Below are 115343 nucleotides of genomic sequence, written 5' to 3' on the forward strand. Positions count from 1 at the left end.
CGGGCCCGGCCTCGGCAGGTCCTTGCGGGCGGGGCGGCGTTCGGCACCGAGCAGCCGCCGGGCGCGGTGCATGCGCACCCGGACGGTGGCCTGCGAGATGCCGAGCACCTGCGCGGTCTCGGCGGTGGTCAGGCCGTCCATGACGACCAGGTCGAGCACCTCCCGCAGCGGGGCGCTGAGCCCGGCGTGCCGCTGCGCGAGATCACGGACGGCCCGCTGGGCGTCGATCCGCTCCTCCAGGGCGAGGATGTCCTCCTCGTCGAGCAGCCGGCGGCCGGACAGCCGGCCGATCGCCCGGCGTTCGCGGTGGTCGCCGCGCCGGTACCCCGCGATGACGTACCGGGCGATGCCGTACAGCCAGCCGATCGCGGTGCCGCGCTCGGGCCGGTAGCTGCCGGCGGCCTCCAGCGCGGCGACGAAGATGTCCGCGGTGAGGTCGGCCGCCAGGTGGGGATCGCTGACCCGGCGGGTGACGAAGTCGAGTATGGCGTTGACGTGCAGGCGGTAGAACGCGCCGAAGCCGTCCGGAGTGGTCAGCTCCGGTGGACGGCCCTCGGGCCGCGCTTCGTGGCGTGGATGCTCACGGATGCGCATGCGTCCCTCCTCGGTCGGGGGACCCGGCGGGTCCCTTCACCGAGTACTTGGCCGCAGCCCGCCGGAGCGTTTCACGCCCGCCCGACTCCCCGATCGTCAGGTTGACGCCCGGGACCGGGTGGCGCGGCTCAGTCGACCAGGTCGCGGACCACCGCGTCGGCCAGCAGCCGGCCGCGCAGCGTCAGCGCCGCCCGGCCGTCCGCGTACGGGCCCGGCTCCAGCAGGCCGTCGGCGAGGGCCCGGTCGGCGGCCTTGCGGCCGGTGTCGGTGAGCAGGTCGAGCGGGCAGCCCTCGACCAGGCGCAGCTCCAGCAGGATCCGCTCGACCCGGCGGTCCTCACCGGCCAGCACCTCGCGGCCGAGCGCGGGCGTGCGGCCCTCGGCGAGCGCCTGCGCGTACGCGGCCGGGTGCTTGGCGTTCCACCAGCGGACCCCGCCGACGTGGCTGTGCGCGCCCGGGCCGGCGCCCCACCAGTCGGCGCCCGTCCAGTACAGCTCGTTGTGGCGGCACCGGCCCTCAGGCGTGGTGGCCCAGTTGGAAACCTCGTACCAGGCGTACCCGGCGGCGGCGAGCGCCTGCTCGGCCATCAGGTAGCGGTCGGCGTGCACGTCGTCGTCGATCATCGGCAGTTCGCCGCGCCGGACCCGGGCGGCCAGCCGGGTGCCGTCCTCGACGATCAGCGAGTACGCGGAGACGTGGTCGGGGCGGGCGCCGATCGCGGCGTCCAGCGAGGCCTGCCAGTCCTGGTCGGTCTCGCCGGGGGTGCCGTAGATCAGGTCCAGGTTGACGTGCTCGAAGCCGGCCTCGCGGGCCTCGGCGACGCACGCCTCGGGGCGGCCCGGGGTGTGGTGGCGGTCTAGGATCTGCAGCACGTGCGGGCGGGCGCTCTGCATGCCGAAGGAGATCCGGTTGTAGCCGCCCTCGCGCAGCTCGGCCAGGTACGCCGGGTCCACCGACTCCGGGTTGGCCTCGGTGGTGACCTCCGCGCCCTCCGCGAGGCCGAACTCCTCGCGCAGCGCGGCCAGCATCCGCACCAGGTCGCGGGCGGGCAGCAGGGTGGGCGTGCCGCCGCCGAGGAACACCGTCTGCACCGGTAGCTCGGCGTCACCGAGGATGCGCCGGGCCAGCCGGATCTCGGCGATCACGTTGTCGGCGTAGGTGTCCTGCGAGGCAACGGCGCCCGAGGACCGCAGTTCGGTGGCGGTGTAGGTGTTGAAGTCGCAGTAGCCGCAGCGGCTGGCGCAGTACGGCACGTGCAGGTAGAAACCGAACGGCCGGGCGCCGAGTCCGTCCAGGGCGTGGGCGGGCAGCGAACCGTCGGACGGCACGGGTTCGCCGTCGGGAAGTGCGGAGGGCATGCGCCCATTGTCCGGTACGGCCCGCGAAAGTCCGAAGGCCGTACCGGAACCGTGGGTGCTCAGGCCTCGTTGGCACCCGCGTACATCGCGGTCACCCGGTCGGCGTAGGTCTTCTCCACCACCGGGCGCTTGATCTTCAGGCTGGGGGTGAGCTCGCCGTGCTCGATGTCCAGGTCGCGCGGGAGCAGGGCGAACTTCTTGATCGTCTGCCAGCGCTGCAACTCGCCGTTGAGGCGCTTCACGAAGCCGTCGATCAGCTCCACGGTGGCCGGGGCCTCCACCACCTCGGCGTACGACTTCCCGGCCATGCCGTGCTCGGCCGCCCACGGCATGATCACCGTCTCGTCCAGGCCGATCAGCGCGGTGCAGTAGTTGCGGCCGTTGCCGATCACCAGGATGTTGCTGACGAACGGGCAGATCGCCTTGAACTTGCCCTCGACCTCGCTCGGCGCGACGTACTTGCCGCCGGAGGTCTTGAACATGTCCTTCTTGCGGTCGGTGATCCGCAGGTAGCCGCCCGCGCCGAGCTCGCCGATGTCGCCGGTGTGGAACCAGCCGTCCGACTCCAGCACCTCGGCGGTCTGCTCGGGCATCTCGTGGTAGCCGCGCATGACGCCCGGGCCGCGCAGCAGGATCTCGCCGTCCTCGGCGATCCGCACTTCGGTGCCGGGCAGCGGGAGGCCGACCGTGCCGACCCGGAAGTCCTCCGCCCGGTTCACGGTGGAACCGGCCGAGGTCTCGGTCAGGCCGTAGCCCTCCAGCACCGGGACGCCCGCGCCCTTGAAGAAGTAGCCGATCTCCGGGGCGAGCGCCGCGCTGCCGGACACCGCGCCGCGCAGCCGGCCGCCGAACGCCGCCTTGATCTTGGTGTACACCAGCTTGTCGGCCAGCGCGTGCTGCAGCCGCAGGCCCAACGGGGCGCTCTCGTGGCCGTGCGCGACCTTGTTGGCCTGGATGGTCTGCGCGTAGTCGCGGGCCACCTTCGCCGCCCACAGGAAGATCTTGTACTTGGCGCCGCCCTCGGCCCGGGCCTTGCCGGCGATGCCGTTGTAGACCTTCTCGAAGATCCGCGGCGCGGACGCCATCAGGGTCGGACGGATCACCGGCAGGTTGTGGATGATCCGGTCCACCCGGCCGTCCACCGCCATCACGTGGCCGGTGGCGATCTGGCCGGAGATCAGCGTCTTGCCGAACACGTGCGACAGCGGCAGCCACATGAACTGCACGTCGTCCGAGCGCAGCAGCCCGCTCTCCTCCTGCGCCACGCCCTCGTACGACCAGCAGTCGTGCACCAGGCGCACGCCCTTGGGACGGCCGGTGGTGCCGGAGGTGTAGATCAGGGTGGCGAGCTGTTCCTTGTCCAGTGAATCGATCGCCTTGTCGACGGCGTCCGGATTCTCCTTCAGGTACGCGGCGCCGCGCTGCTCCAGCTCGGCCAGCGTCAGCACCGTAAGGCCCTCGGCCTGCGGCGCGTCCTCACCCGCCGGGTCGAACAGGATCACGTACTCCAGCGCGGGCAGCTCGGGCTTCTGCTCGACGGCCTTGCGCAGCTGGCCGGCGTTCTCGGCGAACAGCGCGCGGCTGCCGGAGTTGGCCAGGATGAACGCGGTCTCGTCGGAGTTGGTGCTCGGGTAGACCGTGGTGGTGGCCGCGCCGGCGCACATGTTGCCCAGGTCGGCGAGGATCCACTCGATCCGGGTGGCGGAGGCGATCGCCACCCGGTCCTCGGCCCGGATGCCCAGCGCCATCAGGCCGGCCGCGACCGCGCGGATCCGCTCGTTCGCCTGCGCCCAGGTCAGCGACCGCCACTGCTCCGCACCCGGCGCGCTGTCCGCGGCCTGCTCGTCCACCGGGACCGGGTACCGGTAGGCCTCACCGTTCGGAGTGGCCTTTACCCTGCTGAGCAGAAGGTGCGCCACGGAGGGCGGGCGCCGCTCGATCATGGACTGCGCGGAACTCAACGAGGACCTCCGGGGACGGGTGGACCGAGAGTGGGTAAGCGACGGCCGTGGGGGCGGCCGGCAACCGACTTAACCGGTGAGTAACAAGAGGGCATTCAGCAGCCTAGGGGGTGAAAAGCCGTTCCGTAAGGGGGTGACGTGAGCTGGCACACTCACGGGGCGGAAGTGCAGGCACAGCGCAGGCTCAGAGTGCAGGCCCGGTCAACGGGTGAAGCTTTTTCACAAGTACCCGAATTTGGGATGCGCGCGTCCCACTCGACGACGAGAGTGTCACGGTGCTTTTCAGACTCCTACGGGCCCACCTCGGCCCCTACTCCCGCGACATCACAGTGCTGGTACTGCTCCAGCTGATCTCCACCATCGGCATGCTGTACCTGCCGACGCTGAACGCCGACATCATCGACAGCGGCGTCCTCAAGGGCGACACCGGGTACATCCTGCGAGTCGGCGGCGTGATGGTCGGCGTCTCGCTCGCCCAGGCCGTCTGCTCGATCGGCGCGGTCTACTACGGCGCCCGCACCGCGATGGCCGTCGGCCGCGACCTGCGCGCCGGGGTGTTCTCCCAGGTGCAGGAGTTCTCCGCCCGCGAGCTCAACCAGTTCGGCGCGCCCTCGCTGATCACCCGCACCACCAACGACGTCCAGCAGGTCCAGATGCTGGCGATGATGTCCTTCACGCTGATGGTCGCCGCGCCGATCATGTGTGTCGGCGGCATCATCATGGCGCTCAACCAGGACGTGCCGCTGTCCGGCCTGCTGCTGGCCGTGGTGCCGGCGCTGGGCATCGTCGTCACCGTGCTGGTCAGCAAGATGCGGCCGCAGTTCCGCGGCATGCAGGAGCGCATCGACACGGTCAACCGGATCATGCGCGAGCAGATCACCGGCATCCGGGTCATCCGCGCCTTCGTCAAGGACAACCACGAGAAGCAGCGCTTCACCGGCGCCAACGGCGAACTCGCCGACTACTCGCTGCGGGTCGGCCGGCTGATGTCGCTGATGTTCCCGATCGTCATGGGCGTGGTGAACATCTCCAGCGTCGCCGTGTTCTGGTTCGGCGCGCAGCGCATCGACAGCAACAGCATGCAGATCGGCGCGCTCACCGCTTTCCTCTCCTACCTGATGCAGATTCTGATGAGCGTCATGATGGCCACCTTCATGTTCATGATGGTGCCGCGCGCCGAGGTCTGCGCCGAGCGCATCCAGGAAGTGCTGAGCACTCCCTCCAGCGTCGTCCCGCCGCTCGCCCCCGTCACCGAACTGCGCGCCCACGGCACGCTGGAACTGCGCGGCGTCGACTTCCGCTACCCCGGCGCCGAGGTGCCCGTGCTGCGCGGCATCGACCTGACCGCCCGGCCCGGCGAGACCACCGCCGTGATCGGCTCCACCGGCGCCGGCAAGACCACCCTGCTCGGACTCGTCCCCCGGCTCTTCGACGCCACCGGCGGCGAGGTGCTGATCAACGGCGTGGACGTCCGCGACATCGACCCGCAGAAGCTGTCCGAGGTCATCGGCTTCGTCCCGCAGAAGCCGTATCTGTTCTCCGGCACCGTCGCCTCGAACCTGCGCTACGGCAAGCCCGAGGCCACCGACGAGGAACTCTGGCACGCCCTGGAGATCGCCCAGGCCAAGGACTTCGTGGAGAAGCTCCCCGAGGGCCTGGACGCCCCGGTCGCGCAGGGCGGCACCAACCTCTCCGGCGGCCAGCGTCAGCGCCTGGCGATCGCCCGGGCCCTGGTCCGCAAGCCCGAGATCTACCTGTTCGACGACTCCTTCTCGGCCCTCGACTACGCCACCGACGCCCGGCTGCGCGCCGCACTCACCGGGGAGACCGCGGACGCCACGGTGGTGATCGTCGCCCAGCGCGTCTCCACCATCCGCGACGCCGACCGGATCATCGTCCTCGACGAGGGCGCCGTCGTCGGCACCGGCACCCACCAGGAGCTGATGGCCGACAGCCCGACGTACCGGGAGATCGTGCTCTCCCAGCTCACCGAGCAGGAGGCCGCGGCGTGACCACCCCCAACAGCCCCGACGTGACCGAGCCCGACGTGGCCGTGCCCGACGTGGCCGTGCCCGACGTGACCGAGCCCGACGTGACCGAGCCCGACGTGACCGAGCCCGACGTGACCGAGCCCGACGTGGCCGAGCCTGTGGCGAACACGCCCGACCTGGCCAAGGCCGGTGCCGGAACGACCGGATCGAAGCCCGCCAAGGCCGCCGAGCCCGCCAAGCCCGACCTGGCCAAGGCCAGTGCCGGAGCCGGAGCCGGAGCCGGAGCGAACGAGGCGGAGCAGGAGCCGGTCTCGACCTCGCAGGAGGCGGCCGCCCGCCGCGGCGGGCCCGGACCCGCGCGCTTCGCGGGCGCCCAAGGCACCGAGAAGGCCAAGGACCTCGGCGGCTCCGCCAAGCGCCTGCTCGGCATGCTCAAGCCCGAGCGCAACCTGATCCTCAGCGTGCTCGGATTCGGCGCGCTCTCCGTCGCCTGTGCGGTGGCCGGCCCCTGGGTGCTCGGCAAGGCGACCGACCTGATCGTCGCCGGAGCCACCGGACCACGCTTCACCGGCGCCCCGAGCAAGCAGGCCGTGCTCGATGGCCTGCGCGCCAGGGGCGAGGGCAACATCGCCGACCTGCTCGCCTCGATCGACTTCACCCCCGGCCAGGGCATGGACTTCGGCGCCATCGGCACCATCCTGCTCTGGGTGCTGGGTATCTACCTGGCCGCCGTGGTGTTCGGTGTGGTCCAAGGCCGGCTGACCGCGCTGGCGATCAACCGCACGGTGTTCCGGCTGCGCGAGGAGGTCGAGGCGAAGCTGGCCCGGCTGCCGCTCAGCTACTTCGACCGCCAGCCGCGCGGCGAGGTGCTGAGCCGGGTCACCAACGACATCGACAACATCCAGCAGTCGATGCAGCAGACCATGGGACAGGTCGTCAACTCCCTGCTGACCATCGTCGGCGTGCTGATGATGATGTTCTGGATCTCCCCTCTGCTGGCTCTGATCGCGCTGATCTCCGTTCCCGTTTCGGTGGTGGTCGCCGCCAAGGTCGGCAAGCGGGCCCAGCCTCAGTTCATCAAGCAGTGGGGCTCCACCGGCAAGCTGAACGCCCACATCGAGGAGATGTTCACCGGGCACAGCGTGGTGAAGGTCTTCGGCCGCCAGCAGGAGGCCAAGGACCTCTTCCAGCAGGAGAACCAGGCACTCTACGAAGCCTCCTTCCGTGCGCAGTTCATCTCGGGCATCATCCAGCCCGCGATGATGCTGGTCGGCAACATCAACTACGTACTGGTCGCGGTGGTCGGCGGTCTGCGAGTGGCCAGCGGCGCGCTGTCCATCGGTGACGTCCAGGCGTTCATCCAGTACTCCCGTCAGTTCAGCCAGCCGCTCAGCCAGGTCGCCTCGATGGCCAACCTGGTGCAGTCCGGTGTGGCCTCCGCCGAGCGGGTCTTCGAACTGCTCGACGCCAACGAGCAGTCCCCCGAGCCGCAGCGTCCGGAGCGCCCCGCCGAGGTGCACGGCCGCGTCGCCTTCGAGGACGTCTCCTTCCGCTACGACCCGGAGAAGCCGCTCATCGAGGGCCTCTCCCTGAAGGTCGAACCCGGCCACACCGTGGCTATCGTCGGCCCAACCGGCGCCGGCAAGACCACCATGGTCAACCTCCTGATGCGTTTCTACGAGGTAAGCAGCGGCCGGATCACCCTCGACGGCGTGGACATCGCCGCGATGTCCCGCGAGGAGCTGCGCTCCGGCATCGGCATGGTGCTCCAGGACACCTGGCTGTTCGGCGGCACCATCGCCGAGAACATCGCCTACGGTGCCGAGTCCGCCACCCGCGAGCAGGTGATCGCGGCGGCGAAGGCCGCGCACGTGGACCGCTTCGTGCGCACCCTCCCCGACGGCTACGACACCGTCCTGGACGACGAGGGCACCGGAGTCAGCGCGGGCGAGAAGCAGCTGATCACCATCGCCCGGGCCTTCCTCGCCCAGCCCTCGATCCTGGTGCTGGACGAGGCGACCAGCTCCGTCGACACCCGTACCGAGGTGCTGATCCAGCGTGCGATGGCGGAGCTGCGCACCGGCCGCACCAGCTTCGTGATCGCCCACCGCCTCTCCACCATCCGGGACGCCGACGTGATCCTGGTGATGGAGAACGGTTCGATCGTCGAGCAGGGCAACCACGACCAGCTGATCGCTGCCGACGGCGCCTACGCCCGGCTGTACCAGGCGCAGTTCGCCCAGGCGGTGGCCGAGGTCGACTGACACGACGTCAGCGCGCTGCCCGGCCGACCGGCCCGACGGGTCCGCCGCCCTGGGGGAGGTCCGCACCGCGGGCCTCCCCCTCGCGTATCGCGGCGAGGGCGAGAGCCGGGGCGGTGGCGACTGGCGCCGGGATGGTCGCGGTGATCGCGGTGGCCCGGTGGGTGGTGGTCGGGTCGGTGATGGTCGGGATGGTCGGGTCAGTGGCGGCCGGGATGGTCGGGTCAGTGGCGGCCGGGGTGGTCGGGTCGGTGGTGGAGGCGGCGACCACGGTGGTGGCGGGCCGGCCGGCCGGGCGCTGACCGAGCAGGGTGGAGCTCAGGGCGAGCGCCATGCCCAGCAGCTGCACCGCGTTGAGGGACTGGCCGAGAGCGGCCCAGCCGATCACTGCCGCCGACACCGGGCTGAGCAGGCCCAGGAAGGCGACCGAGGTGGCGGGCAGACGACCGATGCCGCGGAACCAGACCCAGTACGCCAGCGCGGTGTTGGCCACCGCGAGGTAGCCGTACCCGAGCAGGTTGGTGCCGCTGAGCGCGAGCGGGGCACCCTCGACCAGAGCGGCCACCGGGAGCAGCAGCAGACCGCCGGCGGTGAGCTGCCAGCCCGTCAGAGCGAGTGGGCCGACGCCCTCGGGGCGCCCCCAGCGCTTGGTGAGCACCGTGCCGGCGGCCATCGCCCCGGCCCCGGCGAGACCGGCCAGCACGCCTATGGCGTCCAGCCGGGCGGTGGCGCGCAGCACCACCAGGGCTACGCCGAACACTCCGACGGTGCCGGCCAGCAGGGCCCGCCGCCCGAACCGCTCCCCCAGCAGGGGTACGGCCAGCCCGGCGGCCAGCAGCGGCTGTATCGCGCCGAGGACGGCGGCCACGCCGCCGGGCAGCCGGTAGGCGGCGACGAAGAGCAGGGCGAAGAAGACGCCGATGTTGAGCGTGCCCAGCACCGCCGAGCGCCACCACCAGGAACCGCTGGGCAGTCGTCGGGTGACGGCCAGCAGCACCAGGCCGGCGGGCAGGGCGCGCAGAGTCGCAGTGAGCAACGGCCGGTCTGCGGGAAGCAGTTCGGTCGTCACGGCATAGGTGGAGCCCCACGCGAGCGGGGCGAGCGCGGTGAGAGCTACGGTTCGCATGAGAGATAGCTTAGCAGCAAGTTACTTGCTGTCGAGTCAATTAGCGAAGGCAAACTCGCCGCTCACCCACTCACTTCCGAGCGGCCCTGTGCCACACTGGCGAAATGGACCGAGTTGACCCACGCAGCACTGCACACGACCCTGTGGACGCGATCGCCGACCAGTGGCGGCACGAGCGCCCGGACCTCGCCCACCGCACGGAGGCGATGGCCGCGTTCGGCCGGGTGCACCGGGTCTCCCGCGCGGTCAGCGACCTGATGGAGCAGGTCTACGCGCAGTTCGGCATCGGCCTGGGCGAGTTCGACGTCCTGGCCACCCTGCGCCGCGCCGGGGAGCCGTTCTCGCTGTCGCCGCGCGAGCTGACCGCGACTCTGATGCTCACCACCGGCGGCATGACCGGCCGGCTGGACAAGCTGGAGCGGGCCGGCCTGGTCACCCGCTCCCCCGACCCGAACGACCGTCGCGGCCTGCGGATCACCCTCACCGACTTCGGCCGGGAGACGGTCGACCAGGCCGTGGCCGCGGGTACGGCCGTCCAGCAGCGGATCATCGACCGGCTGGGCGAACAGCGACTGTCCGAGCTGAACACGCTGCTCCGGGATCTGCTGCACAGCGTGGAGTCCCGCTAGCACCCCGCAACGACCCGCTTCCGCCACCCACGGCGGCCGTCACACCGAGCGGCCGTTCCGCTGAACGCCCACGCAGCCGTCCCACCCAAAGTTCGCCCGACCGCCCTGCCTGACGCCGGATCAATACCGGCCTGCCGCCCCGGCCGTTCGGCGCGCTACCGTTGGCAGGTGCCCGATCCGACCGCCATCGACACCGCGCCTTCCGGCCCCGTCGACGCCTTCCAGGCCGAGCGCCGCTACCTGGGCGCGGTGGCCTACCGCCTGCTCGGCTCGGTCGCCGATGCCGAGGACGTGTTGCAGGAGGCCTGGCTGCGCTGGCAGTCGGCCGACCGGTCGGGCATCGCCGAGCCGCGCGCCTACCTGACCACGGTGGTGACCAGGCTCTGCTACGACCAGCTGGGTTCGGCCCGGGCGCGCCGGGAGGCGTACTTCGGCGAGTGGCTGCCGGAGCCGTTGCTGAGCACCGCGGAGTCCCCCGCCGAACTGGCCGAGGTCGGTGAGGCGGTGTCGGTGGCGATGCTGGCGGTGATGGAGCAGCTGACTCCGGCCGAGCGGGCGGCGTTCGTGCTGCACGACGTGTTCGCGGTGGGTTTCGAGGAGATCGCCTCGGCGTTGGACCGCTCCCCCGAGGCCACCCGGCAGCTCGCCTCGCGGGCCCGCCGCCGGGTTCGGGACGGCGGCCGCCGCAGCACTGTCGACCCGGCCGAACACCGCCAGGTGGTGACGGCGTTCATCGCCGCGGCAACCGGCGGCGATCTGATGACGCTGATGGAGGTGCTCGATCCCGAGGTGGTCTGGCACGCCGACGGTGGTGGCATCGTCAGCGCGGGCCGCCGTCCGCTTCTCGGCGCGCTCCATGTGGGCCGGCTGGTGCGCAAGATCGCCGAGCGTTCGGTGGATGTGGAGCGCCCGCTGGTGCCGATGCTGGTCAACGGCGAGCTGGGTGCGGTCTGGTACTCGAGCCCGGGCGTGATCGGCGGCGTGCTCGCGTTCACCGTCGCGGACGGCCGGATCACCTCCGCGTACGCGATGGTGAACCCCGAGAAGCTCACCCACCTCGCGGGGGCGTGACACAGGTCACGGTCACACTCCCGCAGTGTGCCCCGTCCCCCTTCCGTATCCGCCACCCGGCGGGGTCCGTGAAGGAGGACGAGATGACTGGCAAGCACATCGTGGTGATCGGCGCGGGCTACGCGGGACTGTCCGCGGCCGCCGGGATCGGCCGTGGGCCGGACCGGGTCACCCTGATCGCCCCGGAGCGGCGCTTCGCCCACCGGGTCCGCCAGCACGAGATCGCCGTCGGCCGCCGGCCCTCCCGGCCCGACATCGCCCACGTGCTGCGCGGCCGCAAGGTCGACCACCTCGCCACCCGGGTCCTCGAGCTCGACCTGGCCGGGCGGAAGGTGGTCACCGAGGACGGCAAGCGGATCGCTTACGACACCCTGGTGTACGCGCTCGGCAGCCGGGTCGCCTGGAGCGACGTGCCCGGCGCCGCCGAGCACGCCTACTCGGCCGAGCAGGCCGAGGAACTGCACCGCCGGATCACCGACGCGCCGGCACCTGGGACGATCGCGGTGGTCGGCGGCGGCGCGACCGGCATCGAGCTGGCCACCGAACTCGCCGAGGCCCACCCGTCCTGGCAGGCCCGGCTGGTGGCGTCCGGCCCGGTCGGCGGCTGGCTGTCGGCGCGCGGGCGGGCGCACGTCCTGGCGGTGCTCCACCGACTCCGGGTCCAGGTGGACGAGGCACACCAGGTCACGGCCGTCACCGCCGCCGGGTTGGAGACGCCGGCCGGCCCGATCCCCGCCGACGTGGTGGTGTGGGCCGGCTCGCTGGAGCCGCACCCGCTCGCCGCCGACTCCGGCCTGGCCGTCACCGAACGCGGCCAGGCCGTGGTGGACGACCACCTGCGCTCGGTGTCGCACCCCGACGTGTACGTGGCCGGGGACGCCGCCGCCACCAAGGTGCCCGGCATCGGACAGCTGCGGATGGCCTGCGCCACCGCCCAGCCGCAGGGCCGCTACCTGGGCAAACTGCTCACCGGGCGCACCGACAAGCCGTTCTCGTTCCGCTACCTCACCCAGTGCCTGAGCCTGGGCCGCGGCGAGGCGCTGGTGCAGATGATCCACGGCGACGACTCGATGAAGCCGCGGGTGGTGACCGGGGCGGCTGGTCGGCTGGTCAAGTCGGTGATCGTCAACGTGCTGCCGCTGACGCTGCGCTGACCGGCAGCCGGCCCCGGGAGCGGAGTCGATTCGCCATCAGGAAACGGCAACGGGCCGGGGCCCCCGGGTGGGGACCCCGGCCCGCTGGGCCGACCGTGGGAACTACTTCTTTTCCTTCGGCGGCTCCGCGTCCGTCGACAGCGCGGCGATGAAGGCCTCCTGCGGGACCTCCACGCGACCAACCATCTTCATCCGCTTCTTGCCTTCCTTCTGCTTCTCCAGCAGCTTGCGCTTACGCGAGATGTCACCGCCGTAGCACTTGGCGAGAACGTCCTTGCGGATCGCGCGGACCGTCTCACGGGCGATCACCCGGGAGCCGATCGCGGCCTGGATCGGCACCTCGAACTGCTGGCGCGGGATCAGCTTCTGCAGCTTGCCTGCCATCATCACGCCGTAGTTGTAGGCCTTGTCCTTGTGCACGATCGCGGAGAACGCGTCCACCGCGTCGCCGTGCAGCAGGATGTCGACCTTGACCAGGTTGGCGGACTGCTCGCCGATGGGCTCGTAGTCCAGCGAGGCGTAGCCGCGGGTCTTGGACTTCAGCTGGTCGAAGAAGTCGAAGACGATCTCGGCCAGCGGCAGGGTGTAGCGCAGCTCCACCCGGTCCTCGGAGAGGTAGTCCATGCCCTGCAGGTTGCCGCGGCGGGACTGGCAGAGCTCCATGATCGCGCCGACGAACTCGTTGGGCGCCAGGATGGTGCCGCGCACGACCGGCTCGTACACCTCGGCGATCTTGCCGGTCGGGAACTCGCTCGGGTTGGTGACGGTGTGCTCGGTGCCGTCCTCCATGATCACCCGGTAGATCACGTTCGGGGCGGTGGAGATCAGGTCGAGGTTGAACTCGCGCTCCAGGCGCTCCCGGATGATCTCCAGGTGCAGCAGGCCGAGGAAGCCACAGCGGTAGCCGAAGCCGAGGGCGACCGAGGTCTCCGGCTCGTAGGCCAGTGCGGCGTCGTTCAGGCGCAGCTTGTCGAGGGCGTCGCGGAGCAACGGGTAGTCCGAGCCGTCCAGCGGGTAGAGGCCGGAGAACACCATCGGGCGCGGGTCCTTGTAGCCGCCGAGCGGCTCGGTGGCACCCTTGTGCTGCGAGGTGATGGTGTCACCGACCTTGGACTGCCGGACGTCCTTCACACCGGTGATGATGTAGCCCACCTCGCCGACACCGAGGCCGTCTGCGACCTTCGGCTCCGGCGAGATGACGCCGATCTCCAGCAGCTCGTGGGTCGCGCCGGTGGACATCATGGCGATCCGCTCACGCTTGGTGAGCTGGCCGTCGACCACTCGCACGTAGGTGACCACGCCGCGGTAGGCGTCGTACACCGAGTCGAAGATCATCGCGCGGGCCGGGGCGTCCTTGATGCCGACCGGGGCGGGGATCTTCTCGACCACGTGGTCGAGCAGGTCCTCGACGCCGAGGCCGGTCTTCGCGGAGACCTTCAGCACGTCGGCCGGGTCACAGCCGATGATGTGCGCGATCTCGGCCGCGTACTTCTCGGGCTGGGCGGCCGGCAGGTCGATCTTGTTGAGCACCGGAATGATGGTGAGGTCGTTCTCCAGCGCCAGGTACAGGTTGGCGAGGGTCTGTGCCTCGATGCCCTGGGCCGCGTCGACCACAAGGATGGTTCCCTCGCAGGCCGCGAGGGAGCGGGACACCTCGTACGTGAAGTCCACGTGGCCGGGGGTGTCGATCATGTTGAGGATGTGCGTCTTGCCCGCGTTCTCACCGGTCCGCGGCGCCCACGGAAGGCGGACGGCCTGCGACTTGATGGTGATGCCGCGCTCGCGCTCGATGTCCATCCGGTCGAGGTACTGGGCGCGCATCTGCCGGGGGTCCACCACGCCGGTGATCTGCAGCATCCGGTCGGCGAGCGTCGACTTGCCGTGGTCGATGTGGGCGATGATGCAGAAGTTGCGAATCACCGCCGGGTCAGTACGGCTGGGCTCTGGCACGTTGCTGGGGGTCGCGGGCACCTTGGTCCGATTTCTGATCCGATCAATATGGTTCCGCCCATCCTCCCATGCCCGAGGCCCGACCGGTCTTTCCACCCGGGCGGGCATGCGGCACGATCTCCGCATGATCTTGGAAAGCGCCCTGCTCGACGTCCGCCCCGGTCAGGAGAACGACTTCCTCGCCGCCTTCGTCCAGGCCCGGCCGCTGATCGCCGCCCAGCGGGGTTTCCGCTCCCTCGAACTGCGCCGCTGCCTGGACGGCGGCCGCACCTCGCGCTTTCTGCTGCAAGTCGAATGGGAGACCCTGGAGGACCACACCGAGGGCTTCCGCCGCTCCCCCGAGTACGAACGCTGGCGCGAGCTGCTGCACCACTACTACGACCCGTTCCCGACGGTCGAGCACTATGGCGAGCCGCTGATCAGCGACTGACGGGACACCGGTCGCGTTCGCGCCGCCGGTCCGGTTTGGGCGGCACGGGACGGCCCTGGTAGCGTGGGCCGCTGCACTCCGCCCTCGGCATGCCCTCTCGGCTGGTACCGGCGGCGGGCGGTGCAACCCGTTGAACTGCCGATTCACACAGACTGAGGCTCTTTCGTGGCGAACATCAAGTCCCAGATCAAGCGCAACAAGACCAACGAGAAGGCGCGCCTGCGCAACAAGGCCGTCAAGTCCTCGCTGAAGACCGCTCTGCGCAAGGCCCGCGAGGCCGCTGCCGCCGGTGAGAACGAGAAGGCCGTCGAGCTGGCTCGCGCCGCCTCCAAGGCCCTCGACAAGGCCGTCAGCAAGGGCATCATCCACAAGAACCAGGCCGCCAACAAGAAGTCGGCGATCACCAAGCGCGTCAACCTCGCTGCCTGATCCTGATCCTGGTCCTTCCCGTACGGCCCGTCCGTACGACCCGGTGCTCCGGCACCACCTAGGACGGCGTGAATCCGCGGCCCTCTACCCGCCACCGCCGACCGTCCGCTCCCGGGAATCCGGCCCTCTACCCGGATTTCCGACGAGCTGCACCACCCGTACCGCACGCGGCCTGCGTTCGCCACGCGGGTGCGGTACCCAGATGAACCACGGAAAGTACCCGCTCAGGGCACTTCCCCCAACTGCCCGCCCGGTCCCCACCGGGCGGGCAGTTCGCGTTTCCGGGCCCGGTCGACTGCCGCCGCCCGGCAGCCATGGTGTCCAACCACCGCACAGAGAAAGGGGATCGGCGCGAACGATGCAGCGAGGTAGGGTGCGTGGGTGCCTGACACTGCCCGTGCGTGACCAACTACTCGGGGGAACGATGTCGACTCCGCCGCCGCATCAGCTCCAGGGCCACCGCTCCACCAGCAGCTTCTCGCGCAACCCCCGCACCTCACCGGCCACAGGCGTCAGAACGGGCACGGTCACCACCATCGGCCCCGACGGGCCCTCCAACGCCAGCGACAACCCGAACGGAACCGGCACAGACGGCCCGGGCCCGGGCCGTCCCCGGCACGGACTGTGGTGGGGCATCGGCGGCGCCCTGGTGGCCTCGGCAGTGTGGGCGGCGACCATCCTGTCAGTCCCCGCACTGATCAACGGCGACTCGACAACGAGCGCCCAAAGCGTGGCCGGCTACCGGACGGTCGACGACCTGTGCACCACCGCCCGCCTCACCACCTTCAGCCAGCTGTACCCAGTCCCGACGGGCACCCCCTATCACTACACGACGCGCCACCGGGCGCTGGACGAGATGTACTGCAGCCAGTACCGCAAGAAGGTCGGCGGCGACCAGGACTACTACACCCTCTACCTGCAGGTGCAGCTCCACCACGAGGTGGACCCGCGCCCGGAGTTCGACGCACAGCGCGAGGGACTGGCCCAACGCCACTACCAGATCAGCCCGGTACCCGGCCTCGGCGACGCGGCCTACATCGGCTACCTCGACGACCCCGACCGCGGCGTCCCGGGCTCGCACTACCTCACCCAGGTCCTGTACGTCCGCCAGGGCGGTATGACCTGCTACACCAGCTGGTCCGCGTCCTACCAGGACGGCAGAGGAACCGCCCCCGACCGGGAGCAGGTCCGCACCGCACTTCTGTCCGACACCCGTGAACTGCTGCGCACCCTCGGCGGATCCACCTGACCCACTCCGGGGCTCCGCCCGACCGGTACGGGAGATCGCCCGACCCGATTCGGCGGGGCCGCCTCGGAAACGTTGCCGGGAGCGGCTCAGCACGGGCGTGACTGATACAGGCGTGGCTTGAGTAGGGACAGGCTCAGTACGGGCGAGAGCCGGCCCGGGAGGCCCGGGCCACGGCGACCACTGCGCGCTCCAGGGCGTACGCCGGGTCGTCGGAGCCGCCCTTCACGGCCGCGTCTGCCTCCGCGACGGCAGTGAGGGCCGCGGCCACGCCGTCGCCCGTCCAGCCACGCATCTGCTGGCGGACCCGGTCCACCTTCCACGGCGGCATGCCCAGTTCGCGGGCCAGGTCGCCAGGGCGCATGTTCCGGCCAGCGGTGGCGAGTCGGCCGATGCTGCGAACCCCAGAGGCGAGTGCGTACGTGATACCCGTGGGCGGCTGGCCAACAGCCAGCGCCCAACGCAGCCGCTCCAGCGCTTCGGCGGCCCGACCGGTGACGGCGAGATCGGCCACCTCGAAGCCCGTCGCCTCCGCCCGGCCGCTGTAGTACTTCGCGACCGCAGTCTCGTCGATCGGGCCCTCGATGTCCGCCGTCAACTGGCTGCACGCGGCCGACAGTTCGCGCAGGTCGCTGCCCAGCGAGTCGAGCAGCGCCTGGCACGCCTCCGGACTGGCGGCCCTCCCCAAGGTACGGAACTCGTTGCGGATGAACGCCAGCTTCTCGCTCGCCTTGGTGAGCTTGGCGCACAGCACTTCCCGCGCGCCCGCCTTCTTCGCCGCGTCCAGCAGCCCCTTGCCCTTGGCCCCGCCCGCGTGCACCAGCACCATGATCACTTCTTCGGCCGGCGTCTCCAGGTACGCCTTGACCTCCTTGACCGCGTCGGCCGCGAGGTCCTGCGCAGCCCGGACCACGATCACCTTCCGCTCCGCGAAGAGCGAGGGGGTGGTGAGTTCGGCCAACTGCCCGGCCTGCAGTGCTCCCGGCGCGAGATCGCGCACATCCGTCTCCGGATCCGCCGCCTTCGCCGCCGCCACCACCGCGGCGACCGCGCGGTCCAGCAGCAGCTCTTCCTGGCCGACCGCAACGGTCAGCGGGGCAAGCAGGTCCTCGGGTGCACTCTTCCTGGCCATCGCCTACCAGGATCGCACGCCGTACCGACAGGCCTGCTCCGGCACGTCCCATCAGGGCAGACCCCCGGAGCGGAATCTGGGGTGGGGCCGCCGCCGTTCCGCCCACGGGGCTGGGGAGAATGTTGGCGTGATCAAGAACAATGACCGTCAATTGCTCGTCCTTTCCGACCGCGACGCGGCGGATGAGATTGCCGAGGAGTTGAGTGCGCGCTGGCCCGACCTGGGCGACGTGGAGGTGGTCCGGGACGCCCTCGCCGGGGAGGACGACGCCGAGGACGCCCAGTGGATCGTGGTCGTCGAGGCCCCCGAGGACGAGGGCTGGACACCGCAGCTGCTGACCGAACTCGACCGGCTCGTCGCCGAGCAGGACGGGTGGCGCGAGCAGGACTGACCCACCCGCCCCGGCCCGCAGGTCCCCTCTGGTTCCCGTCCGAGCGAGGTGACCCCACCCGCTCGGACGGGCGCTCTGTCCGCACCTGCCCGGCCCATCGATTCGAGCTGCCATCGCCGTCGGCGGGCCCGGGCGCGCCTTGGGGTCAGCCGTGGCCGGAGCGCTGGTGGGACGCCACAGCCAGGGAGGGCGCATCCCCCAGCACCGCGATGTCCCCCACCCGGTCGGTGCGGACCACCGTCGCCCCCAGCGCCCTGAGTCCGGCCACTGTCTGCGGAGCCGGATGCCCGTATGGGTTGCCGGTACCGCAGGAGATCAGGGCCAGCCTCGGCCGGAGCCCTGCCATCAACGCCCAGTCCTGGTGCGCCGATCCGTGGTGCGCCACCTTCAGGACGTCCACCCGGCCCAGCCCGGGAGAACCAGGGCCGCCGTAACGGTCGCCTGAGCCGCCGTAGCTCACCGACTCCGTCTGGCCCTCGGGCACTTGCCCCGTGTCGCGCGCTGCTGTTGACGCCGTCCCCGCAGGTGACGGTGGAGCCCGCTCGGCCGGCCGGACCGCCGGCGGCAGGCCGAGGGCGAGCAGGGCCGCCTGCGCCGGGGGTTCCAGGTCGCCCAGCAGGGCTACCCGGATCGGGGCGCGGGGAGGACCTAGGGTGGCGAGGATCGCGATGCTGGAGTTGTTGGGGCCGGTCGCGTCCGGGGCCATTGGCGAGGCCGGCCACACCACTTGCCAGGCGAGCTCGGCACCGGCCGTTCGGCGTTCGCCCCGCTGGGCACGCAACACCGGCACCCGGCCGCCGGCTGCCCAGCGCAGCACCCTGCTCCGCTCGCCGTCCGGCTCGTCCGAGGTGGTCACCTCGATCGCACCGACCGACCGGCCACGTAGAACCCCGGGGATTCCCTCGACGTGATCCGCATGGAAGTGAGTGAGGATCAGGACCGGCACCCTGGTCACCCCGAGATCCCGAAGGCAGGCATCCGCCGACTTGGGATCAGGCCCGGCATCCACCACCACCGCGCTGCCGGGCTCGACCGGCAGCACAGTCATGTCGCCCTGCCCGATGTCGCACATCGCCAACCGCCAGCCCTCGGCTGGCCAGCCAGTCGCCAGCCGAGTCACGGCGGGCGGCCTCAGCAGAACCAGCGGCAGCACAACGGCAATCGCGACCACGAGCCACATCCTGGGTCGCCGATGCCTAGGCCGTCGCCCGCCCAGCAGCGGCGGCAGTGCCCAGGCCAACGCGACGATGACCACCACCAGCAGCGCCGAGCCGAACAGTCCGCCGGGCCAGGCGAGTTCAGCACCGGGAAGCTCCGCACCCCTCCGCGCCACGGTGACCAGCCACCCGACCGGCAACGCGGCAAGGTCCACCAGGAACTCCGCCGCCCCTTTCGACAAGGGCGCCACCGCGAGCGCACCGAACCCGAGCAGGGTGGCGGGTGCGACCGCGATCTCCGCCAGCAGGTTGCACGGAATTCCGACCAGACTGATCCGCGGCGCCAACAGGACGGTGACGGGGGAACAGAAGGCCTGCGCCGCCGCAGTGGCTCCGACCGCCGATGCAAGGTGGTGCGGCCAGCGACGCGCACGCAGCGCGGCCGTCCATCGCGGGCCGAGAATCAGCAGCCCTGCCGTGGCGAGCGCGGAAAGCAGGAACCCGAATGAGCGGGCCAGATAAGGATCCACCAGAACCAGGATCAGCACGGCGCCGGCCAACGTGGGCAGGGCTCGTCTCGGTCTTCCGGTGGCGAGGGCCAGTAGTCCGATCAGGCCGGTGGCGGCGGCTCTGAGAACACTCGGGTCGGGACGGCAGATGGTGACGAACGCCAGCGTCAGCCCCGTTCCGAGCAGTGCTGTCGTACGGAAGGAAAGTCCCAGCAGCCCGGCCAGCCCGCCCCGTCCGGGCGCGTCCGAGTCGGTCGGCGTACCTCCGACCAGGACTGCCAGGACGATGGCCAGATTGGCCCCGCTCACCGCCACCAGGTGCCCGAGGTCGGTGGACCGGAATGCGTCTGCCAGGTCGTCCGGAAGCCTCGTCACATCGCCCACCACCAGTCCCGGGAGCAGTCCGCGCACGTCGGGCGGCAGGTGATCGCAGGCATCGCGAAGCCCCCTGCGGAGCTGGGCGGCAAGGCGTTGCGGAAGGCTGGGAGGTGCGAGGGTCCGGGGCTGGCCTTGCGGGGCGAGCAGGGCCGCCGAATCCGTCCGAGGTCGTGCTGCCGAGCCCGTGGACGGGCTCGCCTGCCGCTCCGGCAACACCTCTGCCTGGAACTTCAATTGAGTGGACGGAACCAGTTGCTTCCACTGCTCCGCGTCCTGAGTCCGGACGAGGAGCGTGACAGGCGTTCTGGTCACTGTGGGCACCGCGTCCGCCTGCTCGGCACCGGCGAGTGGGAGGACGCGGGTAACGAGAGCGGAGATGGTGAGGGTCGGTTGGGAGAGGGCGCTGCCCTTGGTATGCGCCCCGTGAAACTTGGGGTCACCGGTGATGGTCGCCTCAACGGTGATCTCCGGCTTGGCAGTTCGGCCTCCCCCGGAGCGAGGCGGCGCGGACTGCTCGTCCGCATCCGGGGGCTTCTCCAGGCCGCCCGGGGAGTCCGGCTCTCCCCGGGCGGGCGTCAGCGCTGGATGGGCCAGGGCAGGCAGCGGGCCCCGGTGCAGGTCGGCGGTGTGGAGGACTGTGGTGGTCGCCGCCGCTGCGGCGGTGAGCAGGACGGCGGCTGCGAGTCGGTGGATCGAGCGGCGAGGTCCTTTCGAAGTGAGGAGGCCGGAGGCGATCACGCCGCCCATCAAGGCGCTCAGGAGCAGCGCCGGGTGGTGTCTCGCGTCCAGGTCAAGGGCGAGGGCTGTGACCAGCCAGGCGGTGATGGCCAGGAGGAGGAGCCGGTAGTCGGTTCGGTCGGGGACGGTGGAGGGCAGGGCCGGCATTGGGGCGCCTCCTCTCGGCATGTTCGTTGGTCGACTTGTTGATTTAGAGGCTGGTGGCGCAACGGAACGGCCATGCCACACCAACCGGGCTGTACGAGGGCCAGCAGTCCCATGTCTGACAGTCGAGTGGTGGGAGACGGCGGGTTGGGCCTGGACAGAGCGTCGGATGAGCGGCCACGTTTTCCTCGGCGGGTAGCGACGCGCGGCTTCGCTCAGCAAGTCGGGAGCTAGTTCATGGGACACCTCCTGGCAGGAAAAGGGTTGAGTGTCAGAGTGTCAGGAGCGGTTTGAGGTCCTCGTACTTTCGGGGGCCGATGCCGGAGACGTGGCGAAGTTGGTCGAGGGACTGGAAGGGGCCGTGTGTCAGGCGGTACTGGAGGATGCGCTGGGCCAGGGCCGGCCCTACGCCGGGCAGTGAGTCGAGCTGCTCGGCGCTGGAGTGGTTGAGGCTGACTGGTCCGGCAGGAGCGGCAGGAGCTCCGCCGGTCGGATTTTCGACACCTACGAGGATCTGTTCTCCATCAGTGAGTGGGCGGGCAAGGTTGAGCAGGCTGGTGTCCGTTCCGGGGATCGGGCCGCCGGCGGCGGTCAGGGCATCGGCGACCCGTGAACCTGCGGGGAGGGTTCGTAGGCCGGGATCCTGAACCTTGCCGGCGATGTCGACGACCAGTGACGGTCCGGCTGGCTGGTGTGTGGGTACTCCTTCCGTCGCACGGTCGGTGGTGGATTCGGTGATGGAAATGGCGGGGACGGCAACGGGGTGTGGCCGGCCCAACCAGAAGTGCTGTGCGGCGTAGCCGATGGCGAGGACGAGGAGGACGGAGAGGCCGATAACAGCACGGCGGTCGAAGGCGAAGGCTCCGGGAAGCCGGAACCGAAGCGGCAGTCCCGGCTGGTCAGCGCGGCGGCCTGCTCCGACCGGTTCAGGAGCTGACGGGGCATCGGACTGAGGCGGCGGATCCGGATCCGCCTGGAGGTCGGCCCAGTTCCCCAGCGGGGCGTAAGGAACAGGGGGCGGCAGCGAGTCGGCGTCGGATGCGGCGACAGGCGGGTCTCGCTCCGGAATCGCACCGGGCTGAACTGCGGGCAGCCCGACCGTCGGATCGGTGAAGCTTCGAGCGGCCGTACCTGCCGAGCGCGCCGATACTCCGTACATCGCCAGGATTTGCGGCGATGACAGTGCGTACGGTGGATCGGGAGCGGACGTCGCACGGACCACTGCCGGCTCCGGCTCGGGAGCAGCACTGACCGCCGCACGGACCGCGAGCGCTGACACCTCGCCGCTGTCCACTTCGGCTGCCCCTGCGGTCTCCAAAGCCTGGGGAACCGACTCGGCGGTCGGCCCAGGCGGGCCGAGGTCGGCGGGCTGGACGGGCGGGAAGAGCAGACCGAGGCGGGCTCGGGCAGTGGCGACGGTCTGACGGCGGCGGGCTTGGGGTGTGGTGATGGTCCTCATGGCGAGGACAGTAGGACCGGCCTGACGTGCGGTCTGAAAATTGGCCCACCTCTGTGGATAACTCGGGCCTGTGGATAACTCTCGTCGCTCGGACGAGTGAGTTTCATAGTGCTCAGTGCGCGGATGCGACGAGCGGCGCCACCACGACGGCCAGCAGGCCAGGCCCGACGTGCGCACCGATGACGGCGCCTACTTCGCTGACGTAGAGCTCGTTCACCGCCGGTACCCGCTCCCGCAGCCGCTCGGCCAGCGCCTCGGCCCGCTGCTCTGCGGCCAGATGGTGGACGGTGATGTCCACTGGCTGTGCACCCGCGTGTTCGACGGCAATCTCCTCGAGCCGGGCAATGGCCCGGGAGGCAGTGCGGACCTTCTCCAGCGGCTCGATCCGACCGCCGGACAGGTGGAGCAGGGGCTTCACGGCCAGCGCGGAGCCGACCAGCGCCTGGGCGGTTCCGATCCGGCCTCCGCGCCGCAGGTGCTCCAAGGTGTCGACGTAGAAGAATCCGTTGGTGACGGCGGCCCGCCGCTCGGCAGCGGAGACGACCTGGTCCAGATCCGCTTCGGTCTCGGCCCTGTCCGCCTCGGCATCGGCGCGATCGACTGCCGTCCCTGCCCGAGCGGCATCGAGGGCATCGGCGAGTTCTGCGGCGGTCAGCACGCAACTTCCCAGTGCCATGCCGACCAGCCGACTGTCGACCACCCTGACCGGGATCGGCGCCGTGGCGGCGGCCAACTGAGCGGCCTCCGCCGTACCGGAAAGCTCGGCGGACAGGTGGATGGAGACAATTCCCCGCGCACCGGCCTTGGCGGCCGCCCGGTAGGCGGCCGTGAACGTTTCGGGGCTGGGCCGGGAGGTGGTCACCCGGCGCTTGGCTCGTAGGGCCTCGGCGACGTCCTTCGGGGAGATCTCGACGCCTTCCGCGAAGACCTCGTCACCGACCGCAACGCTGAGCGGTACCACCTGGATGCGGTGCCGGTCCACCGCTTCTTGGGGCAGATACGCGGTGGAATCCGTGACAAGTGCGAGGTGGCCGAGCATGAGCCGGAGGTTACCCTCCGCCGGACCAGGATGACAGCGCCCGTCCTGTGGCGGTTTGACCTCCATAGCAGCGGGTAACCATCAGTGCGCGGACAGCAACCACTCGTGGCGCGGGGTCAGGGGTGGTTGGGTCCGGCCGGGTTCGGCTTGCGCAGGCGGTCGGCGAGGCGGGAGAGCGGCTCGGCAGCCAACCCCAGCAGTTCTTCGGCGCTGCTCTGGCGTCCGGTACCGATTCCCTTCCGGCGGTCAGCGGGGTGATCGGCGGAGGCAGCGCTCCGGGCACTGGCCGCGGAGACAGAGTCGGCGGCGAATTCGGAGTCACGGTCGGCGGCGGGCTCGGCAGGAGTCCAGTGCCGCAGCGCACCGGCCTCGTCCTGGCATTCCTTACTGAGGCGGGCGAGCTCGTCGTCGGCGAAGCGGCGCATGCGGTCCTGGGCGGCCCAACGCAGGGAGTCCGCGGAGTGCGTGATCCGTTCGGCACGCTCGCGCAGTTCCGGAAGCTTGGCGGTGACCCGGCCGGTCATCGGCTCACGCTCCAGCAGACGCAGTTCCGCGTCGAGTTCGGCGGCGTGCGAGTCGAGCCGGGCAAGGAGCTGGAGCGAGTCGCCGAGCTGGCCATCCTGCGGGAGGCCGCCCTGCAGGACCTGGCGGGTCGAGTCCAGCGCGGTGCGCAGGGAGAGCCGGAGGCCGGCGATCTTTCCCTGGTCACCCGGCTTGGTGATGCTCTTCGCCCTGAGGGCGGCGTTCTCCACTGCCCGCTGGGCGTTGGAGCTGTGCCGATCGACCTTGGCGGCCACGGCCTTCACCGCCTTGACCGTCCCGACCACTGCCATCACCAACAGCGTCATGCCGAGCAGCGCGACCAGCGCTACGACGATACCGAGCGCTTCCATCGGGAGCCCACCTTCCGCCCGTGACAGGCGGCGGTCCGCCGAGTGCGGCCCGCCCTGTCCACCGGTCTCCACCGTAGCTCGGCCCGGCAAGGGACAGCAGGCCTTCAACCGCCTGGAGACCTGAGATCAGGGACAGCTCAGGGATTTCCCCCAAGCGATCACCCGGAGACCGCCAGTACGCGCTACCCGTCAAACCACTCACGAAGAACGGAGCCACCTTGTTCGAGGCCTTCCACCGCTTCCAGCCCGTCCGAGTAGTCCGACGAACCGGAGGAGCGCAAGGAGCCCGAGGGACCCAACGCATCCCACGGGCCTGGCGCGCCCTCCCCCTCCCTCTTGTCCGGGAACCGGCTCTCCCACCCCCGTGGACGGCGAAGGGCCGGCCACCCCGATTCCGGGGCAACCGGCCCTGCCGATCTGGCGACGCCTCAGCAGAGGTGGCGTCAGCCGGTGACGATGTTCACCAGCTTCGGAGCGCGGGCGATGACCTTGCGCACCTCCGCGCCGCCGATGGCCGCGACCACAGTGGGGTCGGCCAGGGCCAGCACCTCCAGCTCGGCGTCCGAGATGGACGGCGAGACCTCCAGGCGGGCCTTGACCTTGCCCTTGATCTGCACGACACAGGTCACGGTCTCATCGACCACGTAGGCCGGGTCGGCCACCGGGTAGTCGGTGAAGGCCAGCGACTGCTCGTGACCCAGTCGACGCCACAGCTCCTCGGCGATGTGCGGCGCCAGCGGTGCGATCAGCAGGACGATCTGCTCGGCGACCGGACGCGGGGTGGAGCCGCGCTTCACCAGGAAGTTGTTCAGCTCGATGGCCTTGGCCACGGCGGTGTTGAACCGCAGACCGGCCATGTCACCGCGGATGCCGTCGATCGTCTTGTGCAGCGCACGCAGCGTCGCCTCGTCCGGCTCCTCGTCCGTCACCACCAGTTCGCCGGTGACCTCCGAGACGATGTTGCGCCACAGCCGCTGCAGGAAGCGGTACGAGCCGATCACGGCGCGGGTGTCCCACGGGCGGGAGACGTCCAGCGGGCCCATCGCCATCTCGTACAGGCGCAGGGTGTCCGCACCGTACTCGTCGGAGATCTCGTCGGGGGCGACCGCGTTCTTCAGCGACTTGCCCATCTTGCCCGCCTCGCGGCGGACCTGCTCGCCCTGCCAGTAGTACTGGCCGTCGCGCTCCTCGACCTCCGCCGCGGGAACCGGGAAGCCACGGGCGTCGCGGTACACGTCAGCGGTGATCATGCCCTGGTTGAACAGCTTGTGAAAGGGCTCGACCGAGGAGACGTGTCCCAGGTCGTGCAGCACCTTGTGCCAGAAGCGGGCGTACAGCAGGTGCAGCACAGCGTGCTCGGCACCGCCGACGTACAGGTCGACGCCGCCGGCCGGCTTGTCGGCGGTCGGGCCCATCCAGTAGGCCTCGTTCGCGGGGTCGACGACCGAGCTGGAGTTGACCGGGTCGACGTAGCGCAGCTCGTACCAGCAGGAACCCGCCCAGTTGGGCATGGTGTTGGTCTCGCGGCGGTAGGTCTTCACGCCGTCGCCCAGGTCCAGCTCGACGTTGACCCAGGCCTCGTTGCGGGACAGCGGGGTCTTCGGCGAGGACGCGGCGTCGTCGGGGTCGTAGGTGTGCGGCGAGTAGTCGTCCACCTCCGGGACCTCTACCGGCAGCATCGACTCGGGCAGCGCGTGCATCGCGCCGCTCTCGTCGTAGACGATCGGGAACGGCTCGCCCCAGTACCGCTGGCGGCTGAACAGCCAGTCGCGCAGACGGAAGTTGACGGTGCCTTCGCCGATGCCCTGCTCGGCCAGCCAGGCGGTCACCCGGGCCTTGGCATCGCCCACGGGCAGGCCGTTCAGCGACACGCCGTCACGCTCGGAGTTGATCAGCACCGAGTCGTAGGTGTCGAAGGCGTCGTCCCAGGTGTGCGGGTCCTCGCCGCGCCCGTCGGTGGGCTGGACGACACAGCGCATCGGCAGGTTGAACGCCTGCGCGAACGCGAAGTCGCGGCTGTCGTGCGCGGGGACGGCCATGATCGCGCCGGTGCCGTAGCCCATCAGCACGTAGTCGGCGATGAACACCGGGATCTGCTCACCGCTGACCGGGTTGGCCGCGAACGCACCGGTGAACACACCGGTCTTCACCTTGGCGTCGGCCTGGCGCTCCACGTCGGACTTGGCGGCGGCGGCCGCGCGGTACGCGGCGACGGCCTCGGCCGGCGTCGCGGCACCGCCGGTCCACTCCTCGCGGGTCCCGGTCGGCCACTCGGCCGGAACGATGGTGTCGACCAGGGCGTGCTCGGGGGCCAGCACCATGTAGGTGGCACCGAACAGCGTGTCAGGGCGGGTGGTGAAAACGGTGACGGTGTCACCGCCGACGCCGAAGTCCACCCGCGCGCCCTCGGAGCGGCCGATCCAGTTGCGCTGCTGCTGCTTGATCGCCTCGGGCCAGTCCAGCAGGTCCAGGTCGCTGATCAGGCGGTCCGCGTAGGCGGTGATCCGCATCATCCACTGGCGCAGGTTGGACTTGAACACCGGGAAGTTGCCGCGCTCGGAGCGGCCGTCCGCGGTGACCTCCTCGTTGGCCAGCACGGTGCCCAGACCGGGGCACCAGTTGACCGGCACCTCCTTGGAGTAGGCCAGCCGGTACTCGCCCAGCACCTCGTCGCGCTCGACACCGGTCAGCTCAGCCCAGACGCGGCCGCCAGGCACCTCGCGCTCGCCGGACTCGAACTGGGCGACCAGCTCGGAGATCGGCCGGGCCTTGTCGGCGTCCTTGTCGTACCAGGCGTTGAAGATCTGCAGGAAGATCCACTGAGTCCAGCGGTAGTACTCGGGGTCGATCGTGGAGATCGAGCGGCGCGAGTCGTGGCCCAGGCCCAGTCGGCGCAGCTGCCGGCGCATGTTCGCGATGTTGTCCTCGGTGGACACTCGCGGGTGCACACCGTGCTGCACCGCGTACTGCTCGGCGGGCAGGCCGAAGGCGTCGTAGCCCAGCGTGTGCAGGACGTTGTGCCCGTTCATCCGCTGGAAGCGGGCGTACACGTCGGTGGCGATGTAGCCCAGCGGGTGGCCGACGTGCAGGCCGGCGCCCGAGGGGTACGGGAACATGTCCATGATGAAGCTGTGGGGCTTCGCGGCGACGGCCGACCCGTCGGCCAGCGGGCCGGTCGGGTTGGGGGCGTTGAACGTCCCCTCCTTCTCCCACAGGTCCTGCCAGCGGGACTCGATCTCGGCGGCCAGCGCGGCGCCGTAGCGGAAAGGCTCGGTGGCGGCTTCGGCCGCGCCGGAAGCGGGGGTCGTCTCGCTCATGGTCCTTCAGGCTCCATCGTCATCAGTCAGCGAACAGGCCGTAGAAAGCAGAAAACCCCTCCACAGGAGGGGACGCCACGCCGACTCCGGCACCCAAGCCGGTCCTGGTCAGCGCGGCTGGCTAAGAAGCAGGCGCACAGTTCGCATGGGCTCAGGGTACCGCACCCCTTCAACACCCTTTCGCGTCACCGCGTCAATCCCCCAACCACGCCCGCAATCTCGTCTCGGCGCACTCCCCCGCCCACTCCCGAAGCCACCTTCCCGCCTACCCCGATGCCCCAGCCCATGCCCGCGCCCACTCCCCCGCCCGCACCAGCCGTCCGTCCGCCCACGCCGCCAGTCCGTCCATCTGCTCCGGCAGCCTGGCCGTCCAGGCCCTCGCTACGCCTCCGCCCGCATCGCGGTGTCGAAGTCGCGCAGGGCCCGCGCCACACGGGCGGACTGCATGCCGGCGGCGAGCTGGCGGGCCCGGTCGGCAATGCGCTCGGCGTCCTTGCGTTCGCCGGTGCGGCGGTAGGAGTCGGCAAGGCGCACCATCAACAGCGCCTTGACCCGGGCGCGTTCCGCGGTGAGCGTCTCGATCGCGCCCTGCAGCAGGCCGCGGGCCTGCTCGTGCTCGCCGAGCAGCAGGTAGCCCTCGCCGATCATGCCTTCCAGGTCGGCGCGTTCCTGGTCGTGCCCGTCCAGGCCCTCCAGCACCCGGATCGCCCGCTCGGCGACCGCCTCGGCGCTGATCTGCTCGCCCTTGCGGCCGTGCGCGCGGGCGATCCGGCCGAGTTGCAGCGCCCGCTCACAAGGTGTCAGCACGTCGTCGGCGGCCCGCAGCGCTGTGGACAGCATCGCCACCGGGTCCAGACCCCGCCCGCCGGAGTTGTAGGTGGCCTGGACGGCGAGGCAGCCGACCACGCCGACACCGAGCCGGGAGTCGCCGGAGACATGGGCGGCCCGCAGGGCGGCGACGAAGGCTCGCTGCGCTGCGGCGTCGTTGCCCATGTCGTAGTTCGCCCATCCGACCAGCCGAGCCAGCCTGCTGGCAGCCCCGTACAGCTCCCGGCCGAGCGGCTCGTCGTAGTTGCCGAGCTCCAGCAGCTTCCCCACCATCGCGAGTTCGGCCTTCGCGAGATCAAGGATCAGTCCGCCGCCGTAGGTGCGCTCCAGGCGCTGCTTGGAGTCGTAGGAGAGCCGCAGATCGGCCAGTTGCTCGGGAGCGATCCGCAGGGCGCCCTCGCCGCCGGTGACGGGCGGTGGCGGGGACGCCCAGTGCCGGGCCGCCTGCTCCAGCTCGTCGCCACGGAACAGGTCGGTGAGCCGCACCGGTGCGCCGTCCGCGCCGGCCTCGCGGAGCGCGGTCTGCGCGGTGTCAGCCGTCCACGGGTCGGTCAGCAGCCGGGGCGAGAGCATCTTGGCGCCCCGGTTGGAGCCCATCTGCCCCCACAGCTGCTCGTACGTGACGGCGATGCCGACACTGCGGCCGAGGACCTCGCAGACGGCCTGGTCGTGCGGCGAGCGCGGCACCATGCCCCGGTCGCGCCACTTGTAGGGCGCGGTCGAGCTGATTGCCATGCTGGGCGGCAGCACCGCGTTCACCTCGCGGGCCAGCCGCTCCGGGCTCCATCCCAGCTGGTGGAGTATCCGGGCGAGCTCGTCGTTCCGTTTTCGCGCCAGATCGGCCATGGCACGACGGTAGCCGCCCTGCGCCCCGTGCGGCAGAGGAGGTGGCGGAACGACCGAAGGCCGCCCCTTGTGGGACGGCCTTCGGTCTACTGTGGAGCTACGGAGAATCGAACTCCGGACCTATTGCATGCCATGCAATCGCTCTACCAACTGAGCTATAGCCCCATGCTGTTACTACTTCCACCGCTGTCACCTGCGGTTTTCCTTGCGGTTTCCCTTGGCGACATCGACAACTGTACACGGTCGACGGTCCAGGCCCTAATCCGTTCCGGGCGCACCGCAGCCGGCCCCGGGAACACCGAAGGCCGCCACCCTTTTCGGGTAGCGGCCTCGCGGAACTGCTGTGGAGCTACGGAGAATCGAACTCCGGACCTATTGCATGCCATGCAATCGCTCTACCAACTGAGCTATAGCCCCGCAACACTGACGACCACTCACGGACCATCGGTGCGGAGTGGAGCTAAGGAGAATCGAACTCCTGACCTATTGCATGCCATGCAATCGCTCTACCAACTGAGCTATAGCCCCGCAGTTCCGCGACTCTCGCCTCCGGTTTCCCGTCTGCGTTCCTCGTCGCTGCGAACGAGGAAGACTCTAGCTGGTCAGAGCCGGAACTGTGAAATCCGGGCCGGGAGACCCTCAGGTCCCGCCGCCGACACCGCCTCAGGTCGTGCCTCAGGTCTCGTCGCCGATGACCGGCTGAGGGAGCGTCCCCGCGTTGTGCTCCTGCAACCGCCAGCCGCGCGCGTCCTGCCCGAGCACCGACCAGCAGCAGTTCGAGAGACCGCCGAAGCGCTCCCACAACTGCGACTCCATGCCCAGCAGTCGGCCGATCATGGTGCGGATGGTGCCGCCGTGGCTGACCACCACCAGGGTGCCGCCCTCGGGCAGCTTGTCAACGGCGTCCAGCACCACCGGGACGGCCCGGTCGGCCACCTCGGTGGAGAGTTCACCGCCGCCGCGCCGGACCGGCTCTCCACGGGCCCAGGCCTCGAACTGCTCCGGATACCGCTCCCGAATCTCGGAGTTGGTGAGCCCCTGCCACTCCCCCGCGAAGGTCTCGCGGAGACCCTCGTGGTGGTGCACCTCCAGACCGGTGAGCGAGGCCAGCTCGGCGGCGGTGCGCCGGGCCCGCGTCAGGTCGGAGGAGATCAGCAGGTCGGGGCGGAGCGCGGCGAGCAGGCGGGCGGCCCGCTGCGCCTGGAACAGCCCCTGCTCGGTGAGATCGACGTCAGTGGTGCCCTGGAACCGCGACTCGAGGTTCCAGGACGTCTGGCCGTGCCGCCACAGGACGATGCGCGGCCACGCCACGGAGCGGCTCAGAGGTCGCCCCCGGAGACGGCGTTACCGGCGGCGTCGGTGACGGCGTTCTCGGGCCGGTTGCGGGTCGCCAGCGCGTCCTCGGGGAGCGGCAGCTCGGGGCAGTCCTTCCACAGGCGGTCGAGCGAGTAGAAGGAGCGCTCCTCGGAGTGCTGGACGTGCACCACGATGTCCAGGTAGTCGAGCAGGATCCAGCGGCCCTCGCGCTCGCCTTCGCGGCGCACCGGCTTGGTGTCGAGCTTCTCGCGCAGCTGGTCCTCGATCTCCTCGGCGATCGCGCGGACCTGGCGGTCGTTGGCGGCGGAGGCGATCAGGAAGGCGTCGGTGATCGACAGCACCTCGCTGACGTCGAAGGCGATGATGTCGTGCGCCAGCTTGTCGGCCGCCGCCTGCGCGGCGACGGTGATCAGTTCCTGGCTTCGGTCGGTGACGGTCACGATGCTCTTCCGGATCGGCTGTGGGGATACCTTCCCAGGATCTCACGAACGCGCCGGGGCCCCGGAGTGATTTCCACCCCGGGGCCCCGACCGCACAACCGGGCCGCCTGAACCAGCCCGCACACCCAGGCAGCACAGCCGACCCTCACACCCGCGCCGTCCAGCCAAGCCGTCCAGCCAGGCCGTCCAGCCAGGCCGCGCAGCCGGCGGGTTACTGCCCAGGCGTCTGCGGCAGCTGGTAGTCCTTGCCGAGCATCAGCACCAGGTCCGCGTTCTGCGAGTCGGTGACCTTCTTCACCACCGAGTCCGACAGCCCCAGACTGATGGCCAGGGTGCGCGCCGCATCCTTCTTGGCGTCGTCGGTGTACCGGATCTCGGAGGTCGCCTGCGCGGAGGCCTGAGCGGTGGACGGCAGCGGCTCCATGCCCGAGTTGCTGACGATCACCTTTGCGGCCAGCGCCGCCTTGTCGTTGCCGGAGGCGTTGATCACAGTGACGCGGGTGGCGCCACCGGTGCCCTTGGTCGAGCCGAGGGCACCGCCGAGGATGTCCTTCACCTGCTTGCCTGCGGTGGCGTCGTCCAGGGTGCCGTCCGGCTTGACGGTGAGCTGGGTGGTGGCCAGGTGTCCGGCCTTCGCCTGCTTGGAGAGGTTGACCAGGACGCCGGCGAGCGCCTTCTCCGGCAGCGACGGGTCGGGGACGAACATCATCCGGTGCACGTCATCGGTTGCGTCCGCCAAGGTGACCGGCATCGCGTTGATCACCCCCGTCATCACCTGCCCGAAGCGGGCGAGTTGGGCATCCCGGCCCTCGCCGGGCGCTTGCAGGGTGGCGTAGTAGACGGCGGCGGGGCCGGTCAGCAGGACGTCCTTGCCGGCGGCGGCGAGCACCTTGCCGTCAGGCTTGTTCTCCTCACGCACCTCGGCGTTGGTGTCCACCTTGATGCCGCCGAGCTGAGTGACGAGCACCTGCAGGTAGGGGGTGTCCAGCCGCCAGGTGCCGGACACCTTGGCGCCCAGCACGGTGTTCAGGCCGTCGCGGGTAGCGGAGAGACCGACGGCGTCCATCGCCTGGCCGACGGTGGTGGTGGTGGTCTCACCGTTGCTGGGGAGCTGAAGGGTGTCGGGGAGCAGCAGCACGGTCGCCTTCCGCCCGTCCTGGTCGTCGACCAGCAGCGCGGTGGTGACCTTGCCCCCCTTTTCGCGGAGGTGCACCACGTTGACGTACCGTCCGCCGGCCGCATTGGTCGAGTCGTTCGCGCCGGAGAACGCGCCGGACCACCACAGGTAACCCGCCGCTCCGGCCGCCAGTACCGCCAGTACCACCAGCAGCGCGATCAGCCGGTTGCGCAGCCGCCGCCGCCGCTCGGCCCGGACTTCGCTGCGGGACTCGGCGAACTTCAGCCAGTCGATGGCGTCCTCGGAGTCCTCCGTCTGCTCGTCGACGAAGTTGAACTCGCCCGTGGTGTAGGAGTCGTCGACTGCGCTCTTGGCCCGGGCGGCCGCAGCAGCTGCCCGTCCGCCGACCAGTTCGGACGGCTCGGACAGTGCCTCGGCCTCCGACGCCGCGGCCCGCACCCGGGGCGACATCCCCGCGGCGGCCGGACTCACTGGCGAGCCCCCCCGCCCGGCCACCCCGGCCTGCGGCGGCACCCGCCCGGCGGTCCCCTGCCCCGCGGCCCCCGGCTTCTCCGTCACCCGGCCGTCGAGCACCTGCCCACCCGGTGCCTGCGCACCCAGCGTCTGCCCCGGCACCTGCGGCTGCTGCTGGTAGAACCCCTGCGCGGGCTGCTGCTGTCCGTAATAGGGGTCCTGGACCTGCTGCCCGTAGGCGTCGCCCGCCGTCCCTCCGGCCGACGGCTGCCCGGCCCCCTGCTGACCGCCGAACTGCTGTCCGTACCCGTGCTGTTCGAACCCCTGGGCCACCTGGCCGCGCTGCGCGTACCCGGCCTGCTGCCCGTGCCCGGACTGGTCGCCGCCGTACGGGTCCTGTACGTACGCCCCGTGCTGCCCGACCTGCTGTGCGCCCTGCGGGTCGTACCCGCCGTACGGATCGGCCTGCCCGTACGGCTGTTGCTGTGCGTGCCCCTGCTGCCCGTACCCCTGCTGCTGCTCGAATCCGGGCTGCCCGTACCCGGACTGCCCCTGGCCCGCCTGCCCGTACCCGCCCTGGCCGCCGTACCCGGACTGCCCGTGGCCGGACGACCCGTACCCGGTCGACTCGTACCCGGGCTGCTGCTCGAACGCCTGCTGCTCGTAAGGCTGTTGTTCGTACGCCTGCTGCTCATACGCCTGCTGCTCGTACGGCGGCTGCTGCTGGTATCCCTGCGGGGGGTGGTATCCGGGCTGCTGCTGGTGGGGCGGTTGGGGCTGGCGGCCGTACCACTGTTCGTCGTCGGACGTTCCGGTCATGCGGTCCCTCCCGGGGATCAAGGCCGGGCCGACGCGTACAGCGCCCGCTTGTGGATGTAACGGACCACGCCGTCCGGCACCAGGTACCAGATGGGTTCGCCCTTGGCGACTCGCATCCGGCAGTCGGTGGAGGAGATGGCGAGGGCGGGCACCTCGACCAGCGAGACGCCGCCGACCGGCAGGCCGGTGTCGGAGAGAGTATGGCCCGGCCTGGTGCAGCCGATGAAGTGCGCGAGGTCGAAGAGTTCCTCGGAGGAGCGCCAGGAGATGATCTGGGCGAGGGCGTCCGCGCCGGTGATGAAGAAGAGTTCGGCGTCGGGGTGCAGGGCCTGCAGCTCGCGGAGGGTGTCGACGGTGTAGGTGGGGCCGTGGCGGTCGATGTCGATCCGGCTGACCGAGAACTGCGGGTTCTCGGCGGTGGCGATCACCGTCATCAGGTAGCGGTCCTCGGCCGGCGAAACCTGCCGGTCGGACTTCTGCCAGGGCTGCCCGGTCGGGACGAAGATCACTTCGTCCAGGTGGAAGGCGCTGGCCACCTCACTGGCGGCCACCAGGTGTCCGTGGTGGATGGGGTCGAAGGTGCCGCCCATCACTCCCAGCCGGCGTCGCCCGCGCGGCGCACTGGCCGGCGCTGGGGTGCCCTGCGCGGCGTCCGTCCCGGAGGTGTCGACCTGCTCTCTCATGGCGCCACACCTTACGCGAACCGGGTGTCCCGGGGATTCCGCCCGTTGCGGGCCCGGGGCACTCCGTGTCCACCCGCCGCGCCGGGCGGCGGCGCGACCGGGTCAGCGGTCGCGGTTGAAGCGGGTGGTGACGAACAGCAGCAGCAGCAGGATGGCCAGCGCCGCGCCACCCGTCAGGAAGGGGTTGAGGCTGTCGTGGTTTCCGCCCTCCTCGGCGAGGACGGCGAGGGCGGGCAGGGCAGCAGAGGTCATGATCGGCGGGACCTTCTCGGCTCGGTGAGGACCAGGCGGTCACGGACCGTGCGGCCCGCGGGGCTCATCGTACGGGGGCCTGACACGCAACCGCGCGGCGGCCCACCGCGTCTGACCACCAGTGAGTCGTCCCTGGCCACCGCCAGGTCGTGGGGCTCATGACCTGGGGCTCACCGGGTCGGGGTTCAACCCCGCTCGGCCGCCTCGGCGCGGGCCCGCTCGCGCTCGGCGTCGCGCTTGGCGCCGTCGCGGCCGGCCCGGGCGATCGCCCAGATCAGCAGGCCGACTCCGACGAAGGAGGCGATCAGGATGATCCTCAGGAACAGGCCGGGGCCGTTCTCACTGGAGATCGGTCCGGCGAGCTGGACCAGGTCGGCAGGGGACATCACGGGGCTCCTTTTCGGTACGGCACAGCCAGCGTAGACCCGTTTATCGCCGTTCCCGCCCCCACACCCCGCCCGGACGGTGCGGGCGGACGGCGTACCGTGGCGCCCGGGGACGAGTGCGGACACAGCGACGTTAAGAGGAAAGCAGCGGGGGCCGGCCACGGGAGCCGGTGCCGGCGTCGATCCAGGAGGGTACTCAATGACCGACATGACCAAGGGCAACGCGCCGAGCCGCCGCCGCCAGCGGTTCCCGGAGATCTCCACCCGTGCCTGGGAGCACCCGGCGGACCGTTCGGGGCTGGTGGCGCTGCGCAAGCTGAGCGGTTTCGACGACATCCTGAAGAAGCTGGCCGGCCTGGTGTCCGAGCGCAGCGTCCGCCTGCTGTTCCTGGCCACGGCGGTCAAGACCTCGGAGCGCCAGTTCCCGGAGCTGTACGACATGGTGCGGGACGCCGCGTACGTGCTGGACCTGGAGAAGGTCCCGGACCTGTACGTGACCCAGGACCCGAAGGTCAACGCGTACTGCATCGGCATGGACACCCCGGTGATCGTGGTGACCACCGGCCTGATCGAGCTGATGGACGAGGAAGAGCTGCGCGCGGTGATCGGCCACGAGGTCGGTCACGCGATGTCGGGGCACGCGGTGTACCAGACGATGCTGCTGATCCTCACCAACCTGGCGGCCCGGATCGGCTGGCTGCCGCTGGGCAACCTGGCGATCACCGCGGTGATCACCGCGCTCAAGGAGTGGTTCCGCAAGGCCGAGCTCTCCAGCGACCGGGCCGGCCTGCTGGCCGGGCAGGACCTGCAGGCGTCGATGCGCGGCCTGATGAAGCTGGCCGGCGGCGCGCACATGGCCGAGATGAACGTGGACGCGTTCCTGGAGCAGGCCGCGGAGTACGACAAGGCGGGCGACCTGCGCGACAGCGTGCTGAAGCTGCTGCAGGTGCTGCCGCAGACCCACCCGTTCGCGGTGGTTCGGGTGGCGCAGCTGAAGAAGTGGGCGGAGAGCGAGGAGTACCGCTCGATCATGGCGGGCGCGTACCCGCGCCGCGGTGACGACCCGGACACCTCGATCGGCGCGCAGTGGAAGGCCGCCGCGGACTCGTACTCGCAGTCGGTGAAGGAGAGCAAGGACCCGCTGATGGGGCTGCTGCGCGACCTCACCAACGGCGTCGGCACGGTCGGTGGCAAGCTCCGCGACACCTTCACCGGCGCCGGCCGCACCAACGGCAACGGCAGCAGCGCGGGCACCGGCGAGAAGCAGGACTGACCGGTCCGACAAGCGGCTCAGCCGGTGATCGGCCCGAGCACCCCGCAGGTCTGCCAGGCCGGCCGGCTGTGGTCGGCCGGGTTCACGGCGGGCGGGGTGCTCGGGTGGACGCCTGCCGCGGTGGCCAGCGTCGGCTGCAGGTAGTCGCTCTGCACGGTACCGCAGCCGGTGGGCCCGGCCTGGACGATGGAATCGACCACCCGGACGCGTCCGGCGTCCAGGTCGGCCCGGTCGATGTCGATCCGCACCTCCCGGCGCACCGAGTACAGGGTGACCGAGGGGTCGCTGGTGGTGCCGGCCGGGCGCAGCGCGTAGACCAGGGTGTGGTCGGCGGTGATCTCCAGCGTGCCGGGGTTGAGTTCGCCGACCTGGACGGCGCCGTTGACCTTCACGGTGTCGGTGGCCAGGGCGACCTGCCCGGGGTCGAAGCGCACCATCCAGCCGGTGGCGGCGTGGTGCTGGTCGTCGCGCGGCGTGTTGACGCTGTCGTCGTACTGGGCCAGTTCGCCGGTCGTGAGCAGCTCGCGGACCTGGCCGGTCTCGTTGGCGGTCAGGGTGGCGGGGGTCAGCTCGGAGACCACCAGGTAGTGCTGGACGGAGTCCAGGGCGCGCTGCACGTCCGTCCCGCCGAAGTGCGCGGTGGACGAGGCGGGCGGCATGTTGAAGCCGCCCTGGCCGTCCGCGTAGCCGGTCGGCAGCGCGGCGAACGGGTGGGCGGGGTCGGGGACGGCACCGACCGTGGCGGACGGGCTGAGCGGGGTGACGACGGACGTCAGCTGGGCGCCGCTGGGCGGCACGGCCTGGCCGTGCGGGGAGCTGACACCGAAGTAGACGGCCGCGGCGAACGCCATCGCCACCAGCAGCAGCAGAATCACCGCCTGCCGCGGCAACGACCCGAACCAGCCCCAGCCGCGCCTCCGGGTGGCCCGGCCGAACGCGCCGGCCAGCCGCTCCTGCGCGGACAGTTCCTGGATCCGGGCAGCCTTCACGAACGATTCGTCGAAGACGACGGACCGGAACTCGTCATCGTTGGAGCCACCTTCGGGCGTGCCCTCGGGAGGCTCGCGCCGGTCACCCATGAGACCAGGGTAGGCTCGCCCGCCGCGCGCGACGAGAGGGGCGCGGGTAACGAGACCGCCACGACCGGTGATCGGCGGAGCGGCCCGCTCAGCCCGCCGGAACGGCCGCCGTCACGGGTGGCTGCACCGAGGGCGTCGTGCTGGGGCTGCTGGTCCCGCTGGACGGCCGGGCCGGCGACTCGGGGGCGTTGCCGACGCCCCGGTACACGGCGGCGACGGCCAGCGCGACCACACCGATGCCCATCACCAGGGCCAGCACCCAGGCCACCGGCCGGTGCCAGCGCTGCTGGGCGACCGACCCGCCGCGCAGCGGATCGAAGGCGCGCAGGCGCGAGCGGCGGGTGCGCCGGTGCTGCCGGTCGCCGCCCGACCACGGGTCGGGGTAGAAGCGGTCTTCGTCCAGTCCGCCGGGCAGCGGGCGCAGCTCGAGCGGCAGCACCTCGCTCCCGGAAGTGAACTCGTAGCTCCGGGCCGCACCGGCCTGATCCGGCTCGAACCTGGTCTCGGCGGCGGCGAGTTGCCGCTCCCGGGCGCTCGGCTCGTGCACGGCGGCGGAGCGGACGAAGCTCTCGTCGAAGACCACGGTGGCGAACTCGTCGTCCGCATCACCATGGTCGGCGCCGTCGGAGTACGGCGAGCCCCCCACATCCTCAGCCACGGATTCAATGTATTACCGGCCGGGGCGTTTGTCTGTGGGTCGGGCCGATCGGGTATGTGACGCCCGCGGCATTCAGCTGCCGAGGCCGCCGACGGTCTGCCGGGCCTCGCCGCGCACGTGGCCGTCGCCGGTGACGATGTACTTGGTGCTGGTCAGCTCCGGCAGGCCCATCGGGCCGCGGGCGTGCAGCTTCTGGGTGGAGATGCCGATCTCCGCGCCGAAGCCGAACTCGGCGCCGTCGGTGAACCGGGTCGAGGCGTTGACGGCCACCGTGGTGGAGTCGACGAGCTGGGTGAAGCGGCGGGCGGCGGCCTGCGAGGTGGTGACGATCGCCTCGGTGTGGCCGGACGACCAGCGGCGGATGTGCTCCACGGCGGCCTCCAGCGAGGGCACCACGGCGGCCGCCAGGTCCAGCGACAGGTACTCGGTCCCCCAGTCCTCCTCGGTCGCCGGGACGGCCGTCACACCGGTGCCCTCGGCGGCCTTCAGCACCGCGTCGTCGCCGTGCACGGTGACGCCCGCCTCGGCGAGGGTGGTCAGCGCGAGCGGCAGGAAGGCGTCCGCAACGTCCTGGTGCACCAGCAGGGTCTCGGCGGCGTTGCAGACGCTGACCCGCTGGGCCTTGGAGTTCAGCAGCACGCCGACGGCCATCGCCAGGTCGGTCTGCGCGTCCACGTACACGTGGCAGTTGCCGGTGCCGGTCTCGATCACGGGGACGGTGGAGCCCTCCACCACGGTGCGGATCAGCGAGGCGCCGCCGCGCGGGATCAGCACGTCGACCAGGCCGCGGGCGCGCATCAGCTCCTGCACCGACTCGCGGCTCTCGCCCGGCACCAGCTGGATCACGTCGGCCGGCAGGCCCGCCCCGGCGACCGCCTCGCGCAGCACCTCCACCAGCGCCGTGTTGGAGCGGTACGCGGAACCGGAGCCGCGCAGCAGCACCGCGTTGCCGGACTTCAGGCAGAGCGCGGCGGCGTCCACCGTGACGTTCGGCCGGGCCTCGTAGATGATGCCGACCACGCCCAGCGGCACCCGCACCTGGCGCACGTCCAGCCCGTTCGGCAGGGTGTAGCCGCGCACCACCTCGCCCACCGGGTCGGGCAGGCCGACCACGCTGCGCACGTCGGCGGCGATCGCGGCGATCCGGTCCCGGTTCAGCGTCAGCCGGTCGATCACCGACTCGGCGGTGCCCGCCGCGCGGGCCCGGTCGACGTCCTCGGCGTTGGCGGCGGTGATCTCACCGGCCCGGGCGACCAGTGCGTCCGCGATCGCCAGCAGCGCGGCGTCCTTCACCGAACGCGGCACTGGCGCCAGGGCGGCGGCCGCCTCCCGGGCACGGCGCGCGGCGGCGAGGACGGGGCTGTCGGAGGTGGCGGTGAGGTCGCTCATGGCACCAAGCCTAGCGAGACACCCACCCCGCCCCGGCGGACATTTCGCCCGCTGAGACGCGGCGCCCCGTCCGTCAGTACGGGTGCACCCCGCCCAGCTGCGGCAGCGGTCCACCGAAGCCCTCCGCGACCCGCTTGTGGTACGTCGGGCGGTCCACCACCTCCAGGCCGACGATCTCCCAGGCCGGGAGCTTCGCGCTGGCCTTGTGCTCGCCCCACAGCCGCAGCGCGATCGCCGCCGCGTCGTGCAGGTCCCGCGCCTCTTCCCAGTACCGGACCTCGGCGTGGTCGGCGGCGTAACGGGCCGTCAGGAAGAAGGAATGGTCGTGCGCCAGCTTCTCCAGCGCCGCCCGCAGCTCCGGCAGCGGCGTCGCCGCCCCGGCCACACTCAGCACCACGTGCCACAGCCGGCCCTGCTCCGGCTCCCGCACGCCCTCCTGCTCCTCGACGCCCCGGCCGCCCTCGATGCTGGTGAGCCGCCGCTCGGACGTCCCCGGCAGCGCTTCCTCCCGCCTGCGAACCACCGGCGGCCTCCCATTCAGCGTGTCGCGCGGGCCCCCGGCCCGCTGCTCCCACCCCCCGTACCGGGCCCGCCGCCCGCGCTCAGCCGCGCAGCACGACCAGGTCGTCGCGGTGGACGACCTCGCGTTCGTACGCGGCACCGAGCTCCTGGGCCAGTTCTCGCGTGGACCGGCCGAGCAGACGGGGCAACTCCCTCGCATCAAAGTTGACCAGTCCGCGGGCGACGATGTGACCGTTTTCGCCAAGAAGGTCGACCGGATCACCCGCGGTGAACTCCCCGTCCACCCCGGTCACCCCGGCCGGGAGCAACGACTTCCCGCCGTGCACCACCGCCGCCACCGCCCCGTCGTCCAGGGTCAGCGTGCCGCGCGGCGTGGACGCGTGCTCCAGCCACAGCAGCCGGTCCGCGGAGCGGCTGCCGGTACGCAGGAACAGCGTGCCGGTGGGCCGGCCGGCCAGCGCGTCGGCCGCGTGGCTCGCCGCCGTCAGCACCACCGGGATGCCCGCACCGGTGGCGATCCGGGCCGCCTCCACCTTCGTCACCATGCCCCCGGTGCCGACGCCCGCCTTGCCGGCGCTGCCGACCTCCACCCCGGCCAGGTCCGCCGGGCCGCGCACCACGTCGAGTCGGCTGCTGCCGGGCTTCGACGGGTCGCCGTCGTACAGGCCGTCCACGTCGGACAGCAGCACCAGCAGATCTGCCCGCACCAGGTGCGCCACCAGCGCCGCCAGCCGGTCGTTGTCGCCGAACCGGATCTCGGCGGTGGCCACCGTGTCGTTCTCGTTGACGATCGGCATCGCGCCCATCGTCAGCAACTGCTCCAGCGTCCGGAACGCGTTGCGGTAGTGCGCCCGCCGGCTGGCGTCCTCCGCGGTCAGCAGCACCTGCCCGACCCGCACCCCGTACCGCGCGAACGACGCCGTGTAACGGGCCACCAGCAGGCCCTGCCCCACACTGGCCGCCGCCTGCTGCCGGGCCAGGTCCTTCGGCCGCTTCTCCAGCCCGAGCGGCGCCAGACCGGCGGCGATCGCACCCGACGAGACCAGCACGATCTCCGGCGCGTCCTTGCCCGTCCGCGACTTCGCCAACGCGTCCACCAGGGCATCCACCCGGTCCGCGTCCAGCCCGCCGGCAGCGGTGGTCAGCGACGACGATCCGACCTTCACCACGATCCGCCGCGCCGAGACGACCTCCTCGCGGAGCAACTGATCCACCATCAGTCCGACCCTTCCGACACGACGTCCTGTACGCCCGCAATGTAGCCATTCGGCAGACACGGTACGAAATCGGCGCAAGGCGTGAGACGGAAACCGCACCACCAGGGGCGCGTGGGGGTACCTCCCGGCCCGCTGGGGCTGGGGGAGAACCGCGCGCGGCGGAAGGCACCAAGCAGCAAGGTCGCGACCCCGACAATCACTTGCCGTTGATCGCGACCTTGCTGACAGCCACTCTTTACTGCTCCAGCTGCTCCCGGCCGGAGCTGAGCGCCTCGAAGTCGAGGTACTCCTGCTCCGCCGAGTCCCGCCCGCGCGCCTTTTCGCGGCGGCGGTCGACCGCCGGCCGCTGGGTCTCGAAGCGGTGGTCCTCGCCGCGGCGGCCGAGCATCTCCGCGCCGGCGGCCATGGTGGGCTCCCAGTCGAAGACCACGGCGTTCTCGTCGGGGCCGATGATGACGGTGTCGCCCTCCTTGGCGCCGACCTTCCAGAGCTGCTGCTCGACGCCGAGGCGGGCGAGCCGGTCGGCGAGGTAGCCGACGGCCTCGTCGTTGGCGAAGTCGGTCTGGCGGACCCAGCGTTCGGGCTTGACGCCGCGGATGCGGAACGCGCCGTCCTCTTCCTCGATGGTGAAGCCGGCGTCGTCCACGGCGGTCGGGCGGATGACGATCCGGGTGTTCTCCTGGACCGGCTTGGCGGCGCGCGCGGCGGAGACGATCTCGGCCAGCGCGTAGGAGAGTTCGCGCAGGCCCTTGTGGGCGAGCGCGGAGACCTCGAAGACCCGGTAGCCGCGCTCCTCGAGCGAGGCGCGGGTGAGGTCGGCGATGTCCTGGCCGTCCGGGACGTCGATCTTGTTGAGGGCGACCAGTCGCGGCCGGTCCTCGAGGCCGCCGTACTGGGCGAGTTCGTCCTCGATGGTCTCGAGGTCGGTGAGCGGGTCGCGGCCCGGCTCCAGGGTGGCGCAGTCGAGGACGTGGACGAGCACCTCGCAGCGCTCGACGTGCCTCAGGAACTCCAGGCCGAGGCCCTTGCCCTGGCTGGCGCCGGGGATCAGGCCGGGCACGTCGGCGATCGTGTAGACGGTCTCGCCGGCGGTCACCACACCGAGGTTGGGGACGAGGGTGGTGAACGGGTAGTCGGCGATCTTCGGCTTGGCCGCGGAGAGCACCGAGATCAGCGAGGACTTGCCGGCGCTCGGGTAGCCGACCAGCGCGACGTCGGCGACGGACTTGAGCTCCATCACGATGTCGCGGGCCTCGCCGGGCTCGCCGAGCAGCGCGAAGCCGGGGGCCTTGCGGCGGGCGGAGGCCAGCGCGGCGTTGCCGAGGCCGCCGCGGCCGCCCTGGGCGGCGACGAAGGTGGTGCCGTGACCGACCAGGTCGGCCAGCACGTTGCCCTGGCGGTCGAGGACGACGGTGCCGTCCGGGACGGGCAGGACCAGGCCCTGGCCCTCGGCGCCGGTGCGGTGGCCGCCCGCGCCGGGCTTGCCGTTGGTGGCCTTGCGCTTGGGCGAGTGGTGGTACTCGAGCAGGGTGGTGACCTGCGAGTCCACCACCAGGGTCACCGAGCCGCCCTCGCCGCCGTTGCCCCCGTCGGGGCCGCCGAGCGGCTTGAACTTCTCGCGGTGCACGGAGGCGCAGCCGTGGCCTCCGTTACCCGCGGCGACGTGCAGTTCGACGCGGTCCACGAAGGTGGTCATGAGTGCCTCCTGTGCGAAAGAAAAAGGTGTTCCTGAGGTAAAGCGCAAAGGGTGGGCCCGGATAGTCCCGGCCCACCCTTCACAGCGAGTCTGTGCAGACTCAGGCCTCGACGGCCACGATGTTGACGACCTTGCGGCCGCGACGGTTGCCGAACTGGACGGCACCGGCGGTCAGCGCGAACAGGGTGTCGTCGCCGCCACGGCCGACGTTGGCGCCCGGGTGGAAGTGGGTGCCACGCTGGCGGACGATGATCTCGCCGGCGGAGACGACCTGACCGCCGAAGCGCTTCACGCCGAGGCGCTGGGCGTTCGAGTCACGACCGTTGCGAGTGGAACTCGCACCCTTCTTGTGTGCCATCTGGCTATCCCCTTTCTAGGAAGACCGCAGTAAGTGTGATTACTTGCTGACCGAGTCGATGCTGGTGATGCGCACCGCGGTGTGCTTCTGGCGGTGGCCCTGACGACGGCGGTAGCCGGTCTTGTTCTTGTAGCGCAGGATGACGATCTTGTCGCCCTTGGTCTGGTCGACGACCTCGGCGTGCGCCTTCACGCCACCGAGCACCCACGGGTCGGAGGTGACGGACTCACCATCGACGACGAGGATGGTCGAGAGCTCGACCGAGTCACCCGGCTTGGCGTCAATACGGTCGATCTCCAGCACGTCGCCCACGGCGACCTTGTGCTGGCGGCCGCCTGCGCGAACGATCGCGTACATGCGGTACCTACTTTCCTAACTCGGTCGGAACTCCCGATGCCAGCGGCCTGGGTATGGACACAGGCTGCCTCCCCCGGAAAGAGCCGGAACCGGCTCTCAGTCGGGAGGTGAAGTGCTCAGGAGCATGGCGTCAACACGCCGAGGGTCAAGAATACGGACCGGTCCAGCCGAAGACAAACCGGGCCGTGCGCGGGGCCGGGACCGCCACCGAAGTGGTGGCGGTCCCGGCCCCGGGGCTCACTCTGCGGCGCCGTCACCTTCGGCGGCCGCGGCCTTCTTGGCCGCCGCGCTGGTCCGCTTGGTGGCGGTCTTGCGGGCGGTGGTCTTCTTGGCGGCCGTGGCGGTGGTCTTCTTCGCCGCGGTCTTCTTGGCCGTGGTGGTCTTCTTCGCCGCGGTCGTCTTGGCGGCCGTCTTGCGGGCGGCCCGCTTCTTCGGCGCCGGCTCCTCGGTCTCGACCGCCACGGCGACCTCGGCCTCGGGCTCCACCGCGGCAACGGCCTCGGCCGTCACCTCGGCAGCGGTCTCGGTGACCGGCTCCTCGGCAGCGGACTTCTCCGCGGCGCTCAGCGCGGCCTCCATCGCGGCCTCGGCGCGGGCCTGCAGCACCACGATCTCGGCCTCGCCGGACGCCCCGGCCGGAGCGGTGGCCTTGCGCACCGCGCGGCGGCGGGTACGGCCCGCCGGCGGAGCGGTCGGCGGGATCTCCACCAGGCTCGCCTTCTCCTCGACGGCCGGCTCCTCGACGACCGGCTCCTCGGCCACGACGGTCTCCACGACCTCGGCCTCGACCGGCGCCTCGATCGGCTCCAGCTCCTCGACGGCCTCGACCGCCGCGGCAGCCTCCACCGGCTCGACGCTCTCGACCGTCTCGACGGTCTCCGCCCCGGCCCCGCCGCGGCCACGGCGACGGCGCTTGCCGCCGCCCTCGCCCGCGCCGGTGGTGGCGGTGGCCGTCGCGGCCGCGCCGCCGCCGTGGCTGTGCGGCTGGTCCATGTGCACGATCACGCCGCGGCCGTTGCAGTGCACGCAGGGCTCGGAGAAGGACTCCAGCAGGCCCTGGCCGACCCGCTTGCGGGTCATCTGGACCAGGCCGAGCGAGGTGACCTCGGCCACCTGGTGCTTGGTGCGGTCGCGGCCCAGGCACTCCAGCAGGCGGCGCAGCACCAGGTCACGGTTGGACTCCAGCACCATGTCGATGAAGTCGATCACGATGATGCCGCCGAGGTCGCGCAGCCGCAGCTGGCGGACGATCTCCTCGGCCGCCTCGATGTTGTTGCGGGTGACGGTCTCCTCGAGGTTGCCGCCCTGGCCGACGAACTTGCCGGTGTTGACGTCGACGACGACCATCGCCTCGGTCCGGTCGATCACCAGCGAGCCGCCGGAGGGCAGCCAGACCTTGCGGTCCAGCGCCTTCATCAGCTGCTCGTCGATCCGGTACGTGGCGAACACGTCGACGTCCGAGGTCCACTTCTGCAGGCGCTCGGTGAGGTCGGGGGCCACGTTGGAGACGTAGTCGTGGATGGTGCTCCAGGCGTCCGCACCGCTGACGATGACCTTGGTGAAGTCCTCGTTGAAGATGTCGCGGACCACGCGCACCGTCATGTCGGGCTCGCCGTAGAGCAGCGCCGGGGCGTTGCCGGAGGCGGCCTTCTTCTGGATCTCCTCCCACTGCGTCTGCAGGCGCTGGACGTCGCGGGTCAGCTCCTCCTCGGAGGCGCCCTCGGCGGCGGTACGGACGATCACGCCCGCGTCGTCCGGGACGATCTTCTTGAGGATCTGCTTGAGGCGGGCCCGCTCGTTCTCCGGCAGCTTGCGGGAGATACCGGTCATCGAGCCCTCGGGCACGTACACCAGGTAGCGGCCGGGCAGCGAGATCTGGCTGGTCAGACGGGCGCCCTTGTGGCCGATCGGGTCCTTGGAGACCTGGACCAGCACGGACTGGCCGGACTTCAGCACCGACTCGATCCGGCGCGGGCCGCTGTGGCCGCCCAGCGCACCGAAGTTGACCTCGCCGGCGTACAGCACGGCGTTGCGGCCCTTGCCGATGTCGACGAACGCGGCCTCCATCGACGGCAGCACGTTCTGCACCTTGCCCAGGTACACGTTGCCGACGTAGCTGGTGGCCTGCTCCTTGTTGACGTAGTGCTCGACCAGCACGCCGTCCTCGAGCACGCCGATCTGGGTGCGGGTGCCGGTCTGACGCACCACCATGACCCGCTCGACGGACTCGCGGCGGGCCAGGAACTCGGCCTCGGTGATGATCGGCACCCGGCGGCGGCCCAGCTCGCGGCCCTCGCGGCGGCGCTGCTTCTTGGCCTCCAGGCGGGTGGAGCCCTTGATGGACTGCACCTCGTCCGGGTCGAACGCGGGCTCGGTGGAGCGGCGGCGCGGCTCGCGGACCTTCACCACGGTGCGCACGCCGTCCTCGGTGGTCTCCCCCGCGTCGGCACCGCCCTCACCGCTGCGGCGGCGACGGCGACGGCGGCGGCGCGAGGAGGACAGGCCGGCGGCCAGGTCGTCCTCGTCCTCGTCCTCGTCGTGGCCTTCCTGGGCCTCGGGCTCCTCGTGGGTGTCCTCGACCTCGGTCTCGACGGTCTCGGTCGGCTCGCCCGCGTCCTCGGCGTCACCGCGACGGCGACGACGGCCGCCCCGACGGCGGCGGCGGGACGGACGGTCGTCCTCCCACTCCGACTCCTGCTCCGGCCCGGCGGCGGGCGCCTCGACCTCGGCCGGGGCCTCGGCCTTCACCGGCTGGGCGGCCTTCACCGGCTCCGCGGCCTTGACGGGCTGGGCGGCCTTCGCGGGCTGCGCCGCCTTGGCGGCCCTGGCACCCTTCGCGGACTGCTGGACGCGCACCTGGGTGCGCACCCGGCGGCGACGGCCGACGCCGCTGTACTCGAACTCGTCGTCGGTCTCGGCCTCGTCCTGCGGCGCGGCGGCCGGGGCCTGCTCGGCCTTGGCGGCGGGCGCGGCCTTGGCGGCAGGCGCGGCAGCGGGGGCGGACGCGGGCTCCTGGAAGACCGGCGCCTGGAAGATCGCGGTGGAGGGGCGGACGGCACGGCGGCGGGCGCGCGGCGGCTCGGCCGAGGTCTCGACGACCGGCTCGGCGACGGGCTCCTCGGCGACCGGCTCGGCCGCGGGCTCCTCCTCGACGACCGGCTCCTCGGCGACCACGGGGCTCTGGGCCGGCGCGGAGACGCGCTTGCGCGCCCGGCGGGCGCGGACCGGCTTCTCCTCGACGGCCGGCTCGGCCACCGGCTCCTCGGCGGCGGGCTCCTCGGCGACCGGCTCCTCGGCCGCCACGGGGCTCTGGGCCGGCGCGGAGACGCGCTTGCGCGCCCGGCGGGCGCGAACGGGCTTCTCCTCCGCGGCCGGCTCGGCGGCGGCGGGCTCCTCGGCGACCGGCTCGGCGGCGGCGGGGGTGGTCTCCGGCGTGGTGGCCGGGGCCTCGGCACGCTTGCGGGTACGCCGGGCCCGGGCGGGCTTCTCGGCGGCCGGCGGCTCCTCGGCGCTCGCCGGGGCGGCCGCGACGACGGTCTCGGCGCTCTCGCCGGCGGCGCCCTGCGGGGAGCCGGCCGGGCGGGAGACCGCCCGGCGCCGGCGGCGCGGCGGGGCGGCGGAGGCGCCGTCGTCGGTGTGGTCGGCCGCAGCGGACTGCGGTTCGGTGTTTTCGAGCATGCGGGTGTATCTCCCGTCAGGCCCCCGGGCTCCGCATCCGGGCACGACGTGCCACCGCATTCACCAGCCGGCCGCACCTTTCGGGCGGTTCCGGCTCCCACGGTGCCGTCGTTCGGACGCGAGGCCGCACAGGGGCTCGTAGTCTCGCTCGACCCCCGCAGGGCGCGGGGAGTCGAAAAGTCTTCTGGTCTGACCAGTCTTCTCAGTTTTCAAGGGCCGGGCCGGGGACGGCCGGGCCTTCGCGCAACGACGCTCGCTCCCCTGGGGAGCCGCGGAGGCCGGGGAGCCGCAGGCCCGGAGATGAGCTCCGTGCCTGCGCTCCCGCCCACTCGGCGGACGGCGGATGCGCGCGGCGGGGCGGCCTACCGGCCGACCTCGGCCGCGGCGCGGTCGAGCGCCAGCGGGTCGGTCACCGTGCCGGTCTGCTCGTCGAGCGGCCCCTGCGCCAGCCTGGTCACCTCTGCGGGGACCGGCGGCGCGAGGTCGGCCGTCGAACGGAGGCCGGACAATACGTCGTCGGGTCGTACGGCGGGTGTGGCGTGTCGTACTACCAGGCGCAGTATCGCACAGGGAGCACCCGTACGAACATCGCCCGCACCCTCGGTGAGTGTGTCGTCACCGATCCCGACCTGCGCGGAGCCCTCCGGGAGCAGCTCGATGGCGGCGACGGCGGCGCGCGCATCGAAAGTGCGCAGGCCGTTCTTGGTCATCCGCTGCACCTCGACCGCCTCGGCGGCCAGGAAAGCGGCGGCGGCGCGCTCGGCCTCGGCGGGCTCCACGCCGGGCAGGCGCAGCAGCCACTCGGAAGCCTCGAGCCGCTCGACGAAGTTGCTGGTGCGCACCTCGACGGCGTCGATGATGTCCAGACCGGACGGCATCGACTCGTCGAGCTGCCGGCGCAGCGCCTCCGGGTCGCGGGGCGCGGCAAGGCCGATCTCCAGGTACTCGGCCTCGCTGGCGGTACCGGTGGGGGCGGCATTCGCGTAGGAAACCTTGGGGTGCGGGGTGAAGCCCGCGGAGTAGGCCATCGGGACGGCCGAGCGGCGGAGCGCGCGCTCGAACGCCCGCTGGAAGTCCCGGTGGCTGGTGAAGCGCAGACGGCCGCGCTTGGTGTAGCGCAGACGGATGCGCTGCACCGTCGGCGCGGGCGGCGGACCGTCGGGCGTGCGGCGTGCCAGGGAGCTCAGTCCTTCTGTCAGTGTGTCCCCGTCCGGCCTCGCACCGCTTGCGGCTCCGGCCGGACTCTGTCGTTCCAAGGGTACGCGGTACCTCGACCCGCCAACGCCCGGCGTACCTCTCGGACCGCCGCCCCAGGTACCGGGCAGGTACGCCGAAGCCCCCGCCGCAGCATGTGCGACGGGGGCGAACTTCCGCTCCGGCTGGGTCAGTTGTTGACGACAGTCAGGGGCAGGAGCTTCTTGCCGGTGGGGCCGACCTGGATGTGGGTGTCCATCTGGGGGCAGACGCCGCAGTCGAAGCACGGGGTCCAGCGGCAGTCCTCGACCTCGACCTCTTCGAGGGCGTCCTGCCAGTCCTCCCAGAGCCAGTCCTTGTCGAGGCCGCTGTCGAGGTGGTCCCAGGGGAGGACTTCCTCGTAGGTGCGCTCGCGGGTGGTGTACCAGTCGACGTCGACGCCGGTGCCGGCCAGGCCCTTTTCGGCGGAGGCCATCCAGCGGTCGTACGAGAAGTGCTCGCGCCAGCCGTCGAAGCGGCCGCCGTCCTCGTAGACGGCGCGGATGACGGCGCCGATGCGGCGGTCACCGCGGGAGAGCAGGCCTTCGACGATGCCGGGCTTGCCGTCGTGGTAGCGGAAGCCGATGTTCTTGCCGAACTTGCGGTCGCCGCGGATGGAGTCGCGGAGCTTGGTGAGCCGCTCGTCGGTGGCTTCGGCGGACAGCTGCGGGGCCCACTGGAAGGGGGTGTGCGGCTTGGGGACGAAGCCGCCGATGGAGACGGTGCAGCGGATGTCGTTGGTGCCGGTGACCTCGCGGCCCTTGGCGATGACGTTCCTCGCCATCGCGCCGATCTGGAGGACGTCCTCGTCGGTCTCGGTGGGCAGGCCGCACATGAAGTACAGCTTCACCTGGCGCCAGCCGTTGCCGTACGCGGTGGCCACCGTGTTGATGAGGTCTTCCTCGGACACCATCTTGTTGATGACCTTGCGGATCCGCTCGGAGCCGCCTTCGGGGGCGAAGGTGAGGCCGGAGCGGCGGCCGTTGCGGGAGAGCTCGTTGGCGAGGTCGATGTTGAAGGCGTCGACCCGGGTGGACGGCAGCGAGAGGCCGACCTTGTCCTCGGCGTACCGGTCGGCGAGGCCCTTGGTGACGTCGGCGATCTCGGAGTGGTCGGCGGAGGAGAGCGAGAGCAGGCCGACCTCTTCGAAGCCGGTGGCCTTCAGGCCGCGCTCGACCATCTCGCCGATGCCGGTGATGCTTCGCTCCCGCACGGGGCGCGTGATCATGCCGGCCTGGCAGAAACGGCAGCCGCGGGTGCAGCCGCGGAAGATCTCCACGGACATCCGCTCGTGCACGGTCTCGGCGAGCGGGACGAGCGGCTGCTTGGGGTAGGGCCACTCGTCGAGGTCCATGACGGTGTGCTTGGAGACCCGCCACGGCACGCCGGGGCGGTTGGGGACGACGCGACCGATCCGGCCGTCCGGCAGGTACTCGACGTCGTAGAACCGCGGGATGTACACGCCGCCGGTCTTGGCGAGGCGCAGCAGCAGTTCGTCGCGGCCGCCGGGGCGGCCCTCGGCCTTCCAGGCGCGGACGATGTCGGTGATGTCGAGGACGGCCTGCTCGCCGTCGCCGATGACGGCGGCGTCGATGAAGTCGGCGATCGGCTCGGGGTTGAACGCGGCGTGGCCGCCGGCCAGCACGACCGGGTCGTCCATGGTGCGGTCCGCGGCGTTCAGCGGGATGCCCGCCAGGTCGAGCGCGGTCAGCATGTTGGTGTAGCCGAGCTCGGTGGAGAACGACAGACCGAAGACGTCGAAGGCCTTGATCGGGCGGTGCGCGTCCACCGTGAACTGGGGGACGCCGTGCTCGCGCATCAGGGCTTCGAGGTCGGGCCAGACGCTGTAGCTGCGCTCGGCGAGGACGCCCTCGCGCTCGTTCAGCACCTCGTAGAGGATCATGGTGCCCTGGTTGGGCAGGCCGACCTCGTAGGCGTCGGGGTACATCAGCGCCCAGCGGACATCGCAGGCGTCCCAGTCCTTGACGGTCGAGTTGAGCTCGCCACCGACGTACTGGATCGGCTTCTGGACGTGCGGGAGGAGGGCCTCCAGGCGTGGGAAGACCGATTCGACAGTCATGCGCAAGGACCTTTACGGCAGAAAAAGCAGTGACCCTTCAGGGTAGCCGAGCCCCGAGGGTCACTGTTTCCACGCGTGGAGCGGTCAGATCGCTATCGGCCGCTGCGAGCGCACCGACTGCAGCAGCCCGATCGCGATCCACACCGCGAACATCGACGAGCCGCCGTAGGAGACGAACGGCAGCGGAATGCCCGCGACCGGCATGATGCCGAGGTTCATGCCGATGTTCTCGAAGGCCTGGAAGGCGAACCAGGTGACCGCGCCGGCCGCCAGGATCGTGCCGAACAGGTCGGTGGCCTGACGCGCTATCCGGCAGGCCCGCCACAGGATGACGCCGAGCAGACCGATCATCACCAGGGCGCCGATGAAGCCGAGTTCCTCGCCGGCCACGCTGAACACGAAGTCGGTCTGCTGCTCGGGCACGAACTGGCCGGTGGTCTGGGTGCCGTGGAAGAGGCCCATGCCGAAAAGGCCGCCGGAGCCGATGGCGATCCGGGCCTGGGCGGTGTTGTAACCGACGCCGGACGGGTCGAGCGCCGGGTTGGCGAACGCCGCGAAGCGGTCGATCTGGTACTGGCTGAGGATGCCGAGCTTCCACACCGCGAGCGCGCCGGCGGTGCCGCCGGCCAGCAGGCCGATCACCCAGCGGTTGGCGGCGCCGGAGGCCATCAGCACGCCCAGCATGGTGACCACCATGACCATCACCGAGCCGAGGTCGGGCATCAGCATGACCACGCACATCGGGAAGCCTGCGACCGCCAGCGACTGCAGCACGCTGCGGGTGGGCGGGAACTCGCGCTCGCCGGCGTCCACCCGGGCGGACAGCACCACGGCCATGCCCAGCACGATCGCCAGTTTCGCGAACTCGGCGGGCTGGACGGAGAAGCCGCCGCCGAGCTGGATCCAGGAGTGCGCGCCGTTGATCGTCGAGCCGAGCGGGCTGAGCACCGCGAACAGCATCAGCATCACGGCCAGGTAGAAGAACGGCACCGCGGTGCGCAGCCGCCGGGTGCCCAGCGCGATCACCGCGACGCACAGGCCGATGCCGATCACCAGGTTGGTCAGGTGCCGGTACAGGAAGTACTGCGGGTCGCCGTGGGTCAGCGAGTCGCGGCCGCGGGTGGCGGACCAGACCAGCAGCGATCCCATCAGGGACAGCCCCAGCGCCGCCAGGATCATGATCCAGTCGAGCCGGCGCAGCGGGGAGTCCTTGGCCAGCGCCCGGGACAGCGAGGAGCGCCGCGGGGCGAGCCGCACGGTGCGGTACGAGCCGTAGGAGGTCATGACCGGCCCCTTCCGTTGCTGCCGGCCCGGTTGGGTTCCAGCGCGGCGAGCGCCACCGCGGTGGCGGGGTCGGCCTGGGCCGGGCGGGCCGGGTCCAGGAAGGTCCGGTCGCCCTCGTAGCTGTACGAGGCCTGGATGATCGCGGTGCCGTCCGGGTTGAACTTGGGCAGTGCGGCCTGCGGCTGCGGCAGCAGCGCCTTGGCGTTGTCGATGTTGCCCTTGTCGTCGACGCCGTACAGCGCCTGGTAGATCCGACGGACCGAGTCGCCGGAGCCGCCGGAGCCGGTGCCGCCCTGGCTGATCGTCATGACCACCGCGTAGTCCTTGCTGTAGGTGGTCAGCCAGGAGGTGGTCTGCTTGCCGGCGACCTCGGCGGTGCCGGTCTTGGCGTGCAGTTCGATCTTGCCCTGCGGCCAGCCGGCGCCGGTGAACTTCCAGGCGGCGGTACCGGCGGTGATGACGCCGGCGGTGGCCTGGTCGATGTACTCGAGCAGTTGTCCCTGCGCGGGGATCTTGCCGTCCTCGTGCGGGGCGATGTCACGCACCAGGGTGCCGTCGGGGCTGACGATCGCCTTGCCGATGCTGGGCCGGTACAGGGTGCCGCCGTTGGCGAGCGCCGAGTAGATCCGGGCCATCTGCAGCGGGGTGACCAGGGTGTCGCCCTGGCCGATGGCGAAGTTGACCATGTCACCGGCGCGCATCTGGTTGCCGTCGGCGCAGTTCTCGCGGGCGATCTCGTCGGCGTACTCGTGGCCGCCCTTGGCCGCCTGGTCGCACCAGGACTGCTTCATCGCGTCGTAGTAGGACTGCTTCCACTGCCGGTCGGGGACCCGGCCGGCCACCTCGCCCGGCAGGTCGATGCCGGTCTTGGCGCCGAGGCCGAACTCGTGGGCGGTCTTGAAGAACCAGTCCGGGGCGTCCTTCTTGGGCTTGAGGCCGCCGTCCTTCATCCACTGGTCGTAGGCGAGGCCGTAGAACACGGTGTCGCAGGAGACTTCGAGCGCCTTCTCCAGCGAGATGTCGCCGAACTGCTCGGACTCGAAGTTCTTGAACTCGCGGCCGCCGATGGTCAGCGACTTCGGGCACGGGTAGTGCCCGTTGAGGTCGTATCCGGCCTGCACGGCGGCGGTGGTGGAGATCACCTTGAACGTCGAGCCGGGTGCGGACTGACCCTGTATGGCCCGGTTGATCAGCGGGTAGTTGGAGTCCTTGCTGTTCAGCGCCTCGTAGTCCTTGGCGGAGATGCCGCCGACCCACAGGTTGGGGTCGTAGGTGGGGGCGCTGGCCATCGCGACGATCCGGCCGGTGTGGACGTCCATCACCACGGCCGCGCCGGAGTCGGCGAGGTAGTTCTTGCTGGTCTCCTTGTCGTACACCTTGCGGGCCTCGACCATGGCCTGGTTGAGCTGGTCCTCGACCACCTTCTGCACCCGGGCGTCGATCGAGGTGATCAGGTTGTTGCCGGGCTGGGCGGGGGTGGTGCCGGCGCTGCCGATCACCCGGCCGAGGTTGTCGACCTCCAGCCGGTCGACGCCGGTGGTGCCGCGCAGGTCGTCGTCGTAGACCGACTCCAGGCCGGCCCGGCCGATCTGGTCGGACGGCAGGCGGCGTTCACGGCCGGACTTGTCGGCGGTCTTGGTGACCTCGTCGTCGGTGACCGGCGACAGGTAGCCGAGGATCTGGGCGGCGCTGGCACCCTCCGCGCCGGTGTAGCGGCGCAGTGCGGTGGGCTGGGCGGTGACGCCGGGGAAGTCCTCGCGGCGCTCCATTATCTGCATCGCCTGCTGCGTGGTGGCCTGCTGGGTGACCGGGATCGGCTGGTACGGGGAGCCGTTCCAGCACGGCTGCGGGGTCTTCGCGTCGCACAGCCGGACCTTGTTCTTGACATCGTCGGCGGGCACGCCGAGGACGTCGGCGAGCCGGGAAAGCACCGCCTTGCCGTGGTCCTTCTGCTGCATCAGCGCGGTGCGGGACACCGACACCACCAGCTTGGTCTCGTTGCCGGCCAGGATCCGCCCGGCGGCGTCCAGGACCTCACCGCGGACGGCGGGCTCCACCACCTCGCGGATGTGGTTGCCCTGGGCCTTGGCGGTGAACTCCTTGCCGTTGCGGATCTGCAGGTACCACAGCCGACCGCCGAGGGTGGCCAGCAGCGACAGCACCAGGATCTGCAGCACCACCAGCCGGATCGTCACCCGCCGGGTACGGCCGGTATCAGGAATGTTCGTCACGTGCGCGGACTCCGTCCCGGCTCAGGGGCGCTTGGCGAGGCCGAGCGCGCGCTTCTTCTTGTAGGAGGCGGTGGACGAGGGGTCGCGCGTGGTCTTGTAGCGGGCCAGCGCGCCGAGGCCGGAGCCGCCGTCCGCGCCGCGCACCGTCTCGTTGACCACCCGGTCGCCGTCGAACCGGCGGGCCAGCAGCATCACCAGCGGCACCGTGAACGGGGCCAGCAGCACGTCGTACAGCAGGGCGCTGAACACCAGCCCGGTCAGGCCGACGTGCCGGGCCGCGGTGTCGCCGACCAGGGCGCCGACGGTGGCGTACAGCAGGGTGGAGACCACCGCGGCGACCGCCACCACGCCGATCGCGCTGAGCGCGGATCGCTGCCGGCCGTTCTCCGGGCGGAGCAGCCCGGCGCCGTAGCCGACCAGGCAGAGCACCAGCGCGTACCGGCCGACGGCGTGGTCGGACGGCGGGGCGAGGTCGGCCAGCAGGCCGGCGAAGAAGCCCGCCAGGCAGCCGCCGGTCGGGCCGTACACCAGGCCCAGGCCGACCACCACCAGCATCAGCAGGTCCGGGGTGGCACCGGGCAGCTGGAGCCGGCCGAGGATGCTGACCTGGACCACCAGGGCGAACACCAGCAGGACGGCGGACAGCAGGATCCGAGACGGACGAAACATCAGTTCCCCCCGGTGGTGGGCGGTGCGGGGGCAATCGGCGCCTGCGGGTTGCCCGCGGCGCCGGCGGAGGGGGCGGGGACCGGCGGCAGCACGGCGTCCCGCGGATCGGTGCGCGGCGGCACGACCACCACGCCGATCAGGTCGAGGCGGGTGAACTGCACGTACGGCTCGACCAGGATGGTCTTGGTGAGCTGACCCGGGGTGGCCTGCACCTCCTTGACGGTGCCGACCGGCACGCCGGGGACGAACGGGCGTCCGCTCTGCGAGCCGAAGGTGACCAGCCGGTCGCCGGCCTTCACCTGGGCGCGGCCGTTCAGCAGCTCGATCTTCATCGGCGAGGCGCCCTGGCCGGCCGCGAAGCCGATCTCGTTGTTGCCCTCCAGCCGGACGCCGGCGGTGAAGCCGGGGTCGGAGGCGAGCAGCACGGTCGCGGTGGTCGGGGCGACGGTGGTGATCCGGCCGACCAGGCCCTGGCCGTCGATGACGGTCATGTCGCGGGTCAGGCCGTCGTCGCTGCCGGCGTCGATGGTGATGGTCCAGGAGAAGCCCTGGGCGGCGCCGACCGCGATCACCTGCGCGGCCTTGATGGTGTAGCCGCCGGTGCCGGCGGTGCGCAGCATGTCGTCCAGCTGCTTGGTGCGGCCGGACGCGGCGTCCGAGGAGGCCAGCTTCTGGCGAAGCTCGGTGTTCTCCCGGGTGATCTGGTCCAGGCGCTGCTGGTGGGTGCTGGCGTCGCGGATCGCGCGGATGTACCCGGCGACCGGGTCGACGGCGCCGGCCGCGGCGTTCTCGACCGGGCCGAGCACGGACGCGGCCGCCCGGCGCGGGGCGCCGAGCGGCGAGTCCTGGCCGCCCTTGATGTCGACGGTGATCAGGGCGAATGCGAGCGCGACCAGCAGGACCAGCAGTAGTCGACTCTGTCGGGTGTCCCTCACGGTGCTGGTGCCGCCCCTTCGTGCTGAGTGTCCATCTGCTGGTCCATCAGCTCTGTCTGTTGTTCAGTTGGAAAGTTGTCTAGCGACGCGGCTGGGCGTCGAGTACCTGCTGCAGTGCCTCGAACTCCTCGACGCACTTGCCCGCCCCCAGGGCCACCGAGTCGAGCGGGTTCTCGGCGATGTGCACCGGCATGCCGGTCTCCCGGCGCAGCCGCTCGTCCAGGCCGCGAAGCAGGGCTCCGCCGCCGGTGAGCACGATGCCGCGGTCCATCACGTCGCCGGCCAGCTCCGGCGGGCACTGGTCGAGGGTGGTCTTCACCGAGTCGATGATCGAGTTCACCGGCTCGTCGATGGCGGTGCGGACCTCGGCGGCGGAGATCACCACGGTCTTCGGCAGGCCGGAGACCAGGTCGCGGCCGCGGATCTCGGCGTGCTCGTCCTTCTCGCCCTCCAGGCCGAACGCGGAGCCGATCGACATCTTGATCTGCTCGGCACTGCGCTCGCCGAGCAGCAGGCTGTACTCCTTCTTGATGTGCTGGACGATCGCGTTGTCCAGCTCGTCACCGGCCACCCGCAGCGACTGGGCGGTGACGATGCCGCCGAGCGAGATCACCGCGACCTCGGTGGTGCCGCCGCCGATGTCGACGACCATGTTGCCGGTCGGTTCGTGCACCGGCAGGCCGGAACCGATCGCGGCGGCCATCGGCTCCTCGATGATGTGCACCTGGCGGGCGCCGGCCAGCATGCTGGCCTCGACCACGGCACGGCGCTCGACACCGGTGATGCCGGAGGGGACGCACACCACGACCCGCGGGCGGGCCAGGTAGCGGCGGCGGTGGATCTTCAGGATGAAGTACCGCAGCATCCGCTCGGTGATCTCGAAGTCGGCGATCACGCCGTCCTTCAGCGGGCGGATCGCCACGATGTTGCCAGGGGTGCGACCGATCATCTGCTTGGCCTCGGCACCCACCGCGAGGATTCCTCCGGTGTTGGTGTTCACCGCGACCACCGACGGCTCGTTCAGCACGATGCCCTTGCCCCGGACGTACACCAGTGTGTTCGCGGTGCCGAGGTCGATCGCCAGGTCCCGGCCGAGGAACGACAGGTTGTTCGCCATGGGATGTCGAGTGCCTTCCCGAATGTGGATCAAGGGCGGGGGGAGAGCCGGCCGCCGGGGCCCGCAGGGCTGACGGCGGCTGAGCAGCCGCTCCGAGCCCGTGAGTTGGGGTCCATGGTAATCACGCCGGACGGTGCGAACGGCGGGCACGGAGTCCCGCCCATTCTCCGGGGACGGATCGGCTTCTCCTGGCATTGGGACGCCGTGTCGGAGGCTGGGGTTCCGTGATTTGAGGATTAACGCCCAGTTGGGCGAAGTGCCCCTGCCGAGGCAGGGGCACCGGGGCCGCACGGCCCTCCACAGTCCTCAGACGTGGGACGGGAAGAAGATCTTGATCTCCCGCTCGGCCGACTCCGGGGAGTCCGAGGCGTGGATCAGGTTCTCGCGGGTGATCGTCGCGTAGTCGCCGCGGATGGTGCCCGCGCCCGCCTGCAGCGGGTCGGTGGCACCGGCCAGCGCACGGATGCCCGGGATCACGTTCTCGCCCTCGACGATCAGCGCGATCGACGGGCCGGAGGTCATGAACTCCAGCAGCGGCTCGTAGAACGGGCGGCCGACGTGCTCGGCGTAGTGCTGCTCCAGGGTGCCGCGGTCGAAGGTGCGGAGCTCCATCGCGGCGAAGCGCCAGCCGGCCTTGCGCTCGATCCGGCTGATGATCTCGCCGGCCAGGCCGCGCTTCACGGCGTCGGGCTTGAGCAGGACGAGAGTGCGCTGGGACACGGGGCGGCTCCTCGGGTGTGGGTCGTGCGGTGTGTGCACCTGACATTACCCCGGCCGGGTGGCCGCCCCCGCGACCAGCCCGGTCAGGCGGCCGCCCCGGCGGCCGCCGCGCGCTGCGCCTTGAGCTCGTCGATCTTGCGGCCGTAGTGCACCGAGCACCACCACAGGCCGCCGAACACCACACCGAAGGCGAACATCGTCGGCAGCACCAAGCCGCTGGCCAGCACGCCGAGTTGCAGCGCCCAGCCGACCCAGACCGCGCCGGGCCGGGTGATCGCGCCGCACAGCAGCACGCACAGCAGGATGGCGACGCCGCTGACCGCCCAGATGGTGCCGGTGCCGACGTCGGTCAGCTTCATCGCGACCAGGCCGGCGAACATGATCAGCAGCGCCTCGCCGATCAGGGTGGAGGAGCACAGGGTGCGCATCGACCGCTACTTCCTTCCGAACAGCAGGCGCGCCTCGCCCACCGTGATGACGGAGCCGGTGACCAGGACGCCGGCGCCGCCGAGGTCCTCCTCCTCGGCGAGGGTGACCGCGGCGTCGATGGCGTCGTCCAGCCGGGGCTCGACCTGCACCCGGTCCTCGCCGAACACCTCGACGGCGAGGGCCGCGAGACGGTCGACGGGCATCGCGCGGTGGGTGGAGTTCTGGGTGATGACGACCTCGGCGAGGATCGGCTCGAAGACCTCCAGCAGGCCGGTGACGTCCTTGTCGCCGCTGGCGGCGATGACGCCGACCAGCTTTGTGAAGCCGAACGCCTCGCCGATCGCGGCGGCGGCGGCCTGCGCACCGTGCGGGTTGTGCGCGGCGTCCAGGATCACGGTGGGGCTGCGCCTGACGACCTCCAGCCGGCCCGGCGAGGAGACGCCGAACAGCGCCTGCCGGACCTTCTCCTCGTCCAGGTGCTCGGCGCCGCCCTGGCCGATGCCGAAGAACGCCTCCACCGCGGCGAGCGCCAGCGCGGCGTTCTGCGCCTGGTGGTCGCCGTGCAGCGGGATGAACAGGTCCTGGTACTCGTGGCCGCCGAGGCCGCGCAGGGTGACCAGCTGGCCGCCGACGGCGACCTCGCGGCGCAGCACGCCGAACTCCATGCCCTCGCGGGCCACGGTGGCGTCCACCTCGACGGCCCGGCGCAGGATCGTCTCGGCGGCGTCCAGCTTCTGCTGGGCGACCACGGCGAGCGCGCCCGGCTTGATGATCCCGGACTTCTCCACCGCGATCTTGCCGGTGGTGTCGCCGAGCTTGTCGGTGTGGTCCAGGCCGATCGGGGTGATCACCGCCACCTGGGCGTCGATCACGTTGGTGGCGTCCCAGGAGCCGCCCATGCCGACCTCGACGACCGCGACGTCCACCGGGGCGTCCGCGAAGGCCGCGTACGCCATGCCGGTCAGCACCTCGAAGAAGGACATCGCGACCGGCTGCGCCGCGTCCACCATCTGCACGTAGGGCTCGATGTCGCGGTAGGTCTCGACGAACTTCTCCGGGCTGATCGGCGCCCCGTCCAGGCTGATCCGCTCGGTGACGGACTCCACGTGCGGCGAGGTGTAGCGGCCGGTGCGCAGTTCGAAGACGCCCAGCAGCTGCTCGACCATCCGGGCGGTGGAGGTCTTGCCGTTGGTGCCGGTGATGTGAATGGACGGGTAGGAGCGCTGCGGCTGGCCGAGGATGTCCATCAGCGCCTCGATCCGGTCGAGCGAGGGCTCCAGCTTGTTCTCCGGCCAGCGGGTGGCCAGTTCGGCCTCGACGGCGCGCAGATCGGAGTCGGTGCCGCCGGCGTCGGCGGGACGGACGGTGTAGGGGTTGGGCTCGGCCTTGTCGCTCACCCCGCCAGTCTAAGGACTCCCGACGTCCGCCCCCGACGGCCACCCCGGTGGCCCGCGGACCGGCTCCGGACCTCTTGACACCGGAATTGGTCTACTCCACCGTGTGAGTCGCTCGTCCAGCTCCTCGGCTCCCCCGCACCGCACCCCCATCGACACTCCCCCACCTGGAGATGGCATGCGTGCACCACATCGACTTCCGCGCGGCGCACGGGCCCTGCTCGCCGGATTGCTGGCGGCCGTACTGGCCCTGGTCGGCATGGTGCTGACCGGTACCGGGACGGCCACCGCCGCCGACGTGGACGTGATCCGGAACGGCGACTTCTCGGCCGGCGACCACATCACCCCGTGGGCCTGCGGCCCCACCGTCACCGCGGTGAACAACTCCGCCACCGGCTGGGACCTGCAGGGCACCCCGGCCGGGTCGGACTACGCCAACTGCAGCCAGCAGGTCACCGTGCTGCCCAACTCGACGTACACCCTGTCCGCGGTGGTGCAGGGCTCGTACGTGTTCCTGGGCGCCACCGGCACCGGCGGCACCGACCCGTCCACCTGGAGCTCCAACACCGGGTGGAACACGCTCAGCAGCACCTTCACCACGGGGGCCGGCACCACCTCGGTGCAGGTGTGGTTCCACGGGTGGTACGGCCAGCCGCCGTACCTGGTGGACAAGGTCTCGATGGTCGGCCCGGGCACCGGCTCGCCCAGCCCGTCCAGCTCCGGTCCGACCTCGGTGTCGCCGTCCCCCTCGACGTCCACCTCGGCGTCGCCCTCACCCAGCGGCTCCTCCACCACTCCGCCGCCGCCCGGGCAGAAGCACAAGCTGACCGGCTACTGGCAGAACTTCTACAACGGCGCGACCCCGCAACGGATCAGTGACGTCCCCGCGGCGTACGACATCATCGCGGTGGCCTTCGCGGACGCCACCAGCACCCAGGGCGCGATCAGTTTCACCCTGGACCCGACGCTGTCCTCGAAGCTGAACGGCTACACCGACGCCCAGTTCAGGGCCGACATCGCGGCCAGGCGCGCGGCCGGCAAGAAGGTCATCATCTCGGTCGGCGGGCAGAACGGCACCGTCTCGGTGGCGAGTTCGGCCGCGGCGGCCAACTTCGCCAACTCCGCGTACAGCCTGATCCAGACGTACGGCTTCGACGGGATCGACATCGACCTGGAGAACGGCGTCAACTCCACCTACATGGCACAGGCGTTGCACACCCTGGCGGCAAAGGTCGGGTCCGGGTTCGTGCTCACCATGGCTCCGCAGACCATCGACATGCAGTCCACCGGCACCGAGTACTTCAAGCTGGCGCTGGCCACCAAGGACGTCCTGACCATCGTCAACATGCAGTACTACAACTCCGGTGCGATGCTCGGCTGCGACGGCGGCGTGTATTCGCAGGGCACCGAGAACTTCCTCACCGGCCTGGCCTGCATCCAGCTGCAGGGCGGCCTCGACCCGAGCCAGGTCGGCCTCGGGGTGCCCGCCTCCACCAGCGCGGCGGGTGGCGGCTACACCAGCCCGGCGACCGTGAACGCGGCGCTGGACTGCCTGGCCGCGGGAACCAACTGCGGTTCCTTCAAACCCTCGAAGACCTGGCCGGGCATCGGCGGCGCGATGACCTGGTCCACCAACTGGGACGCCCTCGCGGGCGGCGGCATCGCCGGCACCGTCGGCTCCCACCTGCACGCCATGCCGTAGCGGCAGCACGGCAGCGGGCCCGGCGGGGGAAGTTCCCCGCCGGGCCCGGCAGTGACGATCCGTCAAGTGGTGACGCGGGGTGTGGGCAGTCGCGCGGCGTGTCGGCGGCGCAGTTCGGTGGCGATCTCCTCGGCCTCGCCGTCCGGCAGCAGCGGCAGCATCATCGCCACCGCCTGGACCAGGCCGCCCAGCAGGTAGGTGGTGTCGGGCGTACCGGCCACCAGGGCGCGGACCGCGGCGACGTCCCCGTCGGCGACGGCCTCCAGCAGCAGCGCCGCGCCTGCCGTCTCCTCGTCCACCGCGACCTCGCAAGTGCCGTACGGGGCACGCCGGGCCAGGCCGCGCAGCACCCGGTCGGCGACCTCGGGCGCGTACGCCTTGCGGACCGCCTCGGCGGCGATCCACACCAGCAGGGTGGTCGCCTCGCGCTCGGCGTTCTCGGCGAGCAGCAGGTCGAGTTCGGTGTCGAAGGCGAGCTGGTTTCCGTGCTGGAATGCCAACAGGAGGGTTGCCGCCCGGGCCTTGGCCGCCTCCACCTCCGCCATCGGAAGTTCGTCGGCCAACTCCCTGGTCGCCACCATGCGTATGCCCTCCGTTCGATGCCCCGCCCGAATGGGAACTTCCGCCCCACCGTACACATTCGATGTGCGAAGTTCGCTGAACGCGCGGGGGGCGGCAACCCGATGTATTCCCTTTGGCGCAGTGCGTCAATTGCCGGGAATACAGGACGAATAGCCGCAGCGAAACCGTTACCGCGACGCGCGGCCAAGGGAATTGACAGACCGCCGACCCCAACTCGGGAAAGGCGAAGGGCCGCCGCCCCCGCAGTGCGGGAGCAGCGGCCCTTCCTGACGCGCGGTCAGCCCTGCGGCAGCGCCGCGAGCTGGGCGGTGATCCGGGCGATGTCGGCCTCGGCGGTCTCCAGCCGGAGCCGGATCTTGGCGACCACGTCGTCCGGCGCCTTGGCCAGGAAGGCCTCGTTGCCGAGCTTGCCGGTGGTCTGCGCCTTCTCCTTCTCGGCCGCCGCCAAGTCCTTCTGCAGGCGCTTGCGTTCGGCCGCTACGTCGATGGTGCCGGACAGGTCGAGCGAGACAGTGGTGCCGGCCACCGGCAGCGAGGCGGTGGCGTGGAAGCCCTCCTCCGGCGCCGTCAGCCGCAGCAGCGAGCGGATCGCCGCCTCGTGCACCTCCAGCCGGTGCCCGGCCAGCTCCAGCTGCGCCGGGACCTTCTGGGTGTCGCGCAGGCCCTGGTCGTTGCGGAACCGGCGGACCTCGGTGACCAGTTGCTGCAGCTGCGCGATCTCCGACTCGGCGTCGGTGTCGCGGTAGCCGGAGTCCTTCGGCCACTCGGCGACGACGACCGACTCGGCGCCGGTCAGCGCCGTCCACAGCGCGTCGGTGACGAACGGGACGATCGGGTGCAGCAGACGCAGCGTCACGTCCAGCACCTCGCCGAGGACGCGGCGGGCGTGGTCGGCCTGCGCGCCGCCCTTGTTGAGGGTGGTCTTGGACAGCTCGACGTACCAGTCGAAGACCTCGTCCCAGGCGAAGTGGAACAGCGTGTCCGAGACCTTCGCGAACTCGAAGTCCTCGTACAGCGCGTCCACTTCGGCCACGGTGGCGTTCAGCCGGGACAGGATCCAGCGGTCCGCCGCGGTGAGCTCCTCCGTCGCGGGGAGCGGGCCCTGGACGGTGGCGCCGTTCATCAGCGCGAAGCGGGTGGCGTTCCAGATCTTGTTGCAGAAGTTCCGGGAGCCCTTGACCCAGTCCTCGCCGATCGGCACGTCGGCGCCGGGGTTGGCACCGCGGGCCAGCGTGAAGCGGACGGCGTCGGCGCCGTAGGCGTCCATCCAGTCCAGCGGGTCGACGGCGGTGCCGGACGACTTCGACATCTTCTTGCCGAACTCGTCGCGGACCAGGCCGGTCAGTGCGACCGTCTTGAACGGGATCTCGCCGTCCATCGCGTACAGGCCGAACATCATCATCCGGGCGACCCAGAAGAAGATGATGTCGTGGCCGGTCACCAGGACGTCGGTCGGGTAGAACTTCTCCAGGTCGGCGGTCTTCTCCGGCCAGCCGAGGGTGGAGAACGGCCACAGGCCGGAGGAGAACCAGGTGTCCAGGACGTCCGGGTCCTGCTCCCAGCCCTCGCCGGTGGGCGGCTGCTCGTTCGGTCCGACGCAGACGACCTCGCCGTTCGGGCCGTACCAGACCGGGATCCGGTGGCCCCACCAGAGCTGGCGCGAGATGCACCAGTCGTACATGTTGTCGACCCAGTCGAAGTAGCGGCGCTCCAGCTCCTTCGGGTGGATCTCGACCTTGCCGTCGCGGACGGCGTCGCCGGCGGCCTTGGCCAGCGGCTCGACCTTGACCCACCACTGCAGCGACAGCCGCGGCTCGACCACGGTGTGGCAGCGCGAGCAGTGGCCCACGGCGTGCTCGTAGGGGCGCTTCTCGGCGACGATGCGCCCCTGCTCGCGCAGCGCGCCGACCACGGCGGAGCGGGCCTCCAGCCGGTCCAGGCCGAGGAACGGGCCGTGCACGGTGAGCACACCGCGCTCGTCCATCACGGTCAGGTTCGGCAGGTTGTGGCGCTGGCCGATGGCGAAGTCGTTCGGGTCGTGCGCCGGGGTCACCTTGACGGCGCCGGTGCCGAACTCCGGGTCGACGTGCTCGTCGGCGACGACCGGGATCTCACGGTCCGTCAGCGGCAGCTTGATGGTCCGGCCGACCAGGTGCGCGTAGCGCTCGTCGGACGGGTGGACGGCCACCGCGGTGTCGCCGAGCAGGGTCTCGGCGCGCGTGGTGGCGACCACGATCGAGTCCTCGCCGTCGCCGTAGCGGATCGAGACCAGCTCGCCCGGGAGGTCCTTGTGGTCCACCTCGACGTCGGACAGCGCGGTCAGGCAGCGCGGGCACCAGTTGATGATGCGCTCGGCGCGGTAGATCAGGCCGTCGTCGAAGAGCTTCTTGAAGATGGTCTGGACGGCCTGCGACAGGCCCTCGTCCATGGTGAAGCGCTCGCGCGACCAGTCCACGCCGTCGCCGAGACGGCGCATCTGGCCGAGGATCCGGCCGCCGTAGTTCTCCTTCCACTCCCAGACCTTCTCGACGAAGGCCTCACGGCCCAGGTCGTGCCGGGACAGGCCGGACTCAGCGAGCTGCTGCTCCACCCGGTTCTGGGTGGCGATGCCCGCGTGGTCCATGCCCGGGAGCCAGAGCGCCTCGAAGCCCAGCATCCGCTTGCGGCGGGTCAGCGCGTCCATCAGCGTGTGCTGGAACGCGTGGCCCAGGTGCAGCGCACCGGTGACGTTCGGCGGCGGGATGACGATGGTGTACGCGGGCTTGTCGCTCTTCGCGTCGGCGGTGAAATAGCCACGCTCTACCCAGCGCTCGTACAGCTCGCCCTCTACCTCGGCCGGGGCGTAGGTCGTCGGGAGGGTGGCTGCTTCGTCCCCGGGCTTGCTCGCGGGGCGCTGGTTCGTCGTGTCGGTCACGACGCACAGTTTACGGAAGACCCGACCACAGTTGTGACCGACAGTGCACCGACCGCTCGGCGCGGTGGGGGGGCCGTACGGTAGCGTGCCCGCATAGTCGATCGGACGGGGCCGCGCAACAGAGGCGGCGGGGGAGAAAAGACATATGTACGGCCAGGGCCAGGGACCGCAGCAGTATCCGCAGGGGCAGCCGCAGCAGCCGTACGGCGCTCCCCCGCCGCAGCCCGGCTACGGTGCGCCGCAGCAGCCGCCGGCCTACGGCGCCCCCCAGCCGCCGGCTTACGGCGCCCCGCAGCAGCCCGCGTACGGCGCTCCGCAGCCGTCGGGCTACGGCACCCCGCCGCCCGCCGGGCAGCCGGGGTACGGCTACCCGCAGCAGGCGCCGCCGCCCCAGCAGCAGTGGGGCGGCATGCCCCAGCAGCCGGGCCAGCCCGGCCAGCCCGGCTACGGCGGCTTCCCGCCGCCGCCCGCCCCGTCCAAGGGCAAGAGCGGGATCATCGCCGTGGTGGTGGTCCTGGTGCTGGCCATCGGCGGCGGCCTCGCCTACTGGGGGCTGAGCGGCACCAAGGGCTCGGACACCGAGGGCAAGTACAAGCTGTCCGCGCCGGAGAGCGTGGCCGGCTACACCAAGAAGAACGCCGACGAGAAGGGCGGGCTGAAGGGCCTGGACGGCGTCGGCACCTTCGAGGGCACGCTCGCCGCGACCTACCAGAAGACCACCACCGACGCGGCCAGCCTCAGCGGCTCCTGGGGCAAGGTCCCGGACCCGGCCAAGGCGCTCGACGTGCTCACCAAGAAGATCAACGAGGGCGACGGCGACGCCTCCGCGGGCAAGCTGGTCTGGAAGCAGGAGCTGACGGACGTCGAGGCCAGCGACCCGACGGACCCGGGCGCCAAGCTCCGCTGCGGCGTGGGCACCTCGGACACCGGCACCGGCAAGGCCTCGATGGGCATCCCGATGTGCATGTTCGCCAGCCACTCCACCATCGGCATGGTCGCGTTCATCTCCATGGACCCCTCCGGCAAGACCATCAGCACCACCGAGGCCGCGACCCGCGCCCGCCAGCTCCGCGACGCCGCGACCGTCACCAAGTAACCATCGCAGTACCGCACTTCACGCTCGAACGGAGTATCGCCCCGTGTCCGACAACCAGTTCGGCCCGCCGCAGCCCGGCTTCGGACCCCCGCCCGTCCAGGACGCGATACCCCCGCAGGGCGCACCCGCGGCGCCCCAGGGCGGCTACGGCCAGCCGGCCGCGCCGCAGCAGGCCTGGGGCGGCGGCGCGGTGCCGCCGCAGGCGTTCCCGCCCGGCACCCCCGGCGGCTACCCGCCCGGGTATCCGGTGGCGCCGAAGAAGTCCCGCAAGGGCCTGTGGATCGGCCTGTCCGTGGTGGCCGCGGTGGTTCTCGGCGGCGCGACCACGCTCGGTTACCTGATCGTCCACACCGCGGCGGACACCGGCAAGAACAACGTCGTCCTGCCGCAGTCCTTCCACGACATGACCAACGACCCGGACGACGCGGACGCCAAGGACCTGGCCACCTCCCTGCAGAGCGGCCTGCAGTCGGAGAAGGACTCCTTCACCGACCCGCAGCCGGTCAGCGCCATCTACCGCTCCTCGGACCAGGAGAAGATGCTGCTGGTGTCCGGCCTGACCGGCCACGTGCTGCTCCCGTCCAAGCAGGTCGACGTGCTGTACAGCAGCCTCCCGTCCGGCGGCGCCACCAACCGCAGCGACGTCGACGCGGGCCCGCTCGGCGGCCGGATGTCCTGCGGCGACCTGGAGTTGAGCGGTCAGCACGGCGGCATCTGCGTCTGGGCCGACAGCTCGTCCGTGGTGATGGTCATAGAACTCGACATCTCCGCCGAGGACGGCGTCACCAAGGAGAAGGTCATCGCCGACACCCAGGAGCTGCGCAAGCTCGCCGAGGTCCCCAAGTAGCCTCCGCCGCACGGGACATGAAAGGGGCCCCGCACCGTTCACCGGTGCGGGGCCCCTTCGCTGCGGCCGGGTTGACGCCTGGTCAGGCGCTCTTGTCCCGGCGCTCACGCTTGATCATGTCGCGCGGGACCAGGGTCGGGATGGCGTGCTTGGAGACCACGTCCCCGGTGACGACCACGCGGGCGACGTCCTGACGGGACGGCACCTCGTACATCACGGACATCAGCACCTCCTCCATGATGGCCCGCAGACCGCGCGCGCCGGTGCCCCGCAGGATCGCCTGGTCGGCGATGGCCTCCAGTGCGTCCCGGGTGAACTCCAGCTCCACGCCGTCCAGTTCGAACAGCTTGCGGTACTGCTTCACCAGCGCGTTCTTCGGCTCGGTGAGGATCTGCAGCAGCGCCTCACGGTCCAGGTTGTGCACGCTGGTGATGACGGGCAGACGGCCGATGAACTCCGGGATCATCCCGAACTTCACCAGGTCCTCCGGCATCACCTGACGGAAGTGGTCCGAGGCGTCCAGCTCACGCTTGGAGCGGATGGTGGCGCCGAAGCCGATGCCCTTGGCACCCGCCCGGCCCTCGATGATCCGCTCCAGGCCGGCGAACGCGCCACCCACGATGAACAGCACGTTGGTGGTGTCGATCTGGATGAACTCCTGGTGCGGGTGCTTGCGCCCGCCCTGCGGCGGCACCGAGGCGGTGGTGCCCTCCAGGATCTTCAGCAGCGCCTGCTGCACACCCTCGCCGGAGACATCGCGGGTGATCGACGGGTTCTCGCTCTTGCGGGCGACCTTGTCGATCTCGTCGATGTAGATGATCCCGGTCTCGGCCTTCTTGACGTCGTAGTCGGCCGCCTGAATCAGCTTCAGCAGGATGTTCTCGACGTCCTCGCCGACGTAGCCGGCCTCGGTCAGCGCCGTGGCGTCCGCGATCGCGAACGGCACGTTCAGCATCCGGGCCAGGGTCTGCGCGAGCAGCGTCTTGCCGGAGCCGGTCGGGCCCAGCAGCAGGATGTTCGACTTGGCCAGCTCGATCGCGTCGTCCCGGCCGGAGCCGGAACGACCGGCCTCGCCCGCCTGGACGCGCTTGTAGTGGTTGTAGACCGCGACCGACAGCGCCTTCTTGGCGAGGTCCTGACCGACCACGTACTGGTCCAGGAACTCGTAGATCTCGCGGGGCTTCGGGAGTTCCTCGAAGCGCACCTCGGAGCTCTCGGCGAGCTCCTCCTCGATGATCTCGTTGCAGAGGTCGATGCACTCGTCGCAGATGTACACGCCTGGCCCGGCGATCAGCTTCTTCACCTGCTTCTGCGACTTGCCGCAGAACGAGCACTTGAGCAGGTCGCCACCGTCTCCGATGCGTGCCACGAGGTGCTTCCCCTTCGCCAGGGGCCCCGCGGGGGTCGGGGCCTGGTGCTGTGAGACCGGCTGCGTCGGCGGTCGGTCTGGTATCCGACGGTACTCTGCCGAGCCGTTGTTTCCGTCGACTTCGGCCGCTCTGCCCTACGCCCTGGGCGAATTGATACCGAACAGATGCCGTCGCGGGTGCATGACCCGACAGCCATTGTGCCGGGGCCGCGGCCCCGACCGGAACGCCCCGGGGCGGGGCGTACGTCACGTACGCGCCGCCCCGGGGCGAGGGTTCAGTCGGTGTACGAGTTCTTCCGGGTCGAGACGATCTGGTCGACCAGGCCGTACTCCAGCGCCTCTTCGGCGGTCAGGATCTTGTCGCGCTCGATGTCCTCGCGGACCTGCTCGACCTCCTTGTTGGAGTGCTTGGCCAGCATGGTCTCCAGCTGCTCGCGCATCCGGAAGATCTCCTTGGCCTGGATCTCCAGGTCCGACACCTGACCGCGGCCGGTCTCGGTGTACGGCTGGTGGATCAGCACCCGGGCGTTCGGCAGCGCCATCCGCTTGCCGGGGGTGCCCGCGGCCAGGATGACCGCGGCGGCCGAGGCGGCCTGGCCCATGCAGACCGTCTGGATGTCCGGCTTCACGAACTGCATGGTGTCGTAGATCGCCGTCAGCGCGGTGAACGAGCCGCCAGGGGAGTTGATGTAGATCGAGATGTCGCGATCCGGGTCCATCGACTCCAGGCAGATCAGCTGCGCCATGATGTCGTTCGCGGAGACGTCGTCCACCTGCGAGCCGAGGAAGATGATGCGCTCCTCGAACAGCTTGGCGTACGGGTCGTACTCGCGAACGCCCTGCGAGGTGCGCTCGACGAACCGCGGGACGATGTAGCGGCCCTCGGCCCGCATGTCCTCCAGGCGGGCCTTGGCACCGGACAGGCTGGGGATGTTCATGTTCTGTGGTCCTCCGAAGCGTGCGGTCTGGATTCCGAAACCGGTCAGCCGGCCAGGCCGGCGCCGGTGCCGCCGCCGCCCGGGACGTCCGCGGCGCTGTGCATGATGTCGTCGATCAGGCCGTACGCCTTGGCCTCCTCCGGGGTGAACCAGCGGTCGCGGTCGGAGTCCGCGGTGACCTGCTCGAAGGTCTGCCCACTGTGGTGGGCGATCATCTCCGACATCCGCTTCTTGGTGCGCAGCAGCTGCTCCGCCTGGATCCGGATGTCGGTGGCGGAGCCGCCGAGGCCCGCGGAGGGCTGGTGCATCAGGATGTTGGCGTTCGGCAGCGAGAAGCGCTTGCCCGGGGTGCCCGCGGTCAGCAGGAACTGACCCATCGACGCGGCCATGCCCATGGCGATGGTCACGACGTCGTTCTTGATGTACTGCATGGTGTCGTAGATCGCCATGCCGGCCGAGATCGAGCCGCCCGGGGAGTTGATGTAGAGAAAGATGTCCTTCTCGGGGTCCGCCGCGAGCAGCAGGAGCTGGGCGGTGATCTTGTTGGCGATGTCGTCGTCGACCTGCTGGCCGAGGAAGATGATGCGCTCGTTGAGCAGCCGGTTGTAGACCTGGTCGCCCAGGCCGCCGCCCACGTCGCCGCCGGCGGCGTGCGGTGCCATCGGGCCAGGCATCTGCATCTGCGGGAACGTCACTTAGCCACCTGCTCAGTCGATCTGCGTGTGTGTCGCTGTCCACCGACCCTAACGCGCAGGCCCGGCCGCTGAATCCCCCACGCAGAACTGTTCGCTGTGAGCGCAGGGTGACTGGGCCCAACGCGAACGGGCCCGGGCACCATGCGGTGCCCGGGCCCGTCCCGGTGCTGCGGTCCGCCGGATTCCCGGCGGTTACGAGGCTCAGGCCTCGGTGGTCTCCTCGGCGGCGGCCTCGGTGACAACCTCTTCCTCATCGTCCTCGAAGGAGACGACCTCACCGTTGGTGTCGGTGACCTTGGCGGCCTCGACGACCAGGGCCAGCGCCTTGCCGCGGGCGACCTCGCCGACCAGGAGCTGGACCTGGCCGCCCTGGACGACCTGCTGGGCGAACTGGTCCGGGGTCAGGCCGGAGCCGGCGGCGCGACGGATGAGGTGCTCGGTGAGCTCCTCCTGGTTGACGCCCAGCTCCTCGTTCTTGACGATCTGGTCCAGCACGAACTGGGTCTTGATGCCCTTCTTCGCCTGGTCCTCGGTCTCCTTGTCGAAGTCCTCGCGGGACTTGTCCTGGGAGGCCAGGTAGGTGTCGAGGGTCATGCCCATCGGCTCCAGCTGGTGGTGCTCCAGGTTGTGCTTGCGGGTGCCGATCTCGTCCGCGAGCAGCTTCTCCGGGTAGTCCATCTCGACCCGGGTGAGCAGCTCGTCGAGGACCTTCTCCTGGGCCTGGGTGGCCTGGTCGAACTCCTTCATCCGCTCGAGGCGCTTGCGGGAGTCCCCGCGCAGCTCCTCCAGGGTGTCGAACTCGCTCGCCAGCTGCGCGAACTCGTCGTCCAGCTCCGGGAGTTCCTTCTCCTGGACGGTGGTCACGGTGACGGTGACCTCGGAGTCCTTGCCGATCTGGGTGCCACCCTTGAGGGTGGTGGTGAAGGTCTTGGCCTCACCGGCGGACAGGCCGACGACGGCCTCGTCGATGCCGTCCAGCAGGCGGCCGGAGCCGATCTCGTAGCTCACGCCGGTGGCGGTGCCGTCCTCCGGCACCTCACCGTCGACCTTGGCCTCCAGGTCGATGACCACGACGTCGCCCTCGGCGGCGGCGCGCTCGACATCCTTCACGGAGCTGAAGCGCTCGCGCAGCTGCTGCAGCGACTTCTCGATGTCCTCGTCGGTGACCTCGACCGGGTCCACCACGACGGCGATCTCGGCGAAGTCCGGCAGGGCGACCTCGGGACGGACGTCGACCTCGGCGGTGAACTTCAGGTCACCGCCGTCGGCGAGGTTCTCGACACCGGCGATGTCGGTGATGTCCGGCTGGCCCAGCACATCGATCTGGCCCTCGTCGACGGCCTGCGTGTAGAAGCGCGGAAGCGCGTCGTTGACGGCCTCCTCCAGCACCGCGCCACGGCCGAAGCGCTGGTCGATGACCCGGTTCGGGATCTTGCCCTTGCGGAAGCCCGGAACGGTGACCTGCTGGTTGATCTTCTTGTACGCCGCGTCGAGGCTGGGCTTGAGCTCCTCGAAGGGCACCTCGACGGTGAGTCGAACCCGGGTCGGGTTCAGAGTCTCGACGGCGCTCTTCACGGTGGGGTCTCCTAGGGGGGCTTGCGGTCAGGGCGATAGGCGGTTGGGGCTGCAATGCTGTCCGTACTACCGCCAGCGGTCCATCCTACCGGTACCACGAAAGTGACTGCGCCCGGCACCGGGTGCACGGCGGAGCAGGGCCGGGGCGGCCGCGCCCCACAACGACAGCGGAGCAGGGCCGGGGCGGCCGCGCCCCACAACGACAACAGGGCCCCGCCCACGGACGAGACCCTGCCGCACGGTCGGGGTGACCGGATTCGAACCGACGGCCTTCCGCTCCCAAAGCGGACGCGCTACCAACCTGCGCCACACCCCGTGGTGCCGAGCAGAAGAGTACACGTCGGGCCGCCTCCGACCGGGGCGATATTCGCGAGCCGACAGCGCGGAAGGAGTGTGCAATCCACCGGCTCGACCAGGTACCCTGGTCCAGTCCTCGCCACCGCGACGCGGTGCGGGTACGCCTTTGCGGGTGTAGCTCAATGGTAGAGCCCCAGTCTTCCAAACTGGTCACGCGAGTTCGATTCTCGTCACCCGCTCCGAATGGCCAACGGCCCCGACTGCCAACGCAGTCGGGGCCGTTGCCGTTTTCCGCGGCGCCAGCACGGTTCGCCGGACAGCCCGAAGGCCCCGCGCAGCGGACTGCGCGGGGCCTTCGGGGGTGAGGCGTGGATCAGACGTTGACGCCGTGGGCCGCCAGGTAGGCGACGGGGTCGATGTCGGAGCCGTAGTTCGGGGTGGTGCGGATCTCGAAGTGCAGGTGCGGGCCGGTCACGTTGCCGGTGGCGCCGGAGAGACCGATCTGCTGACCCGCCGTCACGGACTGGCCGGCCGAGACGGAGATCGAGGACAGGTGGGCGTACTGGGCGTACTTGCCGTCGGCCAGCTTGATGACGACCTGGTTGCCGTAGGCACCGCCGTTGCCGGCGGAGACCACGGTGCCGTTGGCGATGGCCTTGAGGCTGGTGCCGGTGGCGACCGGGAAGTCGATGCCGGTGTGGTAGCCGGAGGCCCAGTTGGAGCCGGCGACCTTGTAACCGGTGGTGACCTTGCCCGGCGCCGGGGCGACGTAGGTGGAGCTGTTGCTCGCGGCGGCCGGGACGGCGGTGGGGGCCGTGGTGGCGGTGGTGGCCGTGGTGGCGACCGGGGGCGCCGCCTGCGGGGCCGGGGCCACGGGCTGGGCCTTGACGGTGCCGGTGGTGGCCGGCTTCGCGGTGTCGGCCTTCTTGACGGCGACCTTCGGCGCGGTGGCGGTGTCCGTGGAGGTGGACTTGGCGGCCGGGGCCTGCGCGGGGGCGGCGGCCTGGCCGTTGATGGCCAGCTTCTGGCCCGGGAAGATCAGGTCGGGGTTGCCACCGACCACGGAGCGGTTGTCCTGGTACAGCTTCTGCCAGCCACCGTCGACGTGCTGCGCGGCGGCGATCTTGGACAGGGTGTCGCCGGAGGCGACCCGGTAGCTGTGCGGGGCGGCGGCCTGGTCGGCGACGGGGGTGGCGTCCACCGAGACCGTGGACGGGCGGCTGCCGGCCTGCTCGGTGGCGGTGTGCGCGGAGGCGGCGGTGACCGGGAGGCCGATCGCGGCGCCGGCCACACCGGTGGCGATGGCGATCCGGGCGATGGTGGCCAGGCTCGGCTTGCGGTGCTTGCCCTGAGCGGACATGAAGGCGTTCCTCTCCGACGCCTGCGAGGTGAGCTGTCGGGTTCGGGCGAGAGTTGCCCGGCCGCAGGAACTGCGGCTTCACCCCGAGCCGTTCCCGGTGGTTTCCGGGCCCGGCGACTTACCTGTGGTTCCCCCGCTCCTGCCGTGGCGTGGTATCTGGTCGGCACCGGACGACGGCAGGACTAGGCGTTCCGTCCGGTGGCCCGCCCGGTCACTGGCCGGGCTGCGGAGGAAGCAAATCCCACGGCCCGTGAGGCTGGCAAACGCCGATCGGCCCCGCTCCCTGGGTCGGGAAGGGGCTGACGATCCACCAGGTCACGCTGTGCCGACACCCTGCTGCGGTGCGCGTACGCGATCATGACAGTGTGCGTACGAACCCCGCACGGTGGGCGACTTCGGCCACCGTGCGCGTTCGGGCGCGGACCTGGCGTGACGTTGCGGGTGAGCCTGGTCACCGTGGGCAGGCCGAATGGACGGCGCGGGGGTGTCTCCCGCCCGTCGTGGCGTGCCGCCGGGGAGCCGACAGGCCGTCAGCCCGCGATCGACGCGATGGCCTTGGAGACCGAGGTGAGGAACTGCTGGATCGGGCCGGCCATGGTCGACTGGCTCAGCATGAAGCCGAACAGGGCGGCGACGATGGCGTGCCCGGTCTTCAGCTGCTTGTTGCGAATGAAGATCGCGACGATGATGCCGAACAGGACAAGCGCGGAGACGGAGAAGGCCACCGGGACTCACTTCCTCGATTCATGGCGGGGGTTCGGTGGAAGCCGGCGTTGGCTCCCAGGCGGAAACCGGCCCCTGCCCCCCGTGTCCCCACCACTCCATCCGGACTCAGTGTGGTCGCTCGTGCTGAGTGCGTAAAGGACTTGCCCGGTCGCTCGGTGCCCGAACCCGCCTGGCAGGACTGATTTTCGCCGACCGCGACGATAGCGGACGGGTTCTGACACCCCGTCGGCGGGCGGTGGTCCGTGCTGGCCTGCGCGGCAAACCGGCAGGCAGATCCAACATCGCCGCCCGGCTCGGGCCGCGAACCGGAATTGGCCGAAGATCAACGTCCGGGTTTGACACTCCGTGGACACTCCGCGCTCACCGCGTCTGCACCGGACGGAGGTTCAGCGGCGCCAGACCAGCAGCACCGCGCGGTCGTCGTTGACGTGCTTGGCGACGGTGTCGATCAGCCGGACCGCGGAGCCGGGCCGGATCGACCCCGGGGCGGTGGCGACCAGCCGGTCGGCCTCGCCCATCAGCCGGTCCATGCCCTCGGCGAGGTCGCGGCCGGGGATCTCCACCATGCCGTCGGTGCACAGCATCAGGACGTCGCCGGGGCCGAGGGTGCCGCGCACCCCCTCGAACTTGGCCTCGTCGTAGACGCCGAGCAGCGGGCCCTCGGCCTCCTTGACCTCCCAGTACCCGGCGCCCGCGAGACGGTGCATGCCGGGCAGGTGCCCGGCGGAGAGCAGTTCGTACTCGCCGGTGTCCAGGTCGACCACCAGATGGACGGCGGTGGCGAAGCCCTCCGCCCAGTCCTGCCGCAGCAGGTAGCCGTTGGCGGCGGGCAGGAAGTCGTGGGCGGGCAGCGAGCCGAGCAGGCCGCCGAAGGCGCCGGAGAGCAGCAGGGCGCGGCTGCCGGCGTCCATGCCCTTTCCGGAGACGTCGGCGAGGACGGCTTCCAGCATCCGTCCGCCGGGGCCGGTGCGGGCGGCGACCATGAAGTCGCCGGAGAAGGACTGGCCGCCGGCCGGGCGCAGCGCGGTGTCGGTGTGCCAGCCGTCGGGCAGTTCCGGGACCCGGCCCTGGATCCGGATCCGCTCGCGCAGGTCGAACAGCATGGTGGAGCCGCCGCGCCAGGGCACGCCGATCCGGCGGCGGAACTGGGCGACCAGCAGTCCGGCGACGCCGACCGCGCCGACCACCAGCGCGGAGCCGGGGGTGACGCCGTGGGTGTAGGTCTCCGGCTGCGCGCTGGCGACGCGTTCGCCGGTGTGCACCAGGGATTCGGTGATCAGTCCGGCGGCGGCGACGGCGTACAGCAGCACCAGGGTGCCGGGGCGCAGCAGCAGCGCGCCGGCCAGCACGGGCAGCACCAGGGCGGTGGGCGGGGCCCAGTCGGGAAGCAGGATGTTCAGCAGGACCAGGACGGGCACGGCGAGGGCGAGGGCGGCGAACGCCCACCAGTCGACGCCGTCGCCGCGGAAGTAGTCGACTCCGGTGCGGCGCACCCTGCGCCTGGCCCGGTACAGCGCAGCGCGCAGCCGGGCCGTCACGGGCTCGCGGGACGGTCCGCCGTCCCGGCCCGTCGCTCTGGGGCGCGCTCTGCCGACCATGGGGACCGACTGTATCCACCGCCGGTGCGCGCGTCGACGGCCCGGTGGCACCGAGTGCAACGGGAGGGGCACGCTCCGGTGGGTTTCGGCCGCCCGGGAGGCCGGCTACGGCATGGGCGTGACAAATCGGTCGCACGGTTCCGGATCGGGTGGTAGGCAGGGGCTCATGACGATTCGACACCCCGATCTGACCATCCGGCCGTTGCGCGCCGAGGAGTGGGAGACCTGGTACAGCACCCTTGACGTGGCCTTCGGCGGCGGCGGGGAGGCTCCCGCCGAACGCGCGCTGTGGCACGAGTTGACCGAGGTGGAACGTTCGCTGGCGATCTGCGAGGGCGAGCGCATCGTCGGCGGCTGCTCGGCGTTCAGCTTCCGGCTGGTCGTGCCGGGCGGAGCGGTGGTCCCGGCGGCGGGCGTGACGATGGTGGGCGTGCTGCCCACCCATCGGCGCCGGGGCGCGCTGACCGCCATGATGCGCCGTCAGCTGGCCGACGTACATGCGGCCGGGGAGGCGCTGGCGGTGCTGACGGCGTCCGAGCCGGTGATCTACGGGCGGTTCGGCTACGGGCAGGGCACCCGCAAGGCGGTCATATCGATGATCCGCGGCCGGGTGAAGGTGCACACGCCGGAGCGCCGCGGCGAGCTGGTGCTGCGGCTGGCCGATCCGGGGGCCGAACTGGCCCGCTGCGAGGAGCTGTACGACCGTCTGGCCACTCGCCGCCCGGGCACCCTGGTGCGGCAGCCGGGCTGGGACAAGCTGCCGGTGCTGGACGCGCCGGAGTCCCGCAGCGGCTTCTCCCCGCTGCAGTCGGTGGTGGCGGAGGATCCGGAGACCGGTGAGCTGCTCGGCTACGCCCGGTACGCGGTGAAGGACGACTGGAACGATCGTGGCGCGGCCGGCGTGGTCCGGGTCCGCGCGGTGCAGGCGGAGCAGCCCTGGGTGTACGCCCGGCTGTGGGAGTTCCTGCTTGACCTCGACCTCACCGAGCGGGTGGAGGCGTTCAACCTGCCGGCGGACGACCCGCTGCTGCACCTGGTGTCGGACTACCGGCACCTGATGCCCCGGCTGGTGGACGCCATGTTCGTGCGGCTGGTGGACCTGCCGAAGGCGCTTGAGGCGCGCGGCTGGGCGCAGCCGGTGGACGCGGTGCTGGAGGTCACGGACGCGTTCTGCCCGTGGAACGCGGGCCGTTGGCGGCTGACGGCCGTACCGGGCAAGCCGGCCTCCTGCGTGCCGACGGACGAGCCGGCCGATCTGGAGCTGGACGTCCGCGAGTTGGGCTCGGTCTACCTGGGCGGCACCTCGCTGACGGCGCTGGCCGCGGCGGGGCTGGTGCGGGAGCTGCGGACGGGTGCGCTGGAGCAGGTGTCGGCGGCGTTCCGCTCGGGGCTGGAACCCTGGCTGCCGCACGGCTTCTGACCGTCCGGGAAAGAGCGAACGCGCCCGCCCGGGACAACTCCCGGGCGGGCGCGGTGCGTTGGGTCCGACTCAGCCCTGCGGGTGGTGGGCCGGGACGGGCGGCAGCTCGCCGGTGGTCTCGTACTCGGAGAGCATCTGGATCCGGCGGGTGTGCCGGGGCTCGCCGCTGTACGGGGTGTTGAGGAAGATCTCGACGAACTTGGTGGCCTCGTCCACGGTGTGCATCCGGCCGCCGACCGAGATCACGTTGGCGTTGTTGTGCTCGCGGCCGAGGGCGGCGGTCTGCTCGCTCCAGGCCAGCGCGGCGCGGACGCCCTTGACCTTGTTGGCGGCGATCGCCTCGCCGTTGCCGGAGCCGCCGATCACCACGCCCAGCGCCTCCGGGTCGGCGGCGGTGCGCTCGGCCGCCCGCAGGCAGAACGGCGGGTAGTCGTCCTCGGCGTCGTAGATGTGCGGGCCGCAGTCGACCGGCTCGTGCCCGGCCCCCTTCAGCCACTCGACGAGGTGGTTCTTCAGTTCGTATCCGGCGTGGTCGGAGCCCAGGTAGACGCGCATGGACACGAGTGTGACATGCCACCGGGCCCGCGCCCCGGCAGGGGCGGCGGGCCCGGTTCGGGACGGGTCGCCCGTCAGCGGCGGCCGAGAAGCTTCCAGGTGAGCGGCAGGGCGCCCATCGCGAGCACCATCTTCAGCGCGTCGCCGACCAGGTACGGGTAGAGACCGAGGCTCGCGGCCTTGGCCAGCGGGACGTCCAGGGCGAACGCCAGGTACGGCACGCCGACCGCGTAGATCGCCAGGCTGCCGAGCGCCATCGCGCCGGCGGTGCGCAGCGGGCTGCGGTCGGCGCCGCGGCGGGCCAGCGCGCCGGTGAGGGCGGCGGCCAGCACGAAGCCGATCACGTAGCCGAAGGTGGCCATGCCCGCGCCGGAAGTGCCCTCGGCGAACCAGGGCAGGCCGGCCGCGCCGGCCGCCAGGTAGAGGCCGAGCGCGGCGGCGCCGCGGCGGGCGCCGAGCGCGGTGCCGACCAGCAGCGCGGCGAAGGTCTGCCCGGTCACCGGCACCGGCGAGCCCGGCACCGGGACGGACAGCTGGGCGGCGATGCCGGTCAGTGCGGCGCCGCCGGCCACCAGGGCCAGGTCGCGGGCCCGCGCGCCGATCCGGGTGGACGCCTGCGGCAGCAGGTCGGCAAGGACGGCGGTGGACGGTGTCGACGCGGCGATGGCCATGGCTGCTCCCGGGGTGTCCGATGGGGTGATCACTTGTGAACCTATGCGGTGTCAGGGCTCCGCCGCCGCGTCGGGGCACGACAAAGCCGACCCGGCCGGGATTGTCGGGTCCGGCCTGTGACCAAGCCCTCACTGTGTGCACACGGTGCTGCGGCCGTCACTGTCCGTCGGACGGCCGTCCGGATGCCGGTCCCGATTGGGGCGTCCACGTCATATGCCGAATAGTGGACAGACCCCGCCGAAATGGTCGGGAAGTCGCACAGTCTGGAAACCCCGCGCATGACCCGTACTCCCACCTCCGCCCGCGCCGCTGTCAGGCCGGACGCCAATGGCGCCGCCGAGGACGCCGGGCTGGCCCACGGTCTCAAGCAGCGTCACCTGTCGATGATCGCCCTCGGTGGAGTGATCGGGGCAGGCCTCTTCGTCGGCTCCGGCGCCGGAATCGCCGCTGCCGGGCCCGCCGTGGTACTCGCCTTCGCGGCCTCCGGGCTGCTGGTGATGCTGGTCATGCGGATGCTCGGCGAGATGTCCGCCGCCCGGCCCGCCTCCGGCTCGTTCTCGGTGCACGCCGAGCGGGAGATCGGCCCGTGGGCCGGGTTCACGGCCGGCTGGCTGTTCTGGGTGCTGCTGTGCGTCGGCGTCGGCGTGGAGGCGATCGGCGCGGCCGGCATCGTCTCCGGCTGGCTGCCCGGTGTCCCGTCCTGGGTCTGGGTCGCCGCCTTCATGGCGTTCTTCTGCGGCACCAACCTGGCCGCCGTCCGCAACTTCGGCGAGTTCGAGTTCTGGTTCGCCGCGATCAAGGTGCTCGCGATCAGCGCCTTCCTGGTGATCGGCGTGCTCGCCGTGCTCGGAATGCTGCCCGGCACCTCCTCCCCCGGCACCTCCAACCTCACCGGCCACCACGGCTTCCTGCCGCACGGCACCGCCGGGCTGGTCACCGGCCTGCTGGCCTCGGTGTTCGCGTACGGCGGGCTGGAGACCGTCACCATCGCCGCCGCCGAGTCGGAGAACCCCCGGCGCAGCGTGGCCACGGCGGTGCGCACCGCGATGTGGCGGATCGCCCTGTTCTACGTCGGCTCGATGGCGGTGATCGTCACCCTGGTGCCGTGGGACGACCCGTCCGTGGTCCGGCCCGGCCCCTACGTGGCGGTGCTGCACACCCTGGGCATCCCGGGAGCCGCGGAGCTGATGAACGTGGTGGTGCTGATCGCGCTGCTCTCCGCGATGAACGCCAACATCTACGGCTCCTCCCGGATGGCGCACTCGCTGATCGCCCGCGGCCACGGCCCGCGCGCGCTGGCCCGGATCTCCGGCGGCGTGCCGCGGCGCGCGGTGCTGGCGTCCTGCGGGTTCGGGTTCCTGGCCGTGCTGCTGTCGTACTGGTGGCCGGAGACGGTCTTCTCCTGGCTGCTGAACATGGTCGGCGCGGCCGTCCTGGTGGTGTGGGCGTTCATCGCCGTCGCCCAGCTGCGGATGCGCCGGAAGCTGCCGGCGGCGCAGCTCCCCGTCCGGATGTGGGCGTTCCCGTACCTGACGTACGCGGCGCTGGCCGCGATCGCGGTGGTCCTGGTGCTGATGACGATGGACTCCGCGAACCGCATCCAGCTGTACTTCACCGCCGGCCTGACGGTCGTGCTGGCGGTGGTCGGTTACCTGCGGAGCCGCCGGCCGGCCGTGGTCTGAACACATGCGGAAACCCCCGCATCCCTTGGTGCGGGGGTTTCCGCATGCGGGCTACTCGAACGAGGGCCCCGCGGTGCGGGTGCGCTTGATCTCGTAGAAGCCGGGGGTGGAGGCGACCAGCAGCGTGCCGTCCCAGAGCCGGGCGGCCGCCTCGCCGCGCGGGGTGGGGGTGACGACCGGCCCGAAGAAGGCGATCCGGTCGCCGTCCGGCCCGTCCACGGCGATGACCGGGGTGCCGACGTCCTGGCCGACCAGGCCGATGCCCTCGGCGTGGGAGGCGCGCAGCTTCTCGTCGAACTCGTCCGTGTCGGCGGCGTCCGCGAGCTCGGCGGGCAGGCCGGCGGCGGTGAGGGCGGCGACCACGGTCTCCCGGGTGTTGGGCAGGCCCTGGTTGTGGAAGCGGGTGCCGAGCTCGGTGTAGAGCCGGCCGAGCACCTCCTCGCCGTGCGCCTCGGCGGCGGCGATCAGCACCCGCACCGGACCCCAGCCGGCGGCCAGCAGCTCGCGGTACTGCTCGGGCAGGTCGTCGCGGTTCTCGTTGAGGACGGACAGGCTCATCACGTGCCAGCGGGTGTCCACGGGGCGGAGCTGCTCGACCTCCAGCATCCAGCGGGAGGTCATCCAGGCCCAGGGGCAGAGCGGGTCGAACCAGAAGTCGGCGGTCTTGCGAGTGTCTGCGGTGCTCACGGGCGGCGTCCTCGGTGTCGGCGATCGAGAGTTGCGGGGGCGTCGCCCCCTCCGAACGGCAACTCCGGCCCCAGTGTGATGATTCCTCGCCCAGTGCAATGGCACCGTGGGAACGGCGTGAAAGGATGCCCCCGACGGGGTGCCATGAACACCCCCAAAGCCGTGTGTTCCGTACAGAGGAGTACCGCCGTGCCGGGCAAGAACCTGAGCCGTGAGGAGGCCCGCGACCGGGCCGGGATCATCCGGGTGGAGAGCTACCGCGTCCACCTGGACGTGAGTGCGGCGGCCGACTCCGGCCGGCCCACCTTCCGTTCCACCACCCGGATTTCCTTCGACTGCGCCACCCCGGGCGCGTCCAGCTTCGCCGACCTGCTCGCCCCCGAGGTGGTCTCCGTCGAGCTGAACGGGCGCCGGCTGGACCCGGCCGAGGTGTTCGACGGCGCCCGGGTCGCGCTGCCGGAGCTCGCCGCCCACAACGAGCTGACGGTGGTCGCCGAGTGCGCCTACAGCCGCACCGGCGAGGGCCTGCACCGCTTCGTCGACCCGGTGGACGGCGAGACCTACCTGTACACCCACTACGAGCCGGCCGACGCCCGCCGGGTGTTCGCCAACTTCGAACAGCCCGACCTGAAGGCCCCGTTCAGCTTCACCGTGACCGCCCCGGCCGCGTGGGACGTGTACGCCAACGCCGTGCACGAGCGCGTCACCGAGGAAGGCTCCACCCGCACCTGGGAGTTCGCGCCGACCAAGCCGATCTCCACCTACCTCACCGCCGTGGTGGCCGGCCCGTACCACGTGGTGCGCGACCACTACTCGCGCGAACTGCCCGACGGCACCGTGCTGGAGATCCCGCTCGCCACCACCTGCCGCCGCTCGCTGGCCCCGTACTTCGACGCCGACGAGATCCTCACCGTCACCAAGCAGGGCCTGGACTTCTTCCACGACGAGTTCGACTACCCGTACCCGTTCGGCAAGTACGACCAGTGCTTCGTCCCCGAGTACAACATCGGCGCGATGGAGAACCCGGGCTGCGTGACCTTCCGCGAGGAGTTCATCTACCGCTCGAAGGTCACCGAGGCCGCCTACGAGGCCCGCGCCAACGTGATCCTGCACGAGATGGCGCACATGTGGTTCGGCGACCTGGTCACCATGAAGTGGTGGGACGACCTGTGGCTGAAGGAGTCGTTCGCCGACTTCATGGGCTCGTTCGCGCAGATCGAGTCCACCAAGTACCGCTCCGCCTGGATCACCTTCGCCAACCGCCGCAAGGCCTGGGCGTACCGGCAGGACCAGTTCCCCACCACCCACCCGATCACCGCGGACATCCGCGACCTCGAGGACGCCAAGCTCAACTTCGACGGCATCACCTACGCCAAGGGCGCGTCCGTCCTCAAGCAGCTGGTCGCCTACGTCGGCCGGGACGCGTTCTTCGAGGGCGCCCGCCGGTACTTCAAGAAGCACGCCTTCGGCAACACCGTCCTCGGCGACCTGCTGGACGCCCTGGAGGAGACCAGCGGCCGCGACCTGCGCGCCTGGTCCGCCGCCTGGCTGCAGACCTCCGGCGTCAACACCCTCACCCCCGAGGTCACGTACGACGACGAGGGCCGGATCACCGAACTGGCGATCCGCCAGGACGGCGAGGTACTGCGCCCGCACCGGATCGCGGTCGGCCTGTACGACCTCGCCGAGGACGGCGCGCTGCGGCGCACCGACCGCTACGAACTGGACGTCACCGGCGCCCGCACCGTGGTCGCCGACGCGGCCGGCCGTTCGGTGCCCGCGCTGGTGCTGCTCAACGACGACGACCTGACGTACTGCAAGGTCCGCTTCGACGAGCGCTCGCTGGAGACCCTGCGCACCGGCCTCGGCGACCTCACCGGCGAGACCGGCCTGGCCCGGGCGCTGGCCTGGTCCGCGGTGTGGAACCTGACCCGGGACGGGCTGATGCCCACCCGCGACTACCTCGACCTGGTGCAGCGCTTCGCCGGCCGGGAGTCCGACATCGGCGTGCTGCAGTCCCTGCACCTCCAGGCCGGCGTCGCCCTGCAGGTGTACGCCGACCCGGCCCGCCGCGCCGAGTACGGCACCGCGCTCGCCGAGGTCGCGCTGCGCGAGCTCTCGCAGGCCGCCCCCGGCAGCGACCACCAGCTCGCCTGGGCCCGCTTCCTCGCCGACACCGCCGAGCGCGCCGACCACCTGCGGCTGCTGCGCGGCCTGCTGGAGGACACCGCCCGGATCGACGGCCTGACGGTGGACCAGGAACTGCGCTGGAACTTCTGGCTGTCCCTCGCCGCCAACGGCGCGGCCGACACCGAGGAGCTGGCCGCCGAACTGGCCCGCGACAACACCGCCAGCGGCCGCCGCCAGCACACCGAGTGCCTGGCCGCGCTGCCCACCCCGGGCGCCAAGGCCGCCGCCTGGTCCGCCGTGGTCGACTCCGACGAACTGCCCAACGCCCTGGTCGAGGCGCAGATCGCCGGCTTCAACCAGGCCGGGCAGCGCGAGCTGACGGCCTCCTACGCCGAGCCGTACTTCGAGATGCTGGAGTCGATCTGGGCGGACCGCTCGATCGAGATCGCGATGCGGATCGTCGGCGGCTTCTACCCGCGCTACCAGACCACGCCCGAGACGCTGGCGGCCACCGACGACTGGCTGACCACCCACCAGGACGCCGCCCCCGCGCTGCGCCGCCTGGTGCTGGAGTGCCGCGACGACCTGGCCCGGGCGCTGCGCGCGCAGGCCTGCGACATCCAGTAGCGATTCCGCGCACAACGGCCCGGCCCCCGCTCCGATTCGGAACGGGGGCCGGGCCTTCTGCCGTACGGCGTCCGCTACTTGAGGGTGGCGGAGGTCAGACCGGCCTGGACCTGGCGCTGGAAGGACAGGTACACCACCAGCACCGGCAGCATCGCGATCGTCATACCGGCGAACAGCGCCGGGGCGTCGCTCTTGTAGCCGGACTGCAGGGCCAGGTTGACCAGGCCCTGGGCGAGCATCGAGTGGTCGGCCTCGCCGGCCGTGGTGGGCTGCATCAGGGTGACCGGCAGGATGTACTGGTTCCACTGGCCGAGCACGTTGAAGATGCCCACGCTGATCAGGCCGGGCTTGGCCATCGGCACCATGATCTGGAAGAACGTCCGGGTGTGCGAGCAGCCGTCCAGCATCGCGGCCTCGTGCACCGCGCTCGGCAGGGTGCGGAAGAACGAGTACATGAAGAACACGGTGAACGGCAGCGAGTAGGCGACGTACACCAGGATCAGGCCGGCGTAGCTGTTCAGGCCGAGGTACGGCGAGATCTCACCGAGGTTGCGGACCATGAAGAACAGCGGCACCAGGGCCAGGTACACCGGGAACATCGAACCCGCGACGAACAGGTAGTAGATGAACCGGTTGCCCTTGAACTCGTAGCGGGCCAGCACGTAGGCGGCCATCGAGCCGAGCAGCATGGTCAGGGTGACGGAGCCCAGCAGCACGATGATCGTGTTGGTGAAGAAGCCGCCGATGCCCTTGGACCAGGCGCGGCTGAAGGCGTCGAAGCCCCAGTGCGCCGGCCAGCTCCAGGCCGAGCCGTTGATCTGCGCGTCGGTCTTGAACGAGCCGAGCACGACCCAGATCAGCGGCAGGACGATCAGGACGGCCCAGATGGCCAGGAAGCCGTGCGAGAAGACGTTCAGCACGCCGCCGCCGTCGGCGAAGCGCTGGTCCTTGCCCGGCTTGGGCTTGGTACCGCGCTGACCGGGGACGCTCGCGGTCTTGTCGAGAGTGGTCATGTCCGGTCCCCGCTCAGTACTCGATCTTGTCGCGCTTGGTGGCCCACAGCGAGACGACGGTCAGAATGAGGGTGAAGAAGAAGATCACCACACCCATCGCACAGGCGTAGCCCGCCTCACCGTTGCGCAGGAAGTTGCGCATCAGGTAGGTCGAGATGAGCTCGCTGTGGTGGTCGGGACCACCGCCGAAGTACGCGCCGGGGGTGATCGAGGCGACCAGCGCGAAGGCGTCCATGGCGACGATGGCCAGGTAGACCCAGGCGGTCTGGACGGTCTCCCAGAGCAGCGGCAGCGTGATCTTGAAGAAGGTCTGGCCGCGCTTGGCGCCGTCCAGCAGGGCGGCCTCGTAGATGTCCTTCGGGATGCCCTGCATGGCGGCCGAGAACAGCACCAGGTAGAAGCCGACGCCGGACCAGACCAGCACCGCCAGCACGCACCACATGACCAGGTCGGGGTCGGACAGCCACTGCACCGGGTCGTTCACGGTGGCCAGGCCCAGCTTGATCAGGATGCCGTTGGCCAGGCCGGACTGGTCGGTGCGGTACACCGCCTGCCAGAGCACGGCGAGGATGGCGATCGACAGCACCTGCGGGAAGAAGAAGACGACCTTGTAGAAGGCCGCGCCCTTGACGCCCTGCACACCGCCGGTGCCGCCCTTGCCGCCGACGTTCAGCATGAAGGCGAAGAACAGCGCGATCAGGATGGTGACGACCGGGAGCAGGATCAGCAGCATCAGGTTGTGCCAGAGGGCACCGGCGAAGACCTCGTCATCGAGGAGTTTCGTGTAGTTGTCCAGGCCGACGAAATCCATCTCCTGGCTCGCCCCGGACCAGTTGGTCAGGGAGTATCCGAAGGTCTGCGCGTAGGGCCAGAGCACCAGGCCGACGTACAGCACGATCGGAAGGAAGAGGAACCCCACGATGAAGGGGTACTTGCCGTGACGCATGGCCACTTCTCCTGTCCGTCAGGAAGACGCACCGGGGGCGCCTCGACGCCCCCGGTGCGTTGATCGAGTGACCGATCAGGCGGTCTTGTTCTTGGAGGCCGACTCCTTGGCGCGCTTGATCCACTCGTCGGGACCGATGCGCTTGGCCATCAGCTCGCCGGAGGCGTTCTGCAGGTCCTCGTCGAACTTCGAAGCGGTGTTCGGGTACTGGAAGTTGAAGGTGTTCGCGGCCGCGGCCTTCAGCGCCACCACGGTGGAGGCGGTACCCGGCTTCAGCTGGACCTCCGGGCCGACACCGTCCTTGAGGCAGGTGAGGCTGTTGGCGGTCTGGGCGAACTTGCCCGAGGCCTCCTTGGTCAGCATCATCCGCAGGAACTCCAGGCCGCCGGCCACGTTCTTGGCCTTCGACGGAACGATGAACGGCTCACCGGCACCGGCGCGGATGGCCTCGAAGGGCAGCTTGTCACCGGGCAGCGACGGCATCGGCAGGAACTTCATGTCGAAGTCGGCCGGGGTGGTCGGCAGCTGCTCGTTCTCCAGCCAGGAGCCGGACGGGATGAACGCGGCCTTGTACTGGTTCCACGCCGTCTGCGACTCGGTGTGGGTCATGCCGTTGGTGCCGGGGAGCAGGAAGTCCTTGTCGACGACCTGGTAGAACGCCTCGACCACGGTCTTCACGGCCGGGTCGTCCCACGCCGCGGCGTCGAGGGCGTCGATCCGCTTCATGAGGTCCAGGCCGCCCTGCTTGGCGATCATGTCCATCATGACGACGTTGATGTAGTACGGGTACTTGCCCTGGTGCGCGACCGGGGCGATGCCCTTGGCCTTGATCTGCTCGCACAGGGTGATGAACTCGGCCCAGGTCTTCGGCGCGGTCCAGCCGTTGTCCTTGAACAGCTTGCCGGAGTACCACCAGCCCCAGACGGTGTACACGTAGGACAGGTTGTAGACCTTGCCCTTGACCGTGCCGGACTCGACAGTGCCGGGCATCAGCACATCGCGGACCTTCTTCGACGGGTCGTCGATGTACGGCGCGTCCAGCAGCGGGGCCAGGTCGGTGAGCTGGTTGGAGTCCGCGAGGACGTCCAGCTTCATCTGCTTGGCACCCGAGTCGTCGATGACGTCCGGCGGGGAACCGGCGTTGAATCGCGGCTGGAGCTTGCCGGTGACGTCCTTGTCGGCCTGGTGGTTGACCTTCGCACCGGGGTACTGCTTCGAGTAGATCGCCTCGAACGCCTTGGCGTACTCGTTGCCGTAGCCGCCGTCGAAGATGAAGACCTCGAGGCCGTCGGAGTCCTTGACCCCGAACGGGTTCTTGGCGTCGCTCAGGTTGAAGCCACCCGCCGCCTTGGTGCCCTTGTCGGAGCTCCCGGTACCGCCGGCACAGGCCGCGAGCAGCGAGCTGCTGCCGGCCGCCAGGACGGTGATCGCGGCCGCGCGCTTGAACAGGTCGCGGCGGTTGTACTCAGTTGCAGAGCCCATGCGTGCCCTAACCCCTCAGTTCCAGAAGATGTGAGCCAAAGCTGACGTCGCGTCAACTTTCGTGGCCCGAAAGGTGCCCAGCGGCGAATATGCCGGTCAGAGGCGGTGTGATGATGCGCAAAGGTATAGTCCACTGTTCATCTGACAGCAATAGGCCGCCGGTCTGATAACAAACCTGACAGTCAAAGCGTTGTCGGCGGTGCAGCATGTGCAATGTGCAGGGACCCTGCACATTACGTGTCCGCGCCAGACCTGATCGCGAATCTAGCGCGGTTATGTTCGTTTGAACATAGAAATGCGCAGCTTTGCGCATCACGTTAGGGAACTGTGACGGCAAAGCTGCGCGCGGTGAGCGCCCTGACGGGCCCTCAGTCTCAGTTGTCCCGAAGCCCCTTGTCCAGCGCGGCGATCATGCCGCCCTGGGCGTCGTCACCGTCCAGCGACCAGACCATCACCCCGCCCAGGTCGTTCTCCCGGACGTAGCGGGCCTTGGCGGTCGCCATCTCCGGGGTGTCGTACGTCCAGAAGTCGGTGCCGTCGTACTTCCAGCTCACCCCGTGCGCCCGGTCGCTGTAGACCGTGCCGGGCAGGTTCTTGATCTGCTTGTAGGCCAGGGTGCCGCCGCGGGCCAGGCCGGTGGCCGACTGGTACAGGCCGTTGCCGCGCGGGCCACCGGGCACGCCCGTCCAGCCGAAGCCGTAGAGCGGGACGCCCACCACGGCCTTCCTGGACGGCAGGCCGCGGTCCGTGTAGGTGCCGACCAGCCGGTCCACGCTCAGCCGCAGCCCGGTGGGGTCGTTCGGGTCGGAGTACAGGTTGGACTCGTGGTTGGTCGGACCCTTGGTCTCCCACGGGCCGTGCAGCTCGTAGGCCATCAGGTTCAGCCAGTCCACCGGCTCGGCGACCTTGTCGATCTCGAACTTGTCGATCGCGGACTCACCGGCCGGCACCGCGGCGGTCAGCAGGTGGTGCCGGCCCTTCCTGCCGGACAGCGCGTCCAGCTGGGTGCGGAACTCCTGCATCAGCAGGGTGAAGTTCCGCCCGTCCTCGGGACGCACCACGTTGCCGTCGTCGCCCGGGCTGCCCGGGTACTCCCAGTCGATGTCGATGCCGTCGAACACTCCCGCGCCGGCGCCCGCACCGCCCTCGGCGGAGCCCAGCTGCGGCAGGTTGCCCTTGACGTAGAGGTCGATGCAGGAGGAGACGAACTTCTTCCGGGAGGCGTCGGTGAGCGCCGCGTCCGAGAAGTGCTTGGACCAGCTCCAGCCGCCCAGCGAGATCACCGCCCGCAGCTGCGGGTTCTTCGCCTTCAGCTTGCGCAGCTGGTTGAAGTTGCCCTTGAGCACCTGGTCCGGGGCGTCGGCCACGCCGTCCACCGACTCCTCGGCGCTCACCGGCCGCTGGTAGTCGGCCCAGGCGTCGCCAGCCCCGGCCTCGTTCGCCTCGAAGCAGGTGCCGTCGGCGGAGACGTTGCCGAAGGCGTAGTTGAGCACGGTCAGCTTGCCGGCCTGGCCGCTGTCCTGGACCTTCTTGGCGGAGAACCCGCTGTAGATGCCCCACTGGGTGAAGTAGCCGACCCGCTGACCGCTCAGGCGCTTTCCCTGCTGGTCGGCGTGCGCGGCGGCCGGGGAGACGAGCAGGGCGCCGATGGTGGCGGCGGCGAGGAGTGCGGAGGTTCGTCTGGTCATTCCGAGCATCTCTCCGATTCGGCGTCAATTGGTATGGACCAAGTGCTGATGGAGAGGTCTAGTCCACCTGACGGGCGGCGCACAAGAGGGTGGCCGGATTCCTCCAAGAAATGGCAAAGAGCCGCACCGTACCTTGCGGGAAACGGTGCGGCTCTTCCGACCTACTGTCAGCCGATCAGGCTGCGCAGCACGTACTGCAGGATGCCGCCGTTGCGGTAGTAGTCCGCCTCACCGGGGGTGTCGATGCGCACCACGGCGTCGAACTCGCTGCTCGTGCCCGCCGGGCTAACGGCCTTGACCTTGACGGTCTTCGGGGTGCGGCCCTCGTTCAGCTCGGTGACACCGGTGAACTCGAAGGTCTCCTCACCGGTCAGGCCCAGCGAGTCGGCGTTCTGGCCGGCCGGGAACTGCAGCGGCAGGACGCCCATGCCGATCAGGTTGGAGCGGTGGATGCGCTCGTAGGACTCGGCGATGACGGCCTTGACGCCGAGCAGCGCGGTGCCCTTGGCCGCCCAGTCGCGGGACGAGCCGGAGCCGTACTCCTTGCCGGCCAGGACCACCAGCGGGATGCCCGCGGCCTGGTAGTTCTGCGAGGCGTCGTAGATGAACGACACCGGAGCGTCAGCCTGGGTGAAGTCGCGGGTGTAGCCGCCCTCGGTGCCCGGCGCGATCTGGTTGCGCAGGCGGATGTTGGCGAAGGTGCCGCGGATCATGACCTCGTGGTTGCCACGGCGCGAGCCGTAGGAGTTGAAGTCACGCTTCTCCACACCGTGCTCGGTGAGGTACTGCGCCGCCGGGGTGCCCGGCTTGATGTTGCCGGCCGGGGAGATGTGGTCGGTGGTGACCGAGTCGCCCAGCTTGGCCAGCACGCGGGCACCGGCGATGTCGGTCACCGGGCTCGGGGTCTTGGCCATGCCCTCGAAGTACGGGGGCTTGCGGACGTAGGTGGACTCGGCGTCCCACTCGAAGGTGTTGCCGGTCGGGACCGGGAGCGACTGCCAGCGGTGGTCGCCGGCGAAGACGTCCTGGTAGCCCTTGTCGAACATGGCCTCGTCGATCGAGCCGGCGACCGCGTTGGCGACCTCCTGCTCGGACGGCCAGATGTCGGCGAGGAAGACGTCGTTGCCGTCGGCGTCCTGGCCCAGCGCGTCCCGGGTCAGGTCGATGTTCATGTTGCCGGCGAGGGCGTAGGCGACCACCAGCGGCGGGGACGCCAGGTAGTTCATCTTGACGTCCGGGTTGATCCGGCCCTCGAAGTTGCGGTTGCCGGAGAGCACCGAGACGACCGCCAGGTCGGACTCGTTCACCGCGGCGGAGACCTCCTCGGGCAGCGGGCCCGAGTTGCCGATGCAGGTGACGCAGCCGTAGCCGACCAGGTTGAAGCCCAGCTTCTCCATGTACGGGAGCAGGCCGGCCTTCTCGTAGTAGTCCATGACGACCTTGGAGCCGGGCGCCAGGGTGGTCTTGACCCACGGCTTGACCGTGAGGCCCTTCTCCACGGCCTTCTTCGCCAGCAGGGCGGCGCCCAGCATGACGGAGGGGTTGGAGGTGTTGGTGCAGGAGGTGATCGAGGCGATCACGACCGCGCCGTTGTCGATCTCGTAGGACGAGCCGTCGGCCGCGGTGACGGCGGTCGGCTTCGAGGCCTCGGCGGAGTAGGTCGGCAGCGCCTCGCCGAACTTCTCGGCGGCCTCGGCCAGGATCACGCGGTCCTGCGGGCGCTTCGGGCCGGAGATCGACGGGACGACGGTGGAGACGTCCAGCTCCAGGTACTCGGAGAAGACCGGCTCGACCGACGGGTCGTGCCAGAGGCCCTGCTCCTTGGCGTATGCCTCGACCAGGGCGAGCTGCTGCTCGTCACGGCCGGTGAGCCTCAGGTAGTTGATGGTCTCGGCGTCGATCGGGAAGATCGCGCAGGTCGAGCCGAACTCCGGCGACATGTTGCCGATGGTGGCGCGGTTCGCCAGCGGGATCGAGGTGACGCCCTCGCCGTAGAACTCGACGAACTTGCCGACCACACCGTGCTTGCGCAGCATCTCGGTGATGGTGAGCACCAGGTCGGTGGCGGTGGTGCCGGCCGGCAGCTGGCCGTTGAGCTTGAAGCCCACCACGCGCGGGATCAGCATCGAGACCGGCTGGCCAAGCATCGCGGCCTCGGCCTCGATGCCGCCGACGCCCCAGCCCAGCACGCCCAGGCCGTTGACCATGGTGGTGTGCGAGTCGGTGCCGACGCAGGTGTCCGGGTACGCCTGGCCGTTGCGGACCATGACGGTGCGGGCCAGGTGCTCGATGTTGACCTGGTGGACGATGCCGGTGCCGGGCGGGACGACCTTGAACTCGTCGAACGCGGTCTGGCCCCAGCGCAGGAACTGGTAGCGCTCCTTGTTGCGGCCGTACTCGATCTCGACGTTCTGGACGAAGGCGTCCGGGGTGCCGAACTTGTCGGCGATGACGGAGTGGTCGATGACCAGCTCGGCCGGCGCCAGCGGGTTGATCTTGGACGGGTCGCCGCCCAGCTCCTTCACGGCCTCACGCATGGTGGCCAGGTCGACCACGCAGGGAACGCCGGTGAAGTCCTGCATGATCACGCGGGCCGGGGTGAACTGGATCTCCTCGGACGGCTCGGCCGTCGGGTCCCAGCCGCCCAGCGCGCGGATGTGGTCGGCGGTGATGTTCGCGCCGTCCTCGGTGCGGAGCAGGTTCTCCAGCAGGACCTTGAGGCTGTACGGCAGCCGCTCGGAACCCTCGACGGCGGAGAGCTTGAAGATCTCGTACGACTCGTCGCCCACCTGCAGCGAGCTGCGGGCGTCGAAGCTGTTCGCGGACACGACTGACTCCTTCTTGGTCCACCCGGTGATAAGGTAAGCCTTGGCTAACCTGACGGCCGCCGCTTACCGGGCCGATGATGGAAGGCCCGCCGAACGCGGGACCTGCGCCTCTCGGCAAGTATCTTGACGTCAAGATATAGTCTAACGCCGAATGTATCTCGATGTCGAGATAAACCATAGTGCATGGCTCCGTCCAAACTTCACCGGCTCATCCTGTAACGCAACCGCAGCCCCGGGGCATCTGACTTCTATGTACCGAGCGGCACCGCATCCAGTGACGGGGCCGCCGGAACGCGGCATGTAACAAGGGGTGCGGATGGTGGTGGGGCGGCGACGGGCCGAGGAGCGGCGCGAGTTCGAGGAGTTCGCGCACGCCCGCGGCACCGCACTGTTCCGCACCGCCCTCCTGCTCTGCGGCGACTGGCACCTCGCCGAAGACCTCACCCAGACCGCGCTCGCCCGCATCTACGCCTCCTGGGGACGCGTCCGACAGGCCGACAGCCCCGTCGCCTACGCCCGCACCGTCCTGCTCCGCTGCTACCTCTCGCACCGGCGGCTACGCCGCAGCAGCGAACTGCCCGGCCTCGACTTCCTCCCCGAACAGGCCGCCCCCGACAGCGACCCGGCACTGCGCGTCGCCCTGCTCGCCGCACTCGCCGAACTGCCGCCCAAGGACCGGGCCGTCCTGGTGCTGCGGTACTGGGAGGACCGCAGCGTCGAGGAGACCGCCGCCGAACTCCAGCTCGCCCCCGGCACCGTCCGGGTCCGCGCGCTGCGCGCCCTCACCCGGCTGCGCCGCCAGCTCGCCCCGCACCTGGACAGCCTGGCGTCGTGACCGAGCCCACGCCCCTCCCCCGTCACCCCGCCCCGGCCGCCCCGCCACCCGGCCGCCCCGCCCTGTCCACCGGCCGCCCCTCCCCGGCCGCCCTGCCCGCCGGCCGCCCGCCGAACCGACCGACGCGCCGTCAGAATGCGAGAGCCCCGATGCCCGAACAGGAGTTGACCGACGTCTTCGAGCGGGCGATCGGCGACGCCGCACCCGACCTCGGCCTGCTCGTCGCCGGGGCCACCGCCGAGGGACGGTCCCTCCGGCTGCGGCGGCGCGCCACGCTCACCGGCGTGATCGTCGCGGTCGCCGGCCTGGGCCTCGTCGGCGGACTGCTGCTGCGCCCCGGCCCGCCCACCGCCACCACCACCGTTCCCCCGGCCTCGGCCGGCACCGCGACGGCCGGCACGACGACGGCCACCCCCACGCCGGAGACCACCCTGCCGTCGGAACGGGTGCCGCTCACCGGCCCTGCCGCCCGGCTCATGCTGGGCGACCTGCTCGATCCCCGCCTGGTCGTCGACTACTGGACCAACAAGGTCGCCCCCTCGGACCTCCAGGCGGGCACCGCGGTCATGCTCTCCCTGCACGACCCGAGGAACGGACACACCGGCACCCTGATGCTCCAGGTGGAACCCCCCGCCGGCCCGTCACGGCCACAGACCGGCGTATTCGGCTGCACCCCCGGACTCGCGGACGAGAAGTGCGATTCGTTCAAGGCCGAGAACGGCACGGTCATCGCCCGGCGCGACGACGCCCAGCAGATCACCGTCCTTTCGCAACTCCAACGGACCGACGGCGTCATGATCACCCTGATCTCCACCGGTGCGGGTCGGAACGAGCCGCTGGTGTCGCAGAACGAGATCTCGCAGTGGGTTCTCCTCCCGGGGTGGCAACCCGTCATCGACCGACGGTTCGCCGAGGACGCCGAGAAACGGCTGGCGGGGCAACCCGCGCTGAGTCCGGCGGAACTGGCGGCCGCGGAGGCGAAGACGTCGGGTGCGGGCTCGGCGGGGGGCGGGTCCGTGGGCGCGGTGGCGACGCCGGGAAGGCCCGCGCCGTAGGCGTGGCCGGCGGGCACGGGTCGTAGGCGTGGCCGGCGGGCCCGCGCCGTAGGCGTGGCCGGCGGGCACGGGTCGTAGGCGTGGCCGGCGGGCCCGCGCCGTAGGCGTGGCCGGCGGGCACGGGTCGGCGTGGTGGGGGCGGCGGTTGGGCACCCCGCCGCAGTGCGGCGGTACGGGCGGGCTACCGTGGGCGGGTGATCGTGGTGGACGCTTCTGCGGTGGTGCTCTCGCTCGCCGACCCGGGACCGCGCGGGGCCGCTGCCCGTGCCGCGCTGGCCGCCGACCCCGACTGGGTCGCGCCCGAGCATGTGCTGATCGAGGTGATGCAGTCGCTGCGCGGGCTCTACCTCGCCAAGGAGGTGACGGCCGAGCAGGCGGCCGACGTCGCCCGGCGGCTGCCGGAGCTGACGATCCGCAAGGTGGAGATCGCCCCGCTGCTCGGCCGGATCTGGGAGCTCAAGGACAACCTGACCCCGGACGACGCCGCCTACGTCGCGGTCGCCGAACACTGCGGCGCCCCGCTGATCACCGCCGACCTGCGGCTGATGCGCGCCAGCGGGCCGCGCTGCGAGATCCGCGGCATCACCGCCGCCGGCTGAGACCTCCGGCCGGTCCGGACCGCGCCATGGCCGGCGTTCTCGTAGGCCTGCGTTCTCGTACGGGTGGTTGCGGGCAGCGGTCCGGCACGGCGGCGTGCGCGGCGGGGTGACCGGCGGCCACGGTGGGCGGTGTTCCCTGACGGCCTGTCGGAAGGTTCGCGATGCCCCTGTCCTCCGCCGCCGGCGCACTGCTGGTGCCGCTCACCCTGCTGCCGATCGGCCCGCCCGAAGTCCCCGCCCCCGGCCCCGCAGCCCGTCCCGGTGCGACAACCGTCGCGGCCGTCCCCGACCAGGTGGTGGACGCCCAGTTCGACCGCGCGAACGGCATCGTCCCCGCCAGGGCGATCACCCACGCACCCGAACTGGTGCCGTACGGCGCGCAGGTGCGGGTCACCGTCCACCGCGAGGCGGGCCGGACGACCGTCGCGGTGGAGGTCGCCGGGGTGGCGGGCCCGCACGAGTTCCCGGCGCACGTGCACACCGGCCACTGCGGCTCCGACCCGGCGGCGTCCGGCCCGCACTACCAGCACGTGGCGGGCTCGAGCGCCGGGGACAACGAGGTACGGATGACCGTACGCACCGATCCCGGTGGGGCCGGCGACGCCTCGGCGGCCGTCCCCTGGGCGTTCCGCCCCGACGGTGCGCACTCGCTGGTGCTGCACGCCGGCCCCGACGCCGGATCGCACGCCCCCACCGACCGGGTCGGCTGTGTGAACATCGACTTCTGACCGGCGTCCGGCCCGGCGGTCAGAAGAGGTAATCAGGAGCCGAGGGTCGCCACCATCACGGCCTTGATGGTGTGCAGGCGGTTCTCGGCCTGGTCGAAGACCACGGAGTGCGCCGATTCGAAGAGTTCGTCGGTGCACTCCAACTCGGACATGCCGGTCAGCTCGAACATCTGCCGACCGATCTCGGTGCCGAGGTCGTGGTACGCGGGCAGACAGTGCAGGAACTTGACCGCCGGGTTTCCGGTGGCGCGCACCGTGTCCATCGAGACCTGGTAGGGCTTCAGCAGGCCGATCCGCTCGGCCCAGACCTCCTTGGGCTCACCCATCGACACCCAGACATCGGTGTACAGGAAGTCCGCACCGGCCACGCCGGCCACCACGTCCTCGGTCAGGGTGACCCGGGCGCCGCTGGCCTCGGCCAGCGTCTGGGCGGTCTTCTGAACATCCTCCGACGGCCACAGCTGCGCCGGGGCGACGATCCGGATGTCCATGCCCAGCAGCGCGCCGGTGACCAGCAGCGAATTGCCCATGTTGGAGCGGGCGTCACCGAGGTAGACCAGGGTGGTCTCGCTCAGCGGCTTGGTGGAGTGCTCCTGGATGGTGAGCACGTCGGCAAGCATCTGGGTCGGGTGCCACTCGTCGGTCAGGCCGTTCCAGACCGGGACGCCCGCGTGGGCAGCCAGTTCCTCGACGATCTCCTGGCCGTCGCCCCGGTACTCGATCCCGTCGAACATCCGGCCCAGCACGCGGGCGGTGTCCTTGACCGACTCCTTGTGCCCCATCTGCGAGCCCGCCGGGTCCAGGTAAGTGGTGGACGCGCCCTGGTCGTGGGCCGCCACCTCGAACGCGCAGCGGGTGCGGGTGGAGGTCTTGGCGAAGATCAGGGCGATGTTCTTGCCCCGCAGCCGGGGCTGCTCGGTACCCGCGTACTTGGCGGCCTTCAGCTGCGCAGCGAGATCGACCAGGTGACGGAACTCCTGGGGAGTGAAGTCGGTCTCCTTGAGGAAGTGCCTGTTCCGGAGGTTGAACGCCATACCGGTCTCCTGGGTCGGTCAACGGACTGAGACGGGAAGTGTATACGAGTATTCGAATATTCATGCAATGCCGCAACGCCGGGCCCGGTGCCAGCGGCACGGGCCCGGCGCCGGCTGCGGGCCCGGCGCCGGCTGCGGGACCGGACCTCAGGGGCGGGCCCTGACGTCAGAGGCGGGGCCTGGCGTCAGAGGCGGGGGTCGACAGGCTCGGACTCCAGGGCCAGCACCGCGAACACCGCCTCGTGCACCCGCCAGAGCGGCTCGCCGGCCGCCAGCCGGTCCAGTGCCTCCAGGCCGAGCGCGTACTCGCGGAGGGCGAGCGAGCGCTTGTGGCCCAGCGAACGCTGCCGCAGCCGGTCCAACTGCCGGGTGTAGTCCGGGCCGTAGATGATCCGCAGGTACTCGCGGCCGCGGACCTTCAGGCCGGGCTGGCCCAGCCGCCCGGTGCTGTCCCGGTGCAGCGCTTCGACCGGCTTGACCACCATGCCCTCGCCTCCCGCACCGGTCAGCTCCTCCCACCAGGAGATGGCTGCGGCCACCGAGGACTCGTCCTCGGTGTCGACCAGCATCCGCCCGGTGCGGTGCAGCACCGGGGCCGTGCCACCGGCCTCTTCCGCGAGGCGGTGGTCGGCGTCCACCAGGCGGTCGATCAGGTCGAGGTGCTCGGTGTGCGGGCGCAGCGCCAGGTTGGCGCCCTCGGCGGCGAGCAGCTGGAACGGGGCCAGCCGGATGCCGTCGAGGCCCTCGGTCGGCCAGCAGTAGCGTCGGTACGCCTCGGTGAAGGCCAGCGCGTCGGCGGTGCGCTGCTGCTGCCGGTCCGTCAGGTCCGACACGTCCAGTCCGCGGGCGGCGGCCTTGGCGAGGGCGTCGAGTGCGGTGGGCAGGGCGGCGCCGGCGGCAGCGCCGACCGCGGCGTACTGGCGGCGCAGCAGTTCGACGGCCTTCAGCGACCAGGGCATCAGCTCGGCGTCCAGCAGCAGCCAGCCGGTGTCGAGTTCCTCGAACAGGCCGGACTGCTCGGCGGCGGCCCGTAGCCGGTCGAGTATCGCGCCGGTGAGCCTCTCGTCGGACAGGAAGGCCCGGCCGGTCCTGGTCCAGATCGCGCCCGGGCCGGGCAGGCCGAAGCGCTTGTCCAGCGCGGTGTCGTCCCTGGCGACCAGGACGACGGCGCGCGAGCCCATGTGCTTCTCCTCGCAGATCACCTGCCGCACCCCGTCGTGCCGGTAGGCGAGGAACGCCTCCTCGGGGTGCTCCAGGCAGCCTTCGCGGCGGGAGGTCGGCGAGGGTGCCATGGTCGGCGGCAGGTAGGCGAGCAGCCGCGGGTCGAGTGCGAAGCGGCTCATCACCTCCAGCGCGGCAGCGGCGTTCTCCTCCCGGACGGCGACGTTGCCGAGGGTTCTGGTCTCCACCACGCGGCGGCCGGACACGTCGGCGAGGTCCAGCGGACGCCCCTCCCGGCCGCCGGGCGCGTCCCCGCGCAGCGGGCGGGCCGGCTCGTACCACTGCTGTTCGGCGGGCACGCCGACGATCTCCCGCTCCGGGTAGCGCAGCGCGGTGAGGCTGCCGCCGAAGACGCAGCCGGTGTCCAGGCAGATGGTGTTGTTGAGGAAGCTCGCCACCGGCACTGGGGTGTGGCCGTAGACCACCAGGGCGCGGCCGCGGTACTCCTCGGCCCACGGGTAGCGCACCGGCAGGCCGAACTCGTCGGTCTCGCCGGTGGTTTCGCCGTACAGCGCGTGCGAGCGGACCCGGCCGGAGGCGCGGCCCTGGAGCTTCTCCGGCAGACCGGCGTGGCAGACCACCAGCCCACCGTCGTCCAGCAGGTAGTGGCTGACCAGGCCGCGCATGAACGACCGCACCTGGGCGCGGAACTCCTCGCTCTCGCCGGACAGCTGGTCGATGGTCTCCTGCAGGCCGTGCGAGACGGTGACCTTGCGGCCGTCCATCCAGCGGCCGAGCTTGTTCTCGTGGTTGCCGGGAACGCAGAGCGCGTGGCCGGCCGCGACCATGCCCATCACCAGGCGCAGCACGCCCGGGCTGTCCGGGCCGCGGTCGACCAGGTCGCCGACGAACACGGCGGTCCGGCCGTCCGGGTGCGCGGCGTCGACCGGGCGGCCCTGCTCGTCGCGGACGATCGCGTAGCCGAGCCGGCCGAGCAGGGTCTCCAGCTCGGAGCGGCAGCCGTGGATGTCGCCGACGATGTCGAACGGGCCGGTCAGGTGCCGCAGGTCGTTGTAGCGCTTCTCCGGCACGATCTCGGCACGCTCGATCTCCTCGACCCCGCGCAGCACGTGCACCTTGCGGAAGCCCTCGCGTTCCAGGCCGCGCAGCGAGCGCCGCAGGTCGCGCTGGTGGCGCGGGATCACGTGCGGGGGCAGCTGCCGGTCCGGCCGGGCCCGGTTGCGTTCGGCGCACACCTCGGCGGGCACGTCCAGCACGATCGCGATCGGCAGCACGTGGTGCTCCCGGGCCAGGGCGATCAGCGCGCGGCGGGCGTCGTGCTGGACGTTGGTGGCGTCGACCACGGTGAGCCGGCCGGCCGCGAGCCGCTTGCCGACGATGTAGTGCAGCAGGTCGAACGCGTCGGCCGAGGCGGACTGGTCGTTCTCGTCGTCGGAGACAAGCCCCCGACAGTAGTCCGAGGAGATCACCTGGGTGCTCAGGAAGTGCTTCCGGGCGAAGCTGGACTTGCCGGAGCCGGTGCTGCCGATCAGCACCACCAGCGAGACGTCGGTGACGGGGAGGCGCCGGCCGGTGGGGGTGCCGGCCTCCAGGGTTTCGGTGGTCATCGGTGAGCGCTCCCTTCCGGGGCGAGGTCGTTCGACGGGGCGTCGGTGCGGTCGGTGGTCGTTGTTGTGGTGACTGCGGCAGCCGGGGCGGCGGCGGGCTCGCCGAGGCGGAAGTGGGCGAGCTGGGTGGGCGCGCCGACCTCGGGATCGACCGGCCCGACCGGCTCGAACGCGACCGTGTAGCCGTAGCTGTCGGCCACCCGCGCCGCCCAGGCGGTGAACTCGGCGCGGCTCCACTCGAACCGGTGGTCGCCGTGCCGCAGGTGCCCGGCGGGCAGGCTCTCCCAGCGCACGTTGTACTCGGCGTTCGGCGTGGTGACCACGACCGCGGCGGGCCGGGCCGAACCGAACACGGCGTACTCCAACGCGGGCAGCCGGGGCAGGTCGAGGTGCTCGATCACCTCGCACAGCACCGCCGCGTCGTAGCCCTTCAGCCGGACGTCGGTGTACGTCAGTGCGCCCTGGAGCAGCCGCACCCGGCTCGCCTGACGCTCCGACATCCGGTCCAGCCGCAGCCGGCGGGCGGCGATCGTCAGCGCCCGGGAGGACACGTCCACACCGATCACCTCCGTCACACGCGATTCCTTGAGCAACGCACCCACCAACTCGCCCTGGCCGCAGCCCAGGTCGAGCACCCGGGCGGCGCCGGTCCGGGCCAGCGCGGCCAGGATCGCCGTCCGCCGCTGGACGGCCAGCGGCCCACCGCGCCCGGTCGCCTCGTCGTCGGCAGCGGGGTGCCCCGGCTCCGGCTCGGCGGTCGGCTCCGCGTTCGGCTCCGTGTTCGCCTGCGCCTGCACCTGGGTCGGCGCGGCGTCGGCAGCGGGGTCGGCCGTGCCGTCGGTGGTCACCTCCTCCGGGGCGTCGGGGACGGCGTTGTCGAGTTCCTCGGCCTCGCGGTCGTCGGCCTCGGCCAGGCGAGCCAGAGCGAGGCGTTCCATCGCGAGTCGGGTCAGCGAGTAGCGGCGGGACAGGTAGCGGCGGGTGATCAGGGCGCGTTCGGGGTGGTCGGCGAGCCAGCCCTGACCGGCCGACAGCAGCTTGTCGACCTCGTCGGGCGCGACCCAGTAGTGCTTGGCGCCGTCCAGCACCGGCAGCAGCACGTACAGGTGCTGCAGGGCGTCGGCGAGCCGCAGGGTGCCGGTGAGTTCGAGCCGTACGTACCGGGAGTCGCCCCACTCGGGGAAGGACTCGTCCAGCGGGACGGGCGTCGCCTCGACCTGCCAGCCCAGCGGGGCGAACAGCCGCTCCACCAGGGCCGGTCCGCCGCCGGCCACCGGGACGGCGGGCAGCGAGATCCGCAACGGCATGGCGCGGCCGGGCAGTTCGGGGCGGTGCGTGCACTCGCCCTTCATCGCGGACCGGAACACCGTGCGCAGCGCCACCGCGAGCAGCGAGGACGCGGCGTACGGCCGGTCGTTGACGTACTCGGCGAGCGCCAGGTCGGGCGAACCGGAACGGCCCTTGCCCCGGCCTTGCCGCAGCAGCGCTGCGGGGTCGACCTCCAACAGCAGCGCGGCGGTGCACGTGTGCTCCCCGGACTCGGGGTAGAAGACGTGCGCCGTGCCGTGCGCGGTGGTGAACCGCTGCACCTTGTCGGGGTGCTTGTGCAGGAGGAAGCCCAGGTCGGAGGCAGGATTCTCGGCAGTGCCGGTGGTGGAGATCGATACGAACACCCGGCCGAGTATGGCCGGTGGGCCTGTTCTCGGGCATCAGGTTTTGTCCGTCCGGTGAGCGTGTTGGTCAGCACTTGCCCCAATTGGTTAACGTGCGGGATGTGACTGCTGAGACCTCCACTCCCGTAAACGGTGCGGTGGCTGTCGGCCTGGCGACCATCGCCGCCGACGGCACCGTTCTCGACACCTGGTTCCCCGCGCCGGAGCTGGCCGCCGCCCCCGGCCCGTCCGGTACCGTCCGGCTGAGCGCCGAGGAGGCCGAGCAGGCGCTCGGCCCGGGCGCCGCCGAGGCGCTGCGCGCCGATGCGCGGCGCGGCGTCGAGGTGGTGGCGGTGCGCACCGTGATCTCCTCGCTGGACGAGAAGCCGCTGGACGCGCACGACGTCTACCTGCGACTGCACCTGCTCTCCTCCCGTCTGGTGAAGCCGCACGGCCAGAACCTGGACGGCGTCTTCGGCCTGCTGGCGAACGTCGCCTGGACGTCGATCGGCCCGGTGCCGGTGGCCAACGTGGAGCAGGCCCGGCTGGCCGTGCGCGCCCAGGGCGGGCAGCTCGCGGTGTACGGCATCGACAAGTTCCCGCGGATGACCGACTACGTGGCGCCGAGCGGGGTGCGCATCGCGCACGCCGACCGGGTCCGCCTCGGCGCGCACCTGGCCGAGGGCACCACCGTGATGCACGAGGGCTTCGTCAACTTCAACGCCGGCACCCTGGGCACCTCGATGGTGGAGGGCCGGATCAGCGCGGGCGTGGTGGTCGGCGACCACAGCGACATCGGTGGCGGCGCCTCGATCATGGGCACCCTGTCCGGTGGCGGCAAGCAGGTCGTCTCGGTGGGCGAGCGCTGCCTGCTGGGCGCCAACGCGGGCATCGGTATCTCGCTGGGCAACGACTGCGTGGTGGAGGCGGGCCTGTACGTCACCGCCGGCACCCGGGTCACCGCGCCGGACGGCGCGGTGGCGAAGGCGGTGGAGCTGTCCGGCCAGGACAACCTGCTGTTCCGCCGCAACTCGCAGTCCGGCGCGGTCGAGGTGATCGCCCGCACCGGTTCGTGGGGCGGCCTGAACGCGGATCTGCACTCGCACAACTGACCTCCTTCCAGGTCGTATCCGTTCAGCAGCCGCGGTGCGGCTGTCCGGCAGCCGCCCGACGGCCGCCGCGGACTCCCGGCCCCTGCTCGGTGCTGTAGCCGAGCGGGGGCCGGGCTCGCAAACTCGGCTCACCCCTGGGGCTGACCGGGCCCGGCGGTTGGACCTCTACGAGTGGTCCGGGGTGACCGCGTACGGCGGGAGCTCGTTGGACCGGCGGCGTCGACCCCCGGCGCTTCACACCGCACCACCGAGCTGAAGGGGCCCCCTCATGTCCGAGCCCTGGACCGAGCCGCCCACCCCGGGCACCCCCACGGGCGGCGCGCCCGTCACCACCAAGTCGCTGCTGGAGCAGATGCAGGAGCTGCTCGCCTCGATCAACACCGACCTGGCCGGACTCGACTCCGAGCTGCGGGACACCGCACCCCGGGACGAGCCGGACGACTCGGCCCGCGACTGAGCACACGCCACCGGGACCGGCGGGCCCAGCGGGACCACGAGCATCGGCTCCCCCTCCCGCCGGGCCCCGGCCGGCACCGTCTCCTCCTCCCGCAGTGCCACCAATGCCGTTGTCGCGGCCTCCATGCCCTCCCTGTCCTCCGTGTCCTCCGCGTCCTCCGCGTCCTCCGTGCCTTCGGGTGACGCCCCGTCGGCCGCCGTCACCCGCCGCTGCTCGCGCAGCAACTCGGCGACCAGATCCCGGCATTCGGAGCTCGCGTCCAGCCCGTCGATGCACGTCCAGTACAGGCTTTCGGTTTCCGCCCCGCAGGCCAGCACCACCAGGTTCTCGCCGGTCTCCGCCAGCAGCCCGGCCAGCTCGACCAACACCGGTTCGAGGTCGCCGAGTTCGGTGAGCCGCTCGACCAGCCCCGGCCCGGACCACTCGCCGAGGCCGCCCGCGAGTCCACCGCAGAGCGGGCCACCGGGCCCGTCGAGGCCGGGGCCGGGCGGTTGTCGCAGGCAGCTCGCGGTGTGCGCGCCGGCCTCCGAGAGCTGCTGCCCGAGGGTGGCGAGCTCCTCGCCGTCGTGGTCGGCGAGCCGTGCCCCGACGGCCTCGGTGAGCAGGACGGACTGCCAGGCCTGGTGCAGGATGTCCCCGGTCGCCCGGGCTTCGGCCAAGGCGTGCCGGACGGTCTTGATCAGTCGCAGTGCCTCCACGGCGCGCTCCCCTCGTTCGCCGCCTCCGCCGTCGGTCGGCGGTCGGTCGGTCGGTCAGGGGCTCAGCGTGCCGCCGACGGCCTGGTCCTCCCAGCGCATTCGCCGCGCCTGTGGACAACCCGGCCCTGTGGAAAACTCCGGTCCCCCGCAGGAGGGAAAACCGGATGATTTCCCCGCCCACCGGGAACCCACCACGAGCCCACCGGGAACCCGCCACGAACCTCGCAGGGCCACAGGGCCGCAGGACCACAGGCCCGCAGGCCCGCAGGCCCGCAGGCCCGCAGGCCACCGAGCTACGAACCGCCCCCCGCCGCCGGGAACCGGCTCTCGTTGCGCTCGATCTTCTCCGCCAGCGCCCGCAGCGGATCCACCTCCAGCACGGTGCACAGCTGCAGCAGATAGGCCAGCACGTCGGCGACCTCGTCGCGGACGCGGTGCGCCGCGTCCGTGTCGGCCATCACCGCGCCAGCCTGTTCGGGCGTCAACCACTGAAAGATCTCCAGCAGTTCGCCGGCCTCGACGGTCAGCGCCGAGGCCAGGTTCTTCGGGGTGTGGAACGGCTGCCAGTTCCGGGCGGCCGCGAACTCGGCCAGTCGCCGCTGGAGTTCGGGCACCGTCAGTTCGTCGCTCATTCCCCCAGGTCTACCACCGCGGCCTGGTCGGGCGAGGTGCCCTGGGCGGGCACCCGGGGGGCGGGTTCGGTGCGGCGCAGCAGGCTGTGGCCGGTGGCCGGATCGCGTCGGCACTCGACCAGCTCGACGCCGTCCAGGCCGAGCGCGGGGCCGGGTTCCTGGAGGGTGGCGAGCAGCCGGATGTCACCCTTGCCGGTGACTTCGCGGGCCAGCCGCAGCAGCACGGCAACCTGCTCGGCCGCCAGGCCGGCGCCGAGGTCCTCGGCGAGCAGCACCAACTGCCGGTGTGCGTCGGGGACTTCACCGGCCGGGTCGACATCGATGACGTCGGCGCCGGTGAGCAGGACGGCGGCGAAGGCGAGCAGTCGCAGCATGCCGTCGGAGGCCTGGTCGGCGCCGGTGCGGCCGAGTACGCCCTCGTCGAAGACGGCGATCATCCGTTGTTGCGCGCCCTCGCCGCGCCGGGCGACGTCCAGGTCGAGCAGCGGGTGCGGGGCGGCGGCCTGGACGGTGCGCAGCAGTCGGGCCCAACGGCGCTGGCATTCGTGTTTGAGGCGGCCGAGGACGGCGGAGATGTTGGCGGCGGTGCCGAGCAGCCGGGCCTGTGGTTCGGGCCGGGCCCAGCCGCGCATCGCGGCGGGCACGGGGTGCAGGTTGAACACCTCGCGCAGCGCGGTGAGCAGTTGTTCGGTGGCGGCCAGTACCTTGCGTTCGCCCTTGGACGATCCGGCGACCCGAAGCGGCAGTTGGGCGGTGATCAGGCTGCTGCTGGAGAGCGGGGCGCGGATGTCGCCCTGCCGGGAGTCGTTGTGCCAGGTGACGTTGACCCGGCCGCGGGCGAGGTCCTGTTCGCCGGTCTCCATCAGGGTCTGGCCGTCCACGGTGAGCAGTTCGCGGGCGATCCGGACGCGTTCGTCCGTGCGCACCACCACTTCGAGCCGGACCGGGCCGACGCTGGAGCGGACGGTGCAGCCCAGGATGATCGCGTTGCGTCCGTGGGGCACGCAGCCGATCAGTCCGCCGCGGACCGGGGCGGCGAGCGGGCCGCCGATCCCGCCGATGCCGTCCAGCGAGGGTCTGATCTCCTCGCCGAGGGCGAGCCGGGAGAGCACGCAGAGGGCGTCCAGCGCGTTGGACTTGCCCGCGCCGGACGGGCCGTGCAGGACGGTCAGCGGCGACAGCGGCAGGGTGGCGCGCCGGTAGGACTTGAAGGACGTGAGTCGCAGTTCCTCAACGGTCGGGCGCTTCACCAGGGGGGCGGGCGGGCGTCGGCCAGGCTGGGCGGAGGAGCGGTCGGGCGGGCCGACCGGGGGCGGGGCCAAGGGGGCTTCGCTGGTCACCCGGAGCACTTTAGGTGCGCAGTGAGCTGGAGAAACGTCTCTCCTGACGGCCTTTCACCCCTTCGAGTCCCAACCGTCCCCGGCCCCGGCGGAGTGTCACTCGTACGCGGTGATCCGCACCGAACCGGTGACCTCCACCGGCTGCGGCAGCCCGTCCAGCGCGGCGGTCAGCGCGGCCGGGTCGGTGTGCCAGGCGCTCGGTCCCATCCCGACCACCGCGGCAGCGTCCGCCCGCGACAGCCGCAGCGTGAACTCCACCTCGGTGCGCCCCACCGGCGCGAACCACGGGCCGAGCTTCTCCTCGATCCGCCGGTCCTTGTCCTCGTCCACCGACAACAGGCCCAGCGCGCCCACCAGTTCCCGCAGGTGACGGGAGGTCGGCGCGGCCACCAGCAGCCGTCCCCCCGGGCGCAGCACCCGCCGCATCTCCGGTCCGTTGCGCGGCGCGAACACGTTCAGCAGCACGTCCGCCGCGCCGTCCCGCAACGGGAGCGGGCGCCACGCGTCGCACACCACGGCGCCGATCCTCGGGTGCGCCTTCGCGGCGCGCCGCAGCGCGTACTTCGACAGGTCGAGGGCCGCGCCGACCGCGCCCGGCCGCGCCTCCAGCACCCGCGCCAGGTAGTGGCCGGTGCCCGCACCCAGGTCCGCCACCAGTCCGGTGTCCGCCGCGACGCCGGCCGCGGCCTCGGCCAGCGCACGCTCCAGCGGACGGTAGTGGCCGGCCGCCAGGAACTCGCTGCGGGCGGCGACCATCTCCGCGGTGTCGGCGGTGCCCGCCTTCGCGTCACCCGTCAGCAGGCTGACGTAGCCCTGCCGGGCCTGGTCGAAGCTGTGGCCCTGCGGGCAGCGCAGGGTGCGACCGTCCAGGGTCAGTGGGCGGGCACAGTGCGGGCAGACCAGATAGGGCTCGATGTCCTGCAGCAACTCGGTCGCATCCTCGCGGGATCGTCAGAGGTCGGGGGAACGTCGAGGGTATCCCGGCTGCGGACGCCTCGTCGCTCTCCCGACCCCTGACCCCACCTGCGCCGACGTGCCGACGGCTCACTCCTCGCCGTCGTCGCCGACCTCTTCCTCCTCCGACTCGTCGACCACCCACATCGCCAGCCGCTCCGCCACACCCGTGATGCCGAGCTTGCCCTCCCGGATCGCCCGGGCCAGGCTGCGCACCTCCCGCGCGGTGGTCGCCACCCGGCAGCCGCTGGCCACCAGGTACGCGTAGGCCACGGCGGTGGCGAACAGCTCGTTGTTGCGCTCCAGCGCGGGGACCCGGATCAGCTGGTGCATCAGCGCGGCCGCACGGTCCTGCGGCTCCGGGTAGACGGCGATGTCGAAGATCTCGGCCTGGTGCCTGGTGACCGCTGCGAGCAGCGATCCGTAGTCGGTGACCTGCGGGTCACCGGGCGTGTACTGCTCCGCGGTCATGAGCAGCCACGAGAGGTCGACCTCAAGTTTCAACGGCGCACGTCCTGGAGTTCGCTCGGCGACCCGAACTCGGCGAGGAACGCCGCCTCGTGCTCCTTCATGAACTGCGCCGCGGCATCCACGAAATTGCGCCCCGCCTCGCCCATGTCCTGCTGGACCAGACGCTCGATGTACTGGTTCATGCTGATCCCCTGCTGTTCGGCCCGCTCGCGGGCCATCTCGGCGGTGGTCGCATCCACCCTGACGTTCAGCTGCTTCTTGGCCATGCTTCACGCTAGCGCCGAGGTGCTAGCACAACAAGGGCGCAAACCGGCCGTACCCCCACTCCCCCCACCTTCTCCGCCCACGCCCCTACGAAAACCGGCCACCCCCATCGAGCTCCCGGCCCGCCCCATACGATGATCGTTCCGACCTTGGAACGAGGTGCCCGATGCGGTTCCCCACGGCCGTCAAGATTCTCGCCGCCGTGCTCGCCTTCGTGGCGCTCGCCGTCGTCCTGCTCGTCCTGGTGGGCCGCACCGACCCCGCGAGCGAGACCGGCAGCATGCTCCGGGCCGGCACCGGCGGCCTCCTCGCCGGGCAGTTCGTCCTCCTCTGCCGCGTGATCCTCCGCACCCTGCGCCCCGACCGAGCCCGTCGCCCCGACCGAGCCCGTCGCCGCGGCTGACGGCCCCAAAACGCCGCACGGGCGCGGGAGAGGCTCCCGCGCCCGTGCTGATGATCGGTTCGGTTACTGCCGGCCGGCGATCGGCTCCAGGATGGCCACGCACTCGAAGTGGTGGGTCATCGGGAACAGGTCGAAGGCGCGCAGCGAGACGGGGCGGTAGCCGCCCTCGCGGAAGAAGGCCAGGTCGCGGGCGAGGGCGGCGGGGTCGCAGGCGACGTAGGCGATGCGGCGGGCGGAGAGCGAGCAGAGGTGGGCGACGGTGTCGCGGCCGGCGCCGGCCCGCGGCGGGTCGAGGACGATCAGGTCGGTCGAGGTGATGCCGGTGCGGGGCAGCAGGGTCTCGACCTTGTCGCACTCGATCCGGACGTTCTCCAGCGCGGCGAGGTTGTGCCGGGCGTCCGCGACGGCCTGCTTGCCGGACTCGATGCCGAGCACCGCGCCCTCCTCGCCGACCCGCTCGGCGAGCGCGCCGGCGAACAGGCCGACGCCGCAGTACAGGTCGAGGGCGTTCTCGCCCCACTGCGGGTCGAGGCCGGTGAGGACGGCGTCGACCAGGGTGGCCGGGGCCTCGGGGTGGATCTGCCAGAAGCCTCCGTTGGAGACCCGCCAGGTGCGGCCGGCGGCACGCTCGCGGACGAAGGCCCGGCCGTGCACGCGGTGGAACAGGTCCTGCTCGTCGATCCGGGCGATCGAGGCCTCACGGTCGAGCTCGACCAGCGGCAGCTGCTCGCCGGGCTGCGGCCGCAGGATCACCTGCCGGTCGGAGGAGCCGGACGCGGCGATCGCCTCGACGGACGCGATGCCGGTCCAGTCGCGGGACTCGATGCCGAGCTCGGTGACGCCGGGCGCGGCGATCAGGCAGCGGTCGATCGGCTGGACGTCGTGCGAGCGGTGCTTGCGCAGCCCGATCGCGCCGTCCTCGCCGACGGCGTACTGCACCCGGGTGCGCCAGGCCGGGACCTCGCCGGCCTGCAGCTTGCCGCCGACCGGCTCGACCGAGCCGTCCCAGCGGGCCTCCTCGGGGGTGAGGCCGGCCAGCTTGGCGAGCTGCTCGGTGAGCACCGCGCCCTTGAGCTTGCGCTGCCCGCCGGGGGTGACGTGCTGCCAGTCGCAGCCGCCGCACTTGCCGGGGCCGGAGAACGGGCAGGGCGCCTCGATCCGCTCCTTGGCGGCCTCCAGCACCTCCACCGCGTCGGCCCGCAGGAAGCGCGAGGTGGTGGTGCCGTCGGTGACCTGCGCGATCACCCGCTCGCCGGGCAGCGCGTGCCGGACGAACAGCACCCGGCCCTCGTGCCGGGCCACGCAGTGCCCGCCGTGCGCGACCGGCCCGACCTCGACCTCGTAGCGCTCGCCGACCAGCGGGTCACCGGACGGCTGCCGCAGCACCGGCTGGGCGGACCGCGCCGCCTTCGGCGCCCGCACCGCACCGGGCTTGCGCCCCTGCCGCTCGGCCTTCTTCGCCTGAGCACCCTGAGTACCCTTGCCGGCCTGAACACCCTTGCCGGCCTGAGCAGACTTGCCGGACTGAGCGGACTTACCGCCCGGCGCACCCTTGCCGCCCTGCGCGGCCTGCGCGCCCCGCGCGCCCTTCTCGGGCGCCGGCCGCTCCGCGGCGGGCCGCTGCTCGCCCGGCACCGGCGGCAGGCTGCGGGCGGTGTTGCCTTCCCGGTCGGTGGCCTCGGGCCGGGACGGCCGGCTGCTCCAGCGCGGGTGCGCCACCTGCCCGGGCTTGGCGCCGGACGTGCGGCCGGGGCGGCCCTGGCGACCGGAGGAGCGGGGCGGGTTGTTGCGGGTCACGGGGCGCTTCCTTACGCGAAGACGAACGACGAACGACGAAAACCAACAGAAAGATCGGGACGGTGGAGAACAACGGCGGCCCGTGGCGGACCGGGAACGATCCGCCACGGGCCCATTGAAGGCCATCAGGAGGCCGGACGGGCTGCGTCGCTCAGTCGCGCGGCGCGGCTTCGTCCTGGCCGCCGGAGGACTCCCCGGTGGCTCGCCCGGCGCGCGGGCGGGGCTCGCCGCGGCGCACCGCGCCGGGCGCGGACCACGCCTTGGGCGCCTTGCGGCGTTCCGAGGACTCCAACTGCCAGGGTACGGATGTCACCATCACACCGGGCTTGAACAGCAGACGTCCCTTGAGCCGCAGCGCGCTCTGGTTGTGCAGCAGGTGCTCGTACCAGTGGCCGACCACGTACTCGGGGATGTAGACCGCGACCACGTCGCGCGGGCTGTCGCGGCGCAGGTTCTTGACGTACTCCAGCACCGGGCCGGTGATCTCGCGGTACGGCGAGTCGAGGACCTTCAGCGGCACGGCGATGCCGCGTTCGTCCCATTCCTCGCGCAGCGCCGCGGTGTCGGCCGGGTCCACGTTGACGGTGACGGCCTCCAGGATGTGCGCCCGGGACAGCTGGGCGTACGCAAGGGCGCGCAGCGCGGGCTTGTGCAGCTTGGAGACCAGGACGACGGCGTGCACGCGGGTCGGCGGGGCGACGTCCGCGGCTTCCTCGGCGGCCTTCAGTTCGGCGTTGACGCTGTCGTAGTGGCGGCGGATCGCCTTCATCATCACGAACAGCACCACCATCAGCGCGATCGCGATCCAGGCGTGGCCGATCTTGGTGGCGAGCACCACGATCAGCACGGCCATGGTCATCACCAGGCCGAAGGTGTTGATCGCCCGGCTGCGCTGCATGCGGCGGCGCTTCTTCGGGTCGGTCTCGGTCTTCAGCAGCCGGGTCCAGTGCCGGATCATGCCGGACTGGCTCATGTTGAACGCCACGAAGACGCCGACGATGTACAGCTGGATCAGCCGGTTCGGGTCGGCACCGAACGCCACGATGAACAGGATCGCCGCGCCGGCGAGCAGCACGATGCCGTTGGAGAACGCCAGCCGGTCGCCGCGGGTGTGCAGCTGCCGCGGCAGGTAGCGGTCCTGGGCCAGGATCGAGCCGAGCACCGGGAAGCCGTTGAACGCGGTGTTCGCGGCGAGCACCAGGATCAGGCCGGTGGTGCCGGCGACGAAGTAGAAGCCCGGGGTGAAGTTGGAGAACACCGCTTCGGAGATCTGCGCCAGCACGGTCTTCTGGTGGTAGTCCGCGGGCGCGCCGATCAGCTGCTCGGCCGGGTTCTCGGCCATCTGCGTCCCGGTCAGGTGCGCCAGGTAGATGATGCCCATGAACATCGTCACAGCGATGGTGGCCATCATCAGCAGCGTGGTCGCCGCGTTCTTGCTCTTCGGCTTGCGGAAGGCGGGCACGCCGTTGGAGATCGCCTCCACACCGGTGAGCGCCGCGCTGCCCGAGGAGAACGCCTTCAGCAGCAGGAACACCAGGGCGAACCCGGTCAGCCCCTCGTTGCCGGGCGTCGGCGCCAGGTGGAACGCCGAGCTCTCGGCGGGCAGCTCGGCGTTGAACCCGAAGTGCCGCACGAGTCCGTAGACCACCATGCCGAGCACGCCCACCATGAACGCGTACGTCGGCACCGCGAACGCGGAACCGGACTCGCGCACACCGCGCAGGTTCATGCCCATCAGCAGGATGACCACGGTGACCGACAGCGCCAACTCGTGCCCGCGCAACGCCGGCACCGCCGACACCACGTTGGCCACGCCGGAGGTGGTGGACACCGCCACGGTCAGGATGTAGTCGACCATCAGCGCGCTCGCCACCACCAGGCCGGAGTTCGGTCCGTGGTTGACGGTGGCGACCTCGTAGTCGCCGCCGCCGCTGGGGTACGCGTGCACGTTCTGTCGGTACGAGGCGACCACCGCGAGCATCACGATGGCGACGACGACGCCGATCTGCCAGGAGAAGTGGATCGCCCCGGCACCGGCCAGCGACAGCGTGAGCAGGATCTCCTCGGGCGCGTACGCCACGGAGGAGAGCGCGTCCGAGGCGAACACCGGCAGCGCGATGCGCTTGGGGAGCAGCGTCTCCCCAAGCTTGTCGCTGCGCAGCGCACGCCCGATCAGGATGCGTTTCGGTAGGTCAGCAGGCATAGGCACAGCAAGGAATCGTAAGGCCCCTCGCTGGGAGCCGACGCCGCACGGGGCCACCTTGGTCGCGACTCTGTTCGGCGGACCGGCTAGCGTGTCGGATTAAGGGTTAGCGGGCAACACCTCGTTGCCCCCTCGCGTCGGATCACAGGCGCGGCCGACAACTGGCCCCCGGAATCGGGGGCACGGAAGGACGATGAGCGGTGTTTACGCAGGTCATGACCCCAACGGATCGGGTGAGGTAGTCGCGTGCACATCGTCATCATGGGTTGCGGACGCGTGGGCTCCGCCCTCGCCAGAACGCTCGAGAAACAAGGCCACTCGGTCGCGGTCATCGACCAGGACCCGACCGCCTTCCGCCGGCTCGGCGCGGGCTTCAACGGCCGCCGCGTCACCGGTGTCGGCTTCGACCAGGACACCCTGAGGGAAGCCGGCATCGAGGAGGCGGGCGCCTTCGCCGCCGTCTCCAGCGGTGACAACTCGAACATCATCGCGGCCCGGGTGGCCCGCGAGAACTTCGGCGTCGAGCACGTCGCGGCCCGCATCTACGACCCGCGCCGCGCCGAGGTCTACCAGCGCCTGGGCATCCCGACCGTCGCGACCGTCCGCTGGACCGCCGACCAGATGCTGCGCCGGCTGCTGCCCAGCGGCGCCGAGCCGGTCTGGCAGGACCCCTCGGGCGCCGTGCAGCTCGCCGAGGTGGCGTTCGCCCCCGCGTGGATAGGCCACCGCCTGTCCGAGCTCGAGGCCGCCGCCGGTGCCCGGGTGGCGTTCGTCACCCGGGTCGGCGAGGGCGTGCTGCCCAGCCCGCAGATGGTGGTGCAGGAGGGCGACCTGGTGCACGTGATGCTGCGCCGCAACGAACTGACCGCGGTCGAGGCGGCCTTCGCCAAGGGCCCCGAGGAGGCTGGTCACTGATGCGCGTCGCAATCGCCGGAGCCGGTGCCGTCGGCCGTTCCATCGCCGGAGAGCTGCTGGAGAACGGCCACGAGGTCCTGCTGATCGACAAGAACCCGAACTCCATCTCGGTGGAGCGGGTCCCGCTGGCGGAGTGGCTGCTCGCCGACGCCTGCGAGATCACCTCGCTGGACGAGGCCGCGCTGCAGCGCTGCCACGTGGTGATCGCCGCCACCGGTGACGACAAGGTCAACCTGGTCGTCTCGCTGCTCGCCAAGACCGAGTACGGGGTGCCCCGGGTGGTCGCCCGGGTGAACAACCCGAAGAACGAGTGGCTGTACAACGAGTCCTGGGGCGTGGACGTCGCCGTCTCCACCCCGCGCCTGATGTCCGCGCTGGTCGAGGAGGCCGTCAGCGTCGGCGACCTGGTCCGGCTGATGCGCTTCTCGCAGGGCAACGCCAACCTGGTCGAGCTCACCCTGGCCGCCGACACCGGCCTGGTCGGGACCCGGGTCTCGGACGTGGCCTGGCCGGTGGACACCGCGCTGGTCACCATCATCCGGGCCGGCCGGGTGCTGGTCCCCGGTGGCAGCGACACCCTGGAGGCCGGTGACGAGCTGCTGTTCGTCGCCGCCCAGGAGCGCGAGGAGGAGCTGGAGACGCTGCTCGCCGGCTGATCCACCCCGCCGTACGGCGAAGGGCCCGCGCATCGCGCGGGCCCTTCGTCACATCTGTGGCGCTACTTCCGGGGTTCTTCGTCGTCCTCGGGCAGCTCCGCCTTGATCGGCGGCGGCGCCTTCAGCAGGATCTGCCAGGTCACGTACATCGCCAGCAGCATCGGCGGGATGCCGAGGGCGACCTTGAGCCAGCCCAGCAGGTTGACGTTGTGGGTGAAGTACAGCGGGAACAGGATCACCGGCTTCAGGCCCATGATCAGCACCCAGGCCCAGGTCGCCTTGGTGTAGGCGGCCAGTCGGCCCGGGTTCTGCTTGCGCCAGGTGAACATCTCGCCGGTGATCGGGCCCAGCATCAGGCCGATCATCGGCCAGCGCACCAGCGCGGAGACCGCGAGCGCCACGCAGTAGCCGACGTTCCACAGCAGGCCCGGCAGGTAGAAGTCCTCGGCCTTGCCGGTCTTCATCGAGATCCAGGCGCCGATCGCCACGCCGAACACGCCGGAGAAGGCGTGCTGGATGGTCTCCCGGCGGGCCAGCCGGACCACCACGAACACCGCGCACAGGGCCAGCGCCGACCAGGCGGCGACCGGCACCTTGTGGGTGATGTTGAAGGCGATGATGAACACCAGGCCGGGCAGCGTCATGTCGACCATGCCGCGGATCCCGCCGAACGCCTTCAGCACCGTCTCGGCCGCCTCCTTCGAGGCGTCCCGCTCGTGCTGCGCGCTGCTCTGCTCGTCACCCTGCGGGTCGTGGGCGGTCACCCGGACCGCCTCGGCCTCGTTGCTCACGCGGACTCGCTCCCGTGTCCCACCGGACGCAGCTCGTAGCGGGGGTTGAAGAGCACGCGGCGCCCGCGTGCGTGGCCGATCCGGCCGCTGGCGATCAGGCGCCGGCCCGGCTCGATTCCCACGATCGAGCGACGGCCCAACCACACCACGTCCAACGCCTCCGTGCCGTCGAACAGCTCGGCCTCCAACGCGGGCACACCCGCGCGGGGGCGGAGCGTGACGGTCCGCAGCGTGCCGGCCACGGTGACGATCTCACGGTCGCCGCAGGCGGCGATCGGGGTGCAGCCCGCCTCGGCGGTGTCCTGCCGCAGTTCCTGGGCGGCCAGCTCCTCCGAGGAGGACGTCAGCCGACTCAGCATGCGGCGGAAACGGCCCTGCGGCTGGTCGCCGATGTTGTCACCACTCATGCCGGAAGGGTACCGGTTCACCCCTGCCCGATGGCAGAGCCAAAGGTGGGCCCGGTCACGGCTCGAAGCGGTAGCCCATGCCCGGTTCGGTGATGAAGTGCCGGGGGTGCGACGGGTCGGCCTCCAGCTTGCGGCGCAGCTGCGCGAGGTAGACCCGCAGGTAGTTGGTCTCCTTGCGGTAGGCCGGGCCCCACACCTCCTGCAGCAGCTGGGTCTGGCTGACCAGCCGCCCGGAGTTGCGCACCAGAACCTCCAGCAGGTGCCACTCGGTGGGGGTGAGCCGGACGTCGGCGCCCTGACGGGTGACCTTCTTGGCGGCCAGGTCGACGGTGAACGACTCGGTGACGACCACCGGCTCGCCCTCGGCGGTGACCGGCTCGGCGCGGCGCACCGCGGCCCGCATCCGGGCCAGCAGCTCGTCCATGCCGAACGGCTTGGTGACGTAGTCGTCGGCGCCGGCGTCCAGTGCCTCGACCTTCTCGTCGGAGGCGTGCCGGGCGGACAGCACGATGATCGGCACCCTGGTCCAGCCGCGCAGGCCGCGGATCACCTCGACGCCGTCCATGTCGGGCAGGCCGAGGTCGAGCACCACCACGTCGGGGTGGCGGGCGGCGGCCAGTTCCAGGGCGCTCGCGCCGTCGTGCGCGGAATCGACCTCGTACTTGCGGGCCTTGAGGTTGATCACCAGGGCGCGGACGATCTGGGGTTCGTCGTCCACCACGAGGACCCGGGTCATGCGGGACCGGCCTTTCCGTTGTCAGGGTGGTCGTACAGGTCGACGGCGGGCAGCGAGACCACCATGGTCAGCCCGCCGCCGGGGGTGTCCTCGGCGGTGACGGAGCCGCCCATCGCCTCGGTGAAGCCGCGCGCCACCGCCAGGCCGAGGCCCACCCCGGTGCCGCGCGGGGCGTCACCGTAACGCTGGAACGGGGCGAAGATCCGCTCCCGGGCCTCCTCGGGGACGCCCGGGCCGCGGTCGACGACGCGCAGCTCGACCCGGGCGTCGCGCGGCAGCAGGTCCGCCTTGACCAGCACCTGGCTGTCGGACGGTCCGTACTTGACGGCGTTCTCCACCAGGTTGGCCAGCACCCGCTCCAGCAGCCCGGCGTCGGCGCGCACCATCGGCAGCGACTCCGCCACGTCCAGCCGGACGCTGCCCGGCGGGACGCCGCCGAGCGCGAACGGCACCACCTCGTCCAGGTCGGTGGGCTGCAGCAGCGGGGTGACGGTGCCGGTCTGCAGGCGGCTCATGTCCAGCAGGTTGTTGATCAGGTGGTCGAGGCGGTCCGCGCCGGACTCGATGCCGGCCAGCAGCTCGGCCTCGTCCTCCGGGTCCCATTCGACGTCCTCGGCGCGCAGCGAGGTGACGGCGGCCTTGATCCCGGCCAGCGGGGTGCGCAGGTCGTGCGAGACGGCGGCGAGCAGCGCGGTGCGGATCCGGTTGCCCTCGGCCTCGCGGCGGGCGGCGGCCGCCTCCCCGGCCAGCCGGCGGCGCTCGAGCAGGACGGCGGCCTGGTTGGCGAACGCGCCGAGCATCCGCCGGTCGGCGGCGGGCAGTACCCGGCCGCGCAGCACCAGGGCGAGGCGTTCGCCGACCGGCACGTCCACGTCGGCCTGTTCGGGCCCGGCCGGCGGGCGCGGTCCGACCGAGGCGGCGACGTGCCAGGCGGCGTGCGGGTCGGCGCGTTCGACCAGTGCCACGGCGTCCTGCTGGAAGGTCTCCCGGACCTGTTCCAGCAGCGCCGTCAGCACCCCCTCGCCGGTGGGGGCGCCGCGCAGCACGGTGCCGGCCAGTGCCGACATGGTCTGCGCCTCGGCCTGGGCGCGGGCCGCCTGATGGCTGCGCCGGGCCGCCAGGTCGACCACGGTGGCGACCGCGATGCCGACGGCGGTGAAGACCGCCACCGCCAGGATGTTCTGCGGCTCGGCGATGGTGAAGGCGTGGATGGGGGGCGCGAAGTAGTAGTTGAGCGCCGTTGATCCGACCAGCGCCGAGGCGATCGCCGGGTACAGCCCGCCGACCAGCGCCGCGCACACCGTCAGCGACAGGAACAGCAGCATGTCGGTGGAGAGTCCCTGCCCCCGGAACTGCGTCAGCACCAGCGCCAGCAGCGGCGGCCCGGCCACGCCGATCAGCCAGCCCGCGATCGTCCTGGTCCGGCCCAGGTCGGTGACCTTGCGGATCGGGATCCGGCCCCGGCCGCGCGCCGCGTGCTCGTGGTTGACCATGTGGACGTCGATGTCGCCGGAGTCCCGGGTCACCGTGAGGCCGACGCCCGGCCCGTACAGGTACTGCCAGAACTTGCGGCGGCTGGTGCCGATCACGATCTGGGTGGCGTTGACGCCGCGCGCGAAGTCCAGCAGCCCGGCCGCCGGGTCGTCGCCGAGCACCGAGTGGAAGCTGCCGCCGAGGCTCTCCACCAGCGCGCGCTGCTCGATCAGCGTCTGCGGCGAGGAGCCCGACAGTCCGTCGGACCGCGAGATGTGCACCGCCAGCAGTTCGCCGGCGCTGGCCCGGGCCGCGATCCTGGCGGCGCGGCGGATCAGCGTGGCGCCCTCCGGGCCGCCGGTCAGGCCGACCACGATCCGCTCCCGGGCCTGCCAGGTGCCCTGGATGCCCTGCTCGGCCCGGTACCGCTGGAGGTACTCGTCGACCCGGTCCGCCGTCCAGAGCAGCGCCAGTTCGCGCAGCGCCGTCAGGTTGCCGAGCCGGAAGTAGTGGGCGAGCGCCGCGTCGACCTTCTCCGGCGCGTACACGTTGCCGTGCGCCAGGCGGCGGCGCAGTGCCTGCGGCGACATGTCGACCAACTCGATCTGGTCGGCGCGCCGCACCACCTCGTCCGGGACGGTCTCCCGCTGGCGGACGCCCGTGATGCCCTCGACCACGTCGCCGAGCGACTCCAGGTGCTGGATGTTGACGGTGGAGATGACGTCGATCCCGGCCGCCAGCAGCTCCTCGACGTCCTGCCAGCGCTTGGTGTGCCGCGAGCCGGGGACATTGGTGTGGGCGAGCTCGTCGACCAGCACCACCGCCGGGTCGCGGGCCAGCACCGCGTCCAGGTCGAGCTCGGTGAACTCGGCGCCGCGGTGGATCAGCGTGCGGCGCGGGACGGTCTCCAGGCCGTCCAGCAGTTCGGCGGTGTGAGCCCGTCCGTGGGTCTCCACGAAGCCGATCACCACGTCCGCGCCGCGGCCCAGACGCCGGTGTGCCTCGGCGAGCATGGCGTACGTCTTGCCGACGCCCGGGGCCGCCCCGAGGTAGATCCGCAGCCGGCCGCGGCCCG

92 protein-coding genes, 5 tRNA genes, 1 pseudogene and 1 riboswitch (2 of these 99 running past the window's edge) are annotated in these 115343 nt (G+C 71.1%); of the genes and pseudogenes, 25 read left to right on the top strand and 73 right to left on the bottom strand.

The window, feature by feature from the left end:
- From ACIHEI_RS10950 to ACIHEI_RS10960, 3 genes are all read right to left on the bottom strand, one after another.
- Positions 1 to 594, bottom strand: partial view of an RNA polymerase sigma factor gene (locus tag ACIHEI_RS10950; protein ID WP_392947325.1) — the 5' portion only. It extends 54 nt beyond the left edge of the window; the window shows 594 of its 648 coding nt (coding positions 1-594); its start codon is at positions 592 to 594; its stop codon lies beyond the left edge, outside the window.
- A gap of 128 nt (positions 595 to 722) precedes the next feature.
- The gene (gene hemW / locus ACIHEI_RS10955; protein WP_396606385.1) at positions 723 to 1952 is read right to left on the bottom strand and encodes a radical SAM family heme chaperone HemW; all 1230 of its coding nucleotides are present in this window, start codon (positions 1950 to 1952) and stop codon (positions 723 to 725) included.
- 59 nt (positions 1953 to 2011) lie between these two features.
- Entirely contained in the window at positions 2012 to 3913 is a 1902-nt protein-coding gene (locus tag ACIHEI_RS10960) for an AMP-dependent synthetase/ligase (RefSeq protein WP_396606386.1), read from the bottom strand.
- A 275-nt stretch (positions 3914 to 4188) separates the two neighbouring features.
- Between ACIHEI_RS10960 and ACIHEI_RS10965 the strand changes: the two genes are divergently transcribed.
- Together ACIHEI_RS10965 and ACIHEI_RS10970 are read left to right on the top strand one after the other, a co-directional pair.
- Positions 4189 to 5925, top strand: coding sequence for an ABC transporter ATP-binding protein (locus ACIHEI_RS10965; RefSeq protein ID WP_387861507.1), 1737 nt, complete (start codon positions 4189 to 4191; stop codon positions 5923 to 5925).
- 224 nt (positions 5926 to 6149) lie between these two features.
- The gene (locus ACIHEI_RS10970; RefSeq protein ID WP_396606429.1) at positions 6150 to 8168 is read left to right on the top strand and encodes an ABC transporter ATP-binding protein; all 2019 of its coding nucleotides are present in this window, start codon (positions 6150 to 6152) and stop codon (positions 8166 to 8168) included.
- Between the two features lie 193 nt (positions 8169 to 8361).
- Here ACIHEI_RS10970 and ACIHEI_RS10975 read toward each other — a convergent pair.
- A pseudogene (locus tag ACIHEI_RS10975) lies at positions 8362 to 9291 on the bottom strand (EamA family transporter); the annotation flags it as partial.
- A gap of 104 nt (positions 9292 to 9395) precedes the next feature.
- Here ACIHEI_RS10975 and ACIHEI_RS10980 point away from each other — a divergent pair.
- From ACIHEI_RS10980 to ACIHEI_RS10990, 3 genes are all read left to right on the top strand, one after another.
- Positions 9396 to 9920 (top strand): MarR family winged helix-turn-helix transcriptional regulator, encoded by a 525-nt coding sequence (locus tag ACIHEI_RS10980; RefSeq protein ID WP_387643128.1) that lies wholly within the window; start codon positions 9396 to 9398, stop codon positions 9918 to 9920.
- Between the two features lie 168 nt (positions 9921 to 10088).
- Complete coding sequence (gene sigJ, locus ACIHEI_RS10985) at positions 10089 to 10991, top strand: RNA polymerase sigma factor SigJ (RefSeq protein WP_396606387.1); 903 nt, start codon at positions 10089 to 10091, stop codon at positions 10989 to 10991.
- A gap of 83 nt (positions 10992 to 11074) precedes the next feature.
- A complete protein-coding gene (locus tag ACIHEI_RS10990; protein ID WP_396606388.1) occupies positions 11075 to 12145 on the top strand; it encodes an NAD(P)/FAD-dependent oxidoreductase in 1071 nt (356 codons plus the stop codon).
- 102 nt (positions 12146 to 12247) lie between these two features.
- On the opposite strand, the gene lepA is transcribed toward ACIHEI_RS10990, so the two are convergent.
- Positions 12248 to 14116 (bottom strand): translation elongation factor 4, encoded by a 1869-nt coding sequence (gene lepA, locus ACIHEI_RS10995; RefSeq protein WP_392947310.1) that lies wholly within the window; start codon positions 14114 to 14116, stop codon positions 12248 to 12250.
- Between the two features lie 103 nt (positions 14117 to 14219).
- On the opposite strand from lepA, the gene ACIHEI_RS11000 reads away from it, so the two are divergent.
- The 3 genes from ACIHEI_RS11000 to ACIHEI_RS11010 all read left to right on the top strand — a co-directional run bounded on the left by ACIHEI_RS11000 (position 14220) and on the right by ACIHEI_RS11010 (position 16203).
- Positions 14220 to 14525, top strand: coding sequence for an antibiotic biosynthesis monooxygenase family protein (locus tag ACIHEI_RS11000; RefSeq protein ID WP_387643124.1), 306 nt, complete (start codon positions 14220 to 14222; stop codon positions 14523 to 14525).
- A gap of 165 nt (positions 14526 to 14690) precedes the next feature.
- Positions 14691 to 14954, top strand: coding sequence for a 30S ribosomal protein S20 (gene rpsT, locus ACIHEI_RS11005; protein WP_396606389.1), 264 nt, complete (start codon positions 14691 to 14693; stop codon positions 14952 to 14954).
- Between the two features lie 424 nt (positions 14955 to 15378).
- Positions 15379 to 16203 (top strand): hypothetical protein, encoded by an 825-nt coding sequence (locus ACIHEI_RS11010; protein WP_396606390.1) that lies wholly within the window; start codon positions 15379 to 15381, stop codon positions 16201 to 16203.
- Positions 16204 to 16336: 133 nt separating this feature from the next.
- Here the strand turns inward: ACIHEI_RS11010 and holA are convergent, their stop codons facing one another.
- Positions 16337 to 17332 (bottom strand): DNA polymerase III subunit delta, encoded by a 996-nt coding sequence (gene holA / locus ACIHEI_RS11015; protein WP_387643122.1) that lies wholly within the window; start codon positions 17330 to 17332, stop codon positions 16337 to 16339.
- A gap of 127 nt (positions 17333 to 17459) precedes the next feature.
- Here holA and ACIHEI_RS11020 point away from each other — a divergent pair, with 127 nt between their 5' ends.
- The gene (locus ACIHEI_RS11020; protein WP_387643121.1) at positions 17460 to 17723 is read left to right on the top strand and encodes a hypothetical protein; all 264 of its coding nucleotides are present in this window, start codon (positions 17460 to 17462) and stop codon (positions 17721 to 17723) included.
- 145 nt (positions 17724 to 17868) lie between these two features.
- Here ACIHEI_RS11020 and ACIHEI_RS11025 read toward each other — a convergent pair whose 3' ends face one another.
- The 15 genes from ACIHEI_RS11025 to ACIHEI_RS11095 all read right to left on the bottom strand — a co-directional run bounded on the left by ACIHEI_RS11025 (position 17869) and on the right by ACIHEI_RS11095 (position 34519).
- Positions 17869 to 20514, bottom strand: a complete 2646-nt coding sequence (locus ACIHEI_RS11025) for a ComEC/Rec2 family competence protein (protein ID WP_396606391.1) — start codon at positions 20512 to 20514, stop codon at positions 17869 to 17871.
- A gap of 406 nt (positions 20515 to 20920) precedes the next feature.
- Complete coding sequence (locus ACIHEI_RS11030) at positions 20921 to 22108, bottom strand: helix-hairpin-helix domain-containing protein (protein ID WP_396606392.1); 1188 nt, start codon at positions 22106 to 22108, stop codon at positions 20921 to 20923.
- A 112-nt stretch (positions 22109 to 22220) separates the two neighbouring features.
- Positions 22221 to 23147: a DegV family protein gene (locus tag ACIHEI_RS11035; RefSeq protein ID WP_396606393.1), complete on the bottom strand. Its 927-nt coding sequence runs from the start codon at positions 23145 to 23147 to the stop codon at positions 22221 to 22223.
- A 116-nt stretch (positions 23148 to 23263) separates the two neighbouring features.
- Entirely contained in the window at positions 23264 to 24040 is a 777-nt protein-coding gene (locus tag ACIHEI_RS11040; protein WP_396606394.1) for a hypothetical protein, read from the bottom strand.
- A gap of 443 nt (positions 24041 to 24483) precedes the next feature.
- Positions 24484 to 27357, bottom strand: coding sequence for a leucine--tRNA ligase (gene leuS, locus ACIHEI_RS11045; RefSeq protein WP_396606395.1), 2874 nt, complete (start codon positions 27355 to 27357; stop codon positions 24484 to 24486).
- Between the two features lie 381 nt (positions 27358 to 27738).
- The gene (locus tag ACIHEI_RS11050) at positions 27739 to 29031 is read right to left on the bottom strand and encodes a tetratricopeptide repeat protein (protein ID WP_392947291.1); all 1293 of its coding nucleotides are present in this window, start codon (positions 29029 to 29031) and stop codon (positions 27739 to 27741) included.
- A gap of 92 nt (positions 29032 to 29123) precedes the next feature.
- Positions 29124 to 29196 (bottom strand) — tRNA-Ala (locus ACIHEI_RS11055).
- Between the two features lie 179 nt (positions 29197 to 29375).
- Positions 29376 to 29448: transfer RNA gene (locus ACIHEI_RS11060), tRNA-Ala, on the bottom strand.
- A 38-nt stretch (positions 29449 to 29486) separates the two neighbouring features.
- Positions 29487 to 29559, bottom strand: a tRNA-Ala gene (locus tag ACIHEI_RS11065).
- 147 nt (positions 29560 to 29706) lie between these two features.
- Positions 29707 to 30342 carry a histidine phosphatase family protein gene (locus ACIHEI_RS11070; RefSeq protein ID WP_396606396.1) on the bottom strand — a complete coding sequence of 212 codons (636 nt, stop codon included), beginning with the start codon at positions 30340 to 30342 and terminating at the stop codon, positions 29707 to 29709.
- 8 nt (positions 30343 to 30350) lie between these two features.
- A complete protein-coding gene (rsfS, locus tag ACIHEI_RS11075; RefSeq protein ID WP_387643114.1) occupies positions 30351 to 30788 on the bottom strand; it encodes a ribosome silencing factor in 438 nt (145 codons plus the stop codon).
- 211 nt (positions 30789 to 30999) lie between these two features.
- Positions 31000 to 33198 carry a LytR C-terminal domain-containing protein gene (locus ACIHEI_RS11080; RefSeq protein WP_396606397.1) on the bottom strand — a complete coding sequence of 733 codons (2199 nt, stop codon included), beginning with the start codon at positions 33196 to 33198 and terminating at the stop codon, positions 31000 to 31002.
- A gap of 17 nt (positions 33199 to 33215) precedes the next feature.
- Entirely contained in the window at positions 33216 to 33881 is a 666-nt protein-coding gene (nadD, locus tag ACIHEI_RS11085) for a nicotinate-nucleotide adenylyltransferase (RefSeq protein WP_396606398.1), read from the bottom strand.
- A gap of 102 nt (positions 33882 to 33983) precedes the next feature.
- Positions 33984 to 34133, bottom strand: a complete 150-nt coding sequence (locus tag ACIHEI_RS11090; protein ID WP_387643111.1) for a hypothetical protein — start codon at positions 34131 to 34133, stop codon at positions 33984 to 33986.
- Positions 34134 to 34318: 185 nt separating this feature from the next.
- The gene (locus ACIHEI_RS11095; protein WP_387643110.1) at positions 34319 to 34519 is read right to left on the bottom strand and encodes a hypothetical protein; all 201 of its coding nucleotides are present in this window, start codon (positions 34517 to 34519) and stop codon (positions 34319 to 34321) included.
- 199 nt (positions 34520 to 34718) lie between these two features.
- Between ACIHEI_RS11095 and ACIHEI_RS11100 the strand changes: the two genes are divergently transcribed.
- On the top strand, positions 34719 to 35792 hold the full coding sequence (locus ACIHEI_RS11100; RefSeq protein ID WP_387643109.1) for a M48 family metallopeptidase: 1074 nt from the start codon (positions 34719 to 34721) through the stop codon (positions 35790 to 35792).
- 17 nt (positions 35793 to 35809) lie between these two features.
- Here ACIHEI_RS11100 and ACIHEI_RS11105 read toward each other — a convergent pair whose 3' ends face one another.
- The 19 genes from ACIHEI_RS11105 to ACIHEI_RS11195 all read right to left on the bottom strand — a co-directional run bounded on the left by ACIHEI_RS11105 (position 35810) and on the right by ACIHEI_RS11195 (position 58841).
- Positions 35810 to 36871 carry a hypothetical protein gene (locus ACIHEI_RS11105; RefSeq protein ID WP_396606399.1) on the bottom strand — a complete coding sequence of 354 codons (1062 nt, stop codon included), beginning with the start codon at positions 36869 to 36871 and terminating at the stop codon, positions 35810 to 35812.
- 88 nt (positions 36872 to 36959) lie between these two features.
- Positions 36960 to 37529, bottom strand: a complete 570-nt coding sequence (locus ACIHEI_RS11110; protein WP_387643107.1) for a hypothetical protein — start codon at positions 37527 to 37529, stop codon at positions 36960 to 36962.
- 72 nt (positions 37530 to 37601) lie between these two features.
- Positions 37602 to 38918, bottom strand: a complete 1317-nt coding sequence (locus tag ACIHEI_RS11115; protein ID WP_396606400.1) for a glutamate-5-semialdehyde dehydrogenase — start codon at positions 38916 to 38918, stop codon at positions 37602 to 37604.
- Positions 38919 to 38991: 73 nt separating this feature from the next.
- Positions 38992 to 39441: a hypothetical protein gene (locus ACIHEI_RS11120; protein ID WP_392947278.1), complete on the bottom strand. Its 450-nt coding sequence runs from the start codon at positions 39439 to 39441 to the stop codon at positions 38992 to 38994.
- A 79-nt stretch (positions 39442 to 39520) separates the two neighbouring features.
- Positions 39521 to 40657, bottom strand: coding sequence for a glutamate 5-kinase (proB, locus tag ACIHEI_RS11125; protein WP_392947275.1), 1137 nt, complete (start codon positions 40655 to 40657; stop codon positions 39521 to 39523).
- Between the two features lie 235 nt (positions 40658 to 40892).
- The gene (gene obgE / locus ACIHEI_RS11130) at positions 40893 to 42353 is read right to left on the bottom strand and encodes a GTPase ObgE (protein ID WP_387643103.1); all 1461 of its coding nucleotides are present in this window, start codon (positions 42351 to 42353) and stop codon (positions 40893 to 40895) included.
- A gap of 100 nt (positions 42354 to 42453) precedes the next feature.
- The gene (rpmA, locus tag ACIHEI_RS11135) at positions 42454 to 42711 is read right to left on the bottom strand and encodes a 50S ribosomal protein L27 (RefSeq protein ID WP_014135732.1); all 258 of its coding nucleotides are present in this window, start codon (positions 42709 to 42711) and stop codon (positions 42454 to 42456) included.
- A gap of 39 nt (positions 42712 to 42750) precedes the next feature.
- Positions 42751 to 43068, bottom strand: coding sequence for a 50S ribosomal protein L21 (gene rplU / locus ACIHEI_RS11140; RefSeq protein ID WP_099899174.1), 318 nt, complete (start codon positions 43066 to 43068; stop codon positions 42751 to 42753).
- A gap of 237 nt (positions 43069 to 43305) precedes the next feature.
- Positions 43306 to 46746: a ribonuclease E/G gene (locus tag ACIHEI_RS11145; RefSeq protein ID WP_396606401.1), complete on the bottom strand. Its 3441-nt coding sequence runs from the start codon at positions 46744 to 46746 to the stop codon at positions 43306 to 43308.
- Between the two features lie 362 nt (positions 46747 to 47108).
- Complete coding sequence (locus ACIHEI_RS11150; protein WP_392956664.1) at positions 47109 to 47882, bottom strand: TIGR03936 family radical SAM-associated protein; 774 nt, start codon at positions 47880 to 47882, stop codon at positions 47109 to 47111.
- A 248-nt stretch (positions 47883 to 48130) separates the two neighbouring features.
- Positions 48131 to 50059, bottom strand: a complete 1929-nt coding sequence (locus tag ACIHEI_RS11155; protein ID WP_396606402.1) for a TIGR03960 family B12-binding radical SAM protein — start codon at positions 50057 to 50059, stop codon at positions 48131 to 48133.
- 84 nt (positions 50060 to 50143) lie between these two features.
- The gene (gene rodA / locus ACIHEI_RS11160) at positions 50144 to 51343 is read right to left on the bottom strand and encodes a rod shape-determining protein RodA (RefSeq protein ID WP_392956663.1); all 1200 of its coding nucleotides are present in this window, start codon (positions 51341 to 51343) and stop codon (positions 50144 to 50146) included.
- Positions 51340 to 53574, bottom strand: a complete 2235-nt coding sequence (gene mrdA / locus ACIHEI_RS11165; protein ID WP_392956662.1) for a penicillin-binding protein 2 — start codon at positions 53572 to 53574, stop codon at positions 51340 to 51342. Before mrdA ends, rodA begins: the two co-directional genes overlap by 4 nt.
- A 21-nt stretch (positions 53575 to 53595) precedes the next feature.
- Entirely contained in the window at positions 53596 to 54243 is a 648-nt protein-coding gene (gene mreD, locus ACIHEI_RS11170) for a rod shape-determining protein MreD (RefSeq protein WP_387643097.1), read from the bottom strand.
- A complete protein-coding gene (mreC, locus tag ACIHEI_RS11175; protein WP_396606403.1) occupies positions 54243 to 55178 on the bottom strand; it encodes a rod shape-determining protein MreC in 936 nt (311 codons plus the stop codon). Before mreC ends, mreD begins: the two co-directional genes overlap by 1 nt.
- A 79-nt stretch (positions 55179 to 55257) precedes the next feature.
- Positions 55258 to 56283 carry a rod shape-determining protein gene (locus tag ACIHEI_RS11180; RefSeq protein WP_387643832.1) on the bottom strand — a complete coding sequence of 342 codons (1026 nt, stop codon included), beginning with the start codon at positions 56281 to 56283 and terminating at the stop codon, positions 55258 to 55260.
- A gap of 318 nt (positions 56284 to 56601) precedes the next feature.
- Positions 56602 to 57015 (bottom strand): nucleoside-diphosphate kinase, encoded by a 414-nt coding sequence (gene ndk, locus ACIHEI_RS11185; RefSeq protein WP_387643095.1) that lies wholly within the window; start codon positions 57013 to 57015, stop codon positions 56602 to 56604.
- An 83-nt stretch (positions 57016 to 57098) separates the two neighbouring features.
- A complete protein-coding gene (locus tag ACIHEI_RS11190; RefSeq protein WP_387643094.1) occupies positions 57099 to 57443 on the bottom strand; it encodes a DUF4233 domain-containing protein in 345 nt (114 codons plus the stop codon).
- 6 nt (positions 57444 to 57449) lie between these two features.
- Positions 57450 to 58841 (bottom strand): bifunctional folylpolyglutamate synthase/dihydrofolate synthase, encoded by a 1392-nt coding sequence (locus ACIHEI_RS11195; RefSeq protein ID WP_396606404.1) that lies wholly within the window; start codon positions 58839 to 58841, stop codon positions 57450 to 57452.
- Positions 58842 to 59016: 175 nt separating this feature from the next.
- Here ACIHEI_RS11195 and ACIHEI_RS11200 point away from each other — a divergent pair, with 175 nt between their 5' ends.
- The gene (locus ACIHEI_RS11200; RefSeq protein ID WP_396606405.1) at positions 59017 to 60540 is read left to right on the top strand and encodes a chitinase; all 1524 of its coding nucleotides are present in this window, start codon (positions 59017 to 59019) and stop codon (positions 60538 to 60540) included.
- Between the two features lie 62 nt (positions 60541 to 60602).
- Here ACIHEI_RS11200 and ACIHEI_RS11205 read toward each other — a convergent pair whose 3' ends face one another.
- Both ACIHEI_RS11205 and ACIHEI_RS11210 read right to left on the bottom strand, forming a co-directional pair.
- Positions 60603 to 61121: a hypothetical protein gene (locus ACIHEI_RS11205; protein WP_392956653.1), complete on the bottom strand. Its 519-nt coding sequence runs from the start codon at positions 61119 to 61121 to the stop codon at positions 60603 to 60605.
- A 278-nt stretch (positions 61122 to 61399) separates the two neighbouring features.
- Complete coding sequence (locus tag ACIHEI_RS11210) at positions 61400 to 64036, bottom strand: valine--tRNA ligase (RefSeq protein WP_387861532.1); 2637 nt, start codon at positions 64034 to 64036, stop codon at positions 61400 to 61402.
- Between the two features lie 145 nt (positions 64037 to 64181).
- On the opposite strand from ACIHEI_RS11210, the gene ACIHEI_RS11215 reads away from it, so the two are divergent.
- Both ACIHEI_RS11215 and ACIHEI_RS11220 read left to right on the top strand, forming a co-directional pair.
- Entirely contained in the window at positions 64182 to 65132 is a 951-nt protein-coding gene (locus ACIHEI_RS11215; RefSeq protein WP_396606406.1) for a hypothetical protein, read from the top strand.
- Between the two features lie 43 nt (positions 65133 to 65175).
- Positions 65176 to 65979, top strand: a complete 804-nt coding sequence (locus ACIHEI_RS11220) for a hypothetical protein (protein ID WP_396606407.1) — start codon at positions 65176 to 65178, stop codon at positions 65977 to 65979.
- A gap of 82 nt (positions 65980 to 66061) precedes the next feature.
- On the opposite strand, the gene clpX is transcribed toward ACIHEI_RS11220, so the two are convergent.
- The 5 genes from clpX to ACIHEI_RS11245 form a co-directional block, all read right to left on the bottom strand.
- Positions 66062 to 67348, bottom strand: coding sequence for an ATP-dependent Clp protease ATP-binding subunit ClpX (gene clpX / locus ACIHEI_RS11225; RefSeq protein WP_043913988.1), 1287 nt, complete (start codon positions 67346 to 67348; stop codon positions 66062 to 66064).
- A 275-nt stretch (positions 67349 to 67623) separates the two neighbouring features.
- Complete coding sequence (locus tag ACIHEI_RS11230; RefSeq protein WP_387643087.1) at positions 67624 to 68286, bottom strand: ATP-dependent Clp protease proteolytic subunit; 663 nt, start codon at positions 68284 to 68286, stop codon at positions 67624 to 67626.
- Between the two features lie 44 nt (positions 68287 to 68330).
- Positions 68331 to 68960 carry an ATP-dependent Clp protease proteolytic subunit gene (locus tag ACIHEI_RS11235; RefSeq protein ID WP_387861582.1) on the bottom strand — a complete coding sequence of 210 codons (630 nt, stop codon included), beginning with the start codon at positions 68958 to 68960 and terminating at the stop codon, positions 68331 to 68333.
- 222 nt (positions 68961 to 69182) lie between these two features.
- The gene (gene tig, locus ACIHEI_RS11240) at positions 69183 to 70556 is read right to left on the bottom strand and encodes a trigger factor (RefSeq protein WP_387643086.1); all 1374 of its coding nucleotides are present in this window, start codon (positions 70554 to 70556) and stop codon (positions 69183 to 69185) included.
- Positions 70557 to 70798: 242 nt separating this feature from the next.
- Positions 70799 to 70872: transfer RNA gene (locus ACIHEI_RS11245), tRNA-Pro, on the bottom strand.
- Positions 70873 to 71021: 149 nt separating this feature from the next.
- On the opposite strand from ACIHEI_RS11245, the gene ACIHEI_RS11250 reads away from it, so the two are divergent.
- A tRNA-Gly gene (locus tag ACIHEI_RS11250) sits at positions 71022 to 71092 on the top strand.
- Positions 71093 to 71226: 134 nt separating this feature from the next.
- On the opposite strand, the gene ACIHEI_RS11255 is transcribed toward ACIHEI_RS11250, so the two are convergent.
- The 3 genes from ACIHEI_RS11255 to ACIHEI_RS11265 form a co-directional block, all read right to left on the bottom strand.
- The gene (locus tag ACIHEI_RS11255) at positions 71227 to 72213 is read right to left on the bottom strand and encodes a peptidoglycan DD-metalloendopeptidase family protein (RefSeq protein WP_392956644.1); all 987 of its coding nucleotides are present in this window, start codon (positions 72211 to 72213) and stop codon (positions 71227 to 71229) included.
- A gap of 5 nt (positions 72214 to 72218) precedes the next feature.
- Positions 72219 to 72373, bottom strand: a riboswitch (cyclic di-AMP (ydaO/yuaA leader).
- Positions 72374 to 72743: 370 nt separating this feature from the next.
- A complete protein-coding gene (locus tag ACIHEI_RS11260) occupies positions 72744 to 72938 on the bottom strand; it encodes a hypothetical protein (protein WP_035862776.1) in 195 nt (64 codons plus the stop codon).
- A 387-nt stretch (positions 72939 to 73325) separates the two neighbouring features.
- The gene (locus tag ACIHEI_RS11265) at positions 73326 to 74537 is read right to left on the bottom strand and encodes a PP2C family protein-serine/threonine phosphatase (RefSeq protein WP_392956642.1); all 1212 of its coding nucleotides are present in this window, start codon (positions 74535 to 74537) and stop codon (positions 73326 to 73328) included.
- 166 nt (positions 74538 to 74703) lie between these two features.
- Between ACIHEI_RS11265 and ACIHEI_RS11270 the strand changes: the two genes are divergently transcribed.
- Positions 74704 to 75957, top strand: a complete 1254-nt coding sequence (locus ACIHEI_RS11270) for a GNAT family N-acetyltransferase (RefSeq protein WP_392956640.1) — start codon at positions 74704 to 74706, stop codon at positions 75955 to 75957.
- Positions 75958 to 76026: 69 nt separating this feature from the next.
- Here the strand turns inward: ACIHEI_RS11270 and ACIHEI_RS11275 are convergent, their stop codons facing one another.
- Positions 76027 to 76512, bottom strand: a complete 486-nt coding sequence (locus ACIHEI_RS11275) for a ribose-5-phosphate isomerase (RefSeq protein WP_387643082.1) — start codon at positions 76510 to 76512, stop codon at positions 76027 to 76029.
- A gap of 74 nt (positions 76513 to 76586) precedes the next feature.
- On the bottom strand, positions 76587 to 77183 hold the full coding sequence (locus ACIHEI_RS11280; protein ID WP_392956638.1) for a biotin transporter BioY: 597 nt from the start codon (positions 77181 to 77183) through the stop codon (positions 76587 to 76589).
- A 279-nt stretch (positions 77184 to 77462) separates the two neighbouring features.
- Between ACIHEI_RS11280 and ACIHEI_RS11285 the strand changes: the two genes are divergently transcribed.
- Positions 77463 to 78866 carry an amino acid permease gene (locus ACIHEI_RS11285; RefSeq protein ID WP_392956636.1) on the top strand — a complete coding sequence of 468 codons (1404 nt, stop codon included), beginning with the start codon at positions 77463 to 77465 and terminating at the stop codon, positions 78864 to 78866.
- Positions 78867 to 78917: 51 nt separating this feature from the next.
- Here ACIHEI_RS11285 and ACIHEI_RS11290 read toward each other — a convergent pair whose 3' ends face one another.
- Positions 78918 to 79553 (bottom strand): DsbA family protein, encoded by a 636-nt coding sequence (locus ACIHEI_RS11290; RefSeq protein WP_396606408.1) that lies wholly within the window; start codon positions 79551 to 79553, stop codon positions 78918 to 78920.
- Between the two features lie 189 nt (positions 79554 to 79742).
- Here ACIHEI_RS11290 and pepN point away from each other — a divergent pair, with 189 nt between their 5' ends.
- Entirely contained in the window at positions 79743 to 82310 is a 2568-nt protein-coding gene (pepN, locus tag ACIHEI_RS11295) for an aminopeptidase N (protein WP_396606409.1), read from the top strand.
- 74 nt (positions 82311 to 82384) lie between these two features.
- On the opposite strand, the gene ACIHEI_RS11300 is transcribed toward pepN, so the two are convergent.
- From ACIHEI_RS11300 to acnA, 5 genes are all read right to left on the bottom strand, one after another.
- Complete coding sequence (locus tag ACIHEI_RS11300; protein WP_387861538.1) at positions 82385 to 83323, bottom strand: carbohydrate ABC transporter permease; 939 nt, start codon at positions 83321 to 83323, stop codon at positions 82385 to 82387.
- A gap of 13 nt (positions 83324 to 83336) precedes the next feature.
- On the bottom strand, positions 83337 to 84269 hold the full coding sequence (locus tag ACIHEI_RS11305; RefSeq protein WP_387643076.1) for a carbohydrate ABC transporter permease: 933 nt from the start codon (positions 84267 to 84269) through the stop codon (positions 83337 to 83339).
- 75 nt (positions 84270 to 84344) lie between these two features.
- Complete coding sequence (gene ngcE, locus ACIHEI_RS11310) at positions 84345 to 85751, bottom strand: N-acetylglucosamine/diacetylchitobiose ABC transporter substrate-binding protein (RefSeq protein ID WP_387643075.1); 1407 nt, start codon at positions 85749 to 85751, stop codon at positions 84345 to 84347.
- A 374-nt stretch (positions 85752 to 86125) separates the two neighbouring features.
- A complete protein-coding gene (locus ACIHEI_RS11315) occupies positions 86126 to 87439 on the bottom strand; it encodes a glycoside hydrolase family 18 protein (protein WP_396606410.1) in 1314 nt (437 codons plus the stop codon).
- Between the two features lie 167 nt (positions 87440 to 87606).
- A complete protein-coding gene (gene acnA, locus ACIHEI_RS11320) occupies positions 87607 to 90267 on the bottom strand; it encodes an aconitate hydratase AcnA (RefSeq protein WP_396606411.1) in 2661 nt (886 codons plus the stop codon).
- 316 nt (positions 90268 to 90583) lie between these two features.
- Between acnA and ACIHEI_RS11325 the strand changes: the two genes are divergently transcribed.
- From ACIHEI_RS11325 to ACIHEI_RS11340, 4 genes are all read left to right on the top strand, one after another.
- Complete coding sequence (locus tag ACIHEI_RS11325; protein WP_387643072.1) at positions 90584 to 91102, top strand: SigE family RNA polymerase sigma factor; 519 nt, start codon at positions 90584 to 90586, stop codon at positions 91100 to 91102.
- Positions 91099 to 92157, top strand: coding sequence for a hypothetical protein (locus ACIHEI_RS11330; protein WP_396606412.1), 1059 nt, complete (start codon positions 91099 to 91101; stop codon positions 92155 to 92157). Before ACIHEI_RS11325 ends, ACIHEI_RS11330 begins: the two co-directional genes overlap by 4 nt.
- 194 nt (positions 92158 to 92351) lie before the next feature.
- Positions 92352 to 92756 carry a type II toxin-antitoxin system VapC family toxin gene (locus tag ACIHEI_RS11335; RefSeq protein WP_396606413.1) on the top strand — a complete coding sequence of 135 codons (405 nt, stop codon included), beginning with the start codon at positions 92352 to 92354 and terminating at the stop codon, positions 92754 to 92756.
- Between the two features lie 161 nt (positions 92757 to 92917).
- The gene (locus tag ACIHEI_RS11340) at positions 92918 to 93484 is read left to right on the top strand and encodes a hypothetical protein (RefSeq protein ID WP_396606414.1); all 567 of its coding nucleotides are present in this window, start codon (positions 92918 to 92920) and stop codon (positions 93482 to 93484) included.
- A gap of 32 nt (positions 93485 to 93516) precedes the next feature.
- On the opposite strand, the gene argF is transcribed toward ACIHEI_RS11340, so the two are convergent.
- The 3 genes from argF to ACIHEI_RS11355 form a co-directional block, all read right to left on the bottom strand.
- Complete coding sequence (gene argF / locus ACIHEI_RS11345) at positions 93517 to 94518, bottom strand: ornithine carbamoyltransferase (RefSeq protein ID WP_396606415.1); 1002 nt, start codon at positions 94516 to 94518, stop codon at positions 93517 to 93519.
- Positions 94519 to 94703: 185 nt separating this feature from the next.
- Complete coding sequence (locus ACIHEI_RS11350; RefSeq protein ID WP_396606416.1) at positions 94704 to 97307, bottom strand: polynucleotide kinase-phosphatase; 2604 nt, start codon at positions 97305 to 97307, stop codon at positions 94704 to 94706.
- Positions 97304 to 98980 (bottom strand): 3' terminal RNA ribose 2'-O-methyltransferase Hen1, encoded by a 1677-nt coding sequence (locus ACIHEI_RS11355; RefSeq protein ID WP_396606417.1) that lies wholly within the window; start codon positions 98978 to 98980, stop codon positions 97304 to 97306. Before ACIHEI_RS11355 ends, ACIHEI_RS11350 begins: the two co-directional genes overlap by 4 nt.
- 101 nt (positions 98981 to 99081) lie before the next feature.
- Between ACIHEI_RS11355 and dapD the strand changes: the two genes are divergently transcribed.
- Entirely contained in the window at positions 99082 to 100071 is a 990-nt protein-coding gene (gene dapD / locus ACIHEI_RS11360) for a 2,3,4,5-tetrahydropyridine-2,6-dicarboxylate N-succinyltransferase (protein ID WP_387643065.1), read from the top strand.
- Between the two features lie 234 nt (positions 100072 to 100305).
- Here dapD and ACIHEI_RS11365 read toward each other — a convergent pair whose 3' ends face one another.
- From ACIHEI_RS11365 to ACIHEI_RS11390, 6 genes are all read right to left on the bottom strand, one after another.
- Positions 100306 to 101226 carry a DUF6099 family protein gene (locus tag ACIHEI_RS11365; RefSeq protein WP_396606418.1) on the bottom strand — a complete coding sequence of 307 codons (921 nt, stop codon included), beginning with the start codon at positions 101224 to 101226 and terminating at the stop codon, positions 100306 to 100308.
- A gap of 293 nt (positions 101227 to 101519) precedes the next feature.
- A complete protein-coding gene (locus ACIHEI_RS11370; protein ID WP_387643063.1) occupies positions 101520 to 101858 on the bottom strand; it encodes a nucleotide pyrophosphohydrolase in 339 nt (112 codons plus the stop codon).
- Complete coding sequence (locus tag ACIHEI_RS11375) at positions 101855 to 103198, bottom strand: AAA family ATPase (RefSeq protein WP_392956928.1); 1344 nt, start codon at positions 103196 to 103198, stop codon at positions 101855 to 101857. The genes ACIHEI_RS11370 and ACIHEI_RS11375 overlap by 4 nt, the downstream gene beginning before the upstream one ends.
- Before the next feature lie 96 nt (positions 103199 to 103294).
- On the bottom strand, positions 103295 to 104125 hold the full coding sequence (locus ACIHEI_RS11380; RefSeq protein WP_396606419.1) for a putative RNA methyltransferase: 831 nt from the start codon (positions 104123 to 104125) through the stop codon (positions 103295 to 103297).
- A 117-nt stretch (positions 104126 to 104242) separates the two neighbouring features.
- Positions 104243 to 104656: a hypothetical protein gene (locus ACIHEI_RS11385; protein WP_043914018.1), complete on the bottom strand. Its 414-nt coding sequence runs from the start codon at positions 104654 to 104656 to the stop codon at positions 104243 to 104245.
- Entirely contained in the window at positions 104653 to 104889 is a 237-nt protein-coding gene (locus ACIHEI_RS11390; protein ID WP_035862820.1) for a toxin-antitoxin system HicB family antitoxin, read from the bottom strand. Before ACIHEI_RS11390 ends, ACIHEI_RS11385 begins: the two co-directional genes overlap by 4 nt.
- A gap of 164 nt (positions 104890 to 105053) precedes the next feature.
- Between ACIHEI_RS11390 and ACIHEI_RS11395 the strand changes: the two genes are divergently transcribed.
- Positions 105054 to 105290, top strand: a complete 237-nt coding sequence (locus ACIHEI_RS11395; RefSeq protein ID WP_387643060.1) for a hypothetical protein — start codon at positions 105054 to 105056, stop codon at positions 105288 to 105290.
- Positions 105291 to 105353: 63 nt separating this feature from the next.
- On the opposite strand, the gene ACIHEI_RS11400 is transcribed toward ACIHEI_RS11395, so the two are convergent.
- Complete coding sequence (locus ACIHEI_RS11400) at positions 105354 to 106673, bottom strand: class I SAM-dependent RNA methyltransferase (protein WP_387643826.1); 1320 nt, start codon at positions 106671 to 106673, stop codon at positions 105354 to 105356.
- A 565-nt stretch (positions 106674 to 107238) separates the two neighbouring features.
- A complete protein-coding gene (locus ACIHEI_RS11405; protein WP_392956926.1) occupies positions 107239 to 109290 on the bottom strand; it encodes an APC family permease in 2052 nt (683 codons plus the stop codon).
- Positions 109291 to 109536: 246 nt separating this feature from the next.
- Between ACIHEI_RS11405 and ACIHEI_RS11410 the strand changes: the two genes are divergently transcribed.
- Positions 109537 to 110205: a potassium channel family protein gene (locus ACIHEI_RS11410; RefSeq protein ID WP_396606420.1), complete on the top strand. Its 669-nt coding sequence runs from the start codon at positions 109537 to 109539 to the stop codon at positions 110203 to 110205.
- Positions 110205 to 110861 (top strand): TrkA family potassium uptake protein, encoded by a 657-nt coding sequence (locus ACIHEI_RS11415; RefSeq protein ID WP_073812422.1) that lies wholly within the window; start codon positions 110205 to 110207, stop codon positions 110859 to 110861. The genes ACIHEI_RS11410 and ACIHEI_RS11415 overlap by 1 nt, the downstream gene beginning before the upstream one ends.
- A gap of 62 nt (positions 110862 to 110923) precedes the next feature.
- Here the strand turns inward: ACIHEI_RS11415 and ACIHEI_RS11420 are convergent, their stop codons facing one another.
- The 4 genes in view from ACIHEI_RS11420 to ACIHEI_RS11435 are tightly spaced (at most 55 nt apart) and all read right to left on the bottom strand, a layout consistent with a single transcriptional unit that may run on beyond the window.
- On the bottom strand, positions 110924 to 111652 hold the full coding sequence (locus ACIHEI_RS11420; RefSeq protein ID WP_387643057.1) for a DUF3159 domain-containing protein: 729 nt from the start codon (positions 111650 to 111652) through the stop codon (positions 110924 to 110926).
- The gene (locus tag ACIHEI_RS11425) at positions 111649 to 112059 is read right to left on the bottom strand and encodes an OB-fold nucleic acid binding domain-containing protein (protein ID WP_073812423.1); all 411 of its coding nucleotides are present in this window, start codon (positions 112057 to 112059) and stop codon (positions 111649 to 111651) included. Before ACIHEI_RS11425 ends, ACIHEI_RS11420 begins: the two co-directional genes overlap by 4 nt.
- 55 nt (positions 112060 to 112114) lie before the next feature.
- Positions 112115 to 112795: a response regulator gene (locus tag ACIHEI_RS11430; RefSeq protein ID WP_396606421.1), complete on the bottom strand. Its 681-nt coding sequence runs from the start codon at positions 112793 to 112795 to the stop codon at positions 112115 to 112117.
- Positions 112792 to 115343, bottom strand: partial view of an ATP-binding protein gene (locus ACIHEI_RS11435; RefSeq protein ID WP_396606422.1) — the 3' portion only. Its footprint extends 10 nt past the window's final position; 2552 of the gene's 2562 nt are visible here — the last part of the coding sequence; its start codon lies beyond the right edge, outside the window; it ends in the stop codon at positions 112792 to 112794. The genes ACIHEI_RS11430 and ACIHEI_RS11435 overlap by 4 nt, the downstream gene beginning before the upstream one ends.

This window comes from Kitasatospora sp. NPDC051984, assembly GCF_044593455.1.
Taxonomy (GTDB): domain Bacteria; phylum Actinomycetota; class Actinomycetes; order Streptomycetales; family Streptomycetaceae; genus Kitasatospora.

Excerpts from the sequence above, each read along its gene's own strand:
- ACIHEI_RS11315 (WP_396606410.1), bottom strand. The coding sequence starts at position 87,439 with ATGACCAGACGAACCTCCGCACTCCTCGCCGCCGCCACCATCGGCGCC.
- ACIHEI_RS10990 (WP_396606388.1), top strand. The coding sequence starts at position 11,075 with ATGACTGGCAAGCACATCGTGGTGATCGGCGCGGGCTACGCGGGACTG.
- proB (WP_392947275.1), bottom strand. The coding sequence starts at position 40,657 with ATGGTGGATCAGTTGCTCCGCGAGGAGGTCGTCTCGGCGCGGCGGATC.
- ACIHEI_RS11305 (WP_387643076.1), bottom strand. The coding sequence starts at position 84,269 with ATGCGTCACGGCAAGTACCCCTTCATCGTGGGGTTCCTCTTCCTTCCG.
- ACIHEI_RS11000 (WP_387643124.1), top strand. The coding sequence starts at position 14,220 with ATGATCTTGGAAAGCGCCCTGCTCGACGTCCGCCCCGGTCAGGAGAAC.
- ACIHEI_RS11115 (WP_396606400.1), bottom strand. The coding sequence starts at position 38,918 with ATGAGCGACCTCACCGCCACCTCCGACAGCCCCGTCCTCGCCGCCGCG.
- argF (WP_396606415.1), bottom strand. The coding sequence starts at position 94,518 with ATGGCGTTCAACCTCCGGAACAGGCACTTCCTCAAGGAGACCGACTTC.
- ACIHEI_RS11255 (WP_392956644.1), bottom strand. The coding sequence starts at position 72,213 with ATGTCCGCTCAGGGCAAGCACCGCAAGCCGAGCCTGGCCACCATCGCC.
- ACIHEI_RS11270 (WP_392956640.1), top strand. The coding sequence starts at position 74,704 with ATGACGATTCGACACCCCGATCTGACCATCCGGCCGTTGCGCGCCGAG.
- hemW (WP_396606385.1), bottom strand. The coding sequence starts at position 1,952 with ATGCCCTCCGCACTTCCCGACGGCGAACCCGTGCCGTCCGACGGTTCG.
- ACIHEI_RS11230 (WP_387643087.1), bottom strand. The coding sequence starts at position 68,286 with ATGAACATCCCCAGCCTGTCCGGTGCCAAGGCCCGCCTGGAGGACATG.
- rpmA (WP_014135732.1), bottom strand. The coding sequence starts at position 42,711 with ATGGCACACAAGAAGGGTGCGAGTTCCACTCGCAACGGTCGTGACTCG.
- ACIHEI_RS11090 (WP_387643111.1), bottom strand. The coding sequence starts at position 34,133 with ATGACCTCTGCTGCCCTGCCCGCCCTCGCCGTCCTCGCCGAGGAGGGC.
- holA (WP_387643122.1), bottom strand. The coding sequence starts at position 17,332 with ATGGCCAGGAAGAGTGCACCCGAGGACCTGCTTGCCCCGCTGACCGTT.
- ACIHEI_RS11325 (WP_387643072.1), top strand. The coding sequence starts at position 90,584 with ATGGTGGTGGGGCGGCGACGGGCCGAGGAGCGGCGCGAGTTCGAGGAG.
- ACIHEI_RS11370 (WP_387643063.1), bottom strand. The coding sequence starts at position 101,858 with ATGAGCGACGAACTGACGGTGCCCGAACTCCAGCGGCGACTGGCCGAG.
- rodA (WP_392956663.1), bottom strand. The coding sequence starts at position 51,343 with ATGACCTCCTACGGCTCGTACCGCACCGTGCGGCTCGCCCCGCGGCGC.
- ACIHEI_RS11235 (WP_387861582.1), bottom strand. The coding sequence starts at position 68,960 with ATGCCTGGCCCGATGGCACCGCACGCCGCCGGCGGCGACGTGGGCGGC.
- ACIHEI_RS11430 (WP_396606421.1), bottom strand. The coding sequence starts at position 112,795 with ATGACCCGGGTCCTCGTGGTGGACGACGAACCCCAGATCGTCCGCGCC.
- ACIHEI_RS11340 (WP_396606414.1), top strand. The coding sequence starts at position 92,918 with ATGCCCCTGTCCTCCGCCGCCGGCGCACTGCTGGTGCCGCTCACCCTG.
- ACIHEI_RS11200 (WP_396606405.1), top strand. The coding sequence starts at position 59,017 with ATGCGTGCACCACATCGACTTCCGCGCGGCGCACGGGCCCTGCTCGCC.
- ACIHEI_RS10980 (WP_387643128.1), top strand. The coding sequence starts at position 9,396 with ATGGACCGAGTTGACCCACGCAGCACTGCACACGACCCTGTGGACGCG.
- ACIHEI_RS11095 (WP_387643110.1), bottom strand. The coding sequence starts at position 34,519 with ATGTCCCCTGCCGACCTGGTCCAGCTCGCCGGACCGATCTCCAGTGAG.
- ACIHEI_RS11350 (WP_396606416.1), bottom strand. The coding sequence starts at position 97,307 with ATGACCACCGAAACCCTGGAGGCCGGCACCCCCACCGGCCGGCGCCTC.
- ACIHEI_RS11265 (WP_392956642.1), bottom strand. The coding sequence starts at position 74,537 with ATGGTCGGCAGAGCGCGCCCCAGAGCGACGGGCCGGGACGGCGGACCG.
- ACIHEI_RS11285 (WP_392956636.1), top strand. The coding sequence starts at position 77,463 with ATGACCCGTACTCCCACCTCCGCCCGCGCCGCTGTCAGGCCGGACGCC.
- nadD (WP_396606398.1), bottom strand. The coding sequence starts at position 33,881 with ATGAGAGAGCAGGTCGACACCTCCGGGACGGACGCCGCGCAGGGCACC.
- ACIHEI_RS11080 (WP_396606397.1), bottom strand. The coding sequence starts at position 33,198 with ATGACCGGAACGTCCGACGACGAACAGTGGTACGGCCGCCAGCCCCAA.
- ACIHEI_RS11025 (WP_396606391.1), bottom strand. The coding sequence starts at position 20,514 with ATGGGCGGCGTGATCGCCTCCGGCCTCCTCACTTCGAAAGGACCTCGC.
- ACIHEI_RS11405 (WP_392956926.1), bottom strand. The coding sequence starts at position 109,290 with ATGCCTGCTGACCTACCGAAACGCATCCTGATCGGGCGTGCGCTGCGC.
- ACIHEI_RS11030 (WP_396606392.1), bottom strand. The coding sequence starts at position 22,108 with ATGAGGACCATCACCACACCCCAAGCCCGCCGCCGTCAGACCGTCGCC.
- leuS (WP_396606395.1), bottom strand. The coding sequence starts at position 27,357 with ATGAGCGAGACGACCCCCGCTTCCGGCGCGGCCGAAGCCGCCACCGAG.
- ACIHEI_RS11280 (WP_392956638.1), bottom strand. The coding sequence starts at position 77,183 with ATGGCCATCGCCGCGTCGACACCGTCCACCGCCGTCCTTGCCGACCTG.
- ACIHEI_RS11395 (WP_387643060.1), top strand. The coding sequence starts at position 105,054 with ATGCGGTTCCCCACGGCCGTCAAGATTCTCGCCGCCGTGCTCGCCTTC.
- ACIHEI_RS11215 (WP_396606406.1), top strand. The coding sequence starts at position 64,182 with ATGTACGGCCAGGGCCAGGGACCGCAGCAGTATCCGCAGGGGCAGCCG.
- ACIHEI_RS11300 (WP_387861538.1), bottom strand. The coding sequence starts at position 83,323 with ATGACCACTCTCGACAAGACCGCGAGCGTCCCCGGTCAGCGCGGTACC.
- rplU (WP_099899174.1), bottom strand. The coding sequence starts at position 43,068 with ATGTACGCGATCGTTCGCGCAGGCGGCCGCCAGCACAAGGTCGCCGTG.
- obgE (WP_387643103.1), bottom strand. The coding sequence starts at position 42,353 with ATGACCACCTTCGTGGACCGCGTCGAACTGCACGTCGCCGCGGGTAAC.
- ACIHEI_RS11105 (WP_396606399.1), bottom strand. The coding sequence starts at position 36,871 with ATGGGTGACCGGCGCGAGCCTCCCGAGGGCACGCCCGAAGGTGGCTCC.
- ACIHEI_RS11415 (WP_073812422.1), top strand. The coding sequence starts at position 110,205 with ATGCGCGTCGCAATCGCCGGAGCCGGTGCCGTCGGCCGTTCCATCGCC.
- ACIHEI_RS11190 (WP_387643094.1), bottom strand. The coding sequence starts at position 57,443 with ATGCGCACCCTGTGCTCCTCCACCCTGATCGGCGAGGCGCTGCTGATC.
- ACIHEI_RS11275 (WP_387643082.1), bottom strand. The coding sequence starts at position 76,512 with ATGCGCGTCTACCTGGGCTCCGACCACGCCGGATACGAACTGAAGAAC.
- ACIHEI_RS11100 (WP_387643109.1), top strand. The coding sequence starts at position 34,719 with ATGACCGACATGACCAAGGGCAACGCGCCGAGCCGCCGCCGCCAGCGG.
- ACIHEI_RS11390 (WP_035862820.1), bottom strand. The coding sequence starts at position 104,889 with ATGGCCAAGAAGCAGCTGAACGTCAGGGTGGATGCGACCACCGCCGAG.
- ACIHEI_RS11155 (WP_396606402.1), bottom strand. The coding sequence starts at position 50,059 with ATGACTGTCGAATCGGTCTTCCCACGCCTGGAGGCCCTCCTCCCGCAC.
- ACIHEI_RS11145 (WP_396606401.1), bottom strand. The coding sequence starts at position 46,746 with ATGCTCGAAAACACCGAACCGCAGTCCGCTGCGGCCGACCACACCGAC.
- ACIHEI_RS11010 (WP_396606390.1), top strand. The coding sequence starts at position 15,379 with ATGTCGACTCCGCCGCCGCATCAGCTCCAGGGCCACCGCTCCACCAGC.
- ACIHEI_RS11040 (WP_396606394.1), bottom strand. The coding sequence starts at position 24,040 with ATGGAAGCGCTCGGTATCGTCGTAGCGCTGGTCGCGCTGCTCGGCATG.
- ngcE (WP_387643075.1), bottom strand. The coding sequence starts at position 85,751 with ATGGGCTCTGCAACTGAGTACAACCGCCGCGACCTGTTCAAGCGCGCG.
- ACIHEI_RS11425 (WP_073812423.1), bottom strand. The coding sequence starts at position 112,059 with ATGAGTGGTGACAACATCGGCGACCAGCCGCAGGGCCGTTTCCGCCGC.
- mreD (WP_387643097.1), bottom strand. The coding sequence starts at position 54,243 with ATGTTTCGTCCGTCTCGGATCCTGCTGTCCGCCGTCCTGCTGGTGTTC.
- ACIHEI_RS11205 (WP_392956653.1), bottom strand. The coding sequence starts at position 61,121 with ATGGTGGCGACCAGGGAGTTGGCCGACGAACTTCCGATGGCGGAGGTG.
- ACIHEI_RS11050 (WP_392947291.1), bottom strand. The coding sequence starts at position 29,031 with ATGGCCGATCTGGCGCGAAAACGGAACGACGAGCTCGCCCGGATACTC.
- ACIHEI_RS11035 (WP_396606393.1), bottom strand. The coding sequence starts at position 23,147 with ATGCTCGGCCACCTCGCACTTGTCACGGATTCCACCGCGTATCTGCCC.